The sequence below is a fragment of the Salinivibrio proteolyticus genome (genome assembly GCF_027286365.1).
GTDB classification, from domain to species: domain Bacteria; phylum Pseudomonadota; class Gammaproteobacteria; order Enterobacterales; family Vibrionaceae; genus Salinivibrio; species Salinivibrio proteolyticus.
Genome location: NZ_CP114584.1, coordinates 786,374 through 901,716, shown reverse-complemented (window position 1 = coordinate 901,716; position 115,343 = coordinate 786,374). Strand labels below are relative to the sequence as shown.

Annotated in this window: 109 protein-coding genes, 5 tRNA genes and 3 pseudogenes (1 of these 117 cut by a window edge); 67 read left to right on the top strand and 50 right to left on the bottom strand. The window is 50.3% G+C overall.

The genetic code is table 11. The features are described from left to right. Positions 1-224: 224 nt before the first annotated feature. On the bottom strand, positions 225-890 hold the full coding sequence (locus N7E60_RS04415; RefSeq protein ID WP_269598223.1) for an energy-coupling factor ABC transporter permease: 666 nt from the start codon (positions 888-890) through the stop codon (positions 225-227). A 172-nt stretch (positions 891-1,062) separates the two neighbouring features. On the opposite strand from N7E60_RS04415, the gene N7E60_RS04410 reads away from it, so the two are divergent. From N7E60_RS04410 to N7E60_RS04400, 3 genes are all read left to right on the top strand, one after another. Next, on the top strand, positions 1,063-1,563 hold the full coding sequence (locus N7E60_RS04410) for a YfbU family protein (protein ID WP_069589346.1): 501 nt from the start codon (positions 1,063-1,065) through the stop codon (positions 1,561-1,563). Between the two features lie 143 nt (positions 1,564-1,706). Next, entirely contained in the window at positions 1,707-2,555 is an 849-nt protein-coding gene (rlmA, locus tag N7E60_RS04405) for a 23S rRNA (guanine(745)-N(1))-methyltransferase (RefSeq protein ID WP_269598222.1), read from the top strand. After that, the gene (locus N7E60_RS04400) at positions 2,552-3,502 is read left to right on the top strand and encodes a ChaN family lipoprotein (RefSeq protein WP_269598221.1); all 951 of its coding nucleotides are present in this window, start codon (positions 2,552-2,554) and stop codon (positions 3,500-3,502) included. Before rlmA ends, N7E60_RS04400 begins: the two co-directional genes overlap by 4 nt. A 165-nt stretch (positions 3,503-3,667) precedes the next feature. On the opposite strand, the gene yfbV is transcribed toward N7E60_RS04400, so the two are convergent. Next, entirely contained in the window at positions 3,668-4,117 is a 450-nt protein-coding gene (yfbV, locus tag N7E60_RS04395; RefSeq protein WP_069589343.1) for a terminus macrodomain insulation protein YfbV, read from the bottom strand. A 357-nt stretch (positions 4,118-4,474) separates the two neighbouring features. On the opposite strand from yfbV, the gene N7E60_RS04390 reads away from it, so the two are divergent. From N7E60_RS04390 to N7E60_RS04380, 3 genes are all read left to right on the top strand, one after another. Next, positions 4,475-5,671, top strand: coding sequence for an acetate kinase (locus N7E60_RS04390; RefSeq protein ID WP_069589341.1), 1,197 nt, complete (start codon positions 4,475-4,477; stop codon positions 5,669-5,671). Positions 5,672-5,778: 107 nt separating this feature from the next. Continuing rightward, complete coding sequence (gene pta, locus N7E60_RS04385) at positions 5,779-7,926, top strand: phosphate acetyltransferase (RefSeq protein ID WP_096631273.1); 2,148 nt, start codon at positions 5,779-5,781, stop codon at positions 7,924-7,926. Between the two features lie 118 nt (positions 7,927-8,044). Beyond that, positions 8,045-9,199 carry an amidohydrolase gene (locus N7E60_RS04380; protein WP_269598220.1) on the top strand — a complete coding sequence of 385 codons (1,155 nt, stop codon included), beginning with the start codon at positions 8,045-8,047 and terminating at the stop codon, positions 9,197-9,199. A 90-nt stretch (positions 9,200-9,289) separates the two neighbouring features. On the opposite strand, the gene N7E60_RS04375 is transcribed toward N7E60_RS04380, so the two are convergent. Continuing rightward, entirely contained in the window at positions 9,290-11,557 is a 2,268-nt protein-coding gene (locus tag N7E60_RS04375; RefSeq protein WP_269598219.1) for a TonB-dependent receptor plug domain-containing protein, read from the bottom strand. Positions 11,558-11,675: 118 nt separating this feature from the next. After that, the gene (locus N7E60_RS04370; RefSeq protein ID WP_240531960.1) at positions 11,676-12,299 is read right to left on the bottom strand and encodes a LysE family translocator; all 624 of its coding nucleotides are present in this window, start codon (positions 12,297-12,299) and stop codon (positions 11,676-11,678) included. A 266-nt stretch (positions 12,300-12,565) separates the two neighbouring features. On the opposite strand from N7E60_RS04370, the gene metN reads away from it, so the two are divergent. The 3 genes from metN (at position 12,566) to metQ (ending at position 15,205) form a co-directional block, all read left to right on the top strand. Further along, entirely contained in the window at positions 12,566-13,600 is a 1,035-nt protein-coding gene (gene metN / locus N7E60_RS04365) for a methionine ABC transporter ATP-binding protein MetN (RefSeq protein ID WP_069589335.1), read from the top strand. Beyond that, complete coding sequence (locus tag N7E60_RS04360) at positions 13,590-14,276, top strand: methionine ABC transporter permease (protein ID WP_077661809.1); 687 nt, start codon at positions 13,590-13,592, stop codon at positions 14,274-14,276. The genes metN and N7E60_RS04360 overlap by 11 nt, the downstream gene beginning before the upstream one ends. A gap of 113 nt (positions 14,277-14,389) precedes the next feature. Then, on the top strand, positions 14,390-15,205 hold the full coding sequence (metQ, locus tag N7E60_RS04355; RefSeq protein ID WP_269598218.1) for a methionine ABC transporter substrate-binding lipoprotein MetQ: 816 nt from the start codon (positions 14,390-14,392) through the stop codon (positions 15,203-15,205). 164 nt (positions 15,206-15,369) lie between these two features. Here the strand turns inward: metQ and N7E60_RS04350 are convergent, their stop codons facing one another. The 7 genes from N7E60_RS04350 to N7E60_RS04320 form a co-directional block, all read right to left on the bottom strand. Beyond that, positions 15,370-16,431, bottom strand: coding sequence for a KTSC domain-containing protein (locus tag N7E60_RS04350; RefSeq protein ID WP_269598217.1), 1,062 nt, complete (start codon positions 16,429-16,431; stop codon positions 15,370-15,372). Positions 16,432-16,459: 28 nt separating this feature from the next. Further along, positions 16,460-17,254: a carbohydrate-binding protein gene (locus N7E60_RS04345; protein ID WP_269598216.1), complete on the bottom strand. Its 795-nt coding sequence runs from the start codon at positions 17,252-17,254 to the stop codon at positions 16,460-16,462. A gap of 625 nt (positions 17,255-17,879) precedes the next feature. Further along, positions 17,880-20,321: a hypothetical protein gene (locus tag N7E60_RS04340; RefSeq protein WP_269598215.1), complete on the bottom strand. Its 2,442-nt coding sequence runs from the start codon at positions 20,319-20,321 to the stop codon at positions 17,880-17,882. Between the two features lie 194 nt (positions 20,322-20,515). Beyond that, positions 20,516-20,938: a CBS domain-containing protein gene (locus N7E60_RS04335; protein ID WP_167314115.1), complete on the bottom strand. Its 423-nt coding sequence runs from the start codon at positions 20,936-20,938 to the stop codon at positions 20,516-20,518. Further along, positions 20,935-21,285, bottom strand: coding sequence for a P-II family nitrogen regulator (locus N7E60_RS04330; protein ID WP_069587355.1), 351 nt, complete (start codon positions 21,283-21,285; stop codon positions 20,935-20,937). The genes N7E60_RS04335 and N7E60_RS04330 overlap by 4 nt, the downstream gene beginning before the upstream one ends. Positions 21,286-21,294: 9 nt before the next feature. Beyond that, complete coding sequence (locus N7E60_RS04325) at positions 21,295-22,074, bottom strand: DUF1538 domain-containing protein (RefSeq protein ID WP_269598538.1); 780 nt, start codon at positions 22,072-22,074, stop codon at positions 21,295-21,297. Beyond that, the gene (locus N7E60_RS04320; RefSeq protein ID WP_269598214.1) at positions 22,074-22,799 is read right to left on the bottom strand and encodes a DUF1538 domain-containing protein; all 726 of its coding nucleotides are present in this window, start codon (positions 22,797-22,799) and stop codon (positions 22,074-22,076) included. Before N7E60_RS04320 ends, N7E60_RS04325 begins: the two co-directional genes overlap by 1 nt. A 235-nt stretch (positions 22,800-23,034) precedes the next feature. Here N7E60_RS04320 and N7E60_RS04315 point away from each other — a divergent pair, with 235 nt between their 5' ends. Next, entirely contained in the window at positions 23,035-23,928 is an 894-nt protein-coding gene (locus N7E60_RS04315) for a TIGR01777 family oxidoreductase (RefSeq protein WP_269598213.1), read from the top strand. 133 nt (positions 23,929-24,061) lie between these two features. Here the strand turns inward: N7E60_RS04315 and N7E60_RS04310 are convergent, their stop codons facing one another. Beyond that, positions 24,062-26,503: an ABC transporter permease gene (locus tag N7E60_RS04310; protein WP_269598212.1), complete on the bottom strand. Its 2,442-nt coding sequence runs from the start codon at positions 26,501-26,503 to the stop codon at positions 24,062-24,064. After that, positions 26,493-27,179 carry an ABC transporter ATP-binding protein gene (locus tag N7E60_RS04305; protein ID WP_077479687.1) on the bottom strand — a complete coding sequence of 229 codons (687 nt, stop codon included), beginning with the start codon at positions 27,177-27,179 and terminating at the stop codon, positions 26,493-26,495. Before N7E60_RS04305 ends, N7E60_RS04310 begins: the two co-directional genes overlap by 11 nt. Here N7E60_RS04305 and tesA point away from each other — a divergent pair. The 3 genes from tesA to N7E60_RS04290 all read left to right on the top strand — a co-directional run bounded on the left by tesA (position 27,178) and on the right by N7E60_RS04290 (position 29,896). Further along, on the top strand, positions 27,178-27,792 hold the full coding sequence (tesA, locus tag N7E60_RS04300; protein ID WP_269598211.1) for a multifunctional acyl-CoA thioesterase I/protease I/lysophospholipase L1: 615 nt from the start codon (positions 27,178-27,180) through the stop codon (positions 27,790-27,792). The genes N7E60_RS04305 and tesA overlap by 2 nt on opposite strands. 11 nt (positions 27,793-27,803) lie before the next feature. After that, positions 27,804-28,649: an SDR family oxidoreductase gene (locus N7E60_RS04295; protein ID WP_269598210.1), complete on the top strand. Its 846-nt coding sequence runs from the start codon at positions 27,804-27,806 to the stop codon at positions 28,647-28,649. A gap of 392 nt (positions 28,650-29,041) precedes the next feature. Continuing rightward, complete coding sequence (locus N7E60_RS04290) at positions 29,042-29,896, top strand: co-chaperone YbbN (protein WP_077479690.1); 855 nt, start codon at positions 29,042-29,044, stop codon at positions 29,894-29,896. Positions 29,897-29,917: 21 nt separating this feature from the next. Here the strand turns inward: N7E60_RS04290 and cueR are convergent, their stop codons facing one another. Further along, complete coding sequence (gene cueR, locus N7E60_RS04285) at positions 29,918-30,364, bottom strand: Cu(I)-responsive transcriptional regulator (RefSeq protein WP_269598209.1); 447 nt, start codon at positions 30,362-30,364, stop codon at positions 29,918-29,920. A gap of 107 nt (positions 30,365-30,471) precedes the next feature. Here cueR and N7E60_RS04280 point away from each other — a divergent pair, with 107 nt between their 5' ends. Beyond that, positions 30,472-33,414 (top strand): cation transporter, encoded by a 2,943-nt coding sequence (locus N7E60_RS04280; RefSeq protein ID WP_269598208.1) that lies wholly within the window; start codon positions 30,472-30,474, stop codon positions 33,412-33,414. Between the two features lie 12 nt (positions 33,415-33,426). Further along, positions 33,427-33,864 carry a DUF411 domain-containing protein gene (locus N7E60_RS04275; RefSeq protein ID WP_269598207.1) on the top strand — a complete coding sequence of 146 codons (438 nt, stop codon included), beginning with the start codon at positions 33,427-33,429 and terminating at the stop codon, positions 33,862-33,864. Between the two features lie 306 nt (positions 33,865-34,170). On the opposite strand, the gene N7E60_RS04270 is transcribed toward N7E60_RS04275, so the two are convergent. Both N7E60_RS04270 and N7E60_RS04265 read right to left on the bottom strand, forming a co-directional pair. After that, positions 34,171-34,247: transfer RNA gene (locus tag N7E60_RS04270), tRNA-Pro, on the bottom strand. A gap of 140 nt (positions 34,248-34,387) precedes the next feature. Then, positions 34,388-34,464, bottom strand: a tRNA-Pro gene (locus tag N7E60_RS04265). A 306-nt stretch (positions 34,465-34,770) separates the two neighbouring features. On the opposite strand from N7E60_RS04265, the gene N7E60_RS04260 reads away from it, so the two are divergent. Beyond that, positions 34,771-34,908, top strand: coding sequence for a DUF3149 domain-containing protein (locus N7E60_RS04260; RefSeq protein WP_069587366.1), 138 nt, complete (start codon positions 34,771-34,773; stop codon positions 34,906-34,908). Positions 34,909-35,055: 147 nt separating this feature from the next. After that, positions 35,056-35,640, top strand: coding sequence for a DNA endonuclease SmrA (gene smrA / locus N7E60_RS04255; RefSeq protein WP_269598206.1), 585 nt, complete (start codon positions 35,056-35,058; stop codon positions 35,638-35,640). Between the two features lie 101 nt (positions 35,641-35,741). Here smrA and N7E60_RS04250 read toward each other — a convergent pair whose 3' ends face one another. The 6 genes from N7E60_RS04250 to N7E60_RS04225 all read right to left on the bottom strand — a co-directional run bounded on the left by N7E60_RS04250 (position 35,742) and on the right by N7E60_RS04225 (position 43,188). Further along, on the bottom strand, positions 35,742-36,356 hold the full coding sequence (locus N7E60_RS04250) for a LysE family translocator (RefSeq protein ID WP_069587367.1): 615 nt from the start codon (positions 36,354-36,356) through the stop codon (positions 35,742-35,744). 18 nt (positions 36,357-36,374) lie between these two features. Beyond that, a complete protein-coding gene (gene ybaK / locus N7E60_RS04245; RefSeq protein ID WP_069587476.1) occupies positions 36,375-36,848 on the bottom strand; it encodes a Cys-tRNA(Pro) deacylase in 474 nt (157 codons plus the stop codon). Positions 36,849-36,946: 98 nt separating this feature from the next. Further along, positions 36,947-38,620, bottom strand: coding sequence for a bifunctional UDP-sugar hydrolase/5'-nucleotidase UshA (ushA, locus tag N7E60_RS04240; RefSeq protein WP_077457318.1), 1,674 nt, complete (start codon positions 38,618-38,620; stop codon positions 36,947-36,949). 309 nt (positions 38,621-38,929) lie between these two features. Further along, positions 38,930-40,276: a Na+/H+ antiporter NhaC family protein gene (locus tag N7E60_RS04235; protein ID WP_077766029.1), complete on the bottom strand. Its 1,347-nt coding sequence runs from the start codon at positions 40,274-40,276 to the stop codon at positions 38,930-38,932. A 321-nt stretch (positions 40,277-40,597) separates the two neighbouring features. Then, positions 40,598-42,145, bottom strand: a complete 1,548-nt coding sequence (locus tag N7E60_RS04230) for a DHA2 family efflux MFS transporter permease subunit (RefSeq protein WP_269598205.1) — start codon at positions 42,143-42,145, stop codon at positions 40,598-40,600. A gap of 2 nt (positions 42,146-42,147) precedes the next feature. Beyond that, positions 42,148-43,188 carry an HlyD family secretion protein gene (locus N7E60_RS04225; RefSeq protein WP_077766031.1) on the bottom strand — a complete coding sequence of 347 codons (1,041 nt, stop codon included), beginning with the start codon at positions 43,186-43,188 and terminating at the stop codon, positions 42,148-42,150. A 131-nt stretch (positions 43,189-43,319) separates the two neighbouring features. On the opposite strand from N7E60_RS04225, the gene N7E60_RS04220 reads away from it, so the two are divergent. Continuing rightward, on the top strand, positions 43,320-44,246 hold the full coding sequence (locus tag N7E60_RS04220) for a LysR family transcriptional regulator (protein ID WP_269598537.1): 927 nt from the start codon (positions 43,320-43,322) through the stop codon (positions 44,244-44,246). Between the two features lie 91 nt (positions 44,247-44,337). Here N7E60_RS04220 and kdsA read toward each other — a convergent pair whose 3' ends face one another. Genes kdsA through hemA form a run of 6 tightly spaced genes read right to left on the bottom strand, consistent with a single transcriptional unit; the run spans position 44,338 to position 49,657 of the window. Then, positions 44,338-45,189: a 3-deoxy-8-phosphooctulonate synthase gene (gene kdsA / locus N7E60_RS04215; RefSeq protein ID WP_077457326.1), complete on the bottom strand. Its 852-nt coding sequence runs from the start codon at positions 45,187-45,189 to the stop codon at positions 44,338-44,340. Positions 45,190-45,222: 33 nt separating this feature from the next. Next, positions 45,223-46,029, bottom strand: a complete 807-nt coding sequence (locus N7E60_RS04210; protein ID WP_069587373.1) for a SirB1 family protein — start codon at positions 46,027-46,029, stop codon at positions 45,223-45,225. Positions 46,030-46,033: 4 nt separating this feature from the next. Then, the gene (locus N7E60_RS04205) at positions 46,034-46,417 is read right to left on the bottom strand and encodes a SirB2 family protein (protein WP_269598536.1); all 384 of its coding nucleotides are present in this window, start codon (positions 46,415-46,417) and stop codon (positions 46,034-46,036) included. Positions 46,418-46,449: 32 nt separating this feature from the next. Then, on the bottom strand, positions 46,450-47,295 hold the full coding sequence (prmC, locus tag N7E60_RS04200) for a peptide chain release factor N(5)-glutamine methyltransferase (protein ID WP_269598204.1): 846 nt from the start codon (positions 47,293-47,295) through the stop codon (positions 46,450-46,452). Between the two features lie 2 nt (positions 47,296-47,297). Continuing rightward, positions 47,298-48,386, bottom strand: a complete 1,089-nt coding sequence (gene prfA / locus N7E60_RS04195; RefSeq protein WP_069587375.1) for a peptide chain release factor 1 — start codon at positions 48,384-48,386, stop codon at positions 47,298-47,300. 11 nt (positions 48,387-48,397) lie between these two features. Continuing rightward, positions 48,398-49,657, bottom strand: a complete 1,260-nt coding sequence (gene hemA / locus N7E60_RS04190; RefSeq protein WP_069587376.1) for a glutamyl-tRNA reductase — start codon at positions 49,655-49,657, stop codon at positions 48,398-48,400. Positions 49,658-49,927: 270 nt separating this feature from the next. On the opposite strand from hemA, the gene lolB reads away from it, so the two are divergent. Genes lolB through N7E60_RS04175 form a run of 3 tightly spaced genes read left to right on the top strand, consistent with a single transcriptional unit; the run spans position 49,928 to position 52,348 of the window. After that, a complete protein-coding gene (gene lolB, locus N7E60_RS04185; protein WP_269598203.1) occupies positions 49,928-50,518 on the top strand; it encodes a lipoprotein insertase outer membrane protein LolB in 591 nt (196 codons plus the stop codon). Next, positions 50,508-51,368 carry a 4-(cytidine 5'-diphospho)-2-C-methyl-D-erythritol kinase gene (ispE, locus tag N7E60_RS04180; protein ID WP_069587378.1) on the top strand — a complete coding sequence of 287 codons (861 nt, stop codon included), beginning with the start codon at positions 50,508-50,510 and terminating at the stop codon, positions 51,366-51,368. Before lolB ends, ispE begins: the two co-directional genes overlap by 11 nt. 32 nt (positions 51,369-51,400) lie before the next feature. Beyond that, entirely contained in the window at positions 51,401-52,348 is a 948-nt protein-coding gene (locus tag N7E60_RS04175) for a ribose-phosphate pyrophosphokinase (protein ID WP_131825056.1), read from the top strand. Between the two features lie 18 nt (positions 52,349-52,366). Here N7E60_RS04175 and N7E60_RS04170 read toward each other — a convergent pair. Continuing rightward, positions 52,367-53,163, bottom strand: a protein-coding gene (locus N7E60_RS04170; protein WP_269597063.1) for an IS5 family transposase whose coding sequence is annotated in 2 segments (ribosomal slippage) — positions 52,367-52,822 and positions 52,825-53,163 — 795 coding nt in all. Because the reading frame shifts where the segments join, the coding sequence is not laid out codon by codon here. Between the two features lie 216 nt (positions 53,164-53,379). On the opposite strand from N7E60_RS04170, the gene pth reads away from it, so the two are divergent. The 11 genes and pseudogenes from pth to N7E60_RS04120 all read left to right on the top strand — a co-directional run bounded on the left by pth (position 53,380) and on the right by N7E60_RS04120 (position 63,485). Then, positions 53,380-53,970, top strand: coding sequence for an aminoacyl-tRNA hydrolase (pth, locus tag N7E60_RS04165; RefSeq protein WP_069587379.1), 591 nt, complete (start codon positions 53,380-53,382; stop codon positions 53,968-53,970). 25 nt (positions 53,971-53,995) lie between these two features. Then, complete coding sequence (ychF, locus tag N7E60_RS04160; RefSeq protein WP_069587380.1) at positions 53,996-55,087, top strand: redox-regulated ATPase YchF; 1,092 nt, start codon at positions 53,996-53,998, stop codon at positions 55,085-55,087. 257 nt (positions 55,088-55,344) lie between these two features. Beyond that, positions 55,345-55,421, top strand: a tRNA-Met gene (locus N7E60_RS04155). A 51-nt stretch (positions 55,422-55,472) separates the two neighbouring features. Beyond that, positions 55,473-55,559: transfer RNA gene (locus N7E60_RS04150), tRNA-Leu, on the top strand. Positions 55,560-55,576: 17 nt separating this feature from the next. Beyond that, positions 55,577-55,651, top strand: a tRNA-Gln gene (locus N7E60_RS04145). A gap of 161 nt (positions 55,652-55,812) precedes the next feature. Continuing rightward, positions 55,813-56,180: pseudogene (locus N7E60_RS04140) on the top strand (transposase); the annotation flags it as partial. A gap of 150 nt (positions 56,181-56,330) precedes the next feature. After that, on the top strand, positions 56,331-58,994 hold the full coding sequence (gene rdrA / locus N7E60_RS04135; protein ID WP_269598202.1) for an antiviral RADAR system adenosine triphosphatase RdrA: 2,664 nt from the start codon (positions 56,331-56,333) through the stop codon (positions 58,992-58,994). After that, on the top strand, positions 58,987-61,665 hold the full coding sequence (gene rdrB, locus N7E60_RS04130; protein WP_269598201.1) for an antiviral RADAR system adenosine deaminase RdrB: 2,679 nt from the start codon (positions 58,987-58,989) through the stop codon (positions 61,663-61,665). Before rdrA ends, rdrB begins: the two co-directional genes overlap by 8 nt. A gap of 22 nt (positions 61,666-61,687) precedes the next feature. Then, the gene (gene rdrD / locus N7E60_RS04125) at positions 61,688-62,401 is read left to right on the top strand and encodes an antiviral RADAR system accessory protein RdrD (protein WP_269598200.1); all 714 of its coding nucleotides are present in this window, start codon (positions 61,688-61,690) and stop codon (positions 62,399-62,401) included. 157 nt (positions 62,402-62,558) lie between these two features. Then, a pseudogene (locus N7E60_RS17395) lies at positions 62,559-62,771 on the top strand (ISAs1 family transposase); the annotation flags it as partial. A gap of 324 nt (positions 62,772-63,095) precedes the next feature. Continuing rightward, entirely contained in the window at positions 63,096-63,485 is a 390-nt protein-coding gene (locus tag N7E60_RS04120; RefSeq protein WP_269598199.1) for a hypothetical protein, read from the top strand. On the opposite strand, the pseudogene N7E60_RS04115 reads toward N7E60_RS04120, so the two are convergent. The 3 genes and pseudogenes from N7E60_RS04115 to N7E60_RS04105 all read right to left on the bottom strand — a co-directional run. Then, positions 63,482-63,604: pseudogene (locus N7E60_RS04115) on the bottom strand (ATP-binding protein); the annotation flags it as partial. The gene N7E60_RS04120 and the pseudogene N7E60_RS04115 overlap by 4 nt on opposite strands. Positions 63,605-63,791: 187 nt before the next feature. Next, positions 63,792-64,403 carry an HAD family hydrolase gene (locus N7E60_RS04110; RefSeq protein WP_269598198.1) on the bottom strand — a complete coding sequence of 204 codons (612 nt, stop codon included), beginning with the start codon at positions 64,401-64,403 and terminating at the stop codon, positions 63,792-63,794. A 27-nt stretch (positions 64,404-64,430) separates the two neighbouring features. Further along, positions 64,431-65,591: a 2-octaprenyl-3-methyl-6-methoxy-1,4-benzoquinol hydroxylase gene (locus N7E60_RS04105; protein ID WP_269598197.1), complete on the bottom strand. Its 1,161-nt coding sequence runs from the start codon at positions 65,589-65,591 to the stop codon at positions 64,431-64,433. Between the two features lie 304 nt (positions 65,592-65,895). Between N7E60_RS04105 and miaB the strand changes: the two genes are divergently transcribed. From miaB to N7E60_RS04075, 6 genes are all read left to right on the top strand, one after another. Then, entirely contained in the window at positions 65,896-67,320 is a 1,425-nt protein-coding gene (miaB, locus tag N7E60_RS04100; RefSeq protein ID WP_069587386.1) for a tRNA (N6-isopentenyl adenosine(37)-C2)-methylthiotransferase MiaB, read from the top strand. Between the two features lie 54 nt (positions 67,321-67,374). Then, positions 67,375-68,451: a PhoH family protein gene (locus N7E60_RS04095; RefSeq protein WP_269598196.1), complete on the top strand. Its 1,077-nt coding sequence runs from the start codon at positions 67,375-67,377 to the stop codon at positions 68,449-68,451. Beyond that, complete coding sequence (gene ybeY / locus N7E60_RS04090; RefSeq protein WP_069587388.1) at positions 68,448-68,918, top strand: rRNA maturation RNase YbeY; 471 nt, start codon at positions 68,448-68,450, stop codon at positions 68,916-68,918. The genes N7E60_RS04095 and ybeY overlap by 4 nt, the downstream gene beginning before the upstream one ends. Before the next feature lie 18 nt (positions 68,919-68,936). Next, on the top strand, positions 68,937-69,809 hold the full coding sequence (corC, locus tag N7E60_RS04085; protein WP_069587389.1) for a CNNM family magnesium/cobalt transport protein CorC: 873 nt from the start codon (positions 68,937-68,939) through the stop codon (positions 69,807-69,809). Beyond that, positions 69,805-71,370 (top strand): apolipoprotein N-acyltransferase, encoded by a 1,566-nt coding sequence (lnt, locus tag N7E60_RS04080; protein WP_077675632.1) that lies wholly within the window; start codon positions 69,805-69,807, stop codon positions 71,368-71,370. Before corC ends, lnt begins: the two co-directional genes overlap by 5 nt. A 71-nt stretch (positions 71,371-71,441) precedes the next feature. Continuing rightward, positions 71,442-72,020 carry a lipid-binding SYLF domain-containing protein gene (locus N7E60_RS04075; protein WP_069587391.1) on the top strand — a complete coding sequence of 193 codons (579 nt, stop codon included), beginning with the start codon at positions 71,442-71,444 and terminating at the stop codon, positions 72,018-72,020. Between the two features lie 92 nt (positions 72,021-72,112). On the opposite strand, the gene N7E60_RS04070 is transcribed toward N7E60_RS04075, so the two are convergent. Beyond that, positions 72,113-73,267 (bottom strand): DUF2066 domain-containing protein, encoded by a 1,155-nt coding sequence (locus tag N7E60_RS04070; protein WP_077675617.1) that lies wholly within the window; start codon positions 73,265-73,267, stop codon positions 72,113-72,115. 251 nt (positions 73,268-73,518) lie between these two features. Between N7E60_RS04070 and N7E60_RS04065 the strand changes: the two genes are divergently transcribed. Beyond that, the gene (locus tag N7E60_RS04065) at positions 73,519-74,769 is read left to right on the top strand and encodes a uracil-xanthine permease family protein (protein WP_269598195.1); all 1,251 of its coding nucleotides are present in this window, start codon (positions 73,519-73,521) and stop codon (positions 74,767-74,769) included. Positions 74,770-74,833: 64 nt separating this feature from the next. Here the strand turns inward: N7E60_RS04065 and gltX are convergent, their stop codons facing one another. The 3 genes from gltX to zipA form a co-directional block, all read right to left on the bottom strand. Continuing rightward, positions 74,834-76,258 carry a glutamate--tRNA ligase gene (gltX, locus tag N7E60_RS04060; protein WP_077661837.1) on the bottom strand — a complete coding sequence of 475 codons (1,425 nt, stop codon included), beginning with the start codon at positions 76,256-76,258 and terminating at the stop codon, positions 74,834-74,836. A gap of 105 nt (positions 76,259-76,363) precedes the next feature. Further along, positions 76,364-78,373 (bottom strand): NAD-dependent DNA ligase LigA, encoded by a 2,010-nt coding sequence (gene ligA, locus N7E60_RS04055; RefSeq protein WP_269598194.1) that lies wholly within the window; start codon positions 78,371-78,373, stop codon positions 76,364-76,366. Positions 78,374-78,488: 115 nt separating this feature from the next. Further along, positions 78,489-79,403 carry a cell division protein ZipA gene (zipA, locus tag N7E60_RS04050; protein ID WP_269598193.1) on the bottom strand — a complete coding sequence of 305 codons (915 nt, stop codon included), beginning with the start codon at positions 79,401-79,403 and terminating at the stop codon, positions 78,489-78,491. A 262-nt stretch (positions 79,404-79,665) separates the two neighbouring features. Between zipA and cysZ the strand changes: the two genes are divergently transcribed. From cysZ to crr, 5 genes are all read left to right on the top strand, one after another. Next, complete coding sequence (cysZ, locus tag N7E60_RS04045; protein ID WP_269598192.1) at positions 79,666-80,424, top strand: sulfate transporter CysZ; 759 nt, start codon at positions 79,666-79,668, stop codon at positions 80,422-80,424. A 191-nt stretch (positions 80,425-80,615) separates the two neighbouring features. Beyond that, complete coding sequence (gene cysK / locus N7E60_RS04040) at positions 80,616-81,584, top strand: cysteine synthase A (protein WP_077455597.1); 969 nt, start codon at positions 80,616-80,618, stop codon at positions 81,582-81,584. 318 nt (positions 81,585-81,902) lie between these two features. Next, entirely contained in the window at positions 81,903-82,160 is a 258-nt protein-coding gene (locus N7E60_RS04035; RefSeq protein WP_069587399.1) for an HPr family phosphocarrier protein, read from the top strand. Positions 82,161-82,210: 50 nt separating this feature from the next. Beyond that, positions 82,211-83,938 carry a phosphoenolpyruvate-protein phosphotransferase PtsI gene (gene ptsI / locus N7E60_RS04030; protein ID WP_077455596.1) on the top strand — a complete coding sequence of 576 codons (1,728 nt, stop codon included), beginning with the start codon at positions 82,211-82,213 and terminating at the stop codon, positions 83,936-83,938. Positions 83,939-83,977: 39 nt separating this feature from the next. Further along, complete coding sequence (crr, locus tag N7E60_RS04025) at positions 83,978-84,487, top strand: PTS glucose transporter subunit IIA (RefSeq protein WP_069587401.1); 510 nt, start codon at positions 83,978-83,980, stop codon at positions 84,485-84,487. A gap of 58 nt (positions 84,488-84,545) precedes the next feature. Here the strand turns inward: crr and N7E60_RS04020 are convergent, their stop codons facing one another. Both N7E60_RS04020 and N7E60_RS04015 read right to left on the bottom strand, forming a co-directional pair. Beyond that, a complete protein-coding gene (locus N7E60_RS04020; RefSeq protein WP_269598191.1) occupies positions 84,546-85,469 on the bottom strand; it encodes a Dyp-type peroxidase in 924 nt (307 codons plus the stop codon). Then, positions 85,466-85,969 carry a DUF2919 domain-containing protein gene (locus N7E60_RS04015; protein ID WP_269598190.1) on the bottom strand — a complete coding sequence of 168 codons (504 nt, stop codon included), beginning with the start codon at positions 85,967-85,969 and terminating at the stop codon, positions 85,466-85,468. Before N7E60_RS04015 ends, N7E60_RS04020 begins: the two co-directional genes overlap by 4 nt. Positions 85,970-86,089: 120 nt before the next feature. Between N7E60_RS04015 and N7E60_RS04010 the strand changes: the two genes are divergently transcribed. Both N7E60_RS04010 and N7E60_RS04005 read left to right on the top strand, forming a co-directional pair. Then, complete coding sequence (locus N7E60_RS04010) at positions 86,090-86,437, top strand: DUF2956 domain-containing protein (RefSeq protein ID WP_069587480.1); 348 nt, start codon at positions 86,090-86,092, stop codon at positions 86,435-86,437. 71 nt (positions 86,438-86,508) lie between these two features. Then, entirely contained in the window at positions 86,509-86,880 is a 372-nt protein-coding gene (locus N7E60_RS04005) for a DUF1499 domain-containing protein (protein ID WP_157893177.1), read from the top strand. Here N7E60_RS04005 and N7E60_RS04000 read toward each other — a convergent pair. After that, complete coding sequence (locus N7E60_RS04000) at positions 86,877-87,155, bottom strand: winged helix-turn-helix domain-containing protein (protein ID WP_025740011.1); 279 nt, start codon at positions 87,153-87,155, stop codon at positions 86,877-86,879. The genes N7E60_RS04005 and N7E60_RS04000 overlap by 4 nt on opposite strands. A gap of 233 nt (positions 87,156-87,388) precedes the next feature. Here N7E60_RS04000 and N7E60_RS03995 point away from each other — a divergent pair, with 233 nt between their 5' ends. The 4 genes from N7E60_RS03995 to N7E60_RS03980 are packed head-to-tail and all read left to right on the top strand — an operon-like array spanning position 87,389 to position 89,773. Continuing rightward, positions 87,389-87,736, top strand: coding sequence for an ArsC family reductase (locus tag N7E60_RS03995; RefSeq protein WP_069587405.1), 348 nt, complete (start codon positions 87,389-87,391; stop codon positions 87,734-87,736). Positions 87,737-87,774: 38 nt separating this feature from the next. Then, a complete protein-coding gene (gene dapE, locus N7E60_RS03990; RefSeq protein WP_069587406.1) occupies positions 87,775-88,908 on the top strand; it encodes a succinyl-diaminopimelate desuccinylase in 1,134 nt (377 codons plus the stop codon). After that, positions 88,905-89,603 carry a M15 family metallopeptidase gene (locus N7E60_RS03985; protein WP_269598189.1) on the top strand — a complete coding sequence of 233 codons (699 nt, stop codon included), beginning with the start codon at positions 88,905-88,907 and terminating at the stop codon, positions 89,601-89,603. The genes dapE and N7E60_RS03985 overlap by 4 nt, the downstream gene beginning before the upstream one ends. Next, the gene (locus N7E60_RS03980; protein ID WP_069587408.1) at positions 89,591-89,773 is read left to right on the top strand and encodes a DUF2897 family protein; all 183 of its coding nucleotides are present in this window, start codon (positions 89,591-89,593) and stop codon (positions 89,771-89,773) included. The genes N7E60_RS03985 and N7E60_RS03980 overlap by 13 nt, the downstream gene beginning before the upstream one ends. Before the next feature lie 62 nt (positions 89,774-89,835). Here the strand turns inward: N7E60_RS03980 and purC are convergent, their stop codons facing one another. Genes purC through dapA form a run of 3 tightly spaced genes read right to left on the bottom strand, consistent with a single transcriptional unit; the run spans position 89,836 to position 92,534 of the window. Then, positions 89,836-90,549: a phosphoribosylaminoimidazolesuccinocarboxamide synthase gene (gene purC, locus N7E60_RS03975; protein WP_077640509.1), complete on the bottom strand. Its 714-nt coding sequence runs from the start codon at positions 90,547-90,549 to the stop codon at positions 89,836-89,838. A 59-nt stretch (positions 90,550-90,608) separates the two neighbouring features. Continuing rightward, positions 90,609-91,640: an outer membrane protein assembly factor BamC gene (gene bamC, locus N7E60_RS03970; protein WP_077455589.1), complete on the bottom strand. Its 1,032-nt coding sequence runs from the start codon at positions 91,638-91,640 to the stop codon at positions 90,609-90,611. Positions 91,641-91,655: 15 nt separating this feature from the next. Further along, positions 91,656-92,534 (bottom strand): 4-hydroxy-tetrahydrodipicolinate synthase, encoded by an 879-nt coding sequence (gene dapA, locus N7E60_RS03965; protein ID WP_069587411.1) that lies wholly within the window; start codon positions 92,532-92,534, stop codon positions 91,656-91,658. Positions 92,535-92,805: 271 nt separating this feature from the next. Between dapA and bcp the strand changes: the two genes are divergently transcribed. Then, complete coding sequence (gene bcp / locus N7E60_RS03960; protein ID WP_269598188.1) at positions 92,806-93,276, top strand: thioredoxin-dependent thiol peroxidase; 471 nt, start codon at positions 92,806-92,808, stop codon at positions 93,274-93,276. An 81-nt stretch (positions 93,277-93,357) separates the two neighbouring features. Here bcp and N7E60_RS03955 read toward each other — a convergent pair whose 3' ends face one another. From N7E60_RS03955 to N7E60_RS03945, 3 genes are all read right to left on the bottom strand, one after another. After that, on the bottom strand, positions 93,358-94,794 hold the full coding sequence (locus tag N7E60_RS03955; protein ID WP_269598187.1) for an FAD-dependent oxidoreductase: 1,437 nt from the start codon (positions 94,792-94,794) through the stop codon (positions 93,358-93,360). Positions 94,795-94,899: 105 nt separating this feature from the next. After that, positions 94,900-95,979, bottom strand: coding sequence for an AI-2E family transporter (locus N7E60_RS03950; protein WP_096631154.1), 1,080 nt, complete (start codon positions 95,977-95,979; stop codon positions 94,900-94,902). A gap of 10 nt (positions 95,980-95,989) precedes the next feature. Further along, positions 95,990-96,211 (bottom strand): sulfurtransferase TusA family protein, encoded by a 222-nt coding sequence (locus N7E60_RS03945; RefSeq protein ID WP_069587415.1) that lies wholly within the window; start codon positions 96,209-96,211, stop codon positions 95,990-95,992. A 132-nt stretch (positions 96,212-96,343) separates the two neighbouring features. Between N7E60_RS03945 and bepA the strand changes: the two genes are divergently transcribed. Genes bepA through N7E60_RS03925 form a run of 4 tightly spaced genes read left to right on the top strand, consistent with a single transcriptional unit; the run spans position 96,344 to position 99,270 of the window. Beyond that, positions 96,344-97,858 (top strand): beta-barrel assembly-enhancing protease, encoded by a 1,515-nt coding sequence (gene bepA / locus N7E60_RS03940; RefSeq protein ID WP_269598186.1) that lies wholly within the window; start codon positions 96,344-96,346, stop codon positions 97,856-97,858. 24 nt (positions 97,859-97,882) lie between these two features. Further along, positions 97,883-98,239: an arsenate reductase (glutaredoxin) gene (arsC, locus tag N7E60_RS03935; RefSeq protein WP_269598185.1), complete on the top strand. Its 357-nt coding sequence runs from the start codon at positions 97,883-97,885 to the stop codon at positions 98,237-98,239. Beyond that, positions 98,236-98,826, top strand: a complete 591-nt coding sequence (wrbA, locus tag N7E60_RS03930; protein WP_269598184.1) for an NAD(P)H:quinone oxidoreductase — start codon at positions 98,236-98,238, stop codon at positions 98,824-98,826. The genes arsC and wrbA overlap by 4 nt, the downstream gene beginning before the upstream one ends. Before the next feature lie 36 nt (positions 98,827-98,862). Beyond that, positions 98,863-99,270: a DUF2069 domain-containing protein gene (locus N7E60_RS03925; RefSeq protein WP_069587482.1), complete on the top strand. Its 408-nt coding sequence runs from the start codon at positions 98,863-98,865 to the stop codon at positions 99,268-99,270. 54 nt (positions 99,271-99,324) lie between these two features. Here N7E60_RS03925 and N7E60_RS03920 read toward each other — a convergent pair whose 3' ends face one another. Continuing rightward, the gene (locus N7E60_RS03920) at positions 99,325-99,810 is read right to left on the bottom strand and encodes a zinc ribbon-containing protein (RefSeq protein ID WP_069587418.1); all 486 of its coding nucleotides are present in this window, start codon (positions 99,808-99,810) and stop codon (positions 99,325-99,327) included. Positions 99,811-99,917: 107 nt separating this feature from the next. Here N7E60_RS03920 and leuS point away from each other — a divergent pair, with 107 nt between their 5' ends. The 12 genes from leuS to lipA all read left to right on the top strand — a co-directional run bounded on the left by leuS (position 99,918) and on the right by lipA (position 112,222). Then, positions 99,918-102,494, top strand: coding sequence for a leucine--tRNA ligase (leuS, locus tag N7E60_RS03915; RefSeq protein WP_096631142.1), 2,577 nt, complete (start codon positions 99,918-99,920; stop codon positions 102,492-102,494). A 15-nt stretch (positions 102,495-102,509) separates the two neighbouring features. Then, positions 102,510-103,133 (top strand): LPS-assembly lipoprotein LptE, encoded by a 624-nt coding sequence (locus N7E60_RS03910; protein WP_069587420.1) that lies wholly within the window; start codon positions 102,510-102,512, stop codon positions 103,131-103,133. After that, positions 103,133-104,155 (top strand): DNA polymerase III subunit delta, encoded by a 1,023-nt coding sequence (gene holA, locus N7E60_RS03905; RefSeq protein ID WP_269598534.1) that lies wholly within the window; start codon positions 103,133-103,135, stop codon positions 104,153-104,155. The genes N7E60_RS03910 and holA overlap by 1 nt, the downstream gene beginning before the upstream one ends. Before the next feature lie 70 nt (positions 104,156-104,225). Next, a complete protein-coding gene (rsfS, locus tag N7E60_RS03900) occupies positions 104,226-104,543 on the top strand; it encodes a ribosome silencing factor (protein ID WP_069587421.1) in 318 nt (105 codons plus the stop codon). A gap of 3 nt (positions 104,544-104,546) precedes the next feature. Further along, positions 104,547-105,017, top strand: coding sequence for a 23S rRNA (pseudouridine(1915)-N(3))-methyltransferase RlmH (gene rlmH / locus N7E60_RS03895; protein ID WP_269598183.1), 471 nt, complete (start codon positions 104,547-104,549; stop codon positions 105,015-105,017). A gap of 6 nt (positions 105,018-105,023) precedes the next feature. Continuing rightward, a complete protein-coding gene (mrdA, locus tag N7E60_RS03890) occupies positions 105,024-106,910 on the top strand; it encodes a penicillin-binding protein 2 (protein ID WP_077455582.1) in 1,887 nt (628 codons plus the stop codon). After that, positions 106,907-108,025 (top strand): rod shape-determining protein RodA, encoded by a 1,119-nt coding sequence (gene rodA, locus N7E60_RS03885; protein WP_077455581.1) that lies wholly within the window; start codon positions 106,907-106,909, stop codon positions 108,023-108,025. Before mrdA ends, rodA begins: the two co-directional genes overlap by 4 nt. Positions 108,026-108,030: 5 nt before the next feature. Beyond that, positions 108,031-108,849, top strand: coding sequence for a septal ring lytic transglycosylase RlpA family protein (locus N7E60_RS03880; RefSeq protein ID WP_069587425.1), 819 nt, complete (start codon positions 108,031-108,033; stop codon positions 108,847-108,849). Positions 108,850-108,940: 91 nt separating this feature from the next. Next, positions 108,941-110,113, top strand: a complete 1,173-nt coding sequence (locus N7E60_RS03875; protein ID WP_077675627.1) for a serine hydrolase — start codon at positions 108,941-108,943, stop codon at positions 110,111-110,113. 142 nt (positions 110,114-110,255) lie between these two features. Next, positions 110,256-110,525 carry a DUF493 family protein YbeD gene (ybeD, locus tag N7E60_RS03870; RefSeq protein WP_069587426.1) on the top strand — a complete coding sequence of 90 codons (270 nt, stop codon included), beginning with the start codon at positions 110,256-110,258 and terminating at the stop codon, positions 110,523-110,525. Between the two features lie 84 nt (positions 110,526-110,609). Further along, entirely contained in the window at positions 110,610-111,260 is a 651-nt protein-coding gene (gene lipB, locus N7E60_RS03865; protein ID WP_069587427.1) for a lipoyl(octanoyl) transferase LipB, read from the top strand. After that, complete coding sequence (gene lipA, locus N7E60_RS03860; protein ID WP_269598182.1) at positions 111,257-112,222, top strand: lipoyl synthase; 966 nt, start codon at positions 111,257-111,259, stop codon at positions 112,220-112,222. The genes lipB and lipA overlap by 4 nt, the downstream gene beginning before the upstream one ends. Before the next feature lie 82 nt (positions 112,223-112,304). Here the strand turns inward: lipA and N7E60_RS03855 are convergent, their stop codons facing one another. The 4 genes from N7E60_RS03855 to frsA form a co-directional block, all read right to left on the bottom strand. Then, positions 112,305-113,558, bottom strand: coding sequence for a glutamate-5-semialdehyde dehydrogenase (locus N7E60_RS03855; RefSeq protein WP_096631135.1), 1,254 nt, complete (start codon positions 113,556-113,558; stop codon positions 112,305-112,307). A gap of 16 nt (positions 113,559-113,574) precedes the next feature. Beyond that, on the bottom strand, positions 113,575-114,732 hold the full coding sequence (gene proB / locus N7E60_RS03850; protein WP_096631132.1) for a glutamate 5-kinase: 1,158 nt from the start codon (positions 114,730-114,732) through the stop codon (positions 113,575-113,577). Between the two features lie 85 nt (positions 114,733-114,817). After that, a complete protein-coding gene (crl, locus tag N7E60_RS03845; RefSeq protein WP_069587431.1) occupies positions 114,818-115,219 on the bottom strand; it encodes a sigma factor-binding protein Crl in 402 nt (133 codons plus the stop codon). Between the two features lie 114 nt (positions 115,220-115,333). Continuing rightward, on the bottom strand, positions 115,334-115,343 hold the final stretch of the coding sequence (gene frsA, locus N7E60_RS03840; protein ID WP_269598181.1) for an esterase FrsA. The gene runs 1,244 nt beyond the window's last position; only the last 10 of its 1,254 coding nucleotides appear in the window; the start codon falls outside the window, past its right edge; the stop codon is at positions 115,334-115,336.

Genomic DNA, 115,343 nt, shown 5'->3' with positions numbered 1-115,343 from the left:
TACGCTCATTATATTGGAGAAATCAGGCACGAACGGGCCGAGACGCGCGCACTATGACGCCGCTTTTCGCCAAGGTAAAGCGAGTAATTTCTTTGCTGATGATAAAAAATTTTGATGGAAGGATTCACGGGCGCCTATAGATAAAAACGCCATAAAGTCAGAGAGATAAACGTAACACCTGCCCGCTTTTTTTAACGACTTTGTCAGCAGGTGTCACGTCTTTTTTATCGCTCAGGCGATAAATACTCGCGATCATAAAAGGTGCGTAACCAATGCGGCCGATACACCGCCATCACGGTCACCGCCATCCCATTTAGTAACGCTTCAGGGAACCACATCAGCAACGCAATTTGCAGATAATTGTGCACAATTTCTTGCCAGCTATAACGGTCCGCCGCCCAATACCATAGCGAACTCACCGACAGCTGAAACACAATGGTCAGCGCAGCGCCCAAAAAGGCGGCAATAAAAATGTAGATAAATAAATGGCGCGTTAAGTAATGATAACTCAGCGCAAAAATGGCATAGCTAAACAGAATGGGGAGCGCGGCTGTGGTCAAGGCCGTCATACCAATATCGCCAAGGGGCACAAACCCAAACACCGCCATAAGCGTCAAAGGCACCGTGGTAATCCAAATGGCGATTCGCCAGCCGTGGCACAGAGCCAGTGTCGTGACACCTAAAAAGTGGATATCGAGCCCTTCTTTGATCCCTGCTTGCAAGGCCCAAAGCACAAACAGTACAACCGCGGACGAAAACGCCAAATGCTGGTAGCCAACTTCCTGACGGAGTTTAGGGAAAAACTCCCGTGGGTAAGTGACATAAAGCACCGCCACAAACACAATCCAACCCAGCCATTGCCAGCCACTTAGCGCGGCTAAATCACTCATATCGCATCCTTACTAAAGGCAAAATCAACAATTGCACATGAGCGGGTGAAAAACGTGCTACGGACATGGTCCAGATCAAGATTTGCCCATCGCGCAACTGATAATCTTCTCTTATTGTTTGTCATCTTTGATAGACGCTATTTTACCTTTATTAGTGAAGAGGCCAACCGCGATGGATATGACCCCTGCTCAACGTCTTATTTTATCTAACCAATACCAATTGATGTGCCACCTCGATCCCTCAAACAGTGAAAAATATCGCCGTTTGCAGACCATTATCGAGCGCGGCTACGCATTACAAATGGCAGAGGTGATCAGTCAATTTGAAGCACTGTGTGAAACCCAGTGTCGCGAAGTGATTGATATTATGGAAATGCACCACGCAATGCAGGCCTCTTACAACCTATTGGATGACGCCAGCCAAGCCGCGTTGTCACCACGCCGCGTCCAATTCTGGGGCTTTGATGCCGCCACGGAAGGCGCATTAGTGCACTACGTGCGCTTCTTGGTTGATACCGAAGGGCTATATACCCAGTTCGATCAAGGCGAGCATCGCTTTAATAGCCAGATGCCCATGCTGGAAAAATACCGCCGAATGCTCGAAATTTGGCGCCACTGCCCGCGCCAATTCCACTTAAGCCTGACCGAGATTGAGCGTATTCTCAACGCGTAATGTCTCGCCGCTGAATCTCAGCATCAAGCCGCCTGATTGGGCGGCTTTTTGATGGATTGTCCCCTTGGTTGGCTTATCTGGCTTGTCGAACCGTTAACAACGCCGTACCCTAAAGCGCATCAAAGCCAAGATTCTGACCAACCATGATTTATCGATGCCCACTGTGCCAACAAACCTTGCACACTAACGCGCGTGGTGTTCACTGCGACGCCAACCATCAATTTGATCAAGCCAAAGAAGGCTACCTGAACCTACTGCCGGTTCAATTTAAACGCTCCAAAGATCCGGGTGACAACAAAGCCATGACGCAAGCGCGTCGCGCCTTTCTTAATGCAGGGCATTATGCGCCGATGCGCCAAGCAATGATTGATGCGCTAACCCAAGCGCTGGATGGCGAGCACAAGGCTATCTTGGACGTGGGATGCGGCGAAGGCTACTACACCCACGCGATTGCCGACCAAACTGCAGATAAACACTGGTCCGTGCACGGCCTTGATATCGCCAAAGTGGCGGTCCGTTATGCCGCCAAATGGTATCCTCAGTGTCAGTTTTCAGTGGCGTCCTCACAGCGACTGCCCTTTCACGACAACAGCCTCGATGGCGTCGTCCGTATCTACGCGCCCTGTAATGGCGAAGAGCTCGACCGCGCGGTGAAACCGCAAGGCGTGGTGGTCACCGTTACCCCCGGCCCTCGTCATCTTTATCAACTCAAAGCGGGGATCTATCAGGATGTGCGGTTACATGAAACACCGCCAGAAACGCTGCCCAACTTTGTGCTTGAGAAGGAGCAATCGCTGCACTACGCCATGACGCTCGCCGGTGAGCAAGCACTCACCTTACTGCAAATGACACCATTTGCGTGGCGTGCTAGTGACGCATGGCGTGACACCTTAGCGAACAGCGACGCCTTCGAGTGCGAAGCAGACTTTACATTGCGCGTTTATCGTCACCAAGGAACGGACAGCCACTCAGAGGAGACCCCCAAGCCATGAACCGAACGTTTGCTACAAAAGCGCGTCGTTGGCTGTTAGCCGCAAGCTTGGCTTGTCTGGCATCAGCAGCCAGCGCCGCCCCACAAGCGCTTAACACCCTATTTGATTATCAAGTCAGTACGCCAGACGGCAAAGCACTGACCTTGGCAGAGGTCGCCAAACACGTGGATGATGCGGATATCGTGTTAATCGGTGAATGGCATGGTCACCCCGGGGTACACCGCTTTCAAACAGAGCTGTTGCAAGCCCTGTCCAAGCGTCATGCTGTTGCGTTGTCTATGGAACAATTTAGCCGCGATGCCCAGCCTGTGCTCAACCGCTATCTGGCTGACGAGCTGGGCGAAGATAGCTTTAAACGCGAGGCCAACGCATGGGATAACTATGATGGCAGCTACCGCCCACTGATTGAATTTGCCAAACAGCATAATATCGACGTGCTTGCCGCCAACGCCCCCAAACGCATGGTGAGCTGCATTGGGCGACAAGGGCTGAGTTATCTCGAAACACTTCCTGCGGCGCAACGTGCATGGTTTGCAGACACCATCGACACCCGCGACTCAGCGTACAAATCGGTTTTTAAAGCCAATATGCACCACGGCACCCCGAGTCAAACCGAATCGCAATACGCGGCCCAATTAGCTTGGGATGCCACCATGGCCGAAAGCATGGTGCGCTATCACCAAACGCATCCTGAGACACAAATTGTCCATGTGGCTGGCCGCTTTCACATTGCCGAAGGGCTTGGCACCGCACAACAAATTCGTCAGCGCAACAACAAGCTGCGTATCGCATTAATCACCCCCGTCAGTGATGAGGCGCCGCTTGCCGATAACGCCCCAGACCTCCGCTTGAAGGTGCAGCCTCTTCCTGCACGTTGGCGCTCAATGAATGAAATGCGTGAGGCTGTTAGCGCCATGAAAGGCACCTCTTCCTCGGTGTGCGAGTAACGCGTCCTCACGCTGTTGATCCGCTTAGGCTAGCTGTTGGTCAGCGCCGGCTGTACGCAAAAAGCTCTTGTGTTGCAAAGCGCCTAGCTACCCAAAAGCACCCATAAAAAACGCCGACCTGCGGGTCGGCGTTTTCGTATTCTCAATATTAAAAAGGGTGCGTGGCTAGAACCAACGCTCCAACGCAGCGCGGTCTACTTTAAACGCGCGACTTAACGCTTGGGCCAACTCTTTATAGCGGGGTTGGCTTTTCAACGGTTGCATGGCATGGCCTTGGCTGGTGATCTTCTGATGCAACTCGCGGTACCAGCCCGCTAACGCCGGCGGCAGTGGCGTATCACGACGCTTACCCAACCACCAAAGCCCCTGCAGCGGCAAACTCAGCGCAAACAACGCCACAATCATGGCTTGCGGCATCCCTTGGTAGTTATAGGTCGCCATTTGCAACAACACGCTGATGGCAGCAACGGCAGGCATTACTTTCATCGCAAAACGCGTGGTTTTAATCACCCGATTTTCTGGGAATACCGGGGTGAGCTCCTTACGCATCGGCCACTCTTTCATATACTTTTGGCCGTCTTGCAGGCAGCGCCAGATTGACTTGTTCGTTGCCATACCTACCTCACTTGCTTAGCGTGACCGCGATGGCTGTCACTAAACTTTTACAATAAAAACTAAACAAAATGTTCAAAAACTTTCAAAAATAGCCAGTATTACTCAAAAAATTTTTGTTATCTGTATCAAGTCCCGCTATCCTTAGCGCACTTTATCATTGTTGCTCGGATTTGATTGTCTCGCAACCTAATCCGGTTGTGCTCAATGGAGCGAATGCCTATCCAGGACGGATAAGATGCATCCTTTCCCCGCGACAAAGCATGAGATAATTCTTTCTTGAAAAGGTAGTGTCTCAGTTTGTCCACTATCCTTTTCAGTTACACACTCTACTTCTCACGACAAAATAGGTAGTCATACATGTCAAAGCTGGTTCTCGTACTCAACTGCGGAAGCTCCTCTTTGAAGTTCGCGATTGTCGATGCACAATCTGGTGAAGAGCATCTTACCGGTCTTGCCGAATGTCTTAACCTTCCAGAAGCCCGCATTAAGTGGAAAATGGACGGTAAACACGAAGCCCAACTGGGCGCTGGCGCGGCCCATACCGAAGCCCTGACCTTTATTGTTGACACCATTCTCGCCTCAAAACCTGAGCTTGCCGAGAACCTGGGCGCGATTGGTCACCGTGTAGTACATGGTGGCGAGCAATTCACCCAATCAGCCTTGATTACGGATGAAGTGCTAAAAGGGATCCAAGATGCAGCAAGCTTCGCACCGCTGCACAACCCAGCACACATCGTGGGCATTGAAGCAGCGAAGAAAGCCTTCCCTGCGCTCAAAAACGTGGCTGTGTTCGATACTGCGTATCACCAAACCATGCCAGAAGAGTCTTACCTTTACGCGCTGCCATACAAGCTCTACAAAGAGCACGGTATCCGTCGCTACGGTATGCATGGTACCTCTCACTTCTTTATTGCTAACGCGGCCGCTGAGCAGCTTGGCAAGCCAGTAGAAGAAGTGAACATCATCAACTGTCACCTCGGTAACGGCGCGTCTGTCTGTGCGATTAAAAACGGTAAATCCGTTGACACCTCAATGGGTATGACCCCGTTAGAAGGCTTGGTGATGGGTACGCGTTCAGGTGATCTTGATCCTGCGATCATCTTCCACCTGCACGATGCACTGGGTTACAGCGTTGAGCAAATCAACACCATGCTGACCAAAGAGTCTGGCCTGCAAGGCTTGACCGAAGTGACCTCTGACTGCCGCTTTGTTGAAGACAACTACGGTGAGAAAGAAGAAGCGACCCGTGCCATGAACGTATTCTGCCACCGTTTGGCGAAATATGTTGCCGGTTACACTGCTAGCCTAGACGGCCGTCTTGACGCGATCGTATTCACGGGTGGTATCGGTGAGAACTCTGGCCCAATCCGCGAATTGGTGCTTGAGCGTCTTGGCCTTCTGGGTGTGGAAGTGGACAAAGAGCGCAACCTAAAAGCACGCTTCGGCGGCGAAGGTGTGATCACCACTGACAACAGCCGTGTACCAGCCATGGTTATCTCTACCAACGAAGAGTTGGTGATTGCGCAAGATACTGCGCGCCTGACTGGCCTGTAAGGCTCACTTTTCCAACGGCTGATTCCACTCAGCCGTTTTTGTATTTGTGCCGGCTTTCCGGCACATTCATCAGATAGTAAGAGGAAGTCAACGTGTCCCGTACTATTATGCTAATCCCAATCGGCTCGGGTGTCGGTCTGACAAGCGTCAGCCTCGGCGTACTGCGAGCGATGGAGCGTAAGGGCGTTCGCGTCTCGTTTTTTAAACCTATTGCCCAGCCACATCACGGCAGCGACACTGATGTGACTGACCTCACTACCGAAATCATTCACGCTAACAGTGACATGAAGGTAGCCGAGTCCATGTCGATGCACGAAGCAGAAAACCTGCTGCGCTCTGATCAGGAAGATGTCCTGTTGGAAGAAGTGCTGGCTCGCTTTACTCGTGCGACAAAAGACGCGGAAGTAGCATTGGTTGAAGGCTTGGTCACCACGCGTAACCACCCATTCGCTAACCAAATCAACTACGAGATCGCCAAAACGCTGGATGCGGAAATCGTGTTTGTCACCACCCCAGGTACAGACAACCCGGCCCAGCTGAAAGAGCGCATTGAATTTGCTTGCACCAACTTTGGCGGCAGCAAAAACGGCAACATCTCTGGTGTGATCATCAACAAGCTTAACGCCCCTGTTGACGATGCTGGCCGTACCCGTCCAGACCTATCCGAAATCTTTGATGATGCGGATGCTGCACGTCCAACCAACGTTGAAGTCATGCAAATCTTCAACTCTAGCCCAATTCGTGTGCTAGGTTGCGTGCCGTGGAAAATCGACCTGATTGCCACTCGTGCTAGCGATATGGCGAAACACTTGAATGCCACCATCATCAACGAAGGTGAAATTCAAACCCGTCGTATCAAGAGCATCACCTTCTGTGCGCGTTCAATTCCAAACATGGTTGAACACTTCCGCCCAGGTTCATTGCTGGTCACCTCTGCTGACCGTCCTGACGTGATTGTGGCGGCCTGCTTGGCTGCGATGAACGGCGTGGAAATTGGTGCGCTGCTGCTGACCGGTGGCTATGCTATCCCTGATCAGCTCAAAGCATTGTGTGACCGTGCTTTCGAAACTGGCCTGCCAGTATTCACCACCGCGGGCAACACATGGCAAACCTCTCTCAACCTGCAAAGCTTCAGCCTTGAAGTACCGGCTGACGACAAAGAGCGTGTTGAGTTTGTGAACGACTATGTAGCGAGCCACATTGACGGCAACTGGATTGAGTCTCTGTCTGAAGGCTCTAACCGTGAGCGTCGCCTAAGCCCACCGGCTTTCCGTTATCAGCTGACCGAACTGGCTCGCCAAGCGGCGAAGCGTATCGTACTGCCTGAAGGCGATGAGCCTCGCACCATTAAAGCAGCAGCGATTTGTGCTGAGCGTAAAATTGCGGAGTGTGTGCTTCTGGGTAACCCAGAAGAAATCAAACGTGTTGCTGAGCAGCAAGGCGTGACACTGGGCGCTGGCGTTGAAATTATCGATCCGGCCAAAGTCCGCGACAAATACGTTGCCCGCTTGGTTGAGTTGCGTAAGAGCAAGGGTATGACAGAGGTAATCGCACAAGAACACCTCGAAGATACCGTGGTACTGGGTACCATGATGCTTGAAGCCAACGAAGTTCAAGGACTGGTTTCTGGCGCGGTTCACACCACCGCCAACACCATCCGTCCACCGCTGCAAATCATCAAAACCGCACCGAATGCTTCATTGGTATCGTCAGTGTTCTTTATGCTGCTACCTGAGCAAGTGCTGGTCTACGGTGACTGTGCGATCAACCCGGATCCAAATGCAGAACAACTGGCTGAAATTGCCATTCAATCTGCAGATTCTGCCGCGGCATTCGGTATTGAGCCTCGCGTGGCGATGATCTCCTACTCGACCGGTAGTTCAGGTAAAGGGGCTGACGTGGACAAAGTTCGCGAAGCCACCCGTATCGCCAAAGAGAAGCGCCCTGATCTGGTGATTGATGGCCCGCTTCAGTACGATGCTGCAATCATGGAAAATGTCGCGAAATCAAAAGCGCCTGACTCCCCAGTTGCGGGTAAAGCCACTGTGTTCGTCTTCCCAGACTTGAACACAGGTAACACCACGTACAAAGCGGTACAGCGTTCTGCTGAGCTGGTTTCAATTGGCCCAATGCTGCAAGGCATGCGTAAGCCAGTCAACGACCTGTCTCGCGGCGCCTTGGTAGACGACATTGTTTACACTGTCGCACTGACCGCTATCCAAGCGAAACAAGCAGAAGACAACGGCCAAGCGTAAGCCTCGCCTCGTCTTTGATTCAAAAGCCAGCACTCGTTGCTGGCTTTTTTGCGTTTGGGTTCACAACGCGATGCCTTCACCCGATCTAGCATAAGGGTCCATCCTTGTTTTGGAGTCGATGATGGCCACTCTATTTGATCCCGTGAGCCTGCGCCGTACCCTGCACCAATACCCTGAACTGTCCAACCACGAAGCGCAAAGTGCGCGCACCCTTGCCGCCCAATTGCGCGCCTTCGGATTTACGCCACACACCGAGATTGGTGGACATGGCATTGTGGTTGAGATTGCCGGCAAGGCCGCTGGCCCCACCACCTTACTGCGTGCCGATTTTGATGCGCTTCCCATCCATGAACGCACCCAATGTGCTCATGCCTCAAACCATGAAGGCGTTATGCACGCATGCGGCCATGATGGCCACGCCACCGCCTTATTAATGGTGGCGCACACCCTCGCGCAACAACCGCCACAACAAGGCAAGGTACTCCTTGTTTTTCAACCCGCCGAAGAAACCGGTGAAGGGGCGGCGCGCATGTGTGCTGATCCCTGTTTAGCGACGCAAGAGATCGATCATGTCTATGCCTTTCATAATCTGCCGGGCTTTGCTCAACATCACATCGTAGTGCGCTCAGGCACCTTTGCCTGCGCATCAACCGGTGTCGCGATACACCTTCGAGGCAAAACCTCCCATGCCGCTTACCCAGAACGCGGCATCAGCCCAGCCAGTGCCATGACAGAGGTTATGACCGCCTTGATGCAACTACCAGAACAACATCACCCTGCCTTCAGTCTGGTCACCTTAGTGCACGCACAGCTAGGTGAACCCGCCTTTGGTGTTTCGCCCGGTGATGCCACTGTGATGGCGACGCTACGCAGCGATGACAACGCGACCTTCCACGCGATGAAAGCCAGCCTGACCACCTCGATTAACGCAATCGCGCAACACGCGGGGCTAGAGGTATCCATTGCATGGCACGAGCCTTTTATCGCCGCCTACAACCATCCGGATCATTACGCCCATGTGGTTGACGCCGCCCAAACACTTGGTTTGTCAGTTCAAACACTTACCGAGCCGATGCGGTGGTCAGAAGATGTGGCCGAATTTCTCGCCCGTTGGCCCGGCGCGTTGTTTGGGATTGGCAGCGGAGAGCATCATCCACAGCTGCACAACCCTGACTATGACTTTCCGGATGCGATTTTATCGACGGCACATGATCTATTCTGCGCCTTGGTGGATCGCCATCACGGCATGGCTGCTCCCTCAGCGCCACAATGAACACGAGCAAAATAAAAAACAGGCCTGTTACGGGATCCGTAAAGGCCTGTTCATACTGCTCAACGCCGAGTCAGTGCTAACTCACCACCTTTAGAACGACCACTGGGTGCCGAGGGTAATGGTACGACCCGGATCCGGCATGCTCACCACCGAGCCTGGTTGAATAGTGTAACGGTCCGTCAGGTTATTCACCGTCATAAAGACACTGACATCCGGCGTGATGTCATAGTGACTATAAATATCGACCAAGTATTCTGATGCAATAGCCACCACCGGGCTTGCGGCACCGGTGCCTTTTAGCCAATCCGCGGGGTTCGACTTGCCGCTGTGATAACGCACTGTTGTACCGATATCGAGCCGATCATCCAACCATTTATGGCCAACATTTAGGTGCCATTTGCGCTCAGGTGGAATACGAGTCGGTGTGGTGCCCCACGCAAAGCCTAAGCTGTTACAGCGCTCCATGCCTGAACGTTCGGCCTGATATTGCGAGCACACCTGCACCCTGTCGTAAAACGTGGCAGAGAAGTGGCTATAAAAGCCTTGATACGCGTAATGCGCTTGCAACTCGATGCCAGACAGCGACAGCTCATCGTAATTGGTAAAGGTAAAGTTACTGCGCCAAGACGGCATTCCCGGCGTGCGATCGAGCACACCTCCAGAAATAAAATCACTGACGTGATTATTAAAGTAGGACACCGTCATGGCGGCACGGCGTGTTTGCGCCAGTCCTCGTTCCTGCAACCAAGATCGGCCGTCTAAGCTCACACCGTACTCTTGGTTAAACGACACTTCAGGATCGAGCGGGTTATACGGGTTGTAGCTAAACACCTCGTTAGAAATGGTGACTTCATATAAGCTCGGTAACCGCGCCGTACGAGAGAGTTTGGCAAACACAGAAGCCGAAGCGTTGATGTCATAATGCAGCTCACCCAATAAGTCCCATTCACCGCGATAGTGCAAAGATTGCTGGGTTTGCTTATCCAGTGATTGCGCTTCATGCCAGTTGACCCCAAGCTTTGCCGTCACCGGCGAGAAGTCAATTTCACTATTGGCAAACACACTCCACTCAGAGCGTTTCCCATGACGAGAGGTCGGCTCTTTAGAATAAAATCTATCTGTATCGCCAATTGGCGCTAAGGTTTCTTTGGTGTAAGACACACCATAATCCACACTCACCGGCACACTTGACCATTCACTGCGGTTAGCGATGCTCGCGCCATGACGGTCGTTTTGATACTCATGCAGATACTGCTCTGCGTTACTACCTTTCGCCCAGAGCCCGTTGTATTGGTTCAGCTTGGCGGACGTGTGCCATGCATTCGCATGCAGATTCAGCCAGCTTTGTGACGGCGAGGTATACCGGTAGTTTGCGCTATAAGCATCCACATCCGCCGTCCCCAATCCCCATTGGGGCATAACGGTGCCTTCTTCCCGCTCATCGGTATACCAGTAGGCCATCAGCACCTCGCCCGCCTCTTGGCGGTGGTGACGATAGCTAATATCTGCCTGATGACCATTGCCGAATTCTTTGTCTAGTTTGGCGAGCCAAGAATCACTCTCAAAACTGGTATTACCCACCTCTTGGCCTGCACCAATCACGGGCTCTTCGTAGCGTTCAATACCCTTTTTGCCGGCAAAGTGGTTGCCTTTTTTGCGATGGCTAAATGCCAGCACACCACCAAGCCCATCACTCTGATAACCCAGCCCTATCATTGCGGACCCGTTATCAAATCCTTGATGATCACTGCGGTCGGCCAAGCGATAACGCAATTGCTCCGTAGCATCGCCACTCACTCGCGGCGAACGGGCGTTATTGTGGGCACGTAACTTCACAACCGCACCAAAGCCCTCGCCATCGCGAACAATGTCTGTCGCATTGAGTGTGGTAGCGGTAATGGTGCCACCAATCGCACCGCTGGCATAAGGCGACCGCCCAATTGTGGCGCCTTTGTCTACCGACAGCGACGACAATAAGTCGGTATCAATATAGGTACGATCACTCACCCCCTGATAACCACGCGAGGTATGCGTCGACTGCAAACTGCCATCAATCAGCATCGCAACCCGCCCATGCCCCTGCAAACCACGGATTCCGGGATCAATCGCACCGGCTTCGTTGTGCATGTTATTGAGCTGAATACTGGTGTTACCCGAAAAGACATCCGCGTTACTGATCCCGCGAACCTTATCCAAATCGTCGCGCATCATCAGCGCATCGGAAAAGCGATCGGCATTGACCACCACGGTATCGATCGGCGCATCGTTTTCAGGCGCATCCTCTGCCGGTGCGGCAAGCGCGAGAGAAGGAAAAGCAAAAAAGGTAAGAATAAAAGAGGCGATTGGCTTTAACTGCATTGAACATTCCCCGTCAATAAAAAGCGACGGAGATGATAATGCAAATGGTTATCGTTTGCTAATCTTATTTAACGCAGATAATAAAGTAATAAAATGCTCAACAACACCATGAAAGCACTTATCCCAACGCCAGCCAAAATCCGACCCCGATCATCAGGGTGCCGGCGATTCGGTTCAGTAATTGCACATTGCCCTTTTGCTGCAAAAACTGACGCAAGGTACGCCCACCGCTGGCATACAGCATAAGACAACTGAATTCCGTGCAAAGAATGATCAACACCAGCACGCTCAACTGGCTGGGTAGTGACATTGCAGGGTTAATAAACGGTGGCAACAGCGAGATCATAAACGCCCAACCTTTCGGGTTGGCAATGGCGGTCACAAAGCCTTGCGCGGCCAACGACAATGCCGAGGCTTCATTGGGGCTATCGTTATCCTCATTTGGGATCGCCATCTTGCCGCGAGAGCGCCACATTTGTACGCCTAAATACGCCAAGTACACACCACCGACATATTTAAACACCTGAAATACGGTGGGATAGTTCAGCATCACCGTCGCCACACCAATGACAGAGGCTATCGCGACCAGCCCCACGCCGATAAGCTCGCCCCACATCATATGTAAGCTACGCTTAACGCCTATTGTCATGCCAAGGGTCATCGATAATGTCATGCACATGCCGGGCGTAACCGACACAAAAAAGAAGGTGGGAATAAATAGCGTCAGCATGGTGGTATCAATCAACAGGGGAGACATAAAAACAACAGTCTTAACAGTTAGGTACGGAGGCTATCAGTTAACGCGCTTTGCCTGCAGAGATCAAGCCCTTCGCTCAATTTATAACCGGACGGTTAGACTTATTGCCATTTGGACGTCTAGAAGTAAAAATATCCATTGACTTGTTTTTAACGAAACCATAGCATCAATAACCAGAGAGACCCGACAGCCAAGGTGCAAGGCGCTGGACAGCTGCGAGATGTCATAAGATTTATCGCTAAGGACATGTGATGATTGAGATAAAACAACTCAACAAGGTATTCGAACTCGGGGAGCGCCGAATTCATGCCCTTAAAGACATCAATTTATTTATTCCGAAAGGAAAAGTGTTTGGTGTGATTGGCGCCTCTGGCGCGGGCAAAAGCACGCTGATCCGGATGGTTAACCTGCTTGAGCGCCCAACCAGCGGCTCAGTGACCGTGGGCGGCGTCAACCTTACTGCGTTACCCAACCGTGAGTTAACCCAAGCGCGCCGTAAAATCGGCATGATCTTCCAACACTTTAACCTGCTGTCGTCGCGCACCGTGTTCGACAATATCGCCCTGCCGCTGGAGCTCAGTGGTACTCGCCGCGATGAAATTGAAACGCGCGTCAGCGAGTTGCTGGATTTGGTCGGCTTGGCCGATAAGCGTGATGTGTATCCCGCCAGCCTCAGTGGTGGACAAAAGCAGCGTGTTGCTATCGCTCGCGCGCTGGCGCCAAGCCCAAATGTATTGCTCTGTGATGAAGCCACCAGCGCACTGGATCCAGCGACGACACAATCGATTTTGTCACTGCTACAAACCATTAATGAAAAGCTCAACCTCACCATTTTGCTGATCACCCACGAAATGGATGTGGTGAAGCGCATTTGTCACGACGTGGCGATTATTGGTGATGGCGAACTGGTTGAGTCTGGCCCCGTAGGCGATATTTTTGCTCATCCTAAATCCGAGTTAGCGAAAAACTTTATTCGCTCCACCTTGGATTTGTCGGTGCCACACGATTACGCCCAACGCTTACAAAAAGACTACTTTAAAGGCAGCTATCCGCTGGTGCGTCTAGAATTTACAGGCGCCACCGTCGACGAGCCACTGATCAGCCAGATGTCGCGCTTATTTAATATTGATATCAGCATCTTAAGTTCTGACATTGATTACGCCGGCGGCGTGAAATTTGGTCTACTCTTGGCGGAGATTATGGGCCCGAAGAGTGCTGTTGATGATGCGATTCACTACCTAAACAAACACCATGTCGCCACGGAGGTACTTGGCTATGTCGATTGATGCGTTAACCCAATGGATTGGACAAAACCAAGCACTGATTGAACTGCTGGCCGATGCCACCGGCCAAACCATTTACATGGTGTTGGTCTCCGGGCTGCTTGGCTTTGTATTCGGGATCCCACTTGGCGTGCTGTTGCACATCACCAAAAAAGGCGGACTGAAAGCACAGCCACGGGTTAATCAAATTTTGGGCGCCGTCGTGAACATCGGCCGTTCCATTCCGTTTATTATTTTGTTGGTGGCTATCATCCCATTCACTCGCTTTGTGGTGGGCACCTCCATCGGCACCGCGGCAGCCATTGTGCCGCTTACGGTCGGCGCGATTCCATTTATTGCGCGTTTGGTAGAGGGTGCGCTTTTAGAGCTGCCCGCAGGGTTGGAAGAAGCCGCAAAAGCGATGGGCGCAACCCCAACGCAAATTATTTACAAAGTGCTGCTGCCCGAAGCGCTACCGGGGATCATCAATGGTGCCACCATCACCTTAGTCACCTTGGTGAGCTATTCCGCCATGGCGGGTGCCGTCGGCGGTGGCGGCCTCGGGGATGTGGGCATTCGCTACGGTTATCAGCGCTTTGATACCACCGTCATGCTGATCACGGTTGTGATGCTGGTCGTGCTGGTACAAGCGATTCAATCATGCGGAGATTACTTAGTGCGTCGCACAAATCACCGCTAAACACCCAAACACATAAACACAACATTTGTCCCAGCCACTTGGGATGCCACACGGCCACAAGTGGTGCGGGACTACCGTCAAAACGGATACGTTTTTTAAAAGGGAGACAGACAATGAAAACCACGATTAAAACACTGCTTGCCACACTCGGACTGGCCTCAACCCTTGCCCTTACCGGCTGTGGTGAAAAAGAAGCTGCCGTGCAAGACAACAGCAAAATCACCGTTGGCGTCATGGCCGGTGAAGAAGCACAAGTGGCCGAATATGCGGTACAAGAAGCCAAAAAACTCGGCCTTGAAGTGAAGCTCATTACCTTTACCGACTATGTGTCCCCTAACGCCGCCCTCGCCGATGGCTCTGTGGACGTGAATGCCTTCCAGCACAAACCGTACCTCGACGCACAAATCAAAGACCGTGGCTACGAGTTTGCGATTGCAGGCAACACCTTTGTGTATCCGATTGCAGCGTATTCTTACAAGCTAGATAGCGTCGAGGATCTACCAGAAGGCGGTAAAATTGCCGTGCCTAACAACCCATCGAACCTTGGCCGTTCGCTGGTATTGCTTGAGCAGCAAGGCATTATCAAACTTAAGGAAGGCGCCGGCATTAACGCCACCAAACTGGATATCGTTGAGAACCCGAAAAACGTGGAAATCATCGAGCTAGAAACCCCACAACTGCCTCGCTCACTGGAAGACGTGGACATTGCGATCATCAACAACACCTTTGCCGCCGGCGTGGGCCTAACCCCAAGCAAAGACGGCCTGTTTGTTGAAGACAAAGAATCGCCTTACGTAAACCTGATTGTGGCGCGCAAAGATAACGTAGACGCTGAAAACGTGAAAACCTTTATCCAAGCCTACCAAACTGACGCGGTTTATAACGCCGCGATGGAAGTCTTTGACGGCGCGGTGGTGAAAGGCTGGTAAGCCAGTAAGTTCAACACACTGAAATGCTCAAGCCCGCGCTGAAAAGTGCGGGCTTTAACTAAATAAATAAAAGCAGTGATAGGACACAGTAAAGCAGGTCAACCTATAAGCAAAATCATGTTATTTACTGGCCTAAAGCTTTCCCTATTTTTTAATACAATCTATTATTGTTCAATTTTACGATACAAGTAATGATCTTTGATTTTTTCATTAAAAAACTTGCCGTGCGATGTTGAATAATAAAATTGCTCCCAAATGGTATTGGACACGCCTGTATAACGATACCCTCCTCCATAGTTAAAGCGAACATCCAGTAACTCACTAACCTCTGAATATCCAATATGTGAAATTGCCGATGAGCTTGATGGATGCTGTTCAAAAAGAGGGAATGGCACTAAATTACTAGTAATTGAATCTATTTTAGACGCAATAGTAGATGCTTGACCATGAGAGTGAAGATATGAAGCAGCCAACCCGTGCCCAGTTGAATCTAGAAGATTTTCAACAGCATCATAATTCGATGGAACTGAACCAATCCAATCTCTAACTAGTTCCATAATAAGATCATTGTTGTTAGTAAGAACATCCACCATATTAGGATTAATACTGCCGAATTCACCACCAACACTACTCGCCGGACTAGCTATTCCCATCATACCTATCATTGGATATTCACTCATTGCATAACCATTAGGATAGACAAATGATGAACCTATATCACTTACCAATGCATTGCTATAAAAGTTGCCTTGTGAGTGCCCGATAACAATCGTCCTAGCGCAATCATTGAGTAATGTTCCAAGTTTCATCTTAGCATTTTTATATTCCACTTCATTCCTAATATCGTGGTCTGGCAAATAGCTCATAACCTCAATAATAAAAGGAGTAATAATATTAAAATCTTCACTAGATAGTTCTAAAATATAACCACCAAGGATAGCCGTTAGCAAGCGATATTCTTGGGTGTCAGTATCTAAATCCTGGTACTTTTGTCTTGCAACCTCATAGATCTGTCCAAGATGACCTTCATAGTCATTATAAGCGCCTTCTACAGGACCGTTTTTCGAAAATTTAGTCAGATAGCCGTCTTGAAAATCATCAATATCCTTAATATTTGAAATAAATGCAGATGGTGTCGTGTACATACCATTCACATAAAACAACTGTAGCTTATCTATGTTCTTTTCACACCAGCTACCAGCATGAGAATGAAAAGAGATAATCACGAAAACAGTCCAAAAAATCCTTCTCATATCACTTCACCAAATCAGTATTTAAACACGGGCTTTCGGCCACATGAACACTTCTCAAATCGCCTTTAAGCGCTTTAAAGAGCTTGTTTTCTGCTTTTCTTTTTTCCATTGCTCTATCTAAAGTATTAAAATATAGCTTTGATGGCGTTTCAAATTGAGGGTTAATTCTTCTTAGTTCTGAAAAGCATTTATTCAAGGATATTAAGTTAGAGAATTTCTCACTCGCAAAGCCCTGAGTTATTATTATATCTTCATCTAAACTAATTTTTATCAGTGACTTCCACTCTTGGCTGGCAGATATAGCAACTTTAATCAAGTCATCATCAACATAGATCTCACTAATTGCTCGCTCATAGTCATCCCTAACACCATTATGATCTAAATCAATCCCTTCAATGGTATTGTTATCTGGCATTGGCTCTGGTTCTAAATCTAGTTTAACATCAACTAAATGCTGCCAAGATGACGCAGTTTCAGGATATTCATTTTTATTCCACCAACTAGCCAGGTAGTAATCACCATTAATTTCAACGATTTCTCCACCTTTATATACTCTATTACTATCCCAAATTGTTAATTTATCCTTATCAATATAAATCCAACCATCCCAGTTAATATTGTTGGGTAAAGGCTCTATACCCTTAGTCCAGTGAGATGCTATATATTTATGCCCTTTCCACTCTACTAAATCTCCAGATTTATATACCAACTCCGAATTCCAATCATCTACCCCTGCATAAGACGAAGCACTAGCAAAAACAAAAGTCAGCAATCCAATTAACTTTATCCTTTTCATCTTATCCTCAACTTCGCACTAACCAATTATTAGGTCTTTGACTTACCCAGATTTTAAACGACAAAAAGAAAAAATATTCATAGCCATTATAAAACCTCTTTAGACAGGAGGTATACTGCATAAGTAGGAATAAAAACAAAATTTAAATCATTATCTTTTAGAGTGACAAAACCTAAAAATAGAAACATTACATTTATCAGTTGCATATTTTTACGATCAACATATAAATTAACACTCTATAAAAGTGACACATGGACATAAATTAAAAACCCAAGTAGCCATAGAAGTCGCGCTAAGTTACTAATAAATAAATTGATTACGTTCACGTCTAGCGATGCGAGGCAGATCGCTGATGATAGAGTTGAATGCGTTAGGGGTGGCGTTGAGGCTTGGTGGTTCGAAGTCACTGAAGTCATAGTGGCGATAGCGGCGCTGTCGGCAAAAGCTGGATGTCACTCAACTGGACATACTGGGAAATGAGCAAGCCCGCACTAAACAATGCGGGCTTTGGTTGGAGTAACGCGAGAAGGATAAGTCGACAGCATTTTGGCTTGGAAATGGACAAAAACAAGTTGGAAAACATCTCCAACTTATGGCTTCGGTTCAGGCACTAAAGTACTACAGATTACTTCTTCTCATCCATTTCGTATTTCTTGATTGCTTTATGAACCCTTTGGAAACTGTCATCTCCCATTGAAAATGCCTCCTCAAGGTCGAAGTATGAGGGAGCGCTACTATAAGCTCGCCAGCAATTTCTCAAATACTCTCTAAAAATGACTGTTCTTGCATATCTGCTCGCAATTTTTAAGCATGATAAGTCTACTATTAGTGCATTTCTGGAAAGTTCGTCCATTATTGGAGTATCAAAAAGCATAGCATCAAGATATGCAAATTCACCAAGCCACCTCTTAATATGATACGCTCCGATAGTCGTTACCCTAAAACTATCTGGCATATCTCCAATAAGATTACTATCTTCGTCTTCTTCAAACGTAACTCTTAGCGAGGTTTCGATCAGCTTTTTGTTCGTTGCTCTCCTCAATGCGAATTCTACCTGATTTGTCGTAAAGCCAGCGTTTTGACATTCCTCTATTAAAGTTTCGGTCCTACAAAATCCGTCCTTGTCCAAATGCCCACCTTTCGTATCAAGATACGAAATAATAACTGGGACTAAGAAGTGTTCATTTGGGTCTGCATTAGATATATCTAGCACGTTCATTGAAATTGATGTATCTGGACTGTAGTGAGAGTAGTCACCTAAAAGGGCCTGTTTAGAAAACTCATGTACAGGAATTCGATAGTCCCCTTCCTTCTCCATTATATCAATTATCTTTTGTGCCTCTACGTTCGGAGATCCAATGAACCCAGTAACGAATTCTATTACCGCACGGATATTGCCGCCAGTAATATTCGTTAAAAACTCGTTTAGATCTCTGTTATTTTGTAGTGATCGAACTAATGCTTCTAAAAATAAGGCTAAATTCTCAGATCGAACAGAAGGTAAATCGATCGCATGCTCTCCTCTAGCTAATTTAGCTGCGAACCGCAGTCTTTTTTCCACAACTTGGTCTACTCGTGGTGGAGATATGGTAAAGATTTTATGTGGGTAAGCTGTTAACGCACCTGAACGTTTAGACTTATAAAATGTTTGTGGTCGCACAGACAGAAATACAGTAGCTTTCCATTCTTTGGCTAGCTCTTGGGAAATAATAAAAGCTTCCTGTTGAATGTCGAAGTCTCGTTGGTCGGCATTATCAATACAAATTATGACTTGTTTTTTTCTCCCCTTCGCAATATGTTCTATGGAGCGCTTCATATGGTTACTTTTGTTTTCTACGAGGTTAGCCAATTCTTCTATCAGCTTTTCTTGGTATTTTTCTGGGTTTGAATCTTTGTAACTTCCCCATAATCCTTTGGCAAACCTTCGAATTTCACTATCATACACCCCATGAATAAAACTGTTATCGTAGGTGTCAACTTCATATTGTCTTAGTAACTGATGCTCAATCTGATCCAAAATAAATGAGTTTATTTCTGTATTGAGGGAAGCATTTGCACCTAAGTCAATGTAGACATAAATAGCCTTACTAAACTCTTCGTGTGCGCTGTTATGCCTTAAATTCTTTACGAATGATGTTTTTCCTACACCTACATCCCCTATCAGAACTATAGGACGCCTGGACAATGCTTCCGCTACGATATCAGGCGAAAAATTTGAGCCTTTTTTGGATTTTACAGGTTGAACTGATGGTTGATCTTCTGATGCACTAAAGATTGCAGCGTATCTTGCCTCAAGTACATTCTTGCTCAGTAGAGCATATTTATTTAACGCTCCACTTTCGCAGTAACAGTCTTTGTAGAAGTTGCTCTCTAGCTCAGGGTTATCCATTACATCTTGTATGAACAACTCAGAAAGCTGTTTAAGTGAAGCTTGTACTTCACTTGGATACCTAATCCTTGGATAATCGACCAATTGGCTTGAAAGCTTATTTGGAAGTCTTTTATCACCAGTAGTCAGTAATCTAAAAAGTCTATTCTCTTCTATGCCTGCTTTTGATAAACAGTTCCAAGCTTGAGTGAAGTGATGATGCATATGATCAAGTGAAGTAAAAACTAGTGCATCTCCATCCAGAACATCTACACCATCGGTTCGCGAGGCCAAAAATGCTACATATTGGTGACCATTGGTAACTAGCGCCAAGGGAACACCTCGTCTAGCACAATAAGCCTGCACTTGTTCGATAGCTTCTTTAAGAGCTGAACTAGCTTCGAAAAGAGATTGAATCGGAATAGTCAACTGTTTAGATAGACCCGCAGGTATATCAAATGGAATACCTTCTCGTTTAGCTTCTACAACAAGTATTCTTGGTTTTCCCAACTCATAGTCAGTAAAGCCATTTGTTGACTCATATTTTTCAACTTCAATCTCGTCTCGCCAGTTAAAGCAATCTTCCAAAATACTATCTATGATATGAAAACGAGTTTGTGCTTCATTTTTAATATCTGCCTTTCCATACTTCTCAGCTAGCTCAAAAAGGACTTGTCGAGCCTGATGTAGATCGTTCATTCTTCATCCTTAGTAACATGAGGCTATCTCAAATTGATGCACATGAGAAAAGCAACAAATGGCATAATAATTTGATTAGAAAAACTACGTCAAATAAGCTGGCTTAAAAACGTGTACTGAAGACTACTTAACTCACAATGGGGTCACAAATGAGCTAGCCCCTCTCCCTTAAAACCACCTTTACACCTATCCCCCTAATCCTTCCGATTCTGGCTCTCTACTTCTTCAGCAAGCATGCCGTAGATCACGATCAGGTTATAACTGACCATACCGAGGACTTGGCCGTTTTCAATAACGGGGGCGCGGCTGATGCCGAAGCGTTCGAACAAACGGGCGCAGTATTTCACGTTCATATTGGGCGATACGCTGAGCGCGGGTTTGGTCATAATTTCATAAACATTCACCCGTGATGGCGCGCGGTTTTTGGCGAGCACTTTTTTGGCAATGTCGTTCATTAATACAATGCCGAATTCGTCATGCTCATCGCGTTTATTGACGATAATCGCTTTCACTTCTTGTTCGCGTGCAATGCGGATCGCTTCTTCGACCGTGGTGAGCCCATCAATACACACGGCATGGGCATGCATCACATCTCTTACCGTTTTATGTTGTTTCATAACTCATCCTTCACCACTTCGGTTAATTCTCGCATTTGGTGGGCCACGCCCACGGCATCTTCCACATCAATTTGCACCGCGATGCCACTGCCGGAGGTGGCATCAAACTCGCCCACGTCATTAATGGTTTCGAGTATGGCGCGTGATAAGTGCTCTTCCACCAGGAAGATGGCCACGTCTCGCTGCACATCCAGCGTCAGCCCTAAAAAGGTTTTCTTTTTCACCAAGCCTTCGCCACGCGCGTTGTTAATAATGGTCGCGCCGGTAGCGCCGGCTTGTCTGGCGGCATCGAGCACCGCATCGGTTTTGGCATCTTCAATAAACGCCATGATTAATTTGAACCGCATAGGCTCTCCTTACGATGAACGCTGTGCGTGCTTTTTCTGTAAATAGGCTGTGATTTGGGCATAGCCCATCACGGTGATCATCGGAAACAAACTGGCAAACGCAATTAAGCCAAACCCATCGAGCATCGGGTTTCTTCCCGGTACGGTAGAGGCTAGCCCTAACCCCAGCGCCGTTACCAAGGGCACGGTCACGGTTGAGGTGGTTACCCCTCCAGAATCATAGGCCAAGGGCACGATAAACGGCGGGGCAAAATAGGTTTGGATCACCACCACCACATAGCCGGTGATGATGTAGTAATGGAGCGGGTCGCCCACCACAATGCGATAGCATCCCAAGGCAATTCCCATTGCCACGCCAAGCGCCACCGAGGCACGTAAGCCGTTCACTCGAATCGCCCCACCCGACACTTTGGCCGCTTTGATCGCCACCGCGATTAACGAGGGTTCGGCCACCGTGGTGCTAAAACCAATCGCGGCACCAAATAGGTACACCCAGTAATAGGCTTGCCAGTTAATCTCGCCGCCCGCTTTGAGTGCTGCGCCAACAAAATCAGTGGCAGTGAGCTGCTCGGCCATTGAAGCCCCAAGCGGGAATAGCGCCAGCTCCAGCCCCATTAAAAATAGGCTCAAGCCCAAAATGACATAGAAAAATCCAAACAAGATCCGTTTGGGGTTGTTGAGCGCTTTGCGCAGTACGAAGAGTTGAAAGCCGAAGATGATGACGATAATCGGGATCACATCGCGCACGGTGGAGAAAAAGGTGTCGATAAACAGGCGCAGAGCATCCATCACGCCACCACCATGCCGTAAGCCATCACAAAGATCATCGGTGATAGCGAGGCGAACGCAATCAAACCAAAGCCATCCACCATCGGGTTGCGCCCTTTAATCACGGTTGCTAGTCCCACGCCGAGCGCAGTCACCAATGGCACTGTAATCGTAGAGGTGGTTACCCCACCCGAGTCATAGGCAATGCCGATAATGCTGGGCGGTGCCACCATAGTCATCGCCACCACCAGCAAGTAGCCGCCGATAATTAAGCGGTGGATCGGCCAACCTTTCATAATCCGCACTACGCCAAGCACAATCGAAAAGCCGACCGAGAGCGCCACGGTTAGCCGCAGCCCATTGGCGTAGCTGTCTTTGGCTGCCTCTGTGGTGTTTATCATCCCGCCGTTAGCGGCGACATCTGCTGCTTCCGCCGCCACCGCGGTGAGTGCAGGTTCCGCAATCGTGGTGCCAAAGCCTAGTAAGAAGGCAAACGCAATTAACCATCCTAAACTGCCTTTGTGAGCCAGCGAATGCGCCATTGATTCGCCAATCGGGAACAGCCCCATGTCTAAGCCGTACACAAATAAGGTCAGCCCAACGACCACGAGCACTAGCCCAATGGTGATGGATAACCAATTGGGCAATGGCTGGTTAAGGACAACCACTTGAAAGAAACCAATCACTAAAATGATGGGTAAGAGATCGCGAAAACTACCAAGTAGTGATTTGAACAACGCCTGCATGTGGGTGACATGACTCCCTGCGTAACGAACATCGACCTTGAAAAGGCACAGTGTTTATATGCCTATTTATGTTAGCACTCCCAATGTGCGGTGCGAGTGACAAAGCAGAAAACTGCGCGATCAAACCAATTTTCGCTGCCACACGTAACAGGATACAAAGCAACCACTTGCGCTTAGTGGAAAAGCCCCTTAGCGTTAACAGCAGAGATTTCGTCACCCTTTTAGGACTCTAGGCATGAATATTTTAATCACAGGTGGCACGGGCCTGATTGGCAAAGCCTTGGTCGCCAAGCTGCAGCCTCAACATCAACTCACCGTGCTCTCGCGCGACAAAGAAAAGGTGACAAAGATATTCGGGGACTCGGTGGCCGCGATAGAGCGTCTTGACGACCTTCCCCACCTGAATGATTTTGATGCTGTGATTAACCTTGCCGGTGAGCCAATTGCCGATAAGCGTTGGAGCGAGCAGCAAAAAGGGATCATTTGCACCAGCCGTTGGGGGCTAACAGAAAAGCTGGTGGAGAAAATTCATGCCAGCAGCACGCCGCCCCATACTTTTATTAGCGGCTCGGCAGTGGGGTACTACGGCGATCAGCAAGACCATCCGTTCGATGAAACCTTGGTGGTCCAAGCCGATGATTTTGCCCAGCATGTGTGTCATCAGTGGGAAAAAATTGCCTTAAAAGGCGCCTCACAACATACGCGAGTGTGCCTGCTGCGCACCGGTGTGGTGTTAAGCGCCGAAGGCGGCGCGCTAAAACGGATGATGTTGCCCTACCAACTTGGCCTTGGTGGCCCGATTGGTAAAGGCCAGCAATACATGCCGTGGATCCATATTGATGATATGGTTGCAGCAATCATACATTTGCTTGACTCGCCTGCGTTGCAAGGGCCGTTTAACTGCACCGCGCCAGAGCCGGTCACCAATAAACGCTTTAGTCAGGCGCTAGCCAGTGCCTTAAAACGCCCGCACCTTTTCTTTGTGCCTACCGTGGCGATTAAGGCCATGATGGGGGAAGCCTCGCACTTGCTGCTCGATAGCCAGCGCGCCCTGCCCCATGCTCTTGAAGATTCAGGGTTTAAGTTCCAACACCCCAAAGTAGAAGAAGCGATGGCGTCACTGTTTTAATCGCCCATTCGCTTTTCGCCTAAGCATGTTGCTGGTTAGATTTTTCGGGCGTTCTCCACAAAAAAGCGGGTATCAAAAAAATTGATACCCGCTTTTTGCATATAAAAGGCGAACGCTTATCCGCCGCCCCGTATTAACGCCGCTGCGGATCAATCAGTTTGCGCAGCATCGAGGCGACCGTGACAAACACCAGCGCGACGGCCACAACAGGCAACACCGCCCAAAGCTCAGGGTGCAAGCGTACCTCCATTTCAAAGCCCCATTTCAGCAGGCCGACCATCGCCGCTTCTGCGCCCAGCACCGCCATCAGGCCCGATACAAAGGCCATCACGCCATATTCGCTCCATAAGGTGCGCTGAATACGGGTGCGGCTCGCGCCCAAGGTGCGATAGAGGTTTATCTCCTGCTGACGCTCGCTCAGGCTGATACGCAGCAAGGTGAGCAGCAATAGCAAGCCGCTGATCACCGCCAGCCCTGCCAACACCGAAAGCGACAAGCCAATTTGACGCAAAATCGATTGAATACGGCTGCTCATGGTACGCAAATCAAGCAGCGTGACGGTCGGATATTCCCGCGCTAACCGATTGAGCAAGGGCGTTTGCGATTCATCGAGCCTGAAGCTCACCAGCCAGTTGGCGGGTTTGTCGGCTAGCGTCTCGCGGTCGAAAATAAAATAGAAGTTAGGCCGCATATTGCGCCACTCGACTTCACGAATCGAGTTCACCGTGGCAGTAAAGTCTTGGCCGGTGACGCTAAAGGTCAGGCTGTCGCCTATCTCAATCTCCAAGCGCTCGGCAATGTCTGCCTCCACTGATACACCATTCTCAGTTGGCCAGTCTCCGGCAATCACCTCATTGTGTGATGGCAAGGTTTCGCGCCAGGTGAAGTTAAGCTCGCGGCGCAAAGCCTCATCCGCTTCATCACGCTCGGCTTCATCGGTGGGGATCTGGTAACGCTCACCGTTTTTGCCCACCAGCCGGCCACGCACGATTGGGTAGGCATCAGATCGCATCAAGCTGGCGTCATCGAGTTCACCCACATAGCCTTGCTGCTCGCTCGGAGCAATATTCAGCGCAAACACATTGGGCGCATCGGGCGGCAGCATCCGTCCCCAATCAGCGAGCAAATCGGTACGCAGCAGCCAGATGATAGCCAACAGCATAAAGGAGATCGCCAGCGCCCCTAATTGCACGCTGCTAGCCAGTTTGTTGCGGGTAATTCGGCTAAGGGCCAATTTCACCGAAGGGGCACGCACCCGTGATTTCACCAACCGGAGCAAGCCTAACCCTGCCAGCGCCAGCAAGACGATCATCACTGCCATCGCCCCCAGCACTGTCCATAGCAAGGTGTTGTCGAACGCCCACAGTGCAAGTGCTCCCGCCGGTATCGCGATTAAGATCGCCGCAGTGCCGCGACGTTGACGCCCACGGGCAGCCTGCGATTGCACCGCGGCCAACGCAGGCGCATCCAGCAATTTAAGCAGCGGCACGCCCAAGGCAGGCAGCGCCACCAAAAGCGCGACACCGGGCGCAAGCACCCAAGGCACCCAGCCATAGCTTGGCAGCGGTGAAGGCAGCACATCGGTCAGCGGCAAGCGCAATAACACTTCAAGTGTATAACCGGCGGCCAAGCCTACGGCGGTAGCAAGGACAAACAATAAGGTTAACTGCCGAGCCAACCAGCGTCGCACCCATTGTTGGCTGGCGCCGAGGCTTTTTAGCATCGCCACCAAATCCGCGCGGCTTTTAGCATAGTGCTGACAAGTTAAGGTTAACGTCGCCGCGGCCATCACAATCACCAGTACCACGGTTAATGACAAGTACTGACGGCTGCGGTCCAGCATATCCCCAGTGCGATCGGAGGTGTTTTCATCCACCCAGCGCTCACCATCTTGCAGCGTATAGCTGGCTTTAGCCGCGCTTAGGCTGGGCTCGTCACCGGTTAAAAAGTAGCGATAACGCACCCGACTGCCTTCGCGTACCACGCCAGCGGCAGGTACATCGGCTCGATGCATCATCACCGCAGGCATTTGGCTAAAGGGGTTAAACGAGAGTTCCGGCTCCGCGGCCAAGGTACCGCTCACCGTTAAATCGAGGTTACCAATCGATACGGTGTCGCCCGCTTTCACATCCAGCAAGCTAAACACCCGCTCAGACAGCCATAGCTCACCGGGTTGAATGCGTCGGTCACCGCCAATGGCTTGACCATTTTGCTCCAGCACCAAGTCACCGCGCAGCGGATACAGACTATCCACCGCTTTCACGCTCACCAGCTGCATTTTTTGCTCGCTGAACGCCATGGTGCCAAAACGGGTTTGGGCCGATACTGTGGCGCCAGCTTGTTTAAACGCCTCAATTTGCTCGGTGTTAAGCGGCTGACGAGTACGCAGCACGGTATCGGCAGCAATCAGGTTGCGCCCTTGCTGGGTGAGCACGTTTTCAATGCGATCGGCCAATGCTGATAGCGCAAACACACAGGTGATGATCAGTGCCAAGGCCACCGCCACGGGCCAAATTTGCCCGTGTAACAGTTCACGCCACGCCCAGCGATTGAGTAGTCCGTTTTTACTCGCCATTCACTCGCTCCTGTAGCTTGCCGCTGTCCATCATCAAGGTACGCTGACAACGCTTTGCCAGCGCCGGATCGTGAGTAACCAACACCAAGGTGGTGCCATGCTTTTCGTTCAGTTCAAACAATAAATCAATGATGGTCGCCGCGGTTTTTTGGTCGAGGTTGCCGGTCGGTTCATCGGCAAACAGCACTTGTGGGCGAATAATAAACGCACGCGCCAAGGCCACCCGTTGTTGCTCCCCGCCAGATAATTGCGACGGCAAATGGCTTTCGCGCCCTTGCAAGCCTACCGAGGCCAGCAGTTGCTTGGCGCGAGTTTCGTCTTCTTCCTCACCGCGAATGGTCAGCGGCAGCATCACGTTCTCAAGCGCGTTCAGTGACGGCACCAGTAAAAAACTTTGGAACACAAACCCCACCGATTCGGCCCGCAGCGCCGCGCGCGCATCTTCATCCAAGGTGGAAAGCTTGTGGCCGAGCAGATCGACCTCGCCTTCACTGGGCGTATCTAATCCTGCAAGCAAGGTCATTAAGGTGGATTTTCCTGCGCCGGACACGCCCATTAATGCAATCGACTCGCCTGCCTCGATTTGTAGCGAGACATCCTGCAGAATGGTAAGCGGCTGTTCGCGTGTCACGACATGTTTTGCAATTTTTTCGGCTCGAATAACAGGAGAGGCCATGTTACGCATCCTTACTTTGTTGTGTTTTTTGTGGGTGAGCAGTGCCAGTGCACAAACGCTCCTTGTCCTTGGTGACAGCTTAAGCGCTGGCTACCAAATGGCGGCTGAACAAGCCTGGCCTGCTAAGCTGCCGCGCGCACTCAACGACCATGATGTCGAGATTGAGGTGATTAACGCCAGCATTTCCGGCGATACCACCGCCAATGGCCTGCAGCGTCTGCCGCAATTATTAGAACGCCACCAGCCCGAATGGGTGCTGATTGAGCTCGGCGGCAACGATGGCCTACGCGGTTGGCCGTTTAACCGTATACGAGACAACCTTGAACAATTGATCACCCAAACTCGTGCGGCCGATGCCACGCCTTTATTGGTACAAATCCAAATTCCGCCAAATTATGGCCAGCGCTATGCACAAGGATTTGCTGATATTTATCCTACACTGGCAGAGCAAACACAAACCCCCTTGCTGCCCTTTTTTATGGAGACTGTGATCCAAAAGCCTGAATGGATGCGTGATGATGGCATTCACCCGATGCCGGAAGCACAACCTTGGATTGCCGATTTTATGGCGGAAAAGCTCGCGCCTTATTTGTCCGACGCGCCACAATCATGAGTGAGGATGTCATGGAAACGGCTTCGCCATTAAACAACGCCATTTTAATCACCGGCTGCTCCACCGGCATCGGCTATGCCTGCGCCAAAGCTTTGCATGAGCAAGGGCACACGGTGATCGCCAGTTGCCGAAAGCCTGACGATGTCAGCCGTTTACAGCAAGAAGGCTTAACCTGTATTCAATTGGATGTGTCAGACACGGCCAGCATCAACCAAGCAGTCAACACAATCGCGCAAATGACAGGTGGCAAACTCTTTGCGCTGTTTAACAACGGCGCTTACGGCCAACCGGGCGCGCTGGAGGATTTGCCCACCGATGCCTTACGCGCCCAGTTTGAGACCAATGTGTTTGGTTGGCACCATTTAACCCAAGCCTTGTTGCCGATGCTGCTCAATTTCGGCGAGGGACGCATTGTGCAAAATAGCTCGGTGCTGGGTGTTGTGGCATTGAAATACCGTGGCGCGTATAACGCCAGCAAATTTGCCCTCGAAGGCTGGACCGATACCCTGCGTTTAGAGCTGAGCGATACGCCCATTAAGGTGAGCTTGATTGAGCCTGGTCCAATTGAAACCGCGTTTCGTGCCAATGCGCTCAGCGCCTTTAAACACTGGGTCGAACCCAATAAAAGTCGCCACCAGCACGCATATCAAAGCCAAATAGACCGTCTTGCTGCAGACGAAGGCGGCAACAAATATACCCTGCCCGCCGACGCGCTCGTTGCACCACTGACGCATGCGCTGTTCTCGCCGCGTCCCAAGGTGCGTTATCGCGTAACGCAACCGACAGTGTGGATGGCACTCCTCAAACGGCTCCTTCCCAGCCGTTGGCTCGATCGGGTCTTGCTCAAAGGCAGTTAATGCAATGGGAAGATGATCGTAAAAAAAACGTGTTTTATGTCGCAATTGTCACATCAATGTCATAGATCGCGATTAATCTAGCTTGCATGAGTGGAAACGGCCACTTGCTGACACGCTTTCCTTCATTGGCAGCCAAGCTGCCAAGCCAATAACACCGACAATAATAAACAACAGGAGCCGGCTGATGACCTTGCATCAATTGAACTGGCTCTGCTTGAGCGTCGCTTTGTGCGTGGTGCTCGTGTTGTAACCCGCACTCGTCATCTTTGATGGACTCGCTTGCAGACCGACGAAATAGGCCACCCTTGGGTGGCTTTTTCGTATCTCAGCTGCTTGAATTTCGACGCATTTGCCCCCACCCTTATTGCAAACACACTTCGTCGGGATCCATGATGCACGCAAACTATATCGTTGAATTAACCGAACATAATTTTCAGCAAATTCTTGAGTCTTCTTCACGCACGCCGGTGCTGGTGTATTTTTGGGCAAACATGATGCCCGAAAGCGTTGAGCTGAAAACGGTTGTCGAGCAAGTGGCTCACGATAGCCACGGCACCTTTACGCTCGCCACGATCGACTGTGAAGCGCAGCAGCTGATTGCCGCCCAGTTTGGCGTCCGCGCACTGCCAACGCTGGCTCTGTTTAAAGATGGTCAACCGGTGGATGGCCTTGCCGGCCCGCAAAATGAAGAGACGGTGCGCGAAATGCTGAATAAGCACCTGCCAAGCCCAGAAGATCAAGCGTTTGACCAAGCGCGTCAATTGATGGCGGAAGGCAATTACACCGATGCCTTGGTGATCCTAAAACCCCTTGAGAGCAGCCACGGTGAGAAGGGAGACTTTAAACTGGCGCTGGCCGAATGTCTGGTCGAGACCCAGCAGTTTGATGCAGCGCAAGCCGTGCTAGATACGGTGTTGATGCAAGATCAAGACGCGACCTACAAAGGGCTGATCGCGAAAATTGAATTGCACAATCAAGCTGCTGACGCGCCAGAGATCCGCAACTTGCAAGATGCACTGGCTGAGAACCCAGATAATGCAGATATTGCCTATGAGCTTGCGGTACAACTTAACCAAATCAATCGTAGCGAAGACGCACTTGAGCTGCTGATGAACATTCTCCGTCGCGATATGAATCACGCCGATGGAGAGGCGAAGAAAACCTTGATGGATATTCTGGCCGCATTAGGTCAAGGCAACGAGATTGCCTCACGTTATCGCCGTCAACTGTACTCGCTACTGTACTAATTTTTCACCCACACTTGGCAGCTATTTCGCCGACGCTTGGCAGCACTGACTTTCGGTAAGACCAATGCTGTCTAGCTCACTGTCCCCGCGCAGGGCTTCGATGATCGGGCACTGCGCGTCACCATCACCGGGACACGCTTGGGTAAGCGCCTGAAGGGTGGTTTTCATCGCCGCCAGCTCGGCAATTTTTTCATCGATCTCCATCAATTTACTCTCGGCGCGTGCCTTCACATCGGCACTGCGTAAAGAAGGATCGCGCGATAACGCTAACAAATCTGCACTTTCTTCCAAGGTAAACCCCACCAATCGCGCCCGACGGATCATTTGCAACTCACTCACGTGCTGCGCGCGATAATCACGATACCCATTGTCGGCGCGGTGTGGCGGCGTGATCAGCCCTTTCTGCTCGTAAAAGCGGATGGTTTTGGTGGTTAAACCGGTTTTTTCGGCGACTTGCTGAATTTTCATTCTCGCTCCTTGACCTTCCAGTAGCTATAAGGTTTATGGTTCAGTTTACTTGATGTTGCGACGTTTCCCCAACACGTGCGCCGTGTTGTGATCATTAAGGAGCGGAAATGACAACCATAGATACCACCATGACTTATTACACCTTGCCTCTCGACGGGTTGAGCTGCAACGGGTGTGTGAAAAAAGTGACCCAAGCAGTGGGAACAGTCGATAACGTCCGCATAGAAAAGGCGGATACACAAGCTATCTCGCTGGAAGTACTCGGAGATAACCCTGAAGCGACGCTTAGACAGGCCGTCGACGCGATCGAGACACTGGGATATCAAGCCGGTTTTCGTCATGCCTTAGCGTTAAGTGGGCTGAACTGTGGGCGCTGTGTCGCCAAAGTGGAAGCCGCATTGGATGCCCTGCCTACCGTGTTTTCGCACTCGGTAACTAAAACCCATGCAGATATTCATACCAGCTTGAGCTTGGACTCCATCATCCAAACCATTGAGAACCTTGGCTATCAAGTCGGTTATCAGCATGAATTGGCATTGTCGGGGTTAAGCTGCGGTCACTGCGTGGCGAAAGTGGAGCGTGCGCTCGATGAAAACGATGCCGTTTTTGACTATCAAGTCAGCAAAGACAGGGCGACCGTGCGCACGACGCTCAGCGCCGAGACGCTGATTGAATCGATCGCAGCGTTGGGCTTTGGGGCCACACTCATCGATCCCAGCCAAGCAACGTCCTCATCAACCGAGCCGCATCAACCGCAAACCGAGACCGCCGAGGTTGAGCAACAAGCCAAAGCCCAGACGCGCACTGAGCCTTCATCCAGCCACTCACGCATGCAGTTTGTGTTATCCGGCATGACATGCGCAAGCTGTGTCAAAAGTGTTGAAACTGCTATCAGCAGTGTGGATGGCGTGGCCAATGTTAGCGTGAACCTTGCTGAGCGTAGTGCCATTGTTAAAGGCAATGCAACGGTAGAGGAGATTATTCAAGCAGTAGAAAACGCAGGCTATGGCGCCGAAAAGGTGGAAGATGATAATGACCGCCGAGAACGCCAACAGGTTCAGCAAGCCTCTGAGCTGAAAAGCTTTAAACGCAGTACCCTTGCAGGGTTAGGGCTTGGCGCACCGCTGATGGCTTGGGGGGTATTGGGTGGCAGTATGACCATTCAATCGACCCAAGATCAGTGGGCGTGGGGCGTGATTGCCGTGCTGACCCTGATCTTACTTGCAACCGGTGGCCGTCACTTCTTTGCCAATGCCTGGCAAGCGCTGATGCACAAACGTGCCACCATGGATACGTTGGTGGCGCTCGGTACCGGTGCCGCGTGGCTGTATTCCACCGCGGTGGTCATCGCGCCTGCATTATTCCCAGAGCAAGCCCGTCATGTGTATTTTGAAGCCTCAGCCATGATCATTGGTTTGATTAGCTTAGGCCATGCGATTGAAGCACGTGCCCGTGCCAATACGTCTAAAGCACTCGACCAATTACTTGATTTACAGCCACCTACAGCCTTAGTCATTGAAAACGGACAAGAAACAGAGCGTCCGCTTGATGAAGTGAAACAGGGAATGACACTGCGGGTTAAACCTGGCGCTAAGGTACCGGTTGATGGTGAAGTGGTTGATGGCAGCAGCTATATCGACGAATCCATGCTGACCGGTGAACCTGTGCCTGTTCATAAAACAGCGGGAGACACGCTTCATGCCGGGACCGTGAACCAAAAAGGTGGCTTAACCTTTAAAGCCACTGGTGTGGGCAGCGATACCATGTTGGCACGTATTATTGATTTAGTGCGCGAAGCGCAAAGTAGTAAGCCTGAACTGGCGAAGCTTGCCGACCGTATTTCAGCGGTATTTGTGCCTATCGTGGTCGCCATTGCCATTGTTACCGCGGCTATCTGGTATTTTGTCGGTCCAGAGCCGTCGGTCAGCTACATGCTGGTCACCGCGACCACGGTGTTGATCATCGCCTGCCCCTGCGCGCTTGGCTTGGCGACCCCTCTATCCGTTACCGCTGCGGTGGGTCGCGCCGCCGAAGTCGGGGTCTTAATCCGTGATGCTGATGCGCTGCAAACCGCGGCAAAACTGCACACCTTGGTGTTTGATAAAACGGGCACACTGACCCGCGGCCAGCCCGAAGTCACGCATGTGAATGCTATTCACGGCGACCAAGAGCGCCTCATGGCAATTGCTGCCTCACTGGAGCAACACTCCGAGCACCCATTGGCCCAAGCGATTGTTGGCTATGCCAAGCAGCAGACACTTGCGTTGCCGACATCAAATGACTTTAACAGTGAATCTGGCAAAGGGATCCAGGCCAAGATCGACGGTGAACGTTACTACATCGGCAACCAAGCGTGGATGCAGGCACAAGGGATAGATACTGACGCCCACCAAACCGATATCGACGCCATGACTCAGCGTGGCGAAACCGCGATTTACCTTGCCAATGCGGACAGCGTACAAGCGCTGATTGGTGTCAGTGACCCGATTCGTGATGACGCCATAGACGCTATCGCTCGCCTGCAACAACAGGGGCTTGAGGTGATCATGCTCTCTGGCGACCACCCAGATACCGCCAATGCGATTGGCCGTCAGCTGGGCATTGATCAGGTGATTGCCGGTGTGCTGCCTGATGGAAAATCGGAACAAATCCAGTCTCTCCAACAGCAAGGTAAATGCGTTGCCATGGTCGGTGATGGTATCAACGATGCGCCGGCACTTGCGCAAGCCGATGTCGGTGTGGCGATGGGCAGCGGCAGCGATATTGCGATAGAAAGCGCGCAAATTACGCTGATGCACCAACACCTTGGCGCCTTGGCAGACGCCATTGGGCTATCTCAAGCCGCGGTACGCAACATGAAACAAAATCTCTTTGGTGCCTTTATCTACAACACCTTGGGGATCCCGATCGCTGCCGGCATCCTTTACCCCTTTACCGGCATGTTACTCAGCCCCGTCATTGCCGGCGGTGCAATGGCGTTGTCTTCGATCACTGTGGTGACCAACGCCAATAGACTACGTTTTTTCAAAATAAAATCAGACGAGAAGTAACAAGGAGTGATAATGAAGCGTTTACAACTACTTGTAGCAACCGTAGGCCTGATGAGTGCCTCAGCGATGGCCGCAAGCGGTGTGGTGTATAAATCGCCCAGCTGTGGCTGTTGCGACGATTGGGTTGAGCACATGGAGCAAGCCGGCTTTGAGCTGGAGGTTAAACCGCACAACAATATGGCGGCCGTCAAACAAGAGATGGGCGTGCCTGCCGACATGCAATCATGTCACACTGCTCGCATCAACGGCTACGTGATTGAGGGCCATGTGCCCGCACAGGAAGTGAAAAAGCTCCTTGCCACCCATACAGGCTATGAAGGTCTCGCTGTTGCCGGCATGCCGATCGGCTCGCCGGGTATGGAATATGGCGATCGTCACCAGCCATACACGGTGATGGCATTTGACGAAACAGGTCATACTGAGGCTTTCCAGCACTATCCTAAGCCTTAAGCACTCACCTGCAATAAAACGAAAAAACCCCAGCCAAGAGGCTGGGGTTTTGCGTTGGTCGGTGAAGAGGGCTTCGATGGGGCGGCCTTCCGCGGGACCGGCTTCCGGACCCCGACCCTCTACAAGCATAACTCCGATGCTCCATCTTGATATGAAAAAACCCCAGCCGAGAGGCTGAGGTTTTGTATTGGTCGGTGAAGAGGGATTCGATTGGACCGGCTTCCGGACCCCGACCCTCTGCAAGCATAACTCAGATGCTCCATCTTGATATGAAAAAACCCCAGCCGAGAGGCTGAGGTTTTGTATTGGTCGGTGAAGAGGGATTCGAACCCCCGACCCTCTGGTCCCAAACCAGATGCGCTACCAAACTGCGCTATTCACCGTTAATGCTTTTTACGTCAACTAAGTAACCTTCGATCACTCAGTTTAAAATAGTGGTCGGTGAAGAGGGCTTCGATGGGGCGGCCTTCCGCTGGACCGGCTTCCGGACCCCGACTAAATGCGCTCTCCACTAACTGAATAGTGGTCGGTGAAGAGGGATTCGAACCCCCGACCCTCTGGTCCCAAACCAGATGCGCTACCAAACTGCGCTATTCACCGACATATGACAAGTTTTACGAATTGACGTTTATCTTGTCAAGCGAAGGGCTATGCGACCAAGTGCATCCCCGCGCTGAGGTGGCCTATAATACTCAAGCCCACCGAAACCTCAAGCCCTGTCCGATAAATTTTTTCTTGTTCACGCTTAAGCGGTGAAAGAAACGTCAGTTACGCAGAGACTGTGATCCAATTCCCGTTAACATATGTTTATTATTTGTTCACCTCTCTGACTTGATCCTGATCAGTATTCAACTAACTGCCTATTGGCATTCTGACCCTACATTAACGGACACGAGGGTACAGACTATGGACTTTTGGCTTGATCTCCTTTTCGGCAATGCAGTCGGCTTGTCATCCATGATTGTCATCATCTGTACATTTGGCTTAATCAGTTTTTTTGGTGGTTACTTCATCTATAAAGTGATGACGTCCAAACCTCAATAACCTGTTTTTTATTGCCTACCTAACTTTAAGCATTCTTGCTTAGTCCAGGGTCACATGGTTGGTCACAGAATGTGGCTCTGGGTTTCTTTTTTTTATTTCGTTTATACTGTCCCCAAATCGTATCAAACCACACATGGCATAAGAGCGATGAGTGATAAAAATGAGTTTGATTTGTTCCGCGAGATGATGTTTGACGTTGACCCCATTGAGCAGGACAAAGTAGAGACCCAACCGGCATCTCACCAGCCAACTGAAGCACAGCTGGCACGACAGCAAGCGGCGCAAAAGCTGGCCGACAGCGACCCTGAGTATTTGTCGTTGGATTACGCCACCATGGTGAAACCGGACGAAGTCATGGCCTATAAGCGCGCGGGTGTGCAAGAAGGCGTGTTCCGTAAACTGCGTTTAGGGAAGTATGACATTCATGCAAGGCTCGACCTGCATAAGATGTCGTTGGAAAAAGCGCGCGATGAAATTTTACGCTTTTTAAAACAATGTCAGCGTATGGATATTCGTACCGTGGTGATTGTGCATGGTAAAGGAGAGCGCAGTAACCCGCCGGCCATGATGAAAAGCTATGTGTGCCAGTGGTTACAGCAAATCTCAGATGTCCTTTGTTATCACTCGGCGCTGCGCCATCAAGGTGGCTCGGGAGCGCTTTACGTGATGCTGAAAAAAAGCCAAGAGAAAAAATTGGAAACGCGCGAGCGCCATTTGAGCCGCCGCGCCTAGCGAATGTGCCCCAACACGATACGGCGCTGTCTTGCGCCAAAGAAAAAAGACTGGTGAGCCACCAGTCTTTTTTTGTACTTATGTTTCGGCCGTTATGCGGTTTAAAGCGTCACCACCACCCGAACTGATAGCGCGATTAACACCACGCCTGAGAGCTTATCCACCCACACGGCATGTTGGCGTAGCTTATCGACCACACTGGCGCTGGAGAGCAGAAACGCGATCAGGGTATACCATAAGCCATCAATCAGTAGCGGTGTTAAAACAATCACACTGCGACTAAAGAAATCGGTACCAATGGCGACAAACTGACTAAATAAGGCAATGAAAAAGAGCGCCAGTTTGGGGTTAAGCATCGAGATCATCGCACCATCCCGCGCTGCCTCACCTAAGCTTGCCGGTTTACCCGCTTCAAGTTTGGACGCCACGCCACCTTGGCTCAACAAAGATTTGACGCCAAGCCACGCTAAGTAAGCCGCCCCTGTATAGGCAATACCTGTGAAGAGTAACGGCGATTGTTTGAAGATCACAGCTAAGCCCAACATGGTGATCAGCGCATACAAACCGACGCCAAGCGCATGCGCCCAAGACGCAACAATACCGTGTAAGCGACTGTTGGCGAGGCTATGTTTCGCCATCACCACTAAACTCGGCCCGGGCGACATCGCGCCGAGCATACACACAAGCGCCAATGAGGCCCAAATGGTGAATGTCATACTGGATTATCCTTATGGTTATTCGCCGATCGCCGCGTACTTTCCCGCAGTCAACGCCAACAAATCCGCTGGCGATAGTTCTATTTCTAATCCACGACGACCGGCGCTGACACAGATCGTCTCAAACTGTTGTGCAGACGCATCAAGTAGCGTTGGCAAGCGTTTCTTTTGTCCCAGAGGGCTGATCCCGCCAACCAAATAGCCTGTCACCCGTTGTGCATTCGCCGGCTCCGCCATCACCGCCTTTTTACCGCCTGCAGCTTTGGCTGCCGCTTTCAGGTTGAGCGAGCCTTTCACCGGCACGACCGCGACCGCTAGTTGTTTACTGTCACCATTGATGCAAAACAACAGCGTTTTGAATACCCGCGCAGGATCTTGCCCAAGTGCTTGCACCGCCTCTTCGCCAAAGTGTTGGTTGTTCGGATCATGTTCATATTGATGAACGTTAAACTTTATCCCATGTTTTTCAGCTAATTTAATCGCTGGTGTCATCATGCTTCTCTACAGCTAAAACACATCGCACTATCATTGCATAAAAAAAGCGGCACCGCATCGGTACCGCTTTGTCATCATGGCAATCTTAATCAGATTTACTTGTAAACAATTTCGCCCTTCGGTGCGTAGTCGTTCACATCAATTGGGCTGTGCGCTTCTAGATAGTCTTTCAGCACTTCAGCATCCACGAAACCTGTGTTTACGTTACCTGGATGGTTGGTCAGTTTTGGATATCCGTCACCACCCGCTGCGTTAAAGCTTGGCACGGTGAAGCGGTAAGTTTTGTCCATATCTAATGGCTCACCACCGATTTTCACATCGTGAACTTTACCGTTTTCAACCACCATCGAGATACCGGCAAACTGCACATACGCACCAGAATCAACCGGCTTAGTGCCGACAACATTCAGGTAGTCCAGCACTTCTTTACCGCTCATATCGGTGTACGTCACCATGTTGCCAAATGGTTGTACTTTCAATACGTCTTTGTAAGTGATGTCGCCAGCAGGAATTGAATCACGTACGCCGCCGGAGTTCATCACCGCAAAGTCTGCTTTCGCACGCTCCATGTGTGACATGGCGATCAGGCGACCAAGGTTGGTTTGTTGGAAACGCACCACATCACGATCACCTTCAAGCTTGCCATTGCTCTTAGCAATTTTGACGTTGAGTTTTTCTTGGCCTTTGTCTTGGTATGGCTTCAAGAAGTCATACAGCGCTTGATCTTTCGCGATTTCATCTTGGATGAAGACACGTTTCTTCTCACCGTTCACCTTGATTTTTTTCTTCAGGTTCACAGGGATCAGATCATAGCTAACGAGATTCAAATCGCCGTTTTGGAATTCAAACTCCGCCTTACCGACATATTTGCCCCACTCGTGCGCTTGCATGATCCACGCACCGTTTTGCTGGTCTGGCGTACATGCATCACCCGGCTGGAAGTTTTTGTTGTACATGTTTGGACCTTCCATGCACACCGGCTCTTGCGAGTGTCCACCGATGATCAGATCCAAATCACCTTCGTCAATATAACGCGCGAGCGCCACATCACCCGGTGCGTTCACGCCGCTTTTACCATCGGCATAGTGGCCCATGTGTGTAGCAGCAATGATGATGTCTGGGTGCTCGGTTTCTTTCAACTCTGCGATCAGTTTCTTCGCTTCCGCTTTTGGATCACGGAATTCCAATGAACCGATATACTCTGGGTTACCGATTTTGGCGGTATCTTCCGTGGTTAAGCCAATCACAGCAACTTTCAGGCCGTTGCGCTCAAACATTTGATAAGCTTGGAATTTGCGCTCGCCTGTCTCTTTATCATAGATGTTGGCTGACAGCATTGGGAAGTCGGCCCATTGCATTTGCTTTTCAAGCACGCTCAGTGGGTTATCAAACTCGTGGTTACCGATCGCCATTGCATCGTAACCAATTTGCGTCATGCCTTTAAAATCTGGTTCCGCTTGTAGCAAGTCAGATTCAGGCACACCGGTGTTGATATCACCGCCTGAGAGCAATAGCACCTCGCTGCCTTCTGCTTTTGCTTCGGCACGCAACTCATCAATCAGCGTTTTGCGCGCAGCCATGCCGTATTCGCCGTAGCGGTTGTGCCAGAAACGACCGTGGTGATCGTTGGTATGAAGAATGGTTAACTTATAAGTGGTATCTGGCGCCCAACCGTGTTCTGGTGTTTCTGAGCCTGTATTGGCGCACCCTGCCAATGACGCAATTAACGCAGCACTGACCGCTGCCTTCAAAGAAAGACGTTCCTTCATGATCTAAGACCTTATTAGCGATGGATAAGCCACCATCGACGACTGTCGACGATTAGAAAACGCCGACTAGTTTAAAAGAATTCATGCTATCTCGCTGGTCTATTTCATTATTTTGTTGCGATGATCACCGTCAGTTGGGCAAAAATCGTCACTTTGGTGATCGAGTCATAAGTTATAGAGCCTAAACTCTAATCAATAGCGAAATCGGCGCATCCTTTGCTTACGAGTTCGCTAGGGCCAACAAAAAAGCCTTTGCGTTAGGCAAAGGCTTTATGAGGTGAGCCATTTTAATAGTGCGTTATCAGGCCATCACTGCTGACGGGCGTTAAACCAGTGTCGGCTGGCAATAGCAACCAGTGCAGAAATGGCAAGGAAGAAGCAGTAGTACGAATGGCTTACAATCACCAGTGGCGAGAGGCCAAAGCTAGCACCCAGCAGCAGGATTTGCGCGCCATAGGGGATCATACCCTGTACCACACACGAGAAAATATCGAGCAGGCTGGCACTGCGTTTCGCTGGCACCTCGTGTTCACTAGCAATGTTCTTCGCCACTTGCCCTGACACTACGATAGCAACCGTGTTGTTGGCGGTACACACGTTGGCGAATGATACCAACAAGGCTATTCCAAACTCGCTGGCCCGTGAGTGGTGGTTGCCTTGGTTTTTCTGGAAACGGGCAATCACTTTATTGACCGTGTTGGTTAAAAAGCTTAATCCACCTTGGCAGCGCATCAGCTCTGCAATACCGCCAATCATCAAAGACAAGATGAAGATCTCTTGCATGCTGGCAAAGCCGTCTTTGACATGCTGGCTAAAGCTCATCAAGGTAAAATCTGGCGTGCTCATCAACCCGACGCCCATCGCCAGCAAAATCCCTGCAGTCAGCACCACAAACACATTCAGCCCTGCGAGCGCCAAGACGATGATAGAAAGGTACGGCACAACCGCGAGATAGTTAATGCTTTCAGGCGCGTCCACCGGCGCACTTTGGTTGTTGAACACAAATAAGATAATGGCAGCAATGGCGGCAGGAATGGCTATCCCGACGTTCTCTTTAAACTTGTCGCGCATGCTACAGCCTTGTGAGCGTGTTGCCGCGATCGTGGTATCGGAAATAAACGACAGGTTGTCACCGAACATCGCACCGCTGAGCAGCACCCCCGCCATCACTGCCGGTGACTGGCCGGTCGCGGTCGCCATGTTCAATGCAAAGGGAGCCAGTGCGGCAATGGTGCCCATTGACGTACCCATTGCCGTGGAGATAAAGGCCGCAATAACAAACAGTCCCGGCAGAATCAGGCTTTCTGGGATCAAGGTCAGCCCTAGGTTAACCGTCGCCTGCACACCACCCGTGGCGTCAGCCACTGATGAGAAGGCACCCGCCAGCAGGTAAATCATACACATGGCGATAATATCACCATGGCCCATGCCACGGATAAGCTGTTCAATCGCGGTATTCAGGCGCTCACGGCTGAGAGCAAGTGCCACCATCACCGCCGGTAAAATGGCGACATGTGCGGGCAGTTGATAGAAGGCGTAGTCCGCGCCTTCTAAGGTAAAGTAAACGCCTGCACCAATAAAAAGGGTTAAGAATAATAATAGGGGCAGCAGTGCAAGGGCAGAAGGCTGCGGCGTTGTGTTTGCAGATGTTGTCATGGCAGTTTTTGTAATACCTCTTATAAAACTGTGATCCAGATTACAGCCCTCTAGCCATCCAGTCAACAAATAGACGTCTAAACATCTAAAAATCTTAACGGCTCGTACTCGCTGCTAGACAGTGTTTCGCAACCAAGGCTGAACTTGCCCGCAAGGCGACTCCGAACAAATGACACGGTGGCAGACGAAAAGACAGCGACAATAGCCGAATACATCGGACAACACCGTTTGTCGGTCAAGCTACTTGAACTTATCAGGAAGGATAGCGAAGGAAGCGGCAGTACACCGCTCCCATTTTGCGTGGTGACTATCGAGCGGGAGTTAGTCTTCGAGCGAGAGGATCACTACGGCTGCCAATGCTAAAAAGCCGGTCATCACCATAAAGGCATCGTTGTACGCCATAGTCGCGGCGTCACGTTGCATCACACTCAACACGCTGGCTTGTGCTTGATGCAACGCAGTGGTGGCATCACTGCCTGTGGCGATAAACCAATCTGTTTGTTGGTGCAAACGCTGCCAACCTTGCTCGCTCACTGTGGACAAGGTGGCTTTGATGTTCGCCAAGTGCAAGCGTGTTTGGTTATCTAGCAAGGTCGCTATCATGGCAATGCTAAACGCACCGCCCAAATTACGCATCACATTGGTGAGTGTGGAGGCATCTGGCGTGTCATCACGCTGGATATGCTTCAGTGCCACTATCGACAAAGGCACCATAATAAATGGACTACCAATCGCACGCAGGATCATGGATAAAACCAGCTGCTGACCACCAAAATCGACGGTCATGTGTGTATTGACGTAACAACTTAACCCAAACATTACAAAGCCAAATGTCACCATGTGAGTTGGCCGAAACACGCGCATTAACTTAGGCACGAGCGGAAAGAGTAGCAACTGTGGCAACCCCATCCACATCAGCACTTGGCCAATTTGCATCGCGTTGTAGTGTTGGATTTGGGTGAGATACAGCGGCAACACGTAAATCGAGCCAAGTAAGGCCATACCCAATATTAAATAGGCAAAGCAGGATAAGGCAAATTGCTTGTCTTTCAGTAGCCGCAAGTTCACCAGTGGACGGGGGTGTTGCAGTTCGTTAATCACAAAGTAGACGATGTTCACCACGGAAATCGCACTGAGCGTGAGAATAAATGATGAGCCAAACCAATCTTCACGATTGCCCTCTTCAAGCACCACTTCTAAGCAGCCAAGCCCTAATGCCATAGTGGCAATTCCGACCCAATCGGCCTTTTTCAGCAATGACAATGATAACGGCGTATCCTCAAGCCCGTAGCGGATCATGGCTATCACCAGCATTGCTGGTGGAATATTGATGTAGAAAATATAGTGCCACGACAGATTTTCCGTCAGCCAGCCACCAAAGGTCGGCCCAATAGCAGGCGCAAACGTCGCCGTGACACCGAACATCGCCATACCAATCGCCCGTTTGTTGGCAGGTAGCAGTTGCACCACCAGCGAGAAAGCCAGTGGGATCAGCGCACCGCCACTAAATCCTTGCATGGCGCGAAACACGATCATCGCACTCATGTTCCATGACAGTGAGCACAAAAAAGATGACAGCGTAAACACCGCGGTGGTCCATGTCAGATAGCGCCGTATGCCCAGCGCCCGCGATAACCAGCCACTGAGCGGGATCGCAATCATCTCTGCCACCAGATAGGAGGTCGAGATCCACGAGCTTTCGTCCAAGGTCGCCGACAGCGCCCCTTGAATATCTTTTAGCGATGCATTGGTGATTTGAATGTCGAGAATGGCCATAAAGGCCCCAATCAACCCACCCAAGAGGGCAATCCAGTTTTTGAGCGGTACCCGATCGCTGTAGGCATCGGCCGTTAACGCAGTCGCGGTCATCTTCAGCCTCGTGTATCTACCGTTGCAATCACGGATAACCCAGGCAATAACTTGGCTTTAAGTGGCTGATCGGGGATCCGGACTTTAATCGGCACCCGCTGAACAATTTTCGTAAAGTTCCCGGTGGCATTTTCAGGGGGCAGCAGCGCAAACTGTGCGCCCGTGGCTGGCGAGAAGCTATCGACCACGCCATGCAGTGCTTGTCCGGGAAACGCGTCCACTTCAATATCCACCGATTGCCCCGGCTGAATATGCGCGAGCTGTGTTTCTTTAAAATTCGCTTCAACCCACACCTCCCCTTGAGGCACCAAGCTGACTAACGGCATACCCGGCTGAACCAGCATGCCAACGCGTAAGCTCCGTTTGCCAATCACCCCATCAACGGGCGCATAAAGGCGGGTATCATCCAAGTTAAGCTGCGCTTGAGTCAGCTTAGCGGTGGCGTCATCAATCGCAGCTTGGGCTTGTTTCAGCTCACTGGCTAACACGGCCAATTGGTCACTGGCGGCATGATGCGCGGCTTTAGCTTGTTCTAGCTGGGCGAGTCGCACTTTTTGCTGCGCAAGTTGGGCATCCAATTCATCTTCAGAGGAATAATGCTGCGCGATTAAACGCTGGGTACGGGCCACTTGCTGCTTGGCGCGATCGTACTCAGCTTGCGCGGATGCCATCTGACTCGCGGCTTGGCGGATCTTGCTGTGCTGTAAGGTTTGCTGTGCGTGCAGATGCTCGACATTCGCGCTTGCCGAGGCGAGTGCTGCTTTAGCTTGGGAGACCGCGGCACGATAATCGCGATCGTCAATTTCCGCCAATAAGGTTCCGGCTTTTACAAACTGGTTGTCGTCGACATATCGGGCCACGATATAGCCAGAGACTTTAGGACTGATGGTGACAATATCCCCTTTCAGGTAGGCGTTATCGGTCGACACATGATACTGCCCCTCCATCCACCAGTACCCGGCACCAAGCACACCAATCACAAGGAATATCAAGGTCGCCAATAGTGGCGCTTTAACGCGTTTCGAAGCGGTTGAGGCTGTCATGAGGTCTCACTAATGTTAATTAAATCAATACCAAGCAAAGTGTTTCGAATTGTAAACCAATCGTATTAATTAATAATCGAGCTATAATCAAAAACACTGTTGCACAAATTAAACTAATCAGAGGAAGGATGTTGGACTTCAATGCGCTCGCCATCCTAGTGAAAGTGGTGGAATTAGGCAGTTTCACGCAAGCGGCTGAGGCACTGGGAATGACAAAATCGACGGTCAGTCGAAAAGTCTCTGACCTTGAGCGCAATTTAGGCGTGCGTTTGATCACGCGCTCCACGCGCAGTTTAAAGCTGACCGCAGAGGGCGAGCGCTTTTACCAATCGTGCCTGTTGGCGAAAGACATCATGGAGCAGGCAGAAGTTGAAATCACCGCTCACCAAGAATTGATCCAAGGGGATTTAAATGTGGTGATGCCCGTTGAGCTCGGTCATCAGGTATTGGGGCCTTACATCAACGAGTTCATCAAGCTGCACCCGCATATTCGCGTGCACCTTGAGATGAGTAACCGTGAAGTCGACATTATTGGTGAAGGCATTGACCTCTACGCGCAAGTGGGGACACGCAAAGACTCAAACCTCGTTTCACGCCTGCTCACCAATTCAACCCGTGTGGTAGCGGCAAGCCCAGCGTATTTAGCCGAAACTGGCATGGTGCAAAGCCCTACCGATCTTCGTTCACCGCATCGCCAAGTCAAAGTGTATAACCAAGCGGTGAAGCTCTTGGCGTGGGAGTTATTTGACAAGCAAGGTCAGAGTTTTAGTGTCGACCTCCCCTATCAGCTGCGGGTCAACACCATCACGGCCTCGTTGCAGGCATGCCTTGATGGCCTCGGCATTGCGGTATTGCCGACGTTCTTATGTCGTCCTCACTTTGAGTCAGGTCGTTTAGTCCAACTGCTTAGCGACTGGCAAATGCCGACGGTACCCATCAGCTTGGTGTATGCCAATCGTACCTTGATGCCCAAACGACTCCGCACTCTGATTGACTATTTAGTAACGCGCCTAAACGAAGACATGCAACAAGGTGTGAGTGCCACACGTATCGGCTAACAGGCGACCGCTCGCCGTGAAGGCGTGACCGCAAGCCGCGAATAAAAAAAGCTGCCAATAGGCAGCTTTCTGGGTCTCGGTCATTCGCCAATTAGCGAATATCAATCTCTGCAAAGTTTTTAATCACATCATCCAGCGCTTTCATTTGCGCAAGGAAAGGCTCGAGTTTATCCAGCGGTAGTGCTGAAGGGCCATCACAACGTGCGTTATCTGGATCTGGATGCGCCTCAATGAACAAGCCCGCAATCTTGGTTCCTAAACCAGCACGCGCTAAATCTACTGTTTGTTGGCGACGGCCACCAGATGCAGCGCCCATCGGATCGCGACATTGCAGGGCATGAGTAACATCAAAGATGATCGGGCTGCCGTTAGAGGCCTTTTTCATCACATCAAAGCCCAGCATATCTACGACCAAGTTATCGTAACCGTGGCAGCTGCCACGCTCACACAAAATCACTTTCTCGTTGCCGCACTCCGCGAATTTATCCACGATATTCCCCACTTGCCCAGGGCTCATAAACTGGGGTTTTTTCACGTTGATCACCGCATCGGTTTTAGCCATCGCTGCCACCAAGTCGGTTTGGCGGGCCAAGAACGCTGGTAGCTGGATCACGTCCGCCACTTCCGCTACGGGTGCCGCTTGCTCTTGCTCATGAATGTCGGTGATCACTTTGACGCCAAAGGTGCTTTTCAGCTCTTCAAAGATCTTCAGGCCTTCTTCCATTCCCGGTCCACGGTATGAGTGTACGGATGAACGATTCGCCTTATCAAAGGAGGCTTTGAAGACATAAGGGATGCCCAGTTTGTCCGTTACCTTGACGTAGTGCTCACAGATTTGCATCGCTAAATCGCGAGACTCCAGCACATTCATGCCAGCAAATAGCGTAAAAGGACGGTCGTTAGCCACTGGCATATCGCCAATATGAACGGTTTTTTGCGTCATGGTCAGTTCCTTGGTCGCACTAAACGTAGCGCGCTAATGTAAAGTCGGTTGTTCTTCGTTGAGCACTTTCACTTGCATCTTTAACAGCTCTGCCGCCGGATCATCCGGGCATTGCTCAATAAAGTACTCATAGTCGGTCGCCGCAACCCGATCACAATCGAGTTGCTGAAAGATATAGCCGCGATCGCGAATCTCGTATGGGTCGTCAGGGCTAAAGGTTAGCGCGAGTTCGCTACAACGTAATGCCATCGCGTACTTTTCTTCGCGCAACAACGCACTTTTGGCGACGGCCAACCAACGACCAATGATCGATGGGTGGTCACTCACTTCAAGGTGCGATGGCTCTAGCTCAGCAAACGGCCCTTGACTGCCTATCAGCCAGCCACGCAGGGTTCGCATACTAACACGCTCACCATCAAATGGATTGAGGTATACGGGGGTGTCTTCTAACTCATCAATGCGCAACAGCAGCTGAGTTGGAAAGCCTACCGGTTTGACGGGTAGCGAGAGGCGCTCACACAGGTACAAAAAGATCGCACCTAGCGAGACTGGGATCCCTTTTTTGCGCGACAGTACATGGTGAATAAAGACGTTCTCCGAGGAAAAGTATTGCTCGAAGTCGCCCGTAAATTGCCATTGATGATAGAAAAGGCGACGCAAGCCCTCGAGGCGCAAAGCCATATCGGGTTCGCTACCCAGCAGATGTTCGGCTTCGTCCGCCAACAGCTCCAGTGAGGCCTGAACGTGATTAACATCGATCGACGGATCGAGCGCGTGGTTCAATGTTAAGGCGCCCTCTGCCAGTGTGAGCTGATCCAGTTGTTGATCGGTTAATGGCATCCTGTTATCCCATTAGATGTGGTACTTTCGTTAACGCTAAATTGGCTGCTGCGTATGCCCAACCCAAGGCGCCAAAGAACGCAAAGGTGCGAAAGAGTTTGCCACGGCTGTAGTGCAAGGTGACAAATCCGAGCGCAATGTAAGCCAGTACACAAGTCAGCTTTTCGGTCATCCACGCCCCGCTTGGCGTAAATGGCACAAAACCTGTTACAAAAATCAGGCCAATTCCGGTGGTCAATAATACGGTATCAACAACATGGGGTGTCACTTTGACCCATTTTTTGTTGAGCATCTCACTGCCACGCATCACCCAGTAAAAGCGGATCACGAACAGCGAAAGGCTCAAGACAATACTCAATAAATGGGTATGCTTTAGTGCCATGTAGATCATAAAAAGTTCCTGCTTCCAGTCAGTTAGAATTATACGTTCTGAGCGACAGTGACTCTATCGAGCCCAGCGAGATCCTGCTGGGTTGCAATATTGCCCCATCCTTGTCGTTGCCAAAGCGCGCGTACTGCTGCGCCTTGGTCATAGCCATGCTCTACCATTAGCCAACCAGATGCGGCCAAATATGTCCGCGCAGTCGCACCAATGTGGCGAATATCTGCCAGCCCGCTCTCGTCTGCCACCAGCGCACTCGCCGGTTCAAACCGTACGTCGCCTTGCTGCAAATGCGGATCGGCACCGTCGATGTAGGGCGGGTTGCTGACAATCAGATCAAAAGGCTGCATGTCGCTGAGCGCATCAAACCAATCACTTTGAATAAAGTGCGCATTGGTGATTTGATTGTCGTGTGCATTCCGGCTGGCTAATAATACCGCCTCAGGCATCACATCGACGCCCACCACGGTGACATCGGCACGCTCTGATGCAATCGCCAATGCAATCGCCCCCGTGCCTGTGCCTAAATCCAATACCCGACATGGCTTATCCGGTAACACCGCCAGTGCTTGCTCGACTAACAGTTCCGTTTCTGGGCGTGGGATCAAGGTCGCGGGCGACACCGACAGGCGCAGCGTCCAAAAGTCGCGATAGCCAAGAATATACGCCACGGGTTCGCCTTGCAGACGACGCGCAAACAGCTGACGAAACTGGGCAAGCTGAGCAGCGGTCAGTTTACGGTCAGGCCAGGTATACAAATAACTGGTGGGCTGATCGAGCACGTGACAAAGCAGCACCTTCACGTCAATGGCCGCCGAGCCATGCCCGACAGCGCTTAATTCATGGGTACTATCCGCTAACAGTGCGCTAATCGTGGCAGTCATAATTATTGTTGCTCTGACAACGCCGCGAGTTGGTCGGCCTGATGCTCTTGAATCACAGGGTCAACCAAGCTATCCAAATCGCCTTGCATCACTTCATCTAAACGATAAAGGGTTAAGTTAATACGGTGATCAGACACTCGGCCTTGTGGGTAGTTGTAAGTACGGATACGGTCGGAGCGATCGCCTGAGCCTAACAAGTTACGACGTGTTGAGGCTTCTTCGGCAGCGCGCTTTTCTTCTTCCGCTTTAATCAAACGAGCGGCCAGTACTGACATCGCTTTGGCGCGGTTTTTGTGTTGCGAACGTTCGTCCTGACACTCCACCACTGTGCCGGTTGGCAAGTGGGTGATACGAATGGCTGAGTCGGTGGTGTTAACGTGCTGACCACCCGCCCCCGATGCACGGAAGGTGTCCACTTTCAAGTCAGCAGGGTTAATCTCTGGAATTTCAGCTTCTGGCACTTCAGGCAAGATGGCAACGGTACACGCAGAGGTATGTACGCGGCCTTGCGATTCTGTCGCCGGCACGCGCTGGACACGGTGGCCGCCAGATTCAAATTTCAGCACACCATATGCGCCCTCGCCTGCCACGCGCGCGATCACTTCTTTAAAACCGCCGTGCTCACCATCGCTCGCGCTGATGATTTCAATCTTCCAGCCACGTTGCTCGGCATAACGGCTATACATACGGTATAGGTCGCCTGCAAAAATCGCGGCCTCATCACCGCCCGCGCCGGCACGGATCTCAAGGAAGCAGTTGCGATCATCATTTGGGTCTTTGGGGAGGAGCAAGATTTGCAGCTCGTCGGTCAAGTCGGCAATGCTCTGCTTGGCCTGTTCGACTTCCTCTTGCGCCATTTCGCGCATCTCTGGGTCGTCCTCATTTGCCATTTCTTCTGCGGCTACCAAGTCTTCTTGTGCTTGCTTGAACTGACCGAAACACTTAATCACTTCTTCAAGCTGAGAGTATTCTTTGGACAGCGCACGGAACTTGTTCTGATCGTTAATGATCTCTGGCGTACCCAACAGGTGCTGAACTTCTTCATAACGCTCGGCCAGTGATTCTAGCTTAGCTAAAATTGATGCTTTCATAAATCTCTTCGTTAGTTATCACTGTCCAGCCCAAGACAGGCACGCATCACCGCCAGTTTTTCTGGCTCACCATTTTGTGCTGCTTGCTGCATTGCCTGTGTCGGCGTATGGATCAGTTTATTTGTTAGACGATTGCTCAATTGGCGCAATACGCTTTCGGCATCTGCGCCATTGGCCAACGCCTGAATGCTTTGTTCAAGCTCGGCTTGTTTGATCTGCTCCGATTGAGTGCGGAATTGCTTAATACTATCAACCGCCTCTCGTGAACGTAGCCAACGCATGAAATCGGCGCTTTCTTCCGTCACGATCGCTTCGGCTTGGATCGCGGCTACTTTACGCTGTTCGCGATTGCGTTCCACGATAGATTGCAAATCGTCCACACTATACAGATACGCGTCGGCAAGGTTGCCCACTTCTTCTTCAATGTCTCTTGGCACGGCGATATCGATCAGCAACATTGGCTGGTGACGGCGCTGTTTCAGTGCTTTTTCTACCATGCCTTTACCGATAAGCGGCAAAGGGGCGGCCGTTGAGCTAATCACGATATCTGCTTTCGCCAAGTGCTCTGGGATCGCTTCAAGCCCAATCACCTGCGCATTAAATTGGTCTGCCAAACACTGCGCACGAGATTGAGTCCGATTGGCCACGATAATGTTGCTGCACTTGTGTTCATGCAGGTGCTTGGCCACTAATTCTATCGTCTCACCGGCCCCGACCAGTAAGGTGGTGACGTCGGATAACGACTCAAAGATCTGGCGCGCCAAGGTACAAGCCGCAAAAGCAACAGAGACCGCATTGCCGCCGATGTCCGTTTCGGTTCTCACCCGCTTGGCAACGGCGAACACTTTTTGAAACAGCTTTTCCAACGGGCCCGCAATCAGATTGGCTTTTCCGGAACTGGCATAAGCCTGCTTCACTTGGCCTAGAATTTGTGGCTCACCGAGTACCAAAGAGTCCAACCCACACGCTACGCGCATCAGGTGTTTCACCGCCGCTTGTTCCTCGTGATAGTAAATACTCGCCATCAGGCTATCACTGCTTAGGTGATGAAAATTGGTCAACCAATCCACCAGCACGCCGATCCCCGGCTGACGCATGTCGGCGTACAGCTCAGTGCGGTTACACGTTGAGACGATCACACAGCTTCGCACTTGAGGGTGGTCGGTCAGTTGCTGCAACGCTTGTTCCAGTTGTTGCGGCGAAAAGGCGACTTTCTCCCGCAAGTCAACGGGGGCCGTTTTGTGATTGATTCCGAGAACTAACAGGCTCATGAAGCGTTGTTACCGACAGCACCAGTAAGGATTGGAGCGGAGGATTTTACTTGATGGCCCCCGTGAATTAAAGCGAACATTGATATGCATCATCCTCTTGGCGTGGAAATGTGAAGCCTCGCGAGATTGGTGGCTTCCTCGCCAAACCCGTACCGCATGCACGGATACAGGCACGATAGGCGTCTTCTTTCTCCGCACAGCTTGTGGCAAAGTAAGCGCATCACGGCCCTGATGCCGCTTTATTGACGTCAAAGAAAGGATACTCAGCACATGCTTGCTCCCCTACGCGCCTGCGTCATCGCCGCCTGTATTGCTATTTTATCGGGCTGTGCCACCGCTCCACCACCGTCGACCCAATGGCAAGCGCATCAGTCGGCGTTAACGGCCATCGATAGCTACACGGCGAAAGGCAAGGTCGCGTTTATTTCACCCCAAGAGCGGTTTTCAGCGAATTTGTATTGGCATCATCAGCCAGAACAATCCACGCTCCGTCTGACCAATTTTTTAGGGACCACGCTGCTCTCGCTGACTATCGGTCCACAGCGTGCCACCGTGGTGGATGACCAAGGCCAAGTTTATACCGACTCAAATGCAGCTCGCTTAATTGAGCGGTTGACCGGCATGTCGTTACCGATTGACGCGCTGCCCGCTTGGTTGCTTGGCTTGCCACAATCGCGAGATCAATTTGAGCTCGGCGATGACAACCGCCTCGCCCGCTTAAGCAACGCCCAAGGCTGGACCATTGATTATCTCGGTTACGATGGTAGCACGCAGCCGGCGCTGCCTTCGCGTATCACCTTAAAAAGCCCCCAGCAAACCGTAAAGCTGGTTATCTCCAATTGGACGCTTGATGATGAATGACACCACATTTTGGCCCGCTCCCGCCAAACTGAACCTCTTCTTGTATATCAATGGCCGCCGTGAGGACGGCTACCACGAACTCCAAACCTTGTTTCAGTTTTTGGACGTGGGCGATACCCTTGCCATTACGCCTAACCAAACAGGGGCGATCAGCCTCAGCCCTGCCATGGAAGGAGTGAAAGAAGACGATAACTTGATTGTCAAAGCCGCCAAGGCACTGCAAGCCCATACAGGATGTCCCTACGGGGCGCACATTAATATCGACAAGCGGCTCCCTATGGGTGGCGGATTAGGGGGCGGGTCATCAGATGCCGCCACCACCTTAGTTGCGCTCAATCATTTATGGCAGACTCAGGTCAGCACTGATGAATTGGCGGCTCTTGGATTGCGTTTGGGCGCTGACGTGCCTATTTTTATTCATGGTCAGGCAGCATTGGCTGAGGGCGTGGGTGAAAAATTTACACCGGTGTTACCGGAAGAAAAAGTTTACTTAGTGGTTAAGCCGGACGTGTCGATTTCGACCGCTGCAATTTTCACGCATCCTCAGTTGCAAAGAAACACGCCAAAGCGCACAGTTTCTGAGCTAATGGGGCAAAAATACGAAAACGATTGCGAAAAGATAGCCCGTAAACAATTCCCCGAGGTTGATAAGGCTGTTTCGTGGCTGCTAGAATACGCGCCGTCTAGGATGACTGGGACAGGCGCGTGCGTGTTTGCCGAGTTTGACACCGCACAAGATGCCCAGGCCACACTCGACATAATGCCTAACTGGCTGACAGGGTTTGTTGCACGTGGGTTGAACCGTTCACCCCTACTTGATGCGCTACAGCAGCAAACTGTGAGTCAGTGACTACTAAATGGATGCAACCCGAGGTTTCCACCGTGCCTGATATGAAGCTGTTCGCTGGTAACGCGACACCCGTTCTCGCCCAACGTATCGCAAACCGTCTTTACATGTCACTGGGTGACGCCACTGTCGGCCGTTTTTCTGACGGCGAAGTGTGTGTTCAGATTAACGAGAACGTGCGCGGTAGTGACGTGTTCGTCCTCCAATCTACCTGTGCACCGACCAATGACAACTTAATGGAATTGGTCGTGATGATAGACGCGTTCCGACGTGCATCGGCAGGTCGTATAACCGCAGTAATCCCTTACTTTGGTTATGCCCGTCAAGACCGCCGCGTACGTTCCTCCCGTGTTCCTATCACCGCAAAAGTTATTGCAGATTTTCTTTCCAACGTTGGCGTTGACCGCGTTCTCACCGTGGATCTCCACGCAGAGCAAATCCAAGGCTTCTTCGACGTGCCTGTCGACAACATCTTTGGCACCCCTGTTTTGCTTGAAGACATGCTAGCGAAGAACTTGGAAGATCCTGTTGTTGTCTCTCCTGACATCGGCGGCGTGGTTCGTGCGCGTGCAACCGCGAAACTGCTCGACGATACCGACATTGCCATCATCGATAAACGTCGTCCACGTGCGAACGTGTCTCAAGTTATGCACTTGATTGGTGACGTTGAAGGCCGTGACTGCATCATCGTTGATGACATGATCGATACCGGTGGCACCCTGTGTAAAGCCGCTGAAGCGCTGAAAAACCGTGGTGCTAAACGTGTATTCGCTTACGCGACTCACCCTGTATTTTCTGGCGACGCGCCGAAAAACATTGCGGAATCTGTCATCGATGAAATCGTGGTGACCGACTCCATTCCGCTAAGCGCAGAAATCCAAGCGACCGGGCGAGTCTCACAACTGACTCTGTCTGGCATGCTAGCGGAAGCGATTCGCCGTATCAGCAACGAAGAATCCATCTCTGCGATGTTTAATTCGTAATAGACGCATCCTTAGAACCTATCCCAAAAGGGATTTATTCCAAACAATGAGGCCACAAGCAAAATGCAACATGGCCTCGTAGTTTTCGATTTTCTTTTCCCAACGAACAAGCAATCTACGATAACGGTTTAGCCAGCTATGAGTTCGCTCCACAACCCAACGATGAGCCTTAAAATCATCCGATTGCTTCAAGCTCGCGGCCTCTTCAGCACGTGATTGAACATGGGGAATGTAGTTCAAAGCAACCAGTTCATCATGTAACCACTGGCCTGTATAACCTTTGTCTAGGTACAAAGGTACTTTCAGCGGCGGCCGATAACACTCTAGTGCATCTAATGTTTGAAGTACCAGCTTAATGTCGTGGACGTTTGCGCCATCGCTAACAACAGCCAGTGGCAATCCATTCGCATCCGTCAACAAACTGCGTTTTACGCCTTGTTTCGCACGGTCTGTTGGGTTCTTACCTGTTTTTTTGAGCCAGCTAAAGGTGCTTTAGTTTGGCACCCGTCCATTGATATGGAACTCCAATCAACCCCTTCGTAAATCAGGCCATTTTGCCAAAATCGCTCAAAGACTCCTGCATCTCGCCACTCTTGAAAACGACGATGTGCAGAGCTAGAGGAACAAATACCTGTCGCGTTAAGCGCATTCCACTGACAACCAGTTCTGAGAACAAAGAGGATGCCGTTCATGGCATCACGATTATCGACTCTCTTTCGATGTGTTCCTAGAGGATGGTTCGTCTTGTGGATTGGTAAAAGCGGCTCAATTTTTGCCCAAAGGGCGTCAGAGATTAGGTATTGTGTCGAATTCATTTACAGTATTTTCAATAGGTGTTGATTTACTCAGACAACACCTATTGAGATAGGTTCTTAGTAACAGCGCCCTGCCTCTGTGCAGGGCGTTTTTTTATCTGTCTATTTTCAGTGCTGACTCGACCGCTGAGTCGTAACAATGGTAGGATATGGCGCCTTTTGGGGTGGGCAGAATGCTCACCGGCTATGATGGGTAGATAAACAGCGAGAAACATCGTGAGTAATCAGATCCGCTTATTAGTTGGATTGGCCAATCCGGGGCCAGAATATGCCCAAACACGCCACAACGCGGGCGCTTGGGTCGTGCAAGAACTTGCGCGGATCCACAATGCACCGCTGAAAGAAGAAAAAAAGTTTTTTGGCCTGACCGGCCGCATTACCGTACACGGTCAAGATCTGCGTTTGTTGATCCCAACCACTTACATGAATTTGTCCGGTAAAGCCGTTCAAGCATTGGCTAATTTTTACAATATTCCCGTCGATGCCATCATGGTGGCGCATGACGAGCTAGACTTGCCACCGGGTGTGGCAAAGTTTAAGCAAGGCGGTGGACACGGAGGGCACAATGGCCTGCGTGACATCATCAGTAAATTAGCTAACGATAAATCGTTCTACCGACTCCGGATTGGTATTGGCCATCCGGGTCACAAAGACAAGGTAGCGGGATATGTGCTCACCAAAGCCCCCGCCAACGAGCAAAGCCTGATCGAACAGGCCACGGACGAGGCGGTTCGTAGCCTCGATATCTTGCTCAAAGACGATCTTGCCAAAGCGCAAAACCGTCTGCATACCTTCAAAGCACAGTAATTTTTGATTAAAGGGTTACCATCTCATGGGTTTTAAATGTGGCATCGTGGGCCTACCAAACGTAGGTAAATCCACTCTGTTTAATGCACTGACCAAAGCTGGCATTGACGCAGCTAACTTTCCATTCTGTACCATCGAGCCAAACACGGGCGTGGTGCCTGTGCCTGACTTACGCTTGGATGCGTTAGCCAAGATTGTTAACCCCCAAAAAGTGCTGCCAACCACCATGGAATTTGTGGATATCGCGGGACTGGTAGCCGGTGCATCACGTGGTGAAGGCTTAGGAAATAAGTTCCTCGCTAACATCCGCGAAACCGATGCAATTGGTCACGTGGTACGTTGTTTTGAAAACGACAACATTGTCCACGTTGCCGGTAAAGTCGACCCTGCGGATGACATCGATGTTATCAACACCGAGCTGGCACTGGCCGACCTTGAAAGCTGTGAGCGCGCCATTCAGCGCAACACCAAAAAAGCTAAAGGTGGCGACAAAGACGCCAAGTTTGAGCTAACAGTGCTTGAAAAACTGCTGCCTGTGCTGGAAGAAGGCAACATGTTGCGTTCTGTCGAGCTAAGCAAAGAAGAAGAAGCGGCAGTACAATACCTCAACTTCTTGACGCTTAAGCCCACTATGTACATTGCCAACGTCAACGATGATGGCTTTGAAAACAACCCTTACCTCGACAAAGTACGTGAGATTGCCGCGCAAGAAGGTGCCACCGTGGTTGCCGTGTGCGCGGAAATTGAAGGCGAAATTGCCGAGTTAGACGCCGAAGAAGCGGCTGCGTTCTTGGAAGAAATGGGGCTGGAAGAGCCAGGCCTTAACCGTGTGATTCGCGCCGGTTATGAACTGCTTACCCTGCAAACCTATTTCACGGCGGGTGTTAAAGAAGTGCGTGCTTGGACCGTGCCAATTGGCGCCACTGCTCCGCAAGCGGCAGGTAAAATCCACACTGACTTCGAAAAAGGCTTTATCCGTGCTGAAGTGGTCGGTTATGAAGACTATATTGCGAACAATGGCGAAAGCGGCGCGAAAGAAGCCGGTAAATGGCGCCTAGAAGGCAAAGACTACATCGTAAAAGATGGCGATGTGATCCATTTCCGCTTTAACGTATAAGCGCGTAATGCCTCTTGGGTGAGTTGTCGAGACCCCGCCCTTATCAGATAAAACCAGCCTCCGGGCTGGTTTTTTTCTTCCCACCGTTCAACGCGATCCGCCACCTCCTCGGTAGGCTTTGCCGCTAAATTGTCCAAAATGGCGATTATTGCAGCCAATGAATGCAAAATCGCAAAAAAAACAATAACCAGACCTTGACGACTTTGGCCCAGATCCGCATAATTCGCAGCGTCTTAAGGCACTACGCCTGACAGAGTGGCTACGTAGCTCAGTTGGTTAGAGCACATCACTCATAATGATGGGGTCACAGGTTCGAATCCCGTCGTAGCCACCATTTATTTTTGTAATTTGGCAGCGTTTTTTATTGCCGAGTTACCCACCTTTTGCGGAGGTGGCGGAATTGGTAGACGCGCTAGCTTCAGGTGCTAGTGTCCGAAAGGACGTGAGGGTTCAAGTCCCTCTCTCCGCACCAAGTTAGGCAACGCCTACTGGGGTATCGCCAAGCGGTAAGGCAACGGGTTTTGATCCCGTCATTCCCAGGTTCGAATCCTGGTACCCCAGCCATATAGAAAAGCCCACATCATGTGGGCTTTTTTGCGTTTAGGGACATAAAAAACGTTCCGCGCTATTTCCCTGCTTGTTGATGTTCATTCCCAGCCAATTCATCCTAACAACGTTTCTTCACGTCTACTTACGAACAGGGCAATAAATATTCTAGGACTACGGCCGACTTGAAGTGCATGTACAAGGCAGTCACATTATCCGCCACAGAGAGCGGGCTAGATGAATTAGAAGCCAAGTGGGGTGACAAATACTCCATCGTTATTAAGTCCTGGCGCTATAAATGGTTCATGCTCTCCACTTACTTCAAATATCCGGAATACATGCGTACCGCCATTTATACGACGAATGCCGTTGAGGCCGTGCACCGCCAGTTCAGTAAATTGACTAAAACCAAAGGCGGTTTTGCGAATGAGAACATCTTGCTCAGCGACTCTACGCAGGTATGTTAAAGGCGTGTGAGCGTTGGTCGCACCCAGTGCATAACTGGGGCCTGACACTATCGCAGCTGACCATTCACTTCGAAGGCTGACTGGATGATCACATAGACCTATGAAAAATTAGCTGACACAGAATATTGGTGTAGCTAGCCGTCATACTGAAAAATCAAACTTGACGCATATACACCTTAAAGGGGTACCATACACCAACTTTTTAGGCTAACCAGTTACCCTGAGGCAATATGTCTGTACAAGCTGACCGTTATATTTCTCTTGATTCGGTTGAATCTGCTGTTTTTGAAAGCCCTGCTACATTGCTTCCCCTAAGTGTTTATCAAACGCTGGCGACATTTATCAAGGAAGCTCTCCATAAAGTACCAACCACAGCCACAGAGAAAGATATCAACTCGATCCGCAGTCATAACGCCGTCTCTATTGATGGTGATAGAGGAACGGGGAAAACCTCTGTTTTAGTTAACCTTCAGAGATATTTGGAACAAGATCACCCCCAGGTCCTTAAAGACGTTTTTATTCTTGAGCCTGTAGACCCAACTCTAATTGAGGACCACGAGTCTCTTTTCCTTCATGTAATTGTTGCCAGCATTTTATCTGACAAAACAGTACAGGAAAAACAGTGCTCTAACCGAGATGCTTCAACGTTTCTTAATCGTAAACTTGATGCACTTGCAACTGCACTTGAATCTGTTGAAAGTCAAAAGACAGCAATAGGGATGGATAAACTTCGGGCACTATTCGGCAACAAGCGACTAGCAGATAGTGTGCAAGAATTCTTCCAAGCAGTATTGAACCTTCTCGGGAAAAAGCTACTGGTACTTCCGATTGATGACGTAGATACCTCTTTAAATAGAGCTTTTGAAAATCTGGAAATTATCAGACGTTACCTTACTACTCCCTACGTTCTGCCAATAGTGAGCGGAGATAGAAGCCTGAATCAAGAAGTCACATGGAGGGATTTTCATGGACGTCTAATTAGAGATTCGAGACACAAGTCAGACGCTGCGTATGAGATAGCTGTTGACCTCGCTCAGGAGTACCAACGCAAAGTTTTGCCATTGCCGAACCGCATCACTATGCCATCTGTTAAGGAATTTCTTAACGACCCGACAATACAACTGAGCAATACACCCTTTTCGGATGACACTATTTCGCTTCGTAACTTCCGAGTTTGGCTGGAAATATTCTTAGCTGGTCCGACCAATGGACTTGAGAATAGCCGTTTAGAGATTCCAATCGGCTCCATTCGGGAGCTTACACAGCTCGTACGCCATTGTAGAGAGCTTATTCCTCAACTTCCTGCACCAATTAAGGAAGCAAACAGTGAGTTGGAGGTACGTAGAGCTTGGCAAATGCCAAATGTCAGCCAACAAACTCTGCGCAAGTTTCATGAGTTTTATATTAAGTTAAGCAAAGAGAAAAAACGCAGGTATGGGGCAGCATATGAAGCATTTTCAGAGGCAACAAGTGAAGCAAACCCTAACCCTATGAACTTTTCTCTTCAACATAGAAAAGCGTGGAACGAGTCATTGCTTAACTACTTTAAATACGAAGCTAAAGCCGGTGTTTCAGTTTTAGTTTTGCAAGCATCTCGTGATTGGTTATCCCGTAGAAACGGCAATGAATTCGATAAAGACAATAGTATCTTCAACACACCACTTTTTCAGCCATTAGAGCAAAATAAACAAAAATATCGATTATTTGAAAAACGAGCCGATTTCAGTGAGTGGCTGACAGTTTTGCAAAACATGGCACCTCCAGGTTGGCTTAAGCGATTGGAAGAACGGAGAACCATCCTGCCTTACCCTGTTGCCGAAGTTGGAATTGAAGTAGGTACACGCTGGAAGTTTGATGAAAAAATATTTGATAAATTTGACCCACAGCCTCGTTCAAAGGCAAAATATCTTCTATTGCTAACGGAGCATTACAACTTTTATAGCTCTAATAAACGAAGTTTAGTAATGACTGCTGGGCGTGCTTTTGAAATTATCATCAGTAGTTTAATAGGCGACTTGCGCCAAGAAGATATTGAAAAAATATCTAGAACGTCGCCTTTCTATTCCACAAGCTCACTAGCCCCAACTAAAGTTTTTGCTTTTGACGAGAAAAATGAAAAAAACTCAATTAATGATGAAAATGAAACACGAAGTTCATATGTTGAATGGGATGATAGTATAGATGCTCAAATTGATGACCTAGCATCAGAGATAAAAGAATGGAGAGAAAATCACAACATGCAGGAGCAATTTCCTTCTCCATGGCTTATATACAAAGTTTTCAACAAGGTTCTCACTCAAATACATATTTATGAGAAAACAATTAAAGTAACTCCTGAAAACTACCTCAACGAAGCTTTAAAGCTTGTAGGCTATACTTTTTATTCTACTTGGTCTGCATTCGCAAGCTTTGAGAAAGGACGCCTTTTTGGATTACCTGAGGTAGTAGCAAGTTCTAACTTAAGCAGGACATCAAACTTTGAGAAAAATGACCACTTCACATATAACATTGCTCCTTTTGTTGCTGCCAGTACTATGGACGAGGAGGCATCTAAACACAGAAATGCATTTGGTAAAGCCACTGAAACGGCAACCTATTTCTTAGCCAATCATCCCTTAAAAACTTGGATAGATGAGGCTTTGGATAGCGTTCAATACTCACACGAAAATCAGGCTAACAAACAAGATGATGAAGCAAGAAGATGGCTTACTCAGCGACTTGGTTTACCTCGTGGTAAAATAAGATCACCAAAGTCTCCTAGGTTAGTTAAAATACTCGAAGACATGCAACCACAAGAAGCTAACGATTTATTAATAGACATGGAAAAAAGATTTAGTAAAACCATTTGGCTCAACGCGGTGGAGTCTATAGTGAATAAGGCCAACAATGGTTAGTCGCTCTCTATCCGAACATATATCTGGCTGTTTTTACAGTAGTGAAAGCTTGTCTTCCGCATTGATAGCACAGATAGAAAGCTCGAATTTATACCAACTTCCTGTAGATCAATGGCCTTTTAATCACTCAGAGTTTTATGGCCAATTGGTGAAAGAGTTAGACCAACGATATCCCCGTAAATATCGTTTGGACGATATTCGAAAACTAATGGATAACATTTGTGATGGGGACTTATTTCAATCATCAAGGTTACCTTGGCTATCGGATTTGTTCTCTCGTTTGATGAAGCGAAATGGAGATTACATCTCCTACAAAGAGACCGAAGTTCAAGCTTATGTAAGATTGGCAGCTGAGATGGATCCAACCCTACTGGTTGCATGGCATTTAAGCGATTGGGTTCAAACAGAAAGCTATCCAAGTTGCGAGGATATTCGCCGAATAGTCTCCGCTCAAACCGCATTTTTTGCGCCAATAGAACACTTCACTAAAAGGTATGCAGAGGGACATGTTCATATTGGCGGCGTGACCGCTGATAATGCCATCCTTGAAAGCTATCTGCTCTCTTTGGAGTGGAAAGTAGGTCTAACTCAATCATCAAAAGAATCGCCTACACTGATAAAGAAAATTGAGTCTGCCAGAAAAATACTGCGTTGGCTGATTGATTTTAATAAACAAGAGAGTGATTTTCATACTTTTGTTTCAAGTTATGAAAATCAACGTCTAAATGGACCACAGGCATACAACTGGGAACTTTTGGCAGAAACTTGTTCACGACATAATGTAAGCTCACAAGCTTGGCTGTTTGGTGCCTTTGCTCGAGCTATGCATAGTGGTTGCGCTAACCGTTGGTTGTGGCTGCATCTGTATCTTTGTGCTAGATATAGAGATGAAGCCACAATGCCTACCGAGAGGATGACTATTCTCTCATTCTTCCAGATAACAAATGATATACGACGCGAATTGATCATGGATGGTCAAGGTCTTACACGCTTCGTTGAAGATTACTTTAGCGGCCCCTTGGGCAGAGGGAAAAACGCTAAACATGACAATATGCGCCGCCTATTTCCTTCAAACAAAGATTTGGTGGAACTTAAGTCATCTCTTGGTAGTTTCAATGCAACATTCGTCAAAGGCTTGGTCGCAGACCTCGCTGATCAAGCCAAAGTCGATTTACCCAAGCCGCCATATATATTTGGCGAAGACGAAATTGAACCTGACTCTGGCACCCTCGCCTACCTAGAAACGCTGGAGCGCTGGCAGTACTGCGGACACTTTAGTCGTTCACAAAAAAACAGAATCCCGTCTAAGGGCACTAAAGCAGACGTCAAAATTTTCTGGAAAGAAGCCGAAAAGCTCATGCGAAAGCTTCAAAGCCAGGAGGGTTGGAACAAACCAGAATTCCTTGGTGGTTTCCAAAACCCGAATTTCTATTTTCAACCTTCGCGATGGTTTCGTGGCTTAGACGTTGCTGGAAACGAAAACGACCTCAAGGTTGAATGGTTCGCGCCCATTATTCGCTGGCTTCGCCGCGGTCTGGTATCTCGTCCTGATGGTGAAAAAGCAAGCCAAGGGTTTCACTTAAGCATTCATACCGGTGAAGATTACGCTCATCCCGTTTCTGGAATGAGGCATATCGATGAAACCGTCAAATTCTGTGAAATGAGAGATGGTGACAGGCTCGGCCACGCGCTTGCGCTCGGTATCGTTCCAAGAACTTGGATCGAGAGACAAGGCGAAATGGTGCTTCCCATCGATGAGCATTTAGATAACCTCGTTTGGATGTGGCACTACGCCACTATGCTTTCAGGCCATATCAGTCTTGCAAACCAGGTATTGCCTATTCTCGAACGCCGCATCGCAAGGTTTTGGAAAAAGATAGCAGCTTTATACGATGAATCAGTGTTCGCAGCGTCGGAAAGCTCCACTGAGACGTTGAAGGCACAAGAGAGTTTGTCAGTATCACCTGATACCCTTTATCGGGCATGGTGGTTAAGACGAAATTGCCACTACCGCTTGGCTCAACTTATTGATGACTCACCTCGCTCAGCTCAGGAAATACAAGCATTACCTGATATTTGCCTACTGAAATCCAAAGGAATTACAAAAAAAGAGGTAGAGGTTTACTATAGCCGTCATCGCTACATATCCAATGCTAAGCAAATGCCGCTTGTTGTAGTCAGTCGTTCGAGGGAATCTTTTGCTCACATAACAAAACCATCAAATCAAAACAAATTTAACATCCATTACGATACCGATACGGACGCAGAAATTGACTTCATGGAGGCTCTGCAAGACTTCTTGATGGATCAGTATGACCGTGAAGGACTCATTATAGAAACCAACCCAACTTCAAACGTTTACATTGCTCGCTTAGAAAAGCATAGTGAACACCCTATATTTCGATGGCACCCACCTGACGAGGCAACGCTTCAAGCCGGCGGACTTCATAACAAATATGGTCTACGCCGTGGTCCTTCCCGGGTCATGATAAACACGGATGACCCTGGCATTATGCCGACGACATTAAGGACGGAATTTCTTTTACTGAGAGAGGCTTCAATAGAGCTAGGGATTGGCCGGACTGTTGCAGAACGCTGGCTGGAAGAGCTGCGAGTCTATGGTATTGAGCAATTTCGAAGAAACCACTTGCCTGTTTTTGAAACTATCTAACCCCAAAGGAGTTCTTGGGTAAATGCAACAAAATGACACTAAAACAATCACAAGCTTTGACGACATTATCACACTGATGAATAAGCAATCGTCCAAGCTGAAAAAGAAGTCACAACAAACAGAGTGGCAACGTCATGTCTCGCGCCGTATCCCTGTATATGCAGGGACAGTCATGGTATTTTTCCTTATCTGCTTGTTGATGACAACAACAAAAGCCCTGCCGCTCGAACAGGTTGGAAATCTACTCAGTGAGCTGAGCAATTTAGCAACATCAGGGTTTGGAGTCACTGCGCTCATTCTGCTCTACGCATTGCTTCATGGGGTATACATCTATAAAACTCACACTGGCTATAACTTGTTGAAACATTCACTATCACTGGGACTAAAGCTAATAACCTCACTTCTTTTTCTCTGGATAATCAGCTTCGAAAACAAAAGTGCAGCGCTTATTACTGGCATTGCACTCTTTGGTACTGTCACCTTTTCGGTCATTCTGGCAGATCGCACTTTAGGCTACACACGTCGAAACGAACGTTATGATTTATTCAGCAAACAAGCGGAAGCCCTTGCTGCAAAGTACGCATCTCTGAAAGCTATGCCTGAGAGTTCTTTCTCGGAGCAACACTTAAACGAATGCGTGGCATTTTTTGAGCAGTTACGACTCAGCAAACACAACGACGCAGTCTCAGATTCTTTTTACCTGATAAATCTGATTGAAAAGAAAGTGGCCGGGTAAGCAGTCAGAACAAAAAACTAGGACAAGCTAGCGAACGCCATCACCGCGGTACTCAGTGAGCAACGTCAAACCTTCAATGACGATATCGTATTGAATAACATCAGTACTATGTGCTTGATAAAGCATGCTTATCAGGCGACTTACCCGTTAGCAATTACTACAAAACCTTGTCATGGTCGAGTTTTTGCGTGTTGAAAAAGGGCGTCCGATGCCTCTGGAGTACCGCTACTATATCAGCACAAAAGCACTGACTGCCGACGAGGCAAGCCGCGCTATCCCCTCGTATTGGGGCATTTAATCCATGCACTGGATATTGAATGTCAACATGGGTGAAGACGCCTGCCAAATTTATAAAGATAATGGGGCCGAATACTTTGCCTAGGTACCTATTGAACGACAATTATCTTGACCAGTTGATCTGATAAGGTTCGATACAGCAGAATGGAGGGAGTTCACTGTGCTGGGAGCAAGAATCACGGATCAACAGGTCACGATCTATATAACTCACAGAAAAAAAAGCCAAGCTGTTGCTGCTAAAGCAGGTATTTCAGAGCGGTAAGCCCGGCGTCTTGATAAAGCTAATCAACAAACAAACGACGCTAAGCGCCAGTGGCACATACGTAAAGATCCACTGTAGCCGATATGGGGAAGTATTTTTGTTCCCATACTTGAACTGGATAAAGACATCACGCCCGTGGCCATTTTTGATCACCTTTGCGAATATCACACCGATAAGTTCAATCCGGGAACGCGCCGAACACTTAAGCGCCGGAACCGTAAATGGAGCTCTTTACACGGCCCTGCTAAAGAAGTTGTGTTTATACAAACCCATGAATATGGTGCGCTCGGTATTACCGATTTTACTCATGTGAAATCGCCGGCCAGTGGCTGGGCGTTCATCCAGGTTATCTATGGCGATCCAGCAAGAGTTTTGCAGCCTTCTCTGATCGATTGCAGAATACGCTACATGCCGCCGGCGGTGTGCCCAAAGAAATCCGTACCGACAGTTTGTCAATGCCAGTTTAAAATTGACCCACTTATCGACGTTATCGCTGAAGTAGAACTGACCCACCCACGTAATTAATTTTTGCTTTCAGATAAACTGTCCAAAGCCGATAGTATGATTCCAGCCACCTTCTTTCCTCGTAATCGGTAGCTTTCATCGCTGATTTGTACGATGTGCGAGTGATGCAGAAGCCTATTAGTTCAGTAACACTCAACCCAAGCAGCTCAGCAGACAATCATCAAGGCAGTCAAAAAATCGCCACTTAATTGGGAAATCTGGTTAACTACCTTGAAATCTACCTAGCGTCATGTCCGCTAGCGGTTCACTTATCGTATAACTCTATTTCTTAATAAGATAATTCAATAGCGACTGGCTTTGAACCCACTACACCACGATTCCCAGCTTGGCGAGTTCTGCGCGGCATTGCTGTGCATCAGTAAAGAGGATACCCGCCATACCCAGCGCTTTGGCACCTTCTACGTTCGCAACCCTGTCATCCAAAAACACACAAGAGGCTGGATCGAGGTGGTAGTCATCCAACAAGCGTTGATAAATAGCAGGCTCGGGTTTTAAGTACCCTACTTCGGCTGACACGATGGCACCATCAAACAGCGACCAAAACGCATAGCGCTGTTTTAAGAACGCAACAATTTCGCGCACATTATCGGTTAACGCATAAACACCGTATCCGGCCTGTTTGGCCGAGTGAAGTAACTCGACACTACCGTAAAGGCAAATTTGAGTCTGTTTAATGTAATAAAACAGTGCCTCAAGCTGCGCAGGACTTAGCGACGTTTCTTTGGCAAAACGTTGCTTGGCTTGCGCTTCGGTGAGTGTGCCACGGTTCAGCGCTTGCCAAGTGTCACTGGGGAAGATTTGATTGGCATACGCGTGGGCATCCGCCGCGTCCCCTAAGGTTAGACGGATGATTTCTTCCGGTGACCAACGCACCATCACATTGCCAATATCAAAAATAATCGTCTGGTAGTTCACCATATCGCGTCCTTGCTCTTGTCGCGAAGATTAAAGCCCTAACGCATACTTCAATACATGTTTTTTCACTGGGCCACTGTGTTCGGCCAGTTTGAACACCGCATTACGCGCCAGTTTTAAAGGCGTAATTCGATTGCTAAACGCGGCATAAAACACATCCATGCCGGTTTGCATCATCGTGTTATCGGTGCGGCGTGCTTTCTCATAAGCTGCTAATGTCGCATCATCCTGCCAGTGTTCGCCTGCATCGGCACAGGCATCCAACAGGGCCGCTACATCTTTAAAGCCTAGGTTCACCCCTTGTCCTGCGAGTGGGTTAATGGTGTGGGCAGCATCACCAATCACTACAACGCCATGACGATGGTACTGCTGCGCATGGCGTCGCGTCAGCGGGAATACGCCCCAGTTGACAGGCGTCACCTCTCCAACTTCGGCGGGGAAATTCGCCACAATCTCTTCTTTTAACTGCGCCGCATCTAACTGACACAATTGCTGAATACGTTGAGGGCTGTCGTACCACACCAAGGAGGCTTGCTGGCCGCAAAGCGGCAAGAAGGAGCGCGGTCCTGAAGGGAAGAATTGTTGCCACGTGATATCTTGCTGCGGCGACGCGGTTTCAACATTGATCAGCATGCAATGTTGGCGATAGTCCCAACTGGTGATGCCAATCTTGGCGTAATCTCGCACTCGGGAGTTTGCGCCATCCGCACCAATCAACCACGGCGCTGTCAGTGTGTCGCCGTTGTCTAACTCAACATAGTGTTGCTGTCCTTTTTGATGCATTGATGTAATCGACGCGGGCGAGAAAACGTGCAAGTTGTCATAGCGTGAGAATTGCTGCCAGAGTCCGAGTTGAATCAAACGGTTTTCGACCATATATCCCAGTTGGGGTAAGTCGAGTTGTTCTGCGCTAAAGCAGACACGGCTATCTTCCGCTTCCCACGTTTCTAGGCGGCGATATGGACACACACGCATGGCTTCAATGTCCGCCCATGCCCCTAAATCGGACAGTAGCGCCACCGACGCATGAGAGATAGCCGAAACACGAAGATCCATTGGCTGTGAGGGCGAAAATGGCTGGGGAACTTGGCGCTCAATCAATGCAACCTGACGCCCCTGACGCGCTAATCCCAACGCAGTGGCTGCACCCACCATGCCACCGCCAACAATAATGATTTCAAATGGGTTCATGACTATCTCTTTTTACCAGCAATGAGGGCATTCTACTGAAGGTTAACGAGAATTCGACCTAAATCAGATCAAATTGCGTCAATGTTCTTGGCAGTAACCACCATAAATGCGAGTCAGGTTGTGTCCTTTGTCAATGCCTTACCAAGATTGAAGGTTCTGAGGATCATTTCATCGGCCCTGTGATCTGGTCAGCGTTATTGGAAAGCAGTACAATACGCGGCTTGCCAAGCTGATTGACTGGTTAAAAACCACACAGCTTGAGGGGTAATGTCGACCATAAGATTAAAAACGAGCGTAAAGTTACATGGCTAAGAAACTGCTGATTAAAACCTGGGGTTGCCAAATGAATGAGTATGACTCATCCAAAATGGCAGATCTGCTCAATGCTTCCGGTGGTTACGAGCTGACCGAGCAACCAGAAGAAGCAGATGTTCTCCTCCTAAACACCTGCTCTATCCGTGAAAAAGCGCAAGAGAAGGTTTTCCACCAACTCGGGCGTTGGAAAACACTGAAAGACAAAAATCCAGATTTGGTGATCGGGGTTGGTGGCTGTGTAGCAACACAAGAAGGCGACCACATCCGTGAGCGCGCACCCTATGTGGATGTAATTTTTGGCCCGCAAACGCTGCACCGCCTTCCTGAGATGATCAAACAATCACGCTCAGATCATGCGCCCGTGATGGACATTACCTTCCCGGAAATCGAGAAATTCGATCGTCTTCCCGAGCCGCGTGCAGAAGGACCGACCGCTTTCGTTTCGATTATGGAAGGCTGCTCGAAGTACTGTACCTTCTGCGTGGTGCCTTATACGCGCGGTGAAGAAGTGAGCCGTCCGCTCGACGATGTCCTGTTTGAGATTGCCCAACTGGCCGAGCAAGGTGTCCGTGAAGTGAACCTGCTGGGACAAAACGTGAATGCCTATCGTGGTGAAATGCACGACGGTGAGATTTGTACCTTTGCCGAACTGCTGCGTTATGTGGCCGCGATCGATGGTATTGACCGTATTCGCTACACCACCAGCCATCCGGTTGAGTTTACTGACGATATCATCGAGGTGTATCGTGATACGCCAGAAGTGGTGAGTTTCCTCCACTTGCCGGTGCAAAGTGGTTCGGACCGTATTCTGACTATGATGAAGCGTCCGCACACCGCTATCGAATACAAGTCGAAAATTCGTAAGCTGCGTCAAGCGCGCCCTGATATTACCATCAGCTCTGACTTTATCGTCGGCTTCCCGGGTGAAACGGACCAAGACTTTGAAGCGACCATGAAGCTGATCACGGATATCGACTTCGATATGAGCTTTAGTTTTGTGTATTCACCGCGCCCTGGGACGCCAGCCGCCGATATGCCTGACGACACCCCAGAGCAAGTGAAAAAAGAACGTCTGTACCGCCTACAGCAACAAATTAACAGCCAAGCGATGCGTTACTCACGCCTGATGCTCAACACGGAGCAACGTATTCTGGTTGAAGGCCCATCTCGTAAGAATCTGATGGAGCTACGCGGCCGTACCGAAAACAACCGTGTCGTTAACTTTGAAGGCTCTGTCGATTTGATTGGCCAATTTGTTGACGTCAAAATTACTGAAGTGATGCCAAACTCGCTCCGCGGTGAGCTGGTTCGTACTGAAAAAGATATGGACCTGCGTGTCGCCGTCTCGCCAACCGAAATCATGGCGAAAACACGTAATGAAAACGAGCTTGGCGTTGGTGTATATACTCCTTAAGGAGTTCATCGATTCAAAGGCGCCGGGAAGCCGGCGCCTAAAGCGAGGATAACCTTGTCTAAAATTATCACTCTTGATCTTACTTTAGAGCCAGCCGATAACACCCGACTTGCCAATCTTTGTGGCCCGTTTGACGACAATATCAAACAATTAGAACGCCGCTTGGGTGTGGAAATTAATCACAGACACAATGCGTTTTCGATTGTTGGCAAGCCACATACCGCTAATGCCGCGGTAGATATTCTCAAGCATTTGTATGTTGATACTGCCCCAGTGCGTGGCAGCTACCCAGACATTGAACCGGAAGCCATTCACTTGGCAATCAAAGAATCGGGCGTACTCGAGCAAACCACCAAATCAAGCATCCCATACGGTAAAGAGATTAATATCAAAACCAAAAAAGGGGTGATCAAACCGCGTACGCCAAACCAAGCGCAATATATTGCTAACATGGTTAGCCATGACATTACCTTTGGTATTGGTCCGGCGGGAACCGGTAAAACCTACTTGGCGGTCGCAGCGGCAGTTGATGCACTTGAGCGCCAAGAAATTCGCCGTATTTTGCTGACACGTCCTGCGGTAGAGGCCGGTGAAAAACTGGGCTTTTTGCCCGGCGATCTCAGCCAAAAAGTCGATCCTTACCTGCGCCCTTTGTACGATGCCTTGTTTGAAATGCTTGGCTTTGAGCGCGTTGAAAAGCTGATTGACCGTAACGTGATTGAAGTCGCGCCGCTAGCCTATATGCGTGGCCGTACCCTCAATGACGCTTTTATTATTCTCGATGAAAGCCAAAACACGACGGTGGAACAAATGAAAATGTTCCTGACTCGAATTGGCTTTAATTCGCGCGCTGTGATCACTGGTGACGTGACACAAGTGGATTTGCCACGCAACGCGAAATCAGGCTTACGTCATGCCATTGAAGTGCTCTCTGATGTCAAAGAAATCAGCTTCCACTTCTTTCAAGCTGACGACGTGGTTCGCCACCCCGTGGTGACGCGTATTGTTCAAGCCTATGATAAATGGGAAGCGGAAGATGCGCGTGCACGCAAAGAAGCCGAAGCGCGTCGTCGTGAGGCACGCGAAGCACAAATGAATACTGAACACAGCCAATCGCAGGAACAGTCATGAGTTATTACGTGGATGTTCAGCTGGCGTGTGATAATACTGACGGGTTGCCCAGTGATGATCAGCTCCAAGCTTGGTTTGAACACGCCGTACGCAACGCGCGTGAACAAGCGGAAGTCACGATTCGTCTGGTTGACGAAGGTGAGAGCCAGAGCTTGAATCGCGATTATCGTGGCAAAGATAAACCCACAAATGTGTTATCGTTTCCGTTCGATGCCCCTCCCGGTATCGACATTGATTTGCTCGGCGATCTGATCATTTGCCGCCAAGTGGTTGAGCGTGAAGCTGAACAACAAGGCAAGCGACTGATGGATCACTGGGCACACATGGTCGTGCATGGCAGTTTACACCTGCTTGGTTACGACCATATTGAGGATGATGAAGCCGAGCAAATGGAAGCCTTAGAGCGTGACATTTTAGCTACCATGGGGGTGCCAGATCCCTATGCGAACGACTTCATTGAGCGTTAACTAACTGAATGAATTTGAATGAACGACGATAATTCGCAAAACGCAGACGGTCCGAGTAGGAAGACCTTCTTCGAGCGGCTAGGACAGTTTTTCCAAGCTGATCCTAAAGACAGACAGGAACTGGTGGATGTGTTCCGCGATTCAGAGCAAAACGCCCTGATCGACCATGACACAAGAGACATGCTGGAAGGTGTCATGCAAATCTCCGACATGCGTGTTCGAGATATCATGATCCCCCGCTCGCAGATGGTAACCGTTGAACGATCGCAGTCTTTGGAAGCGATCATTAATATCATCATTGATGCCCAACACTCGCGTTATCCTGTGATCAGCGATGACAAAGACCATGTTGAAGGCATCTTACTTGCGAAAGATCTGCTGCGCTATTTGCGCCCAGATGCCGAAAACTTCGATATCGAGAAAGTGTTACGCCCTGCCGTGGTGGTACCTGAGAGTAAACGCGTTGACCGCTTACTCAAAGAGTTCCAAGAAGAACGCTACCACATGGCGATCGTGATCGATGAATTTGGCGGTGTATCGGGCGTGGTCACCATTGAGGATATCTTGGAAGAAATCGTTGGCGAAATCGAAGATGAGTACGACGAGGACGACGAACAAGAAATCCGTCAGCTAAGCCGCCATACCTTTGCGGTAAAAGCACTGACCACGTTAGAAGACTTTAATACACACTTCGGCAGTCAGTTCCAAGACGATGTGGTAGACACCATCGGCGGCTTGGTTATGACCAGCTTTGGCCATCTGCCCGATCGCGGCGAGGAAGTGGATATCGAACATTTCCACTTTAAGGTGACCTCGGCAGACAGCCGTCGTATCATTCAGCTACAAGTCACCATTCCTGACAGTAGCGAACCTCAAAGTGAAAGCGATTAATCACATTGTGCGTCAAATTGGGCAGCCCCTCGCGGCTGCCCTGCTTGGTGCCAGTGCCACCCTTGCCTTTGCCCCCTTCTCTTACTGGCTGCTAATGCCGGTATCGCTTTGGGGTCTATTCCTGTTGCTCCAATCCGCCTCTCCCAAAAAGGCCAGTTTGCTCGGCTTTTGCTGGGGTCTGGGTCAATTTGCCACCGGCGTCAGCTGGGTGTATGTCAGTATCGATCATTTTGGAGGTATGCCCGCCATAGCAGGCTTGTCCTTAATGGCGCTGCTGGTAATGTATCTTTCGTTGTATCCCGCGTTATTCGCCGGTGTGTTAGCGCGCTGCTCGGTACGCCATGCCGCGATTAAATGGCTGATTCTTGCGCCTAGCCTATGGCTCGTGGCCGACGGGTTACGGGGCTGGGTCTTCACCGGTTTCCCGTGGCTGTGGCCCGGCTACAGCCAAATTGATAGTCCTTTAGCTGGCGTGGCGCCAGTGCTCGGTGTGCAAGGCATCACTTGGCTGCTGGTGCTAATGGCAGGGTTGGCGACTTTAATCACGCCCAAATGGGGCGCTTGGCAAGGACGCAAGCAGTTAGCTGGTCTCGCGGCGATCGCTGGCCTATCCGCGTGTGCCTACGGACTTAACACCATCCAATGGGTTGAAGCACATCCTGAGAAACAACAAACGGTTTCACTCATCCAAGGCAATATTCCCCAAGCGTTAAAGTGGCGTCCCGATCAACGCTGGCCAACCTTAATGAAGTACCTAGATCTCACCCGCCAACATTGGGATAGCGATGTGGTGATCTGGCCAGAAGCGGCCATTCCGGCGTTGGAGCGTGACTTACCTCGCTTTTTTGAGCAATTAGATACCGCCGCGAAAAATAACCACACCACGGTCATTACCGGCGTGTTAGACCAAAATGCGGCAGGGCAATATTTTAATAATGTGATTGCGGTTGGCGCCGATACGCCTAGCTATCAGTATCCCGCGCCGAAGCAATACAGCAAGCATCATTTGCTCCCGTTTGGTGAATTCGTTCCCTTTGAGTCGTTACTGCGTCCGCTTGCGCCTTTATTTAATTTGCCCATGTCTTCGTTCTCACCGGGCGAGGCCATACAACCGGCATTACCGGCCAATGGCTTGGCCTACATTACGGCGCTTTGCTACGAAATTGCGTTTCCAGCGCAAATTCGCGCCAACTTGACGCCGGACAGTAACGCGATTATCACTTTGTCGAATGATGCATGGTTTGGCCGCTCAATTGGCCCATTGCAGCATTTAGAAATTGCGCGGATGCGCGCGCGTGAGTTTGGCTTGCCGGTCATTCGTGCCACCAATAATGGTGTGACTGCGATTATGGATGCACGCGGCAATATTCAGCAATCCCTCCCACAATTTGAAACCGGTGTGCTTACCACCACCGTCACCAGCACTGTGGGTCTCACCCCCTATCGCCAATGGGGTAATACCCCGCTTTGGATTTGGGTGGTGATAAGTGGGCTTGTTGGTTGGCGATATCGCGGCCAGCCTTGTCATCGCACCCCACGGAAAATTTCCACACGCGCCTGACATTTGTCCGCCTAAACTGACGTACCGTGTGATGTGAAAGACTCACTTTGATGACGAAGAGGGATAAAAACATGTTACGTCGTTCTTATGTATGGTTGAGCATGGCGTTAGTGGCACTGACCGCCCTAGTGGGCTGTGCTACCCATTCTCAGCAGGATCAAATTAGCCAAGCAAACCTGGCACGCGATCAGTTTTATCAATATCCGCAAACCCAACCCTTTTTTGATAACGCCTATGGCTATGCCGTGTTTCCTTCAGTCGGTAAAGGCGGCTTTTGGGTGGGCGGCGCATACGGTAAGGGCGTGGTCTACCGCCAAGGTCAGCCGGTCAGTGCAGCTGAGTTAAAGCAAGTGTCGGTCGGTCTTACTTTTGGCGGACAAGCCTTCAGCGAAATCGTCTTTTTTGAAGATCAAGCCGCGTATGACCGCTTTATGAAAGGACAAGTAGAGCTGGGCGCACAAGCCTCCGCAACTGCCTTAACCGAAGGCGCCTCTGCGCAAGCCGGCACCGCAGGCACCTCGGCGTCAGCCAGCAACCGTCAATCAAAAGCCTATTACGTTAATGGTCTGACTGTCTTTACCCATGCTAAGGGTGGCCTGATGGTCGAAGCGGCACTTGCAGGTCAGCAATTTAGCCCGGCCAACTGGTAGTCGCAGCGATGAACCATCTATCTTAAACGGGACAGCCAAACGAAAAAGGCCAGCGTCATACGCTGGCCTTTCTATTCGTGTGTCGCATGCGGTTACGAAGACTGCCAAACAAACCACAGTGTCGTGTCATCCTCAGCCAAAACATCTCCTTCGAGTGTCGGCTCATTGTTGAGTCGAACGCCCTCGTCCGAGCTATCTAATGCTGAACCGGCTGGCTGCTGTGGTGACGTTTCCATCTTCTCACTACCTGCATAATCGAGCCGTTCTTGCGGAGTCATCAGACGGATTTCGCGATTCGCGGTCAGCTCGTTAATCAGAGCTTGTTGTGACGCGGCTAAACGCACCGTAAATCGCAACGTATCTCCCTCGAGCTCCGCAAGGTGTGCGCTTTGTAGCGCATTTAATCCCGCTAATGTGCGCTCTAGCTGGACGTAATCATCCCCACCTTGCACGCCTGCAATCGCCAACGTCACCGCTTGACTGTCATCATCTTGATCAAACACCACGGCAGTACGGGTCGCATAATAATCGGCAACTGCATTGATCATAGCCGCACTGTCGCCTTGCCCGCGCTGTTGATCGGATTGCAAGTCGCTCGCATCGGGGAAGAATTGCCAACGTATGCCCTGCGGGGTCAGTTTGGCAATCACAATACCGTCCGCTTGATAGCGCTGACTCGCGTCGCTAACCGGGCCGATAAAGCCTCCCCAAAGATCACTGGCAGAGATAGCCATCAGATCATCAAAATCGCCCACCGGCACCAGTACAGGCAGACCCCGCTTGGCCGCACTGTCTCGCAAGGCGTCAACCAAAGCCACATCGCTTTGTTCCCACACAATCTCGCGTTCAGCACCACGATCGTCCACCAGCCATACTAAAACGGACGGACGCGGCGTACCCCATAAAGGCAACCCCGCATCACGCAGCAGCGCTTGCACTTGCTGGCTATCAAAGCCCACTTCAAGGGTCCGTACCGATTCACTGTTCTCCGTACGCGCCGTTTCACCATATCCTACCTGGGTGATCAAACCATCCACATCATTAAGACGATTCTGCACACTGGGATTATCGGCAATGTCACGTTGTCCCGAGACTTTGACCAACACGTCCAGCAAGCCTTGTTGCTTAGCCGCTTGTTGCGACGTTTGAGCGCCGTTATCTAATGGTACGCTTGCATGGTACAAATTATTGGCAAAGACGCTGGGTAGCCACAGCATAGCCATCACGGCCATTACAAATCGGATCATAGTTTTTCCACATTGATTGATGGGATGTTGGGATCATAAGCGCTCTTGTCCTCTCTCAGCAATGCTCTTACCTAAAAAAGACCTGATTCCTGACCGTTGGTTCACATAGCCCTCTCACCACGCTGCCTCTCGCCACTAGAATGAAATCCGTTACATCGATTATTTGCTACCGATCTCACATTGATAAATATGACAAGCATCACATCTTGGCTTTGTGCTAACATCTCGCGATTTTTTTTGGAGGTGAGACTATGATGCAAGTTTTACAAGGCGCACAGATGCTATTTGTTGCATTTGGCGCATTGGTATTGGTGCCATTATTAACCGGGCTTGACCCCAATGTGGCCCTCTTTGGTGCCGGTATTGGAACCCTGATTTTTCAACTTATCACCCGTCGCTCCGTCCCCATTTTCCTCGCCTCTTCTTTCGCTTTTATCGCTCCCATTCTTTACGGTGTTAACAACTTTGGTATTCCCGCTACTATGGGCGGTCTAATGGCGGCTGGGGTGGTTTACCTGATTATGGGCGGCATTATCCGTGTCAAAGGCGTCGACATTATTCACAAGTTGTTGCCACCTGTGGTGGTGGGTCCTGTCATTATGGTGATTGGTCTGGGGCTTGCGCCAACCGCGGTCAATATGGCGTTGGGGAAAAGCGGCGATGGCGGCACGCAAATTATCGCCGGTGATGTGGCGATTTGGATTTCGTTGCTATCGCTGCTGACCACCATAGTGATCAGTGTGTTTGCTAAAGGCTTCTTTAAGTTAGTGCCAATCTTGGCGGGTATCGTGGTGGGATATATCGCCAGCCTTATCATGGGTGTGGTCGATTTCAGCGCTGTGACTCAAGCAAGCTGGCTCGCCATGCCCGCCTTTACACTGCCTGAATTTAATATCAACGCTATCTTATTCATAATCCCCGTGGCGATCGCTCCCGCTGTTGAGCATGTGGGCGATATGCTGGCTATCTCAAATGTCACCCGCAAAGACTACCTGAAAAAACCCGGTCTTCACCGCACCATGGCAGGTGACGGTGCCGCTACCATTGCCGCATCTTTATTCGGTGCGCCACCCAATACCACTTACAGCGAAGTCACCGGAGCCGTGATGCTCACCAAAGCATTTAACCCAGTGATTATGACCTATGCAGCATTAACGGCAATTGTGTTGGCCTTTGTCGGCAAGCTGGGCGCAGTGTTACTGACCATTCCTTTGCCTGTGATGGGCGGGATCATGATCTTGTTATTCGGCTCTATCGCGACGGTGGGATTAAATACCCTGATCCGCAATCAAGTCGATCTACATGACTCTCGCAACCTCGCGATTGTCGGTGTGACCTTGGTCTTTGGTATTGGCGGCATGGCGTTTGGCATTGGCGATTTTAGCTTACAAGGCATTAGCCTGTGTGGTCTAGTCGCGATTGTGCTCAACCTTGTGTTGCCACGTAAAATGGGGGAAAACCATATTGTTGACAGTGCGCAGATGGAAGAAGGCTCGCACTAACCCCCGATCGAAAAAGGGCGCCTAGCGCCCTTTTGGATTTTCCCACCTACGGTGGTTGGGTTGATTAACCTTGCGCCGCACGCGCTTCAACAAGCTTAATCGCTTGCTCAATACGCGCGACCACACGGTCTTTACCAATCAGGTGCATGACCGCATCCACAGAAGGCGACTGACCACCACCAGTGACCGCAACACGCAATGGCATACCCACTTTGCCCATACCCACATCCAAATCGGCACAGGTATCGGCGATCACCGCTTTTAAGGCTTCCACGCTCCAGTCTTGCAGCGCTTCAATTTTGCCTTTCGCCACTTGTAATGGCTCTAGAGCCACCGGACGCAGGTGCTTTTTCGCCGCCGCTGGATCGATCTCATCAAAATCTTGATAGAAGTAACGGCTTTGCTCCGCCAGCTCTACCAAGGTATGACAACGCTCGCCGACCAGCTGGATCACGTCGGTGATGGCCGGGCCTTGGCTAATGTCGATACCAGCTTGATCGAGGTGCCACTGCAGGTGCTGCGCGACCTCTTGCGGATCGGCATGCTTGATGTAGTGGTTGTTCAACCACAGCAGCTTTTCAGTGTTAAACGCTGAGGCCGACTTGCTGATCGCTTCAAGGCTAAACAGTTCAATCATCTCATCGAGCGAGAAAATTTCTTGGTCACCATGTGACCAGCCCAAGCGCACCAAATAGTTCAGCAACGCATGAGGCAAGAAGCCCTGATCGCGATATTGCATAACGCTGACCGCACCGTGGCGCTTAGACAGCTTCGCACCGTCGTCACCAAGGATCATCGAGCAATGCGCAAACTCAGGGACCGGTGCGCCCAGAGCTTTGTAGATATTGATCTGACGTGGGGTGTTGTTGATGTGGTCTTCACCACGCACAACTTGGGTGATCCCCATATCCCAGTCATCCACAACCACACAGAAGTTGTAGGTTGGGCTGCCGTCGGTACGGCGGATAATCAGATCATCCAGTTCACTGTTCGCAATTTCAATACGGCCGCGGATCTTGTCGTCAAAGACAACCTTACCCTCTTTCGGGTTGCGGAAACGGATCACATGGGGGTCATCCGCCTTGGCGTTTTGATTCGCTTCAATCACTTTTGGATGATCAGCGTCGTAGCGTGGCTTAAGACCGTCTGCTTTTTGTTGCTCACGGATCTCATCGAGCAGCTCTTTCGGGGCATAGCATTTATAGGCTTTGTCTTCCGCCAAAAGTTGGTCAACAAGCTGGTTATATCGGTCAAAACGCTTGGTTTGATAATATGGACCTTCATCCCACGTTAAACCCAACCATTCCATCCCTTCTAAGATGGCGTCGATGGCCTCTTGGGTTGAACGCTCAAGATCAGTATCTTCAATACGCAATACAAATTGACCGCCTTGGCTGCGTGCTGCTAGCCAAGAATAGAGTGCTGTACGCGCACCGCCCACGTGCAAAAAGCCGGTTGGGCTGGGGGCAAAGCGGGTTTTGATAGTCATTAGGATCCCTATCCCAGTGGTGAGAATGATGAGTGACAGTTAGTTTACCAGTACAGGTAAATTCCACAATCGAGGCCACGGGATTCCCCCGAAGCCTCGCGGTATTTATTGGTTAATCAATGCCAGCATGCCGTCTTCATCTAACACGGTCACACCTAAATCTTGCGCTTTGGTCAGTTTCGAGCCAGCGGCTTCACCGGCAATCAAGATATCTGTTTTCGCCGATACGCTTCCGGTCACTTTAGCCCCTAACGCTTGCAGCGCGGCTTTTGCATCCGTGCGCGACATTTGCGACAAGGTACCAGTCAACACGATGGTTTTTCCCGCCAAAGGCTGTGCTTGCGCATCCGTTTGTTGGGCCACTTCCGGCCAGTGGATCCCAGTTTCCAACAGTGCATCCAACACATCTTGGTTGTGGGGCTCGGCAAAGAAGCGAACAATATGGCCCGCCACAATCGTCCCAACATCAGGGACAGCAATCAAGGCTTCTTCATCCGCGGCGCGCAGCGCGTCGAGGGTTTTAAAATGTGTGGCCAGATTTTGTGCCGTGGCTTCGCCAACCTCACGGATCCCCAACGCATAAATAAATCGAGGCAAGGTGGTCGCTTTGGCTTTTTCTAGCGCATCAATCAGATTTTGTGCTGATTTTGGCCCCATTCTATCCAAGGCGGTGACGCGGCCCGCCGTGAGGCGAAACAGATCAGCGGGAGTATGGATCAGCTCTTTTTCAATCAGCTGCTCGACGATTTTATCACCGAGGCCATCAATATCCATCGCCTTACGCGAGGAGAAATGCTTAATGGCTTCTTTACGTTGCGCAAGGCAAATTAACCCGCCAGTACAACGCGCCACCGCTTCACCCTCAACACGAGTGACCGCAGAATCACACACAGGACAAGCAGTTGGAAAAACAATCGGCTTAGCATGTTCTGGACGGCGGCTTTCTACCACGCCGACCACTTGTGGGATCACATCACCCGCGCGACGGATCACCACGGTATCACCGATATGAACCCCTAAGCGCTCAATTTCATCGCCGTTGTGTAAGGTCGCATTGCTGACCGTCACGCCTCCGACAAAAACAGGCGCCAGTTTTGCGACCGGTGTGATGGCTCCCGTCCGTCCCACTTGGAACTCAACATCGTTGAGGGTGGTAATTTCTTCTTGAGCCGGGAATTTATAAGCAACCGCCCAGCGGGGAGCGCGCGCAACAAACCCTAGGGTTTGCTGGCTTTCAATGCTGTCGACTTTTATCACCACCCCGTCAATTTCATAGGGCAATGCATCACGTCGAGCTAAGATGTCTTGGTAGTAGCGTTTGACACCAGCTAAATCCGTCACCTGTTTGACTTCAGGGCTAAGCGCTAGCCCCCACTGTTTAAGCTTTTGCAGGCGTTGGAACTGCCCTTCGCCAAACGGTGTCGACATAATGCCAACGGCATAGGCGTAAAAACTAAGCGGACGACTGGCGGCGACTTTGGGGTCCAGTTGACGCAGACTACCAGCGGCAGCATTGCGCGGGTTGGCAAAGGTTTTATCCCCTCTCTTGAGGGCCGCTTCATTCAGTGCCTCAAAGCCCGCTTTAGGCATAAAGACTTCACCGCGCACCTCAAGGCGCGTCGGCCAATCTCCCGCCTGCAACGTCAACGGGACGTTACGAATCGTTTTCACATTGTGGGTGATGTTTTCACCTGTGGTGCCATCGCCTCGGGTAGCAGCTTGCACCAAGACACCATTTTCGTAAATCAAGCTAACCGCCAAGCCATCAAGTTTTGGCTCACAGGTATAGGTGACCGACTCACCATCACCGAGTCTGTCTTTAACACGGCGTTCAAAGTCAGCCAGATCGTCATCACTGAAGGCATTGCCCAAAGATAACATCGCCAACTCGTGGGTGACCGTCTCAAACGCGCTAAGCGGTGCGCCACCCACACGCTGACTCGGCGAATCAGCCGTCACCCATTCAGGGTGCTCTGCTTCAATGGCCAGCAACGTTTGCATTAAACGATCGTACTCCGCGTCCGGCAGCTCAGGGCTGTCTTCGACATAGTAGCGATAGGCATGGTAGTTAAGCTGATGCTTCAACGCATCCAGTTGTTCTTTGCTGTAAGCCATGATTGATCTGTTGTGACTGATTGAGTGACAGGCAAGTATATACGTATTAACGGCGAAGATGGAGATGTGCTCGAGCAGGTGGTCGGCCGATGAACAATCACCGGCCAACTTCGACCTATGCGGAGAAGGCTTTAACCCGATCTCGGTATTCGTCAAGGCGAGACGGCGTCATCATGGCGCGCGCATCGTCAAGCACCAGCCCGCCGAGCTCATCGGCAATCTGCTGCGCGGTTTGTAGCATCAGTTTGAAGTTTTGTTCAGGCTCACCATAACAAGGCAGAGTCATAAAGAAGCTAATTCCCGGCGTTTCAAAGCCATCAATATGACCGATATCAAAGGTGCCTGGTTTTACCATGTTCGCGACACTAAACAGCACTTTGCCTGTGCCTGACGGATCGGAATGACGGTGATAAATCCCCATATCACCAAAGCGCAGACCATGCTGTTCAAGGCTGTTGGTTAACTCAAGACCGTTGAAAATGGCATTGTTGTTGGCATGAACATGCAAAACAAGCACTTCAGTTTCATCTTCCGTCTCAGCGGCTTCAGCTTCATTTTGCTCAGCGTCATGCTCGGCAGTGTCTGGTTGCGGCGTGTCATCACTGACCGGAGCAGTATCCTCACCGTCTTCTGCTTGATGGGCGGTAAATGACGCGGCGGATTGCTCGCCCGCTGCAGGTTCAGGAGCATCATCGGCCGCCGACATTGATGGAAAAGCAGGCTCGACGGGTTCTGTCTTCGCGGATTCGTCGGCAAATAAGGGGTCGACATCGGGTTTATCACCAAAACTCACCGCAGGCTCTTTGCGGCTGGGTTTCGGATTGTCGCCAGAGGCGCTTTTGACGACTCGGACTGCGCCTATCCCGTCTTGATCAAACCCTTGGTCGTCTTTGCTGTCATCCAATTTTCCCAGCGGCTTTTCACCAAACTTGGTGCTCTTTTCTTTCTTATTGGTCCAGAGGCCATGCAACAGCAAAGCTGCAATTGCTAATGCTCCCAAAACAATCAGTACAAGGCGCAATTCCTGCATCGTCGATTCTCAAATCTGTGTTTGTTCAGCGTATTGATTAGCTTATGGCATAGCGTGCGCAGATACGCAAACGCTTTGTCGATCATAAGCGGGCCACATTGACTAACGCAATGCGTAATCGGTCAACTTAGTTAACTGTATCAAAAGTTGGAGACAATTTAACGAATACAGCAACAGAAATGCGTAAAGTTTCCACGCATTTGACCGTTGTCAGCACCTCGGTTGGGCCAGTAGTATAACCCCAAATCAAAAAGGAGATGCCATGACCCACCGTGTTCATCCTCAGCCTCGAAGCGGGGCTGGCTATTTGTTACAAGGTTTTTCACTGATGCTGACGCCGGGATTACGGCGTTTTGTAGTGATCCCGATTATCGTCAATGTGTTATTGATGGGCGGCGCATTTGCTTATTTATTGTCTCAATTTAGCGATTGGATTGATACTTGGCTTGCGACCCTCCCAGAATGGCTGTCTTGGCTGTCCTTTGTGCTTTGGCCGCTGGTCGTGATTGCTATCTTAGTGGTGTTTTCCTACTTCTTTAGCACCTTAGCTAACTGGATTGCAGCACCGTTCAACGGTTTATTGGCGGAGCATTTGGAGGCCAAGCTGACCGGCGCCCCCTCGCCCAATGATGGCATGCTCGATGTGGTTAAAGATCTGCCACGGGTAATGAAACGCGAATGGCAAAAACTGATGTACTACATTCCCAAGGCGCTGGGATTGCTGCTGATATTATGGATCCCCGCCTTAGGCCAAACACTTGGTCCTGTATTGTGGTTTGTATTTAGTGCTTGGATGATGGCCATTCAATACTGTGACTATCCATTTGATAACCACAAGGTAGCCTTCCCGACCATGCGCGACAGCCTGAAACAACGCAGAGGTACATCGCTCAGTTTTGGGGCTGTGGTGATGCTGTTTACCATGACGCCAATCCTGAACCTGTTAGTCATGCCTGCTGCCGTATGCGGCGCCACCGCATTATGGGTCGACACTTATAAGTCGCGACTCGGGCGCTACTAGCTGGTTGTTACCTCACTCAAAAACCTCTACGCTCAGAGAGAAAAGCTCACAATTTCAGTGGGCTTTTCTTCTATTTGCCAATCATTTATTGGTCGATGTCACAATAAGATATAACCAACTGATCCTTTTCAAAACAGGCATCAGAGATATGCTTATAGCCAAACTAATCGGTGTCATGAAGGAACGATACAATGGGTAAGATTTACGAAGACAACACACAAACTATCGGTAATACCCCGCTGGTTCGCCTCAATCGCGTAGCTAAGCCAAACGTGCTCGCCAAAATCGAAGCGCGTAACCCAAGCTTCAGCGTCAAGTGCCGAATCGGTGCCAACATGATTTGGGACGCCGAGAAAAAAGGCACCTTGAAACCCGGTATTGAGCTGATTGAACCGACCAGTGGTAACACGGGGATTGCACTCGCTTATGTTGCTGCCGCACGTGGTTATAAACTCACCCTAACGATGCCTGAGTCGATGAGCTTAGAGCGTCGTAAACTGCTTAAAGCGCTGGGCGCGAAGCTGGTGCTGACCGAAGCGCCGAAAGGCATGAAAGGGGCGATCGCAAAAGCAGAAGAAATCATGGCCGCAGAGCCCGGCAAATACCTAATGCTGCAACAGTTCGATAACCCTGCTAACCCTGAAATTCATGAAAAGACCACGGGACCTGAGCTGTGGGACGATACAGATGGTGAGATTGACGTGTTTGTTGCGGGTGTCGGTACTGGTGGAACACTGACCGGTGTTAGCCGCTACATCAAAAACACCCAAGGTAAGGCGATCACGACCGTCGCCGTTGAGCCTGCAGAGTCGCCTGTGATTGCACAAACCTTGGCCGGTGACGATGTGCAACCTGCCCCTCACAAAATTCAAGGCATTGGCGCGGGCTTTGTTCCTAAAAACTTGGATGTCAGCCTGATCGACAAAGTGGTTTCTGTCACCTCAGATGAAGCCATCGAAATGGCACGTCGCCTGATGGAAGAAGAAGGCATTTTGGCCGGTATTTCATCAGGTGCGGCTGTGGTCGCTGCCAACAAAATTGCTGAGCTTCCTGAGTTTGCAAACAAGAAGATCGTCACAATTTTGCCAAGTGCTGCAGAACGTTATCTCAGCTCACCGCTATTCGCAGGCATGTTTACCGAGCTAGAAAACGAACAGTAACAGCAGGTTAGTGCGTAAAGCACATTTACCTCCCCCTGACAAAAGGCCCACATCGGGCCTTTTTTGTTTGATTTTTATATTAAGCTTTAGTAAAAAACGTCTGCCTTTTTATTTTCCGCATCAAAATAAAAGCGACATCACCTGATGAGTGGAAGGTCAAAAACGGCAAAAAGATGACAGGAAATTGACATGGATTAAGCTATACGGTCAATTTCTTGGTTAGGTTAACGCCAACGGATAGCGAAAATGCCCGTCAGCGGTTAAGCTAATCTTAGATTTAATACATAGATTTAAAAAAATAGAGATACGGGGTGAATCATGTATAAGAAGCAAGTTGAAATTACTGCAGAAAACGGCCTACACACTCGTCCAGCAGCGCAGTTCGTGAAAGATGCGAAAGCCTATGATGCTGACATCACTGTTGAGTCTAACGGTAAAAGCGCGAGCGCAAAAAGCCTGTTCAAACTTCAAACCCTTGGCTTGACCAAAGGCACCATGGTGACTATCTCTGCTGAAGGTGCGCAAGCACAAGAAGCTGTTGATCACCTAGTAAAACTGATGGGCGAGCTGGAGTAATCCGGCTCTTTTTCTATCGGTTTTAAGTTTGGTAAACGTAAGGTAAAGCTATGATTTCAGGCATCCTGGCATCACCTGGTATTGCTTTCGGTAAAGCACTGCTGCTGCAAGAAGAAGACGTTGTAATCAATAAAAACAAGATTGCCGCGTCTCAAGTCGATCAAGAAATTCAGCGCGTATTGGATGCTCGCGAAAAGTCTAAGACGCAACTTGAAGCGATCAAAGACAAAGCAAGGGAAACCTTCGGCGAAGAGAAAGAAGCCATCTTCGAAGGTCACATCATGCTGCTAGAAGATGAAGAGCTGGAAGAAGAAATTGTCAGCTTCATCAAGTCAAACCTAGCAACCGCCGACCACGCCATCTACAGCGTGATTGAAGAACAAGCGGTGACGCTTGAGTCACTCGACGACGATTATCTGAAAGAGCGCGCCGCAGACATTCGTGACATTGGCTCACGCTTTGTGAAAAACGCGCTAGGCATCAACATGGTGTCTCTCAGTGCAATTAACGAGCAAGTGATCTTGGTCGCCAACGATTTAACGCCTTCTGAAACGGCGCAAATCGACCTGAACCATGTGCTGGGCTTTATCACAGACATTGGCGGACGTACGTCTCACACCTCGATTATGGCACGCTCACTTGAGCTTCCAGCCGTGGTGGGTACTAACGATGCGACTGCGAAAATTAAAAATGGCGACATGCTGGTACTGGATGCAGTAAACAACAAGATTGTTGTGAACCCATCTGAAGACGAGTTGGCGAAATTTAAAGCCATTCGCGATCAGTACCAAGCAGAAAAAGCTGAGCTGGCGAAATTGAAAGATTTGCCTGCAATTACGCTGGACGGTCATCAAGTTGAAGTCTGCGGTAACGTAGGTACTGTCAAAGACTGTGACGGTGTCAACCGTAACGGTGGTGAAGGTGTCGGTCTTTACCGCACCGAGTTCCTATTTATGGACCGTGATTCACTGCCTACCGAAGAAGAACAGTATCAAGCGTACAAAGCGGTCGCTGAGGCGGTTGATGGTCATCCAGTGATCATCCGTACCATGGACATTGGTGGCGATAAAGACCTGCCATACATGGATCTGCCTGACGAAATGAACCCATTCTTGGGTTGGCGTGCAGTGCGTATCAGCTTGGATCGTCGTGAAATTCTGCGTGACCAACTCCGTGCTATTTTGCGTGCATCTGCACACGGTAAAGTCCGCGTGATGTTCCCAATGATCATCTCTGTTGAAGAAATCCGTGAGCTGAAAACCGCGCTAGAGACCTACAAAGCTGAGCTGCGTGAAGAAGGCCTCACCTTTGATGAGTCACTAGAAATTGGTGTGATGGTAGAAACACCAGCGGCCGCCGCCATTGCGCATCACCTTGCTAAAGAAGTTGACTTCTTCAGCATCGGAACCAACGATTTGACCCAGTACACCCTGGCTGTCGATCGTGGCAACGAACTGATTTCTCACTTGTACAATCCGCTGTCACCTGCAGTATTGACGGTTATCAAGCAAGTGATTGATGCCTCACATGCCGAAGGTAAATGGACCGGAATGTGCGGAGAACTTGCAGGGGATGAGAAAGCAACGTTACTATTGATGGGTATGGGCCTGGATGAGTTCAGTATGAGTGCCATCTCTATCCCTCGCATCAAGAAGATTATCCGTAATGCCAACTTTGCTGATGTGAAAGCGATGGCCGACACAGCCCTCAATCTGCCAACTGCGGCAGAAATCGAAGCCTATGTCGAAAAATTTATTGCGGAAAAAACCGTCTGCTAATATACAATCAGCAAAGAATTACTGCTTAGGAGCAACACTATGGGTCTGTTCGACAAACTGAAGAAGTTGGTGTCAGAAGACAGCAACGACGCAAGTGCTATTGAAATTATCGCCCCATTATCGGGTGAGATCGTCAACATTGAAGACGTGCCTGATGTTGTGTTTGCTGAGAAAATCGTCGGTGATGGCATTGCAATCAAGCCTTCAGGCGACAAAATGGTAGCACCTGTAAACGGTACTATCGGTAAGATTTTCGAAACCAACCACGCTTTCTCTATCGAGTCTGAAGATGGCGTTGAGCTTTTCGTTCACTTCGGTATTGATACCGTTGAGCTGAAAGGCGAAGGCTTTAAGCGTATTGCAGAAGAAGGCCAAACAGTGAAAGCGGGCGACACCGTGATCGAGTTTGACTTGGGCATGCTGGAAGAAAAAGCTAAATCAACGCTAACACCAGTTGTTATCTCTAACATGGACGAGATCAAAGAGCTGACTAAGCTTTCTGGTGCCGTCACTGTGGGTGAAACACCTGTACTGCGCGTGACCAAGTAATTCAAATTTGGTCGACGATAAGAAAACGCAGCCTCCGGGCTGCGTTTTTTATTGCCCGTTATGCAACACCGGGTTGGCTAAGACGCTCCACATATTGCGCTAACGTGGTCTGTGAAGGCATAAACATAATGGCGCCGGTCACCGCTTGGGTAAAGCTTAACATCATGTCGGTTTTGCCATCGCGTTCACCAAACATGCTATCTAACATCACATCCAACGGATGTTGCTGTTGGCAATAGGCGAGGAACAATAGCCCATGCTCGCCACTGACACTGCCGTATGGCAGGCTCTGACGAAGAATTTTCAGGCCGACCCCGTTTTCTTTGATGTCCACCCGCCCAACGTGGGATGTATCCGGCATGTCCTCAAGTTCGATGGAGTCAGGCTTGGTGCGTCCAATCACCTTTTCTTGTGCCGCTTGCTGTAACCGCTCCCAAGCTGGTATATCATGGACATAGCGTTGGACCAAAGCCACACTACCCCCAGCAAACGGTCCGTCTGGGATCACTGCAACCGCTTCACGCGCAAGGCCTTGCGGATTTTCCGTGCCATCGATAAAGCCTGTCATATCACGCGCATCGAGATAGCGGAACCCTGCTGTTTCATCCACCACATCCACGACTTTCTTAATGGGCGTTAACCATTGTTGAAAAACATAGAAATTCAAATCGTGCCGCAAACCATGAAGATGAATAAAAACATCACAGTCAGTGTGAGGCGCCCGATGTTTACGACTCTCTCGGGGACGAAAGTCTGTCACGCCCTCCGGATAAGCTAACCCGTGGGCACGACAAAAAGCAGGGCTAAATCCTACCGCCACGCCCATCTGAGCATCACCGAAGACCTCTTGCGTTTGCTTAGCAATCTCAGCCAACCGCTGACATTGCTGTAGCACCAAGGCGGCATCGTCAGTGACCTTAAGCATCACATACAATGCATAGGGTCCACCATCAGGGACAATCGCGGACTGTGCCTGTGTCATGTTACTTCTCCTTTGTACTTATTGTTTTCTGTGGCGCTTAAATGTAAGCCGCGGATAAATTGGTAAAAAAAACGTTTCACCCGTCGGCTTCTTAACCAATACAAGCTCCCCCACACCACCCATAATCCGTGGCATGCAATCAACCAATGAAACTGCCCGTCAGTGGCCATTAACGTCCTAAGCACCTGCGCCCCTTCCCAGCACCAGACCGGCCAAATTAAGGCATAGCCCCAATGCCAAAGGCGCTGAGCCCACCAAGGTGCACGGTGACAATTGCCAACCAACAACAGAAGTATGAGAGGCAACACGCCCACTGCCAAACTGGCGTACAAGGCAGATTTGTCTGGATAAAATAGTGCCAGCAATTCACTGCCTTGCTGTCGACTAACCCCTGCCATCGCCAGCAGCCACCATGCACGGCTTAATAAAATAAGACAGATCAGATAAGTTACGGGCGCTTTTAAAAAGCCCTTCTCGTCATAATGATGAAGTGTGTCCATGTGTATGCCAATATCATTGCGCTATTGACCAACATGACGCCCACGCCGAAAAACTGCAAGATCCTGATGAGAATTTGTTACTCTATTCACCTGATTTATCATCCGCAGTACGGAGCGAACATGGGTAAACAAGCAGCCGCTGTCTCGCCTGAAACACAGCAAGAAGCCATGCGTGTGGCCAAAGCGACACAAAAGCCCGGGCAAACCAAAGCCCAAACCAAACTGATTGCCCAAGGCATCGAGAAAGGTATTGCGCAATATAAGAAAGAGCAAAAAGCCAAAGCGCGCGCACACGACAAAGCTCGGAAGAAAAAACAAAAACAAGCGAGTGAGCATACCGACACTGTCACTGCTAGCGCACCGCCACAACCGACAACATCTGCGCGCGATCGCAGCGATAGCCGTCTACCTTGGCTATTATTGGTGATCAGTTGGATTGGCTTTATTGGTTACCTATGGGTGGGATAATGATAAGAACACGGACATTGGGATTACTCGTGGCATTGACGCTTACAGGGTGCTCGACAGGAGACAAGATCATGAAACAGCCACCGGTTACCGCCTGTGGAGACAGCCCTAACTGCGTATCAAGCAAGGATACTCGACCCAAGTTTGCATTATCACCTTTCACCCTGACCAGTGAGTCTGTCCGGTTTGACGATATCGTCAACACCATTGCCAGTCTATCGGGCGCGAAGCTTATCTCTCAACAAGATAACTATGCCCACTTTACCTTCACGACCCCAGTGCTGCGCTTTGTCGACGACGTCGAAATATCAGTGCACGGCACAGAACTGACGCTGCGCTCCGCATCTCGTGTTGGCTACTATGATTTTGGTGCCAATCGACGACGCGCTGACGCAATTCGTCAGGCGTTACGCGATACCAAACTCATTACACCGTCGCCTTAGTTGATATAAGAACGAATATCGCGCTTCTTATCTTCAACCCAGTCGCGGCGGAAGGGGCCCCAGTCTTTTAGCTGGTAGTACCCATCATTATGGCGCTTGCCATCTTGAATAAAGGTCATATCGATTCCCAAGCCCGATAGCGACTTTAAGACATCTTGAATGGTGCGACGTGGCCAGCCCGTCGCTTCAATTAAGCGCGGTACATTAGGACGTTCCATTTCTTCAACAAGCGCGGCGAGATACAAGCGCCGTGCAAACACAGGATTTAGTTCCATACGAACCTCCGAAAGTTCTGATTAATCCCATTATTCATGTCGGGTAATAGGAGGTTTTGCGTTCGATCAAAACGCCATCAAATCGACGTGCTGCAGGCGTATTTAGCGGGAGAATTCACAGTCTGCACGAGATCTCTACCTTGCTATTCATCAGCACATCGATCCCGCGCTAGGTATTGCGTTCACTCTCAACCAGTGTCACTCTTTAACCACGCAAAAACACGACCTAAAAAATCATGACAACTGTATTTGGCATTAAAAACTGCGACACCCTAAAAAAAGCGCTGAAATGGTTAGATAACCAAGGCATCGACTATCAGTATCACGATTATCGCAAGGATGGCTTAGACGCGTCGCTGCTGCGCACCTTCGTTGCTGAGCTCGGCTGGGAAGCGTTGGTGAATAAACGCGGTACGACCTACCGCCAACTGAGCGATGAGCAAAAAGCCAGCCTCGATGAAGCCAGTGCGATAGCCATCATGCTCGATAACCCTGCGATCATTAAACGCCCCCTACTCGTACACAAGGGTAGCTACTATCTCGGCTTTAAAGAGAACCAATACGCTGACATTTTTGCGTAATGTGATATTCCGTTCATTCTCGTTGTAAGGAAACTAAGATGACTGACAGTGCTACCCTGTCTTTGGCAAAAGATTTGATTAACCGTGAATCAGTCACCCCAGAGGATGCGGGCTGCCAAGATGTAATGATTGCACGCTTAAAAGCATTGGGCTTTACCATTGAGCCGATGGTCTTTGAAGATACCACCAACCTGTGGGCACGCCGTGGCACCCAAGGACCATTATTTGCCTTTGCTGGTCATACCGATGTGGTGCCCGCCGGACCGCGCGATCAGTGGCACACGCCACCGTTTGAAGCCGTGGTGATTGACGACCATCTCCATGGTCGCGGCGCCGCCGATATGAAAGGTTCACTGGCCGCAATGGTGGTGGCGGTTGAGCGTTTTGTCGCTGAAAACCCAAACCACCCCGGTTCGATTGCCTTTTTGATCACCTCGGATGAAGAAGGGCCATTTATCAATGGTACGACGCGCGTGGTTGATACACTGGTCGCACGCGATGAAATCATTGATATGTGCATTGTTGGTGAACCTTCGAGTACCCATCATGTGGGGGATGTGGTCAAAAATGGCCGTCGCGGATCGATCACTGGCGATTTGTATGTGCAAGGCACTCAAGGGCATGTGGCCTATCCTCACTTAGCCAATAACCCCGTGCATCAGGCCATGCCGGCCCTGACTGAGCTCGCGCAAACGGTGTGGGATAACGGGAACGACTTCTTCCCTCCGACCAGCTTTCAAATTCCCAACATTCAAGCGGGGACAGGGGCTGCGAATGTGATCCCGGGCGAGTGTCATGCACAGTTTAACTTCCGCTTTAGTACCGAGCTTGATAGCGAAACCATCAAGCAACGGGTCTACTCCATCCTTGATGCTCACGGGTTGGAGTATCGTCTTGAATGGACCCATAGCGGCGATCCCTTTTTAACCGACAAAGGCACCCTACTCGATGCGGTGGTCGAAGCGGTGGAAGAAGTCAATCATCAAACGCCCCAGCTGTTAACCACAGGCGGCACGTCTGATGGTCGCTTTATTGCTAAAATGGGCGCACAAGTGATTGAACTGGGCCCGGTGAATGCCACAATTCATAAAGTGAACGAGTGCGTCAGCATTCCCGATCTTGAAAAGCTCACCGACATGTACCAAAAAGTGCTGGAGAAAGCCCTACGTTGACCTTAAGCCTTGCACAATTAACCGGGCAAGATACGCAATTTCTCGTGCCAATCAATGCCCGGCCAAATGCGCCTTGTTTGCACCCCGAGGTGCTTGAGCACCTTGAGGCATTGCGTCACAGTGCGCATCAAGCCGGCTTTACGCTAACCATCGCCAGTGCTCATCGGTCTTTTGATAGACAACTGGCGATTTGGAATGGCAAATATCGAGGCGAAAAGCCGGTCTTAGACGACCACGGCCAACCGATTGACATTCACACCCTCACGGATAATGAGCGAGTGCGAGCAATCTTGCGTTGGTCCGCCCTGCCGGGCACCAGCCGTCATCATTGGGGAACGGATTTGGATGTGTTTGACCAACAGGCATTGGCACCCGGTGAATCGTTAGCGCTGACACAAGCAGAATACGATCATGGGCCTCAGGCCCGATTCGCAAATTGGCTGCACGCTCATGCGCCGCGCTACGGATTTTTCTTCCCCTATGCGCAGGACCAAGGAGGCGTCGCGCGCGAGCCGTGGCACATTAGCCATATCGCCACCAGCCAACCTCTGCTTAATGCCTTGACCTTAGATGGCTTGCATCACGTAATTGCGCAAGCGCCCATTCTGGGACAGCAGGCTATTCTTGAACAACTAGATTGGATATATTCAACCTATGTCACCAACATCTGCGAGGTGTACTCATGGAATGGCTAACCAATCCTTATGTGATTATCGCGATTGTGGTCGCGGTCGTGGTCAGCAATATTATGGCGCTTAAGTACACAGCGAATGCTAAGTTTGGGCTTAAATATAAAGATAAACCTGACGATAAAACCGACGCTGACGAAACACACCCCGACGACACTCCATCGACAAAAAAATAGCGCCATGAAGGCGCTATTTTCTCTTGAATAAACGCAAACGTTTGCGTTTTTAAGCCAAAAAATTACAGGTTCAGGCCGATACGCTTCGCCACTTCAATGTAGGCTTCAACAACGCCACCCAAACCTTGACGGAAGCGGTCTTTATCCAGCTTTTCTCGGGTGTTGGCATCCCACAAGCGGCAGCCATCTGGGCTAAACTCGTCACCGAGGACAATGTTTCCTTGATGGTCAACACCAAACTCGAGTTTGTAATCCACCAGCAACAAGTCACCTTCAGCAAACAAAGCTTTCAGCACATCATTAACCTGATAGGTCAGCGCTTTCATGGTCTCCAGTTGTGCTTGTGTGGCAAACCCTAGCGACTCACAGAGCGACTCATTGACCATAGGGTCATGCAACGCATCATTTTTAAGAAACAGCTCAAATGTCGGTGGCGTCAACGCCGTGCCTTCTTCAACGCCTAGGCGGCGACACAAAGAGCCGGCGGCAATATTACGGACCACACATTCTACTGGGATCATCTCCAGTTTTTTTACCACCGCTTCGGTATCAGACAGTAGCTGATCCATTTGGGTCGGGATGCCAGCCGCTTCCAGCTTTTGCATGATGAAGTGGTTAAACTTGTTATTCACTTCCCCTTTGCGATCTAGCTGCTCCACTCGCTCACCGTCAAACGCAGAGGTGTCGTTACGAAAGTGCAGAATAAAGCGGTTTTCATCATCAGTTGCATACACAGACTTCGCTTTGCCGCGATACAACTCAGCACGTTTTTCCATTACCTATACTCTCCATTAGGCGCTAAAAACGAGGGACGCCATAAGGCGTCCCTGGGTGATTATGGGGTTGGCGCATTGCCAAGCTGGGCAATAACCGCTTTCAGTGCAGGACTCAAGGCTTTGAGCGTTTCCTCTTTCACTGGTTTCCCTTTGCTGGTGGTCACGTTGATTGAGGTTCGGTTCCCCAAATCGCCTAACAGCAAGGTATAGCTATTATCGCTTAAACTAATTGGCGCAACGCCCAACGCTTGCCAACTTTCATCGCTGGGTGCGACGTGGCGTGTTTTCACAGTGCCTTGCGACTGATTGCGGCTTTCAATGGAAAAACCGAGCGGCTTGATGATCGCTGGCAGCTTTTCCCACACCACATCATACGGCGCGCGGGCAATAATAACCGGTAAACCGCTGCGATCAGTGCCAAAGCTGATTGGAATATCAGACTGGCGCTGCTGCGCGACACGGCGAGCTTCGGCACGCAAGGCGGCATCATGACTCACGGTGATCAAATTAGTCATCAGAGTGTTATAACGCTCGCTTAGGGCGGGTGTCAGCGGCTGCTCACCTTTTTGCGCACGCCATTCAATCAAGTTGACACCGAGGGCGAAACGACGGCCCTGCTCTAAGCGGGCAATACGAAAGCGCGCCTGATGCTCACTGTCTTCTTTTTCCCACGCAATCCAGCCCGTCTCGAGCTGATTCTCTTCGCGCTGAGCAACCGGGATGGTGCCGTCATCCGCCAAGCGCTCCACGGTTTGCCAAAGTGACGACAGCTGCTTTTCATTCACCACCGCTAAGGTAACCCCGCGGCTGTCTCGCTCAATGCGTGCTCCCGGCACAAGGTCCAACACCTGACGCGGCGGACGAATGTCTACGTCTTTGCCCACCTCTCCCTCAAAATCTTGTGATGGGATTTGGTAGTTGGTTGAAAAGTAGGGCGCTTGGTCTGGCAAAGTTTGCCATTCTGAAAGCGGGGTCGTGTTTAAATAGTCGAAATCATCTTTCGCCTGACGACGTTGCTCGGCGCCACCACTGCAAGCAACCAATCCGGTTACCATGATGGCACAAAGGCCGAGCCTAAATACTGGTTTCATTCGCACTCCAACAGCTTAAACAACACCTGCAACCTGCATGGCCTCGCGCACGGTGGGGCGCAAGTGTTCGCTTAATTCGGTTAATGGCAGACGTAGATGGCCATCCTCAATCAAGCCCATTTCACGGACTGCCCATTTCACAGGAATCGGATTGGCCTCGTCAAAGAGGTGGCGATGCAATGGGATCAAGGTTTCGTTAATCGCGTGTGCTTGGTCAGCCTCTCCGGCACGGGCGAGTTGGATCATTTTCGCCATCTGTGCCGCAGCCACGTTATTGGTCACGGAGATCACACCGTGGCCCCCTGCAAGCACAAAATCGAGCCCTGTTAAATCATCGCCACTGAATAAGAGGAAATCGTCGCCACAAAGTTCCTTATGAATGGCTACGCGGCTCACATCTGCCGTGGCATCTTTTAAGCCGATGATGTTGTCGAACTGTGCCAAACGCGCCACGGTTTCGGGTTGTAAGTCAACGGCGGTACGCCCAGGCACGTTGTACAAGATTTGTGGTAAATCGCTTGCTTCGGCGATCGCTTTATAATGCTGGAACAAGCCTTCTTGAGTGGGCTTGTTGTAATAAGGGGTCACGCTCAAACAAGCTGCAACGCCTGAGCCTGCAAACATTTTACTGAAGGTAATAGCTTCATGAGTGGCATTGGCCCCCGTACCCGCGATCACAGGGATACGGCCATCGGCGAATTCCAAGGTCTTTAAAACGACCTTGATATGTTCGTCAACCGTAACAGTCGACGACTCACCGGTCGTACCAACTGCGACAATAGCATCGGTTCCCGATTGGATATGGAACTCGACCAGTTTTTTCAGGCTAACGTAATCAACTTCGCCGTGTGCATCCATTGGTGTGACAAGCGCCACAATGCTTCCAGAAACCATGTTTGTCTCCCTTCGTGTTAATGATGCAATGTTACTTTTGGCGTCTGGCAAACACAAGAACAACCCTACGCGCAACACAGGATTACCAGAAAATTTTTTCGTCGCTGCCAGACCGTGTGATTAAGGTACCATTCAAGGTGACCAACATGGGGTTAATTTCCGGTCAAAGGATGTCAGCGCACAGTGATCGCCACATCAGCGGGTTGCGTAAATTCGTCAAGTCCCTATCATCGTTGAATAACTCGCGAACAACAAAAAGGAAACCTCCCGCATGCAAACCTTGACTGCTGGCGCCACCGCGCCTGACTTCTCACTACAAGATCAAAATGGCGATACGGTCACGCTTAGCCAATTCAAAGGCGACAAGCGTGTTCTGGTTTACTTTTACCCAAAAGCCATGACCCCAGGCTGTACGACACAAGCTTGCTCACTGCGTGATACCAAAGCGGAACTGGATGCGTTGGACACCGTGGTGTTGGGGATAAGCCCCGATCCGGTAAAAAAACTGGCGCGCTTTGTTGAGCGTGACTCACTGAATTTCACCTTGTTAAGCGACGAAGACCACGCTGTCGCGGATGCTTTTGGTGTTTGGGGACCGAAGAAATTCATGGGTAAAGAGTACGATGGCATTCATCGCCTCAGCTTTTTGATTGACAAAGATGGCAATGTTGAACATGTGTTCAACAAGTTTAAAACCAAAGACCATCACCAAGTTGTGTTGGACTACTTACAGCAAACCTGATAGCGGTTAGCGCCGTCCATTTCCCTTAACGACAAAGAGCATGGCAAACGCCATGCTCTTTTTGTGGGAGCCAATACGCCATTAATCCACGGGTTTGGCTAATCCTTCTGGGTAGCCCCGCTCCGTTGCTAATTGACACGCAGTCGCAACAATCTGCGCGTGACTCGGACGCGGCAAAGGATAGCTTGCGTCAGGCGAAAGCCATCCAACATCTTCAAAGTGCGAGAGAACCTTGTTGATAGCAGTCAGTGCCGAAGAGGCTTTGACAATCTCTAAACGTGCATAACGCTCACCGTCGAACGACACATCAGAGGCACGCAAAGACGGATCCTCTCCGGGGATCTGTTGTGCGCCACACAGTGGTTTCCCCCCCACTTCAGCGTCCTGAAAATCAGGGAGCCACTGCGCGAAGTGCGCAATTGCCCGCTCGGTGCGCTCGCAGGCATGTGACCATGACCAACCTTGGTCGATGTTTTTCACATACTCGGCAGCCACAGCCGGCTGCGCCGAGTCGTGGGTGCTACTGACTAAGCCCCCTTCGAACAAAGTAATGTCTTTGGTCATGCCATGGAGCTGGAAGAAGCCATCAGGATACGGCGTCAGCTGCGCCATGCCTTGTGGCGTGCCGCGTTCACCGTGAACAATGATTTCTGGCCACTGACAAGTACTGCTTGGCCAATGGGCAATGTAAGCCGCTTTGTATTCGACAAGACGACGACGCGCAAAACCCGCTTGATCATCAATGGTACCGGTTCTAAAACCCGCCGCATTAATCAGATAATCCACATCCGTTGATTGAACTTGCCCGTGTGCATCTTGGTAGGTGACTGTCCACCCCGCGCCATTTGCTTGGGTGTTAATCACTTTATGATTAAACGCGAGCTGGCAGTGCGAGACGTCGGCAAGGGCGAGTTGCGCTTCAGCGGCAAGGCGGAAAACACTCAAACCATACTCTTGTACCAATACCAGCGGATACTTCATGCTATCGAGGCGCAAGGACTGTGCAACGGGCCACATCCAGCGTTCGGCCGCGTCGGTTAAGCTTTCATAGTCTCGCTGTTTTAGCGCGGCTAAATCGGCTTGATGGAAGAGGCGAAAATACTCTTCGGGTTCGCCCATCACCTTGTTGGCATTATCCATCTCGACAAGTTGCGCGTAGCGTGCTTGCAGGGTCTCTAGGCGCGCAATCACACTATCCAGAGATCCTTTATCTTGCTGAGGAACAGCCAGAACCGTAGGACGACGGTTGACTGAGTGTGGGTACATGCGCACTGTCGCAACGGACTGCTCGAGCAAGGTTAAGCACTGATCGAGTGAAATTTCGCGGTAGAGGTTGCCCCCTGCATGCAAGTGGCAAATAGGGGGACCATTCACTAACCCAGTGCCTGCTTCAAACAACTGGGTGTCGATACCACGCTCTGCCAGCCGCAGCGCCGCCGTTGTTCCCGCGACACCGCCACCAATGACCGCGACACGAAACCGATTTACCTGTGTTTGTTGTTGCCTATGTTGTTCCATGCCAACTCTTTTCTATGTACTGCTTTTTTTGGGCCAAATTGGTGCGGAAAAGGCACGCGCTTCCCCGCTCAACCTTGTTTATTAGAGCGGCGAACGTGAGATGGATCACTGAGCATCAGGTTTCGGATCGTCCTCAAGCTCAATCACAGGCAACGCCTGCCAAACCGCCTTCACCAAGGTCGCCAATGGAATAGCAAAAAATACGCCCCAAAAGCCCCAGAGTCCACCGAAAACCAGTACGGCTATTATGATGGCAACGGGATGCAAGTTGACAGCCTCAGAAAACAGCACTGGCACTAATACATTGCCATCAAGCGCTTGAATCACGCCATAAGCAATCATGACGTACCAAAACTCAGGCGTGAGACCCCACTGAAACAGCGCCACGATTGCGATTGGTAAGGTGACAACCGCCGCGCCGATATAGGGGATCAGCACCGAGAACCCGGTCGCTACGCTAAGCAGTACCGCATACTCGAGCCCTAACACGCTGAACGTCACATAGCTCACGCTGCCTACGATCAAAATTTCCGTGACCTTGCCACGAATATAATTGGAGATTTGTTGGTTCATTTCATGACCCACACGCGAGGCTAAGCGTCGATTACGGGGCAATAAACCTTTAAACGTGGCCAACATTTCTTGCTTATCTTTAAGCAGGAAAAATACCAACAGCGGCACTAACACGAGATACACCGCCAAAGCGACCAAGTTCACGAGCGAAGACAGGGATCCTTTCACCAAGGTTTCGCCCATACGTAGCACGTTATTTTGCAGCGTATCGACAAAAGTGTTGATCATATGAGGCTTGATCAATTCAGGATAGCGTTCAGGCAAGCTTAGCATCAGCGCCTGCACGTTATTAAACATGTTGGGCACATCCGCCACCAAGTTTACCCCTTGGTTCCAAATGGTCGGCACTAAACCAAAGGCCGCCATCATAGTCATGCCCACGAACAAAGTGCTGACCACCATCACCGACAAGGTGCGCGGCAAACCAATGCGGGTTAAGCGATTAACGGGCCAATCCAGTAAGTAAGCAATCACAATGGCAGCCAGTAACGGCGCCAGTAAATTGCCAAAGAAATAGATAGTGATAAAGCCAACCAGCAAGATGGCAACCAAGCTCACTGCATGTGGGTCGGAGAAGCGCCGCCGATACCAGCGGTTTAACATATCAAACATAATCGATCCGTTATTCTTTGGTTACTTTCAAGCGCGCCTGTTGTGGCCTATCCAGCCACTCGATGATAAAGGTTTGCTGTTCAAAATAGCGCGGAATGTCTTGTTGCGCGCCGGCATCCCCCAGCAAAATAATAAGCTGATCACCCTGTCCTAACTGTGCGGCAGCACGTTTGGCAAGCAGTAATGCCATCGGGCAGACATGCTCACGTAAATCAAGCGTTTGACATTCCATTCTGTCTCACCGGTAGGTATTATCGCCTGCATTGTAATGGACATTAGACAGAACGCCAACGAAACCCACACGCATTTTATTGGTCTGTATCCTAGGTTACATTCCGTTTGCTAACGAAAGGTTCACGCTATCATGCCGCTACGTGCTTTGCGCCATTCACACTCTCTTCTGCCGTCTAAACGGTCGGGTCGCCGCTTGTTGGCCTATCTGTTAGCGGGCCTTTTGGCTACCGCCCCCGCTACCGCCAGCACCGAGCAATATGGATTCGATTTACCGGATATCGGCACCGCCGCTGCGGGGACACTGACCATTGCGCAAGAGAAGGAATTTGGTGATGCCTATATGCGGATGCTGCGCGCCAGTAAACCCATTATCAGCGACCCATTGCTTTCTGAGTATGTGAATGCGCTCGGCCATCGTCTTGTCGCCAATGCCAATGATGTGCGCACCCCTTTTCAGTTTATTCTCATTGATAACCAAGCGATTAACGCATTCGCGTTCTTCGGCGGTTATGTCGCTATGCATTCTGGCTTGTTTTTACATGCCAATACTGAGAGTGAACTTGCGTCCGTCATGGCGCATGAAATTGCCCACGTGACACAGCGTCACTTAGCCCGCAGCATGGAAGACCAAGCCAAGAAATCCCCACTGACAGTGGCCGCACTGGTGGGGTCGCTGATGCTCGCCATTGCCGCACCAGAGGCCGGTATTGCCGCTGCCCATGCAGCCACAGCAGGCACCATTCAAAGCCGTATCAATTATACGCGCCGGAACGAAGAAGAAGCCGATCGGATCGGCATCGACACCTTAGCTCGCGCCGACTTCGATGTCAGCGCAATGCCTCGCTTTTTCACTCGACTGGCCGATGAATATCGCTACGCCAGTAAGATGCCGGAATATTTCAGCACTCACCCGTTACCCGAATCACGTATCACCGACTCTCGGGCTCGAGCGCGGCAATACCCTCAAAAGCGTGTGCCTCTGTCGCCCGACTACCAACTGGCACGCGCTCGCATCGTGGCCCGTTATAGCGGTATCGCCGCCGAATCGGCAATGGATTGGTTCGAGCGTAAGCTGAAAAAAGCATCACCGGCGGAAAAACAAAGCCTCAACTATGGCGTAGCACTCTTGCACATTGATGCGCGTCGCTTCGATGAAGCACGCACTTTGCTAACACCCCTTATTCAAGCGCAACCAAACAATCGCTTTTTCATCGATGCGATGACAGATCTTGATATTGGCGAGAAGCACTTTGATAAAGCGCTTTCACGGCTGAATGATGCACTCGCCAATCAGCCCGACAACCGCGTCCTACTCCTGAACCGTGCTTATACGTACGTCAAAGCCCAACGGGGTCAGGAAGCCATTCCGGCGCTCGAGCGTTACACCCACCAATATCCCGATGACAGTAACGGCTGGTTTTTGTTACAACAAGCGTACGAGAGTACCGGTACGCATCGGGATGGCGAGCTTGCCGCCCAAGGCGAGCGCTACGCGTTGCGTGGTCAATGGTCAAAAGCCATTCGTAATTACACACAAGCCAGCCAACTTGTCGAGTTGGGAAGCTTGGCACAAGCACGCTATGATGCGCGGCTTGATCAGCTTCGTCATCAGCAAGCGCGCTTTAACGCCCTAAAAGATCGTTAATTCATTCAAATAAGGATATCTGTCGTGACCACTATTACGCTTTATCACAACCCGCGTTGTTCCAAAAGCCGTGAAACACTTGCACTGCTCGAATCCAATGGCGTGCAACCAAACATCATTAAGTATCTGGAAACGCCTCCGTCAGCCGACACGCTGACCGCCTTGAAAGATAAGCTCGGCATCCGCTCATTTCGCGACATGATGCGTACCAAGGAAGCAGACTATAAAACCGCGCAGCTGGGTGATGCCAGCGTGACGGAAGCACAACTGCTCGACGCGATGGTCAACAACCCTAAACTCATTGAGCGCCCGATCGCCGTTAAAGCTGAGCGTGCTGTTATTGGTCGTCCACCAGAAAATGTCCTGGATCTTTTGGCATGACAAAGGTACTGGTGCTTTACTACAGCCGCTCAGGCAATACGCGCAAACTGGCGCAACAGCTTGCGCGAGGCATTGAATCTCAGGGCGTGGAGGCAGTGTTACGTACGGTGCCAGAATTGCCGAGTTACACAGACGGAAAAACACCGGCCCATTCAGCCAGCGATCCTTTTGTGACTCGCCAAGACTTGCTCGACTGTGACGGGCTAGCCTTGGGTAGCCCGGTGCGTTTCGGCAATATGGCCGCACCACTCAAGCATTTTATCGACAGTACCAGTGCCGAGTGGCTCTCTGGGGCCTTAATCGATAAACCTGCCGCTGTGTTTGGGGCCGGCTCTATGCTTCATGGTGGACAAGAAACCACCCTGCTCACCATGACGGTGCCCCTGCTACATCACGGTATGATTCTTGTTGGCGTACCGCATAGTGAAAGCGCACTGCACACCACTCAAGGCGGTGGTTCGCCCTATGGAGCCTCGAGTGTGAGCGACGCTCAAACGCCTTTGCTCGCCGATGAGAAAAAAATAGCCAACGCGCTCGGCCGACGGCTTGCTTCACTCGCGCGCACGCTCAACCCCACTAGCTCGTAAAAGGACATCACAGTGACTGACCCTCGCCTTGCATTGATGCGTAAACTCTCGCTTGCCAGCAACCTTGGACTAATCGCTTGGGTAGCGCTTTGGCACGCCTACCTATCTCCTCACCCGCACTTAAACGCGTGGGCAGTCACGATCGGTTGGCTGGTGCCTTTGCTGTTGCCACTGCCTGGATTGATTAAGGGCAAAGCGTTCACTCACGCTTGGGCCAACTTTATTTTAATGTTTTACTTTTTGCATGCCCTGACCCTGATATATGTCGATGAGGGCGAGCGCTGGCTGGCAGTCGCCGAGCTTGTGCTGGTCAGCTGTGCATTTTGGAGCAATATTGTGTTTGCCCGCTGGATGGGAAAAGCGCAAGGACTTAAATTGCCTCGACTATCTCAGGTTGAGAAAGAAGAAAAAGCACGCTTTGAAAGTGCCAAAGGTGAAGAATAAGCCCGCCTGAGGCATGGATAACGCAAGGGCCGGGATTGCCGGCCCGCTTTTGATTTAGGCTGGGTAAGCGCGACGGGTAAAAAATCGATGCCCGCATTTCACACAAGGATGAATCACATCCACGCGATTATGGCGAGTCTGGTGCTGGCATTGTTCACATTGCAATATACCTAACCCCACAATCTCCCCGGCTTCATACACCCCTTGATGCTGCAAATCATCAAACACTTCACGCCATTCCAGCTGCGTTCGGTCGGTGATCTCCGCCAGTTGTTCCCAAATGGTGTCAGCAATCAGGTCGTTAAAAACTTCACTGTCTATCTCATCGGCCTGTGATTTGTCATATTGCGCGCCAAACGCTCTGACATCACGTTTGAAGTACGCCTCAATCAATGCCCATTCATCTTTGGTTAAATCCGCTGCGGCCTTAAGGTATTGCTCCGACAACTCCACCCAGCGCGCAAGGGATTCAGGACTGTTTTCCAGCGCCTCTTTAACGCGCTCGATGATGCTTTGTTGGGGATCTTTCTCTTTATTCATCGTCCTGCTCCTGATTCAAGTGTTGTTGCGGTCTTTGCCTTTCGTTATTCTATGACGATATTTCTCTTTCAGGTTTTACCTTTCTCACAGAATCTCGGAAGCCATCGATGCAAGAACAATATAGCCCGCAAGATATTGAACAAAAAGTTCAAGCCCATTGGGACGAAAATAAAACCTTTGTGGTTCATGAAGACCCTAACAAAGAAAAATTTTATTGTCTTTCTATGTTCCCATACCCCAGTGGTCGTTTGCACATGGGACATGTGCGCAACTACACCATCGGTGACGTCATTTCACGCTACCAGCGCCTGCAAGGTAAAAACGTGATGCAGCCTATCGGTTGGGACGCCTTTGGCCTACCCGCTGAGGGCGCAGCGATTAAAAACAAAACCGCACCGGCACCTTGGACCTACGAAAACATTGATTACATGAAAGGCCAGCTGAAAATGCTGGGCTTTGGTTACGATTGGAACCGTGAAGTCGCCACCTGTAGTCCCGATTACTACCGCTGGGAACAAGAGTTCTTCACCAAGCTTTACAACAAAGGGTTGGTATACAAGAAAACCTCGTCGGTAAACTGGTGTCCGAATGACCAAACCGTTTTGGCCAATGAGCAGGTGCACGAAGGCTGCTGCTGGCGTTGTGACACACCGGTTGAGCAAAAAGAAATCCCGCAGTGGTTTATTAAAATCACCGACTATGCAGAAGAACTGTTGCAAGACATCGATAAATTGGATGGTTGGCCAGAAATGGTTAAAACCATGCAACGCAACTGGATTGGCCGCTCTGAAGGGGTTGAACTGACCTTTGAAGTAGAAGGCGATCACCCTGCATTGGATGTGTACACCACGCGTCCTGATACCCTGATGGGCGTCACCTATGTGGGCATTGCCGCTGGTCACCCACTCGCGGATGCTGCTGCCAAACAAAATCCAGCGCTGGCTGAATTTGTACAAGAGTGCCGTAACACCAAGGTTGCTGAAGCAGAGCTTGCAACCATGGAGAAAAAAGGCATGGCAACCGGCTTGTACGCGACACACCCTCTAAACGGTCGTCGTGTGCCTATCTTTGTCGCCAACTTTGTCTTGATGGATTATGGCACAGGCGCGGTCATGGCCGTGCCAGCACATGACCAGCGCGACTTTGAGTTCGCCAGCAAATACGGCCTCGATATTGAACCGGTGATCCTTGACGAAAATGGCCAAGCGCCAGATCTGTCCGAGCAAGCGCATACCGAGAAAGGCAAACTGTTTAACTCTGGCGAATTTGACGGCCTAGACTTTGATGCCGCTTTTAATGCGATTGCCGCCAAGCTTGAATCGCTGGGTAAAGGCAAGAAAACCGTTAACTTCCGTCTGCGTGACTGGGGCGTTTCTCGTCAGCGCTACTGGGGTGCACCTATCCCAATGCTGAACACAGAAGACGGTGAAGTGGTGCCTGTCCCTAGCGATGAGCTGCCTGTCATCTTGCCAGAAGACGTGGTTATGGACGGCGTACAAAGCCCGATCAAAGCCGATAAGCAATGGGCGCAAACCCAGTATCAAGGCAAGCCTGCACTGCGTGAAACCGACACCTTTGATACCTTTATGGAGTCATCTTGGTATTACGCACGCTATTGTTCGCCACAAGCAGACCAAATGCTCGACCCAGCAGCCGCGAACTACTGGCTGCCGGTGGACCAGTACATTGGCGGAATTGAACATGCGTGTATGCACCTGCTTTACTCACGCTTCTTCCATAAACTGCTCCGTGACGACAACATGGTCGACAGTGACGAGCCGTTTAAGCAGCTACTTTGCCAAGGCATGGTGCTTGCCGACGCCTTCTACTACAACGACGAAAAAGGCGTGCGTGTTTGGGTCTCGCCCACCGATGTGACCGTCGAACGCGACAGCAAAGGCAAGATCATCAAAGCTATCGACAATGAAGGACGCGAAGTCGTGCACACTGGCATGACCAAGATGTCAAAGTCGAAGAACAATGGTATCGACCCGCAATTGATGGTCGAAAAATATGGTGCCGACACCGTACGCTTGTTCATGATGTTTGCCGCGCCAGCAGAAATGACCCTTGAGTGGCAAGAGTCAGGCGTCGAAGGCTCTCACCGCTTCTTGCGTCGCGTGTGGAAATTGGTTTACGAGCACAGCGCAAAAGGTGCCGTTGCAGCACTCGATGCTAGCGCCCTGAACAATGAGCAGAAAGCACTGCGCCGTGACGTTCACAAAACCATTGCTAAGGTGAGTGACGACATGGGTCGTCGTCAGACGTTCAACACTGCGATTGCTGCGATTATGGAGCTGATGAACCGTTTGGTGAAAGCACCACAAGAGAGCGAGCAAGACCGAGCCGTGCTGGATGAAGCGCTGAAAGCGATTGTTGTGATGCTCTACCCAATCACCCCACACATCAGCTTTACGCTGTGGGAAGCGCTGGGTGAACAGCACATTGATGACGCCCAATGGCCACAGGCTGACCAAGACGCCATGGTTGAAGATGAAAAGCTCATCATCGTCCAAGTTAACGGAAAACTGCGTGCCAAAATCACCGTTGCCGCTGACGCCGAAAAAGATGCGGTTGAAGCACAAGCGATGGCTGATGAAAATGTGGTTAAGTTTACTGACGGGAAAACCGTGCGCAAAGTCATCTATGTACCAGGTAAACTGGTTAACATTGTTGCTAACTAAACAAGGAGCAGTAGCGTGACCCTGTTTAAACCTGTGTTTCGCTTCCTGCTTGTTGCGGTGGTCGCTTTGACCACCGCCTCTTGCGGGTTTGCCTTACGTGACAGCTACAACTTACCGGACGAGGTCACGCAAGTGTCGTTAACCAGCGTCGACCCTTACGGTGAGCTCACTCGCCAGCTACGCAATCAACTCAATCAACATAAGGTTGAACTGGTTGCACCCGCCAATACAGTGACCAATATTCACCTGCTTGGCGAAAGCAATAGCGAACAAACCCTATCGCTTTACCAAAACAGCCGTGTGGCAGAGAAAGAGTTCCGCTATGTGGCTCGCTACCGGGTGACTGTGCCGCAAAAAGGCAGTTATACTTTTTCAACCACGCTAAGTCGTAACTTCCTCGATAACCCGCTGACTGCATTGGCTAAATCGGTCGAGCAAGACAAGCTGGTTGCGGAGATGCGGACCGAAGCAACACGCCAAATCATGCGTCAACTCTCTCAGCTTAAAGGTGATATTGCCGAGTTTGAGCGCCGTGAGGCTGAACAAGCAGCGTTGGAACAGCTTGAACAAGGTGAGCGTCCAACCAAGCCAGAAATCATTATTGAAACGCGTCAGACTGAGACTGATACCGCGCAATGATGAGAACCTATCCAGAACAATTGGCGCAGCAGCTCAAGCAGCCACTGCGCCAAACCTATCTCGTGTTTGGCTCTGATCCTCTGCTTAAACTCGAATCACGCGATGCAATTTGTCGCTCCGCTCGAGATCAAGGGTTTGAAGAGCATCATCGCTTTATCATTGATGCTCAGCTCAATTGGCAGGAGGTGATTGATTGTTGCCAAGCGCTGAGTTTGTTTTCTTCACGCCAGATTATCGAAATCACCTGCCCAGAAAACGGCCTTAACACCACACAAGCCAAGCAATTGGCTGACATCGCGCAATGGCTTAATCCTGATATTTTATTGCTGGTGCAAGGCGAGCGTTTAAATAAAAAGCAAGAGTCTGCCAAGTGGTTCACCGCCTTGTCTCAGCATGGGCTCTATGTGGTGTGTAACACACCCGATGCCCGCCAGCTGCCGCGTTTTATCGAGCAGCGCTGTCAAGGGCTGGGGCTTAAACCGGATCAACCGGCATTGCAGTTATTAGCGCAATGGCATGAAGGCAACTTACTGGCGTTGGTGCAAAGCCTGCACATACTGCAGTTGCTCTATCCTGACGGCGCCTTAACGCTCCCTCGCATTGAAAGCGCCCTGTCGCGCCATCATCATTTTACGCCTTTCCAACTTACCGATGCGTTATTAGAAGGAAAAGCGCAGCGCGCGCAGCGTATTTTGGAGCAACTCTATGCAGAAGGAAACGAGCCCACCTTGTTGCTACGATTGATCCAAAAAGAGCTCAAGCAGCTTTATGTGATCCATGAGCAAGGCCAACAAGGGCGGCCATTGAACAAAATATTCGACCAATTGCGGATCTGGCAAACACGCCGACCCATGATGATTGCAGCGCTGAATCGCTTAACGCGACCGCGTCTGACTCAACTTCTGCGGCAACTTGCTCAGCTCGAAATCGGTCTAAAAACCGATTACAGCCGCGATCCTTGGCCTGAATTGCACTATTTTTGCGCACTCATGTGCCAAATGCCTGAACCTCAGCCGCGCTAATGTGTCCAATTGGCAAGTGAGTGATATACTCGCTTGCCAGTAATCCAAACGGTAACCATAGAGGTCTCTTTTGCAAGCTACCGAGTTACAACAGTTTGTGGCCGATAAGGTCGATGATATGAAAGCCAGTGACATTGTGACACTGGATGTCCGTGACAAATCTTCCATTACCGATTTTATGGTGCTGTGCACCGGTAACTCCCGTCGCCATGTTGCTTCCATTGCAGAGCATGTGCGTGACGAAGCCCAAGCTATCAATATCGGCGCGATGGGCATGGAAGGCCAAGACGACAGCGAGTGGGTCGTGGTCGATTTGGGTGATGTGATGGTGCATGTGATGCAAGAAGAACAGCGCCAGCTCTATCAACTGGAAAAGCTCTGGAACTAATTGATGAAAATTCAGTTGATTGCCGTCGGCAATAAAATGCCGAAATGGGTTGAGCAAGGCTTCGCCGAGTACCAGCGTCGTTTTCCCAAAGATATGCCTTTAGAGCTGATTGAGATCCCCGCGGGAAAACGGGGCAAAAACGCCGACATTGCCCGCATTCTGCAAAAAGAAGGCGAAGCTATGTTAGCCGCGGTCAACCGCGGTAGCCGTATCGTGACACTCGACATTCCCGGTAGACCATGGGATACCCCGCAATTGGCTGAACAGTTGGAGAAATGGAAGCTTGACGCTCGTGACGTGGCGATCTTAATTGGCGGGCCAGAGGGATTGGCACCAGAATGTAAGGCCGCTGCGGAACAAAGTTGGTCTTTATCGCCACTGACACTGCCCCATCCGCTGGTACGTATTGTCATGGCTGAGAGCCTATATCGCGCGTGGAGCTTAACGACTAACCACCCTTACCATCGAGAATAATCACGGATGAAGCGCCAACGAAGTCAAATTCGCGACCATAGCGCCGAAGCGGCGCTGTTTGTCCGCCGAGCGATTGTCTGCTTCGTCGGGATTATTGCCTTAGTCGGGATCTTGCTGACCAACCTCTACCACATTCAGGTGGTTGAGCACCAAGATTATCAAACGCGATCAAATGATAACCGCATTAAAGTGGTGCCTGTCGCGCCCAACCGCGGTCTTATCTATGATCGCAACGGCAAATTGCTCGCAGAAAACCGTCCGGTATATCATCTCGAAATCACCCCTGAGCAAGTCGATGATATGCCCGCCACCTTGGCGCGCTTACAGTCATTACTGTCGCTGTCTGACAGTGATATCGACAACTTCCAAAAAGAACGCAGACGTTCGCGTCGCTTTAACGCGGTACCGCTAAAGACCCAGTTAACCGATAAAGAGGTCGCCATCTTTTCCGCCCACCAGCACCAGTTTTCTGGGGTGGAAATCAAGGCGTATCTAAAACGCCACTACCCTTACGGCGATGCGCTGACCCATGTGCTCGGTTACGTTGCAAAAATCAACGACCGTGATATTGCCAAACTGCGTCAAAAAGATGTGCTTAATAACTATCGCGCGACGCGTGACATCGGCAAACTCGGCATAGAAAAATATTACGAGCCCGTGTTGCATGGTAAAGCGGGCTATCAAGAAGTCGAGGTGAATAGCCGAGGCCGAATCATCCGCACCCTAAAATATGTGCCACCCGTGCCGGGTAAGGATTTGATCCTCAATCTCGATATTGATTTACAACTTTATATCCGTGGCATCCTAGGCGATCGCCGTGGCGCTGTAGTTGTGCTCGATCCGAAAACATCTGGCGTTTTAGCCATGGTATCGACCCCCAGCTATGACCCGAACCTTTTTGTTCACGGCATTTCCAGCACCCAATACAGTGCCCTGCTCAATGACAGAGACAGGCCATTGGTAAACCGTGCGACATTAGGCATCTATCCGCCGGCGTCGACGGTGAAGCCCTTTATTGCCGTCGCGGCACTGGAAGAAGGGATTATTACCACCAAGACGACCCGTAACGACCCCGGTTATTGGCGGATCCCCAACTCTAACACTCGCCCTTTCCGCGACTGGCTTCCATGGGGGCATGGCCGCGTAAATATCGTCCAGTCGATTGAAGAGTCGGTAGACACCTTCTTTTATCAAATCGCCTATGACATGGGTATTGATAAAATCTCTTTGTGGATGGAGAAGTTCGGCTTTGGCCAATACACTGGCATAGATATCCAAGAAGAAAGCAGTGCCAATATGCCTAACCGAGAGTGGAAAATGAGCCGCCACCGCCAACCTTGGTACAAAGGTGACACTATTCCTGTCGGCATTGGTCAGGGCTATTGGACCGCAACCCCAATGCAAATGGTCAAGGCACTGACCGTGGTATTGAACCGCGGCGAAGTCAGAGCGCCTAAATTACTGATGCTATCGCGCGATGAACAAGGCATGCATAAACCGACGCCTGAACCTTACCCACCCATAAAAGGGGTGAGCGATAAGTATTGGGACGTCGCCCTTGAAGGGATGCGATTGGTTAATCACGGTCGTAAAGGCACCGCAAGACGCTCGTTCCGTACCGCAAAGTATGTCTCTGGCGGGAAATCCGGTACCGCGCAAGTGTTCGGTTTGGGCGAAGATGAAGAATACAACGCCGACGAGATTGCTGAGCACTTACGCGATCATGCGCTTTACATTGGCTTTGCTCCCTTTGAACATCCCAAGGTGGCAGTTTCTATGGTATTAGAAAACGCCGGAGGCGGGTCAAGCAACGGGGCGCCCATCGCCCGTCGTATTTTTGATCATATCTTGATTGAAAAAGACGCTGAAGAGAACAAAGAGGCAAAACAATGAGTTCCTTAGCCCAAGTAAGCAGTAAGCGCTCGTTATTCGATCGCTTACACCTCGACTTGCCCTTGCTCATTGGCATTCTATTACTGATGGGCTTTGGTCTTGTGGTTATGTACAGCGCCAGTGGCCAAAGTATGGCGATGATGGAGCGTCAAGCAGTTCGGATGCTGCTAGCCCTGTCGGTGATGTTTGCGCTGGCGCAAGTACCCCCGCGTCATTATGAGTTTTGGTCACCGTATTTATATGTGATTGGTGTGGCCCTACTGGCGGCGGTCTTATTGGTGGGGGAGACAGCAAAAGGAGCCCAGCGTTGGCTTGACCTTGGCGTGGTCACCTTTCAGCCTTCCGAGATAATCAAACTGGCGGTGCCGCTCATGCTGGCCCGTTTTATCGGCAAGGATCCGCTCCCGCCGAAGTTTACGACCTTGCTGATCGCGCTCTTTTTGTTATTTATGCCTACCATTATGATCGCGAAGCAACCCGACTTAGGCACCTCTATTCTTATTGCCGCGTCAGGCGTCTTCGTACTCTTTCTCGCGGGGATCAGTTGGAAGCTGATTACCGCCGCTGTCGTTGCTATCGCAGGGTTTATTCCTGTGCTGTGGTTTTTCTTAATGCACGACTATCAGCGCACCCGCGTGCTCACGCTCTTTAATCCAGAGTCTGACCCACTGGGGGCGGGCTATCATATTATTCAGTCTAAAATTGCAATTGGTTCCGGCGGGCTGGCCGGAAAAGGCTGGTTACATGGCACACAATCGCAGCTCGAGTTTCTCCCTGAGCGCCATACCGACTTTATCTTTGCGGTCATTGCCGAAGAATGGGGATTAATTGGTGTTTGCGCCCTGCTCGCCTTGTACCTGTTTTTGATCGGTCGTGGGCTCATGTTGGCTAGCCGTGCCCAAACTGCATTCGGCCGTATGATGGCCGGTAGTATCGTACTCAGCTTTTTTGTTTATGTTTTTGTCAATATTGGTATGGTCAGCGGCATTTTGCCTGTGGTTGGGGTACCCTTACCTCTGATCAGCTATGGCGGTACCTCTATGGTGACCTTGATGGCTGGTTTTGGCATTCTCATGTCCATTCATACTCATCGAAAAATGCTATCTAGGGCTTAATAAACATGCGAGCGATTGTAATTCTTTTCGCCATGCTCCTGAGCGCGTGCAGTACGCAACAGGGCCGATATCAAATGGCTGACGACCAAGCACCCGAGCGCCTTCCTGAGCAGGTGCACACTGATGATGCCCAGCCAAGGTATGAGCCTTATAGCTTAGCTGGCAACAAAGACTACACCTTAAATGGTCAACGCTACGAAATACTCCGTGAGCCTCGCGGTTACCAAGAGGCGGGTATTGCCTCTTGGTACGGCCAAAAATTCCACGGCCATAAAACCTCTAATGGCGAAGTGTATGACATGTATTCCATGTCTGCGGCGCACAAAACCTTGCCTTTGCCGAGCTACGTCGAAGTCACCAATCAAAATAACGGTAAAAAAGCGATTGTACGCGTCAACGATCGCGGCCCTTTCCATAACGAGCGCCTGATTGATCTCAGCTATGCGGCTGCAAAAAAGCTTGGTGTTTTGCAAACAGGTACCGCACCAGTCGCACTTCGTTTAATCTCTCCAGAGAAACCCGCGCAAGATGAGTGGCATTCGGCCCGCCATCATGCGTACTATGTCCAGTTGCTTGCATTGTCCGATGGCTTAAAAGCCAGCCAAAGTGCGGAACAATTAGCGAAAGCACACGGTCTACCTACCCACATTGCTCGCCGCGACCAAGTGTACCGTGTGCGTTTTGGTCCGTTTTACGACCGTGGCCAAGCTCAGCAAGCGATGCAAGTTGCTAAACAGCATCAACTGCCGGGCGCTTTTATCGTCACCGAAGCACTTGTTAATGACGACACATCTGTCACAAGTGCTAAAACAAACAATCAGTGAGTTAAAGGAATCGAGCCTGTCTCTCTGTGCCCAATTTGGTATAGTGAGCTTACAGTATCGACATCGATAACCGACAAAAGTACTAAAAATGATGAAAAAATCCGTTTCCCGCATGCGTACATTGCTATCTGCTGCGCTTTTCGTATCAGTGACGGCCCAAGCCGCGCCCGCTGTTGTACCCGATGCTCCACAAATTGCCGCCAAGGGCTACGTGCTTATGGACTACCACTCCGGTGAAGTCCTTGCCGAAAATAATGCCTACAAACGCCTTAACCCGGCCAGCCTCACCAAGATGATGACCAGTTATGTGATTGGCCAAGAGGTTGAGCGCGGCAACATCTCCATGGATGATGACGTGGTGATCAGCGAAAATGCGTGGGCGAAAAACTTCCCAGGTTCATCCAAGATGTTCATCGAAGTCGGGACCACGGTGAAAGCAGCCGACCTTAACCGAGGCATTATCATTCAATCAGGCAACGATGCCTGTGTCGCGATGGCGGAACATGTCGCGGGCTCTGAAGATGCTTTTGTGGATCTGATGAACCGTTGGGGTGAAACACTGGGCATGGACAGCACGCATTTCTCGAATGTGCATGGCCTCGACTCTAAAGATCTTTACACTACCCCTTATGACATGGCGTTATTGGCGCAGGCGCTGATCCGTGATGTGCCAGCGGAATACCGCATTTACAAAGAGAAAGCGTTTACCTACAACGGGATCACCCAATACAACCGCAATGGCCTATTGTGGGACAAGAGCCTTAACGTTGACGGTATCAAGACGGGCCATACCGATGGTGCCGGCTATAACTTGGTGAGCTCAGCCACTGAAGGCGAGATGCGTTTGATTGCTGTCGTGATGGGCACCAAAAGTGCTAACGCACGTAAAGCTGAAAGTAAAAAGCTATTGAACTATGGCTTCCGTTTCTTCGAAACCGTCGCCCCACACAAAGCAAATGAAACCTTTGTGACTGAAAAAGTGTGGATGGGTGATACCGATGAAGTGTCACTCGGGGTGACCGAAGATACCTACGTCACACTTCCTCGCGGCAAAGCACAAGATCTAAAAGCGAGCTTCGTGCTGGAAAAAACCCTTGAAGCACCGATCAGCAAAGGGGATGTAGTAGGCAAGCTGTTCTATCAAGTGGATGGCGAAGATGTTGCCGAATACCCTCTGGTTGCGTTGAACGACGTCGAAAAAGGTGGATTATTCAGCCGGTTAATTGATTACATTGTTATGATGTTTCAAAACTTACTGGGCTAAGCCGCTTACCATTTAGTCCCATTCCCGCCCACCAACTTGGTGGGCGGCTTGTTTTCTGTCCCAGAGCAGATTAGTATTTCGCGTTAATCGTGATCCATCGCACATAGGTATGCCGTTCTCGGCCTGCCCATTGGGAGTTAACATGCAAGAGCAACCAAAACTAAAAGACTTGCTGGAGTTTCCTTGTCAGTTTACTTACAAGGTTATGGGCCATGCTAAGCCTGAACTGCCGGACCTTGTTCTAGGTGTGATCCAGCAACATGCGCCAGGTGACTACAGCCCAAAGGTGAAACCTAGCGCAAAAGGTAACTATCACTCGGTATCGGTGACCATTACTGCCACCTCTATCGAGCAAGTAGAAACCTTGTATAAAGAACTTGGCGAGATCGAAATCGTTCGTATGGTTCTTTAATCAGAATACCCACACGGCTGGCGGCTTTTAATCACGCCGCCAACCTCTATAATACCCCCACAGATAACAATATGGGTAATCGGTTTGCAGCACCAACTAGTTGTTAGATATCTGGGCCGCCGACCTTATCCGCAAACCTGGCAGCAGATGCGTGACTTCACGGATAGCCGTGATGCACATACTTGTGACGAAGTCTGGTTGGTCGAACATGATCCCGTCTTCACCCAAGGTCAAGCGGGTAAACCGGAACACGTTTTGGTCCCTGGAGACATCCCCGTCGTACAATCAGATCGAGGGGGACAAGTGACCTATCACGGTCCCGGTCAGTTAGTCGTTTACTTTTTAATTGATTTAAAACGTAAAAAAGTCGGCGTTCGAGAACTGGTTAGCCATATTGAAAATCTCGTTGTCGCTACCCTCGCCCATTATGGCGTAACCGCCTACGCGCGTCCCGATGCGCCCGGTGTGTATGTGGATAGCGCAAAAATCTGTTCCCTTGGGCTCCGTATTCGTCGCGGGTGCTCATTCCATGGACTGGCACTCAACATCAATATGGATTTATCTCCATTTCAACGCATTAACCCCTGTGGGTATGCGGGGATGGCGATGACGCAACTGAGTGATCAGGTTGAAGGCGCAACCCTAACAGACGTCCAACCTGTGCTAGTAGACACTTTAACTCAACAACTGGGATATACTCAGGTTGAGGTTACAACGGAAAGCAGCGATTTATGAGCAAACCGATTCAGATGGAACGCGGCGTTAAGTACCGCGATGCCGAAAAGATGGCGCTTATCCCGGTCAAAAATATGCCGACCGAGCAAAAAGAAGTGCTGCGCAAGCCTGATTGGATGAAGATCAAGCTCCCTGCCGAGACCTCTCACATCAAAGAAATTAAAGATGCGATGCGCAAAAACAACCTCCACTCTGTGTGTGAAGAGGCCTCCTGTCCAAACTTGGCAGAGTGCTTTAGCCACGGTACCGCCACTTTCATGATTTTGGGTGCGATTTGTACCCGTCGTTGCCCATTTTGCGACGTCGCCCATGGCCGTCCAGTTGCCCCTGATGCGGACGAACCCAAGCATCTGGCGCAAACTATTAAAGACATGAAGCTTCGTTATGTCGTGATCACCTCAGTTGACCGCGATGACCTTCGCGATGGCGGGGCACAGCATTTTGCCGACTGTACCCGTGAGATCCGTGCGCTCAACCCAGAAATCAAAATCGAAACCTTGGTACCTGACTTCCGAGGCCGAATGGATCGCGCCCTAGATATCCTGCGTGATAATCCACCGGATGTGTTTAACCATAACTTAGAAACAGCGCCTCGCTTGTATCGTAAAGCGCGCCCCGGTGCCAACTATCAGTGGTCACTGGATCTGCTGAAAAAGTTCAAAGATATGCACCCAGATGTTCCTACTAAGTCTGGACTCATGATGGGCTTGGGCGAAACCAAGGAAGAGATCATTGAGGTTCTGAAAGACCTACGTGCCCACGGTGTCACCATGCTGACATTAGGTCAATACCTTGCGCCAAGCCGCCATCACCTTCCGGTTGAACGTTATGTGCCGCCCGAAGAGTTTGATGAGCTCAAAGCTATCGCGCTGGATCTTGGCTTTACCCATGCTGCATGTGGTCCCTTTGTCCGCTCTTCATACCATGCTGATTTGCAAGCCAAAGGTGTCGAGATTAAATAAGTCTCTATGCTGAAAATACAAAAAAGCCGCGCTCGCGCGGCTTTTTTACGTTTTGCATATAACTTGCGTTTGTATGCTTAAGTTATTGACGCGTCAGGTAATCTGCTTTTCCGACCCACTTATACGTGGTCAGCTCTTCGAGTCCCATCGGGCCGCGCGCATGCAGCTTTTGCGTTGAAACAGCCACTTCCGCGCCTAAACCAAACTGGGCACCGTCAGTAAAACGGGTTGAAGCATTGACATAGACTGCAGCCGAGCCCGCACCATTGATAAAGGCTTCAGCAGCATCAATATCATTGGTCAGAATCGTGTCTGAATGGCTCGCATTGTGTTCGCGCATATGACCGAGCGCGTCGTGCACATCGTCAACCACAGCAACACCGAGCGTTGGACCCAACCATTCAGTATCAAAGTCTCCCTCAGCGGCTTCACGAAGCTGTGCGACACCGTCAAGGTAGGGCAAAGCACTATTCGCTGCGACAATCTTCAGTTTCTGTGCGTTAAGCGCTGGGATCAGGCGTATAAACAACTGTGCCGCGACTTGCTTGTGCACCAATAGCGTATCCAAAGCGTTACAAGCGGATGGACGGTCTGTCTTCGCATTAATGATCACATCCGGTGCGCGTTCAAGATCGGCACTTTGATCCACATATAAATGGCTGATCCCAAAACCACCAATAATCACCGGAATCGTGCTGTTTTGTTTACACATTTTATGCAAACTAGCACCGCCGCGCGGAATAATCATATCCACGTACTCGTCCATGGTCAGCAGCTCTGCGACCAATTCTCGGTCAGGCTTTTCGATGTATTGCACCGCTGATTGCGGTAGTTCAGCCTTGCTCAGTGCAGATTGAATCACAGTGACCAACACTTGGTTGGTCGCAAAGGTTTCTTTACCACCACGTAAAATACTGGCATTGCCCGTTTTTAGACACAGTGCGGCAATATCGATGGTGACGTTAGGGCGCGCTTCATAAATCACACCGACAACCCCCAGAGGCTCACGGCGCTTCGATAACGAAAGGCCATTTTCGAGCACTTTATGGTCAAATTCTTGCCCAACCGGATCGGGCAACGACACCACATTACGCACATCTGCAGCAATCGCCGATAAACGTGCTGGCGTGAGTGCTAAGCGGTCGATCAACGATTCGCTCATACCCGCCGCGCGTGCGGCTTCTAAGTCCGTTTGGTTAGCCGCTAAAATACTCGCTTGTTGCGCCTCTAATTCGTCCGCAATGAAGATCAGCGCGCGATTTTTTTTCGTGGTGGAAGTTGTCGCGAGTTGGTAAGCCGCCTCTTTGGCCGCTTTCCCCATCATTTGTAAACTCATGTTGTGTGCATCTCTTTTATTGATCGCCAATAACGACAAGGTCGTCTCGGTGTATGGCTACCGGTCCATACTCATAGCCTAAAATATCTGCGATTTGTTGGCTATGTGCACCTGCAATACGGCGAAGATCGGCCGCGGAATAACGGCAAATACCGCGCGCAAGGCATTGCCCCTCTACAGAGTAAATGCGTGCGACTTCACCACGCGCAAAGTCACCTTTGACGCGTACGATGCCTTTACTCAGCAAGCTGCTACCTTTTTGCGTCACTGCCGTCACCGCACCGGTATCAATGGTAATATCTCCCGCAGGAGGTGGTCCGGCTAATATCCAGCGTTTACGGCTCTCTAATGGGCTTTCTAACGGCAAGAATCGAGTGCCTGCGCTGTTACCGGCGACCACGTTTTGGATCACTTCAGGCTTGCTGCCAGCGGCAATCGTGACTTCTATGCCCGCACGTCGCCCAATATCTGCAGCCTGCAGTTTCGTAGCCATGCCACCGGTGCCAAGACCTGTAACACTGCCTCCCGCTAATTTGCGTAAGGTTTCATCAATCGTATGGACTTCCCGAATAAGCTCGGCATCGGGTTGCGTTCTCGGATCCGCCGTAAAGAGTCCGGGTTGGTCAGTAAGCAGCAATAATTTATCTGCGTTGGCTAAAATTGCCACCAGCGCTGAGAGGTTGTCGTTATCACCGACTTTGATCTCAGATGTCGCCACCGCATCATTTTCATTCACAATGGGAATGATGCCGTTGTCGAGTAAAGCATGGAGCATGTCTCGCGCATTGAGAAAACGCTCGCGGTGATCCAAATCAGCGCGGGTCAGCAGCATCTGTCCGACTTGAAAGCCATAAAGACTGAAAAGATGCTCCCAGGTTTGAATTAAACGGCACTGCCCGACGGCTGCGAGCATCTGCTTATTGGCGACCGTGTCAGCCAATACCGGATAATCAAGGTGCTCTCGTCCAGCAGCAATCGCTCCCGAAGAGACAATGATCACTTGATGGCCTTGTTGGCGCAGGCGCGCGCACTGACGAACCAACTCAACCATGTGGGCTTGGTCAAGGTGTTGCGAACCGCCAGTCAGCACACTGGTGCCTAATTTTACAACGATGGTTTGAGAAGAGACGGTGGCTGCAATGTCACCGTCTCGAAGCGCGTCTTGAACTGTCATGATTGCCTGATTGACTAAAAGATAGATGTCTCTTTTATCAATCCCATGCCCATTTAACAAGGACTGAAATCAGGCAAATCACGTTTTAGTTAGAAAGGGCGAGTTCAGGCTCGGTCAGTTTTTGACTTGGGGAAAGGGAGAGCGATAGTTCATCGACCACCAATTGGCATAATTTGGTGTAGAAACTATCAAGGGTTTTCTCAACCTCAGCGCGCTGTTTGGCAGGGACAGCTTTTGCTAACCATTCCCCGTGCTCGTCATAGAGGCCATAACCGTAGTGATAACGGAACCCATCGTCTTCTGGGGTAAGCACTAGCCACCAGCCCCAGAATTCGCGCGCGTCGGGCTCCTTTTTCGCATCGACGCAGACAGACAAGCTATCAAAAAAATAGCTTTGTTCATCAGATTGCCCATCACGAAAATAAGGGCCCAGCGCAGTAAAACGTGTTTTTAACCGTCCATGAGAAAGCGGGAGCGTTTGGGTCATGGTGTCCTCCAGTGGCACTCTATCTACCTAAGTTCAAGGTATATCATGACGTTATCAATCAGGTGAACGCCAATCCCCCGCTTTCCGCACTCGATCACACCTTCGCCACCTTAGTTACAAAATA

Excerpts from the sequence above, each read along its gene's own strand:
- N7E60_RS04415 (WP_269598223.1), bottom strand. The coding sequence starts at position 890 with ATGAGTGATTTAGCCGCGCTAAGTGGCTGGCAATGGCTGGGTTGGATT.
- N7E60_RS04410 (WP_069589346.1), top strand. The coding sequence starts at position 1,063 with ATGGATATGACCCCTGCTCAACGTCTTATTTTATCTAACCAATACCAA.
- rlmA (WP_269598222.1), top strand. The coding sequence starts at position 1,707 with ATGATTTATCGATGCCCACTGTGCCAACAAACCTTGCACACTAACGCG.
- N7E60_RS04400 (WP_269598221.1), top strand. The coding sequence starts at position 2,552 with ATGAACCGAACGTTTGCTACAAAAGCGCGTCGTTGGCTGTTAGCCGCA.
- yfbV (WP_069589343.1), bottom strand. The coding sequence starts at position 4,117 with ATGGCAACGAACAAGTCAATCTGGCGCTGCCTGCAAGACGGCCAAAAG.
- N7E60_RS04390 (WP_069589341.1), top strand. The coding sequence starts at position 4,475 with ATGTCAAAGCTGGTTCTCGTACTCAACTGCGGAAGCTCCTCTTTGAAG.
- pta (WP_096631273.1), top strand. The coding sequence starts at position 5,779 with ATGCTAATCCCAATCGGCTCGGGTGTCGGTCTGACAAGCGTCAGCCTC.
- N7E60_RS04380 (WP_269598220.1), top strand. The coding sequence starts at position 8,045 with ATGATGGCCACTCTATTTGATCCCGTGAGCCTGCGCCGTACCCTGCAC.
- N7E60_RS04375 (WP_269598219.1), bottom strand. The coding sequence starts at position 11,557 with ATGCAGTTAAAGCCAATCGCCTCTTTTATTCTTACCTTTTTTGCTTTT.
- metN (WP_069589335.1), top strand. The coding sequence starts at position 12,566 with ATGATTGAGATAAAACAACTCAACAAGGTATTCGAACTCGGGGAGCGC.
- N7E60_RS04360 (WP_077661809.1), top strand. The coding sequence starts at position 13,590 with ATGTCGATTGATGCGTTAACCCAATGGATTGGACAAAACCAAGCACTG.
- metQ (WP_269598218.1), top strand. The coding sequence starts at position 14,390 with ATGAAAACCACGATTAAAACACTGCTTGCCACACTCGGACTGGCCTCA.
- N7E60_RS04345 (WP_269598216.1), bottom strand. The coding sequence starts at position 17,254 with ATGAAAAGGATAAAGTTAATTGGATTGCTGACTTTTGTTTTTGCTAGT.
- N7E60_RS04340 (WP_269598215.1), bottom strand. The coding sequence starts at position 20,321 with ATGAACGATCTACATCAGGCTCGACAAGTCCTTTTTGAGCTAGCTGAG.
- N7E60_RS04335 (WP_167314115.1), bottom strand. The coding sequence starts at position 20,938 with ATGAAACAACATAAAACGGTAAGAGATGTGATGCATGCCCATGCCGTG.
- N7E60_RS04330 (WP_069587355.1), bottom strand. The coding sequence starts at position 21,285 with ATGCGGTTCAAATTAATCATGGCGTTTATTGAAGATGCCAAAACCGAT.
- N7E60_RS04325 (WP_269598538.1), bottom strand. The coding sequence starts at position 22,074 with ATGGATGCTCTGCGCCTGTTTATCGACACCTTTTTCTCCACCGTGCGC.
- N7E60_RS04320 (WP_269598214.1), bottom strand. The coding sequence starts at position 22,799 with ATGCAGGCGTTGTTCAAATCACTACTTGGTAGTTTTCGCGATCTCTTA.
- N7E60_RS04315 (WP_269598213.1), top strand. The coding sequence starts at position 23,035 with ATGAATATTTTAATCACAGGTGGCACGGGCCTGATTGGCAAAGCCTTG.
- N7E60_RS04310 (WP_269598212.1), bottom strand. The coding sequence starts at position 26,503 with ATGGCGAGTAAAAACGGACTACTCAATCGCTGGGCGTGGCGTGAACTG.
- tesA (WP_269598211.1), top strand. The coding sequence starts at position 27,178 with ATGTTACGCATCCTTACTTTGTTGTGTTTTTTGTGGGTGAGCAGTGCC.
- N7E60_RS04305 (WP_077479687.1), bottom strand. The coding sequence starts at position 27,179 with ATGGCCTCTCCTGTTATTCGAGCCGAAAAAATTGCAAAACATGTCGTG.
- N7E60_RS04295 (WP_269598210.1), top strand. The coding sequence starts at position 27,804 with ATGGAAACGGCTTCGCCATTAAACAACGCCATTTTAATCACCGGCTGC.
- N7E60_RS04290 (WP_077479690.1), top strand. The coding sequence starts at position 29,042 with ATGCACGCAAACTATATCGTTGAATTAACCGAACATAATTTTCAGCAA.
- cueR (WP_269598209.1), bottom strand. The coding sequence starts at position 30,364 with ATGAAAATTCAGCAAGTCGCCGAAAAAACCGGTTTAACCACCAAAACC.
- N7E60_RS04280 (WP_269598208.1), top strand. The coding sequence starts at position 30,472 with ATGACAACCATAGATACCACCATGACTTATTACACCTTGCCTCTCGAC.
- N7E60_RS04275 (WP_269598207.1), top strand. The coding sequence starts at position 33,427 with ATGAAGCGTTTACAACTACTTGTAGCAACCGTAGGCCTGATGAGTGCC.
- N7E60_RS04260 (WP_069587366.1), top strand. The coding sequence starts at position 34,771 with ATGGACTTTTGGCTTGATCTCCTTTTCGGCAATGCAGTCGGCTTGTCA.
- smrA (WP_269598206.1), top strand. The coding sequence starts at position 35,056 with ATGAGTGATAAAAATGAGTTTGATTTGTTCCGCGAGATGATGTTTGAC.
- N7E60_RS04250 (WP_069587367.1), bottom strand. The coding sequence starts at position 36,356 with ATGACATTCACCATTTGGGCCTCATTGGCGCTTGTGTGTATGCTCGGC.
- ybaK (WP_069587476.1), bottom strand. The coding sequence starts at position 36,848 with ATGACACCAGCGATTAAATTAGCTGAAAAACATGGGATAAAGTTTAAC.
- ushA (WP_077457318.1), bottom strand. The coding sequence starts at position 38,620 with ATGAAGGAACGTCTTTCTTTGAAGGCAGCGGTCAGTGCTGCGTTAATT.
- N7E60_RS04235 (WP_077766029.1), bottom strand. The coding sequence starts at position 40,276 with ATGACAACATCTGCAAACACAACGCCGCAGCCTTCTGCCCTTGCACTG.
- N7E60_RS04230 (WP_269598205.1), bottom strand. The coding sequence starts at position 42,145 with ATGACCGCGACTGCGTTAACGGCCGATGCCTACAGCGATCGGGTACCG.
- N7E60_RS04225 (WP_077766031.1), bottom strand. The coding sequence starts at position 43,188 with ATGACAGCCTCAACCGCTTCGAAACGCGTTAAAGCGCCACTATTGGCG.
- kdsA (WP_077457326.1), bottom strand. The coding sequence starts at position 45,189 with ATGACGCAAAAAACCGTTCATATTGGCGATATGCCAGTGGCTAACGAC.
- N7E60_RS04210 (WP_069587373.1), bottom strand. The coding sequence starts at position 46,029 with ATGCCATTAACCGATCAACAACTGGATCAGCTCACACTGGCAGAGGGC.
- prmC (WP_269598204.1), bottom strand. The coding sequence starts at position 47,295 with ATGACTGCCACGATTAGCGCACTGTTAGCGGATAGTACCCATGAATTA.
- prfA (WP_069587375.1), bottom strand. The coding sequence starts at position 48,386 with ATGAAAGCATCAATTTTAGCTAAGCTAGAATCACTGGCCGAGCGTTAT.
- hemA (WP_069587376.1), bottom strand. The coding sequence starts at position 49,657 with ATGAGCCTGTTAGTTCTCGGAATCAATCACAAAACGGCCCCCGTTGAC.
- lolB (WP_269598203.1), top strand. The coding sequence starts at position 49,928 with ATGCTTGCTCCCCTACGCGCCTGCGTCATCGCCGCCTGTATTGCTATT.
- ispE (WP_069587378.1), top strand. The coding sequence starts at position 50,508 with ATGATGAATGACACCACATTTTGGCCCGCTCCCGCCAAACTGAACCTC.
- ychF (WP_069587380.1), top strand. The coding sequence starts at position 53,996 with ATGGGTTTTAAATGTGGCATCGTGGGCCTACCAAACGTAGGTAAATCC.
- rdrA (WP_269598202.1), top strand. The coding sequence starts at position 56,331 with ATGTCTGTACAAGCTGACCGTTATATTTCTCTTGATTCGGTTGAATCT.
- rdrB (WP_269598201.1), top strand. The coding sequence starts at position 58,987 with ATGGTTAGTCGCTCTCTATCCGAACATATATCTGGCTGTTTTTACAGT.
- rdrD (WP_269598200.1), top strand. The coding sequence starts at position 61,688 with ATGCAACAAAATGACACTAAAACAATCACAAGCTTTGACGACATTATC.
- N7E60_RS04110 (WP_269598198.1), bottom strand. The coding sequence starts at position 64,403 with ATGGTGAACTACCAGACGATTATTTTTGATATTGGCAATGTGATGGTG.
- N7E60_RS04105 (WP_269598197.1), bottom strand. The coding sequence starts at position 65,591 with ATGAACCCATTTGAAATCATTATTGTTGGCGGTGGCATGGTGGGTGCA.
- miaB (WP_069587386.1), top strand. The coding sequence starts at position 65,896 with ATGGCTAAGAAACTGCTGATTAAAACCTGGGGTTGCCAAATGAATGAG.
- ybeY (WP_069587388.1), top strand. The coding sequence starts at position 68,448 with ATGAGTTATTACGTGGATGTTCAGCTGGCGTGTGATAATACTGACGGG.
- corC (WP_069587389.1), top strand. The coding sequence starts at position 68,937 with ATGAACGACGATAATTCGCAAAACGCAGACGGTCCGAGTAGGAAGACC.
- N7E60_RS04075 (WP_069587391.1), top strand. The coding sequence starts at position 71,442 with ATGTTACGTCGTTCTTATGTATGGTTGAGCATGGCGTTAGTGGCACTG.
- N7E60_RS04070 (WP_077675617.1), bottom strand. The coding sequence starts at position 73,267 with ATGATCCGATTTGTAATGGCCGTGATGGCTATGCTGTGGCTACCCAGC.
- N7E60_RS04065 (WP_269598195.1), top strand. The coding sequence starts at position 73,519 with ATGATGCAAGTTTTACAAGGCGCACAGATGCTATTTGTTGCATTTGGC.
- gltX (WP_077661837.1), bottom strand. The coding sequence starts at position 76,258 with ATGACTATCAAAACCCGCTTTGCCCCCAGCCCAACCGGCTTTTTGCAC.
- ligA (WP_269598194.1), bottom strand. The coding sequence starts at position 78,373 with ATGGCTTACAGCAAAGAACAACTGGATGCGTTGAAGCATCAGCTTAAC.
- zipA (WP_269598193.1), bottom strand. The coding sequence starts at position 79,403 with ATGCAGGAATTGCGCCTTGTACTGATTGTTTTGGGAGCATTAGCAATT.
- cysZ (WP_269598192.1), top strand. The coding sequence starts at position 79,666 with ATGACCCACCGTGTTCATCCTCAGCCTCGAAGCGGGGCTGGCTATTTG.
- cysK (WP_077455597.1), top strand. The coding sequence starts at position 80,616 with ATGGGTAAGATTTACGAAGACAACACACAAACTATCGGTAATACCCCG.
- N7E60_RS04035 (WP_069587399.1), top strand. The coding sequence starts at position 81,903 with ATGTATAAGAAGCAAGTTGAAATTACTGCAGAAAACGGCCTACACACT.
- ptsI (WP_077455596.1), top strand. The coding sequence starts at position 82,211 with ATGATTTCAGGCATCCTGGCATCACCTGGTATTGCTTTCGGTAAAGCA.
- crr (WP_069587401.1), top strand. The coding sequence starts at position 83,978 with ATGGGTCTGTTCGACAAACTGAAGAAGTTGGTGTCAGAAGACAGCAAC.
- N7E60_RS04020 (WP_269598191.1), bottom strand. The coding sequence starts at position 85,469 with ATGACACAGGCACAGTCCGCGATTGTCCCTGATGGTGGACCCTATGCA.
- N7E60_RS04015 (WP_269598190.1), bottom strand. The coding sequence starts at position 85,969 with ATGGACACACTTCATCATTATGACGAGAAGGGCTTTTTAAAAGCGCCC.
- N7E60_RS04010 (WP_069587480.1), top strand. The coding sequence starts at position 86,090 with ATGGGTAAACAAGCAGCCGCTGTCTCGCCTGAAACACAGCAAGAAGCC.
- N7E60_RS04005 (WP_157893177.1), top strand. The coding sequence starts at position 86,509 with ATGAAACAGCCACCGGTTACCGCCTGTGGAGACAGCCCTAACTGCGTA.
- N7E60_RS04000 (WP_025740011.1), bottom strand. The coding sequence starts at position 87,155 with ATGGAACTAAATCCTGTGTTTGCACGGCGCTTGTATCTCGCCGCGCTT.
- dapE (WP_069587406.1), top strand. The coding sequence starts at position 87,775 with ATGACTGACAGTGCTACCCTGTCTTTGGCAAAAGATTTGATTAACCGT.
- N7E60_RS03980 (WP_069587408.1), top strand. The coding sequence starts at position 89,591 with ATGGAATGGCTAACCAATCCTTATGTGATTATCGCGATTGTGGTCGCG.
- purC (WP_077640509.1), bottom strand. The coding sequence starts at position 90,549 with ATGGAAAAACGTGCTGAGTTGTATCGCGGCAAAGCGAAGTCTGTGTAT.
- bamC (WP_077455589.1), bottom strand. The coding sequence starts at position 91,640 with ATGAAACCAGTATTTAGGCTCGGCCTTTGTGCCATCATGGTAACCGGA.
- dapA (WP_069587411.1), bottom strand. The coding sequence starts at position 92,534 with ATGGTTTCTGGAAGCATTGTGGCGCTTGTCACACCAATGGATGCACAC.
- bcp (WP_269598188.1), top strand. The coding sequence starts at position 92,806 with ATGCAAACCTTGACTGCTGGCGCCACCGCGCCTGACTTCTCACTACAA.
- N7E60_RS03955 (WP_269598187.1), bottom strand. The coding sequence starts at position 94,794 with ATGGAACAACATAGGCAACAACAAACACAGGTAAATCGGTTTCGTGTC.
- N7E60_RS03950 (WP_096631154.1), bottom strand. The coding sequence starts at position 95,979 with ATGTTTGATATGTTAAACCGCTGGTATCGGCGGCGCTTCTCCGACCCA.
- N7E60_RS03945 (WP_069587415.1), bottom strand. The coding sequence starts at position 96,211 with ATGGAATGTCAAACGCTTGATTTACGTGAGCATGTCTGCCCGATGGCA.
- bepA (WP_269598186.1), top strand. The coding sequence starts at position 96,344 with ATGCCGCTACGTGCTTTGCGCCATTCACACTCTCTTCTGCCGTCTAAA.
- wrbA (WP_269598184.1), top strand. The coding sequence starts at position 98,236 with ATGACAAAGGTACTGGTGCTTTACTACAGCCGCTCAGGCAATACGCGC.
- N7E60_RS03925 (WP_069587482.1), top strand. The coding sequence starts at position 98,863 with ATGCGTAAACTCTCGCTTGCCAGCAACCTTGGACTAATCGCTTGGGTA.
- N7E60_RS03920 (WP_069587418.1), bottom strand. The coding sequence starts at position 99,810 with ATGAATAAAGAGAAAGATCCCCAACAAAGCATCATCGAGCGCGTTAAA.
- leuS (WP_096631142.1), top strand. The coding sequence starts at position 99,918 with ATGCAAGAACAATATAGCCCGCAAGATATTGAACAAAAAGTTCAAGCC.
- holA (WP_269598534.1), top strand. The coding sequence starts at position 103,133 with ATGAGAACCTATCCAGAACAATTGGCGCAGCAGCTCAAGCAGCCACTG.
- rlmH (WP_269598183.1), top strand. The coding sequence starts at position 104,547 with ATGAAAATTCAGTTGATTGCCGTCGGCAATAAAATGCCGAAATGGGTT.
- mrdA (WP_077455582.1), top strand. The coding sequence starts at position 105,024 with ATGAAGCGCCAACGAAGTCAAATTCGCGACCATAGCGCCGAAGCGGCG.
- rodA (WP_077455581.1), top strand. The coding sequence starts at position 106,907 with ATGAGTTCCTTAGCCCAAGTAAGCAGTAAGCGCTCGTTATTCGATCGC.
- N7E60_RS03880 (WP_069587425.1), top strand. The coding sequence starts at position 108,031 with ATGCGAGCGATTGTAATTCTTTTCGCCATGCTCCTGAGCGCGTGCAGT.
- N7E60_RS03875 (WP_077675627.1), top strand. The coding sequence starts at position 108,941 with ATGAAAAAATCCGTTTCCCGCATGCGTACATTGCTATCTGCTGCGCTT.
- ybeD (WP_069587426.1), top strand. The coding sequence starts at position 110,256 with ATGCAAGAGCAACCAAAACTAAAAGACTTGCTGGAGTTTCCTTGTCAG.
- lipA (WP_269598182.1), top strand. The coding sequence starts at position 111,257 with ATGAGCAAACCGATTCAGATGGAACGCGGCGTTAAGTACCGCGATGCC.
- N7E60_RS03855 (WP_096631135.1), bottom strand. The coding sequence starts at position 113,558 with ATGAGTTTACAAATGATGGGGAAAGCGGCCAAAGAGGCGGCTTACCAA.
- proB (WP_096631132.1), bottom strand. The coding sequence starts at position 114,732 with ATGACAGTTCAAGACGCGCTTCGAGACGGTGACATTGCAGCCACCGTC.
- crl (WP_069587431.1), bottom strand. The coding sequence starts at position 115,219 with ATGACCCAAACGCTCCCGCTTTCTCATGGACGGTTAAAAACACGTTTT.